General features: G+C 54.3%; 103 protein-coding genes, 1 tRNA gene and 1 pseudogene (1 of these 105 running past the window's edge). 48 read left to right on the forward strand and 57 right to left on the reverse strand.

Features of this window, described 5'->3' with window-relative positions:
• The first annotated feature begins 197 nt into the window (after positions 1–197).
• Positions 198–452 (forward strand): YkgJ family cysteine cluster protein, encoded by a 255-nt coding sequence (locus HCX89_RS15725; protein WP_025010846.1) that lies wholly within the window; start codon positions 198–200, stop codon positions 450–452.
• Between the two features lie 9 nt (positions 453–461).
• Positions 462–914, forward strand: a complete 453-nt coding sequence (locus tag HCX89_RS15730; RefSeq protein WP_044733455.1) for an Rrf2 family transcriptional regulator — start codon at positions 462–464, stop codon at positions 912–914.
• Here HCX89_RS15730 and HCX89_RS15735 read toward each other — a convergent pair whose 3' ends face one another.
• The 4 genes from HCX89_RS15735 to gpmM are packed head-to-tail and all read right to left on the reverse strand — an operon-like array spanning position 915 to position 5,605.
• Positions 915–1,664, reverse strand: a complete 750-nt coding sequence (locus tag HCX89_RS15735) for a divergent polysaccharide deacetylase family protein (RefSeq protein WP_167716654.1) — start codon at positions 1,662–1,664, stop codon at positions 915–917.
• A gap of 14 nt (positions 1,665–1,678) precedes the next feature.
• Positions 1,679–2,884 carry a S41 family peptidase gene (locus HCX89_RS15740; RefSeq protein ID WP_045283938.1) on the reverse strand — a complete coding sequence of 402 codons (1,206 nt, stop codon included), beginning with the start codon at positions 2,882–2,884 and terminating at the stop codon, positions 1,679–1,681.
• 32 nt (positions 2,885–2,916) lie between these two features.
• Positions 2,917–4,053 carry a murein hydrolase activator EnvC gene (locus tag HCX89_RS15745; RefSeq protein WP_101058650.1) on the reverse strand — a complete coding sequence of 379 codons (1,137 nt, stop codon included), beginning with the start codon at positions 4,051–4,053 and terminating at the stop codon, positions 2,917–2,919.
• A gap of 10 nt (positions 4,054–4,063) precedes the next feature.
• On the reverse strand, positions 4,064–5,605 hold the full coding sequence (gpmM, locus tag HCX89_RS15750) for a 2,3-bisphosphoglycerate-independent phosphoglycerate mutase (protein ID WP_101058651.1): 1,542 nt from the start codon (positions 5,603–5,605) through the stop codon (positions 4,064–4,066).
• Positions 5,606–5,833: 228 nt separating this feature from the next.
• On the opposite strand from gpmM, the gene HCX89_RS15755 reads away from it, so the two are divergent.
• From HCX89_RS15755 to HCX89_RS15770, 4 genes are all read left to right on the forward strand, one after another.
• Entirely contained in the window at positions 5,834–6,268 is a 435-nt protein-coding gene (locus HCX89_RS15755; RefSeq protein WP_025888165.1) for a rhodanese-like domain-containing protein, read from the forward strand.
• A gap of 206 nt (positions 6,269–6,474) precedes the next feature.
• The gene (gene secB / locus HCX89_RS15760) at positions 6,475–6,960 is read left to right on the forward strand and encodes a protein-export chaperone SecB (RefSeq protein WP_025010842.1); all 486 of its coding nucleotides are present in this window, start codon (positions 6,475–6,477) and stop codon (positions 6,958–6,960) included.
• Between the two features lie 7 nt (positions 6,961–6,967).
• On the forward strand, positions 6,968–7,984 hold the full coding sequence (gpsA, locus tag HCX89_RS15765; RefSeq protein WP_071237641.1) for an NAD(P)H-dependent glycerol-3-phosphate dehydrogenase: 1,017 nt from the start codon (positions 6,968–6,970) through the stop codon (positions 7,982–7,984).
• 78 nt (positions 7,985–8,062) lie between these two features.
• Positions 8,063–9,253: an NAD(P)/FAD-dependent oxidoreductase gene (locus HCX89_RS15770; RefSeq protein ID WP_167716655.1), complete on the forward strand. Its 1,191-nt coding sequence runs from the start codon at positions 8,063–8,065 to the stop codon at positions 9,251–9,253.
• Positions 9,254–9,314: 61 nt separating this feature from the next.
• On the opposite strand, the gene HCX89_RS15775 is transcribed toward HCX89_RS15770, so the two are convergent.
• From HCX89_RS15775 to HCX89_RS15800, 6 genes are all read right to left on the reverse strand, one after another.
• On the reverse strand, positions 9,315–12,458 hold the full coding sequence (locus HCX89_RS15775; protein ID WP_115389551.1) for an efflux RND transporter permease subunit: 3,144 nt from the start codon (positions 12,456–12,458) through the stop codon (positions 9,315–9,317).
• A gap of 8 nt (positions 12,459–12,466) precedes the next feature.
• Positions 12,467–14,119 carry an efflux RND transporter periplasmic adaptor subunit gene (locus HCX89_RS15780; protein WP_167716657.1) on the reverse strand — a complete coding sequence of 551 codons (1,653 nt, stop codon included), beginning with the start codon at positions 14,117–14,119 and terminating at the stop codon, positions 12,467–12,469.
• A gap of 26 nt (positions 14,120–14,145) precedes the next feature.
• Positions 14,146–14,466, reverse strand: a complete 321-nt coding sequence (locus HCX89_RS15785) for a heavy metal-binding domain-containing protein (RefSeq protein ID WP_167716660.1) — start codon at positions 14,464–14,466, stop codon at positions 14,146–14,148.
• A gap of 115 nt (positions 14,467–14,581) precedes the next feature.
• On the reverse strand, positions 14,582–14,920 hold the full coding sequence (locus HCX89_RS15790; RefSeq protein WP_234522240.1) for a hypothetical protein: 339 nt from the start codon (positions 14,918–14,920) through the stop codon (positions 14,582–14,584).
• A gap of 248 nt (positions 14,921–15,168) precedes the next feature.
• The gene (locus tag HCX89_RS15795) at positions 15,169–15,624 is read right to left on the reverse strand and encodes a DUF2057 family protein (protein ID WP_107352986.1); all 456 of its coding nucleotides are present in this window, start codon (positions 15,622–15,624) and stop codon (positions 15,169–15,171) included.
• A gap of 68 nt (positions 15,625–15,692) precedes the next feature.
• The gene (locus tag HCX89_RS15800; protein WP_144133256.1) at positions 15,693–16,061 is read right to left on the reverse strand and encodes a hypothetical protein; all 369 of its coding nucleotides are present in this window, start codon (positions 16,059–16,061) and stop codon (positions 15,693–15,695) included.
• 384 nt (positions 16,062–16,445) lie between these two features.
• Between HCX89_RS15800 and HCX89_RS15805 the strand changes: the two genes are divergently transcribed.
• Positions 16,446–17,009, forward strand: a complete 564-nt coding sequence (locus HCX89_RS15805; protein WP_025010834.1) for a NapC/NirT family cytochrome c — start codon at positions 16,446–16,448, stop codon at positions 17,007–17,009.
• Positions 17,010–17,283: 274 nt separating this feature from the next.
• On the opposite strand, the gene HCX89_RS15810 is transcribed toward HCX89_RS15805, so the two are convergent.
• Positions 17,284–19,434: a TonB-dependent receptor gene (locus tag HCX89_RS15810; protein ID WP_167716727.1), complete on the reverse strand. Its 2,151-nt coding sequence runs from the start codon at positions 19,432–19,434 to the stop codon at positions 17,284–17,286.
• A 319-nt stretch (positions 19,435–19,753) separates the two neighbouring features.
• On the opposite strand from HCX89_RS15810, the gene HCX89_RS15815 reads away from it, so the two are divergent.
• Complete coding sequence (locus HCX89_RS15815) at positions 19,754–22,096, forward strand: Tex family protein (protein WP_107006029.1); 2,343 nt, start codon at positions 19,754–19,756, stop codon at positions 22,094–22,096.
• A 333-nt stretch (positions 22,097–22,429) separates the two neighbouring features.
• A complete protein-coding gene (locus HCX89_RS15820; protein ID WP_096142395.1) occupies positions 22,430–24,430 on the forward strand; it encodes an LTA synthase family protein in 2,001 nt (666 codons plus the stop codon).
• Here the strand turns inward: HCX89_RS15820 and HCX89_RS15825 are convergent.
• Both HCX89_RS15825 and bioH read right to left on the reverse strand, forming a co-directional pair.
• Positions 24,382–24,885, reverse strand: a complete 504-nt coding sequence (locus HCX89_RS15825) for a hypothetical protein (RefSeq protein WP_096142396.1) — start codon at positions 24,883–24,885, stop codon at positions 24,382–24,384. The two genes, HCX89_RS15820 and HCX89_RS15825, sit on opposite strands and share 49 nt — an antisense overlap.
• A gap of 38 nt (positions 24,886–24,923) precedes the next feature.
• Entirely contained in the window at positions 24,924–25,703 is a 780-nt protein-coding gene (gene bioH / locus HCX89_RS15830) for a pimeloyl-ACP methyl ester esterase BioH (protein WP_167716662.1), read from the reverse strand.
• A gap of 226 nt (positions 25,704–25,929) precedes the next feature.
• Here bioH and HCX89_RS15835 point away from each other — a divergent pair, with 226 nt between their 5' ends.
• Together HCX89_RS15835 and nfuA are read left to right on the forward strand one after the other, a co-directional pair.
• The gene (locus HCX89_RS15835; protein ID WP_232785987.1) at positions 25,930–26,466 is read left to right on the forward strand and encodes a ComF family protein; all 537 of its coding nucleotides are present in this window, start codon (positions 25,930–25,932) and stop codon (positions 26,464–26,466) included.
• A gap of 195 nt (positions 26,467–26,661) precedes the next feature.
• Entirely contained in the window at positions 26,662–27,240 is a 579-nt protein-coding gene (gene nfuA, locus HCX89_RS15840) for a Fe-S biogenesis protein NfuA (RefSeq protein WP_028780834.1), read from the forward strand.
• Positions 27,241–27,296: 56 nt separating this feature from the next.
• Here nfuA and HCX89_RS15845 read toward each other — a convergent pair whose 3' ends face one another.
• Positions 27,297–28,637, reverse strand: coding sequence for an MATE family efflux transporter (locus tag HCX89_RS15845; protein WP_167716664.1), 1,341 nt, complete (start codon positions 28,635–28,637; stop codon positions 27,297–27,299).
• A gap of 19 nt (positions 28,638–28,656) precedes the next feature.
• On the opposite strand from HCX89_RS15845, the gene HCX89_RS15850 reads away from it, so the two are divergent.
• The gene (locus HCX89_RS15850) at positions 28,657–29,712 is read left to right on the forward strand and encodes a polysaccharide deacetylase family protein (RefSeq protein ID WP_144220688.1); all 1,056 of its coding nucleotides are present in this window, start codon (positions 28,657–28,659) and stop codon (positions 29,710–29,712) included.
• Here the strand turns inward: HCX89_RS15850 and HCX89_RS15855 are convergent.
• The 12 genes from HCX89_RS15855 to HCX89_RS15910 form a co-directional block, all read right to left on the reverse strand.
• Positions 29,702–30,721, reverse strand: a complete 1,020-nt coding sequence (locus tag HCX89_RS15855) for a chemotaxis response regulator protein-glutamate methylesterase (protein WP_144220677.1) — start codon at positions 30,719–30,721, stop codon at positions 29,702–29,704. The genes HCX89_RS15850 and HCX89_RS15855 overlap by 11 nt on opposite strands.
• 2 nt (positions 30,722–30,723) lie before the next feature.
• Positions 30,724–31,596 carry a protein-glutamate O-methyltransferase CheR gene (locus tag HCX89_RS15860; RefSeq protein WP_313906582.1) on the reverse strand — a complete coding sequence of 291 codons (873 nt, stop codon included), beginning with the start codon at positions 31,594–31,596 and terminating at the stop codon, positions 30,724–30,726.
• A gap of 10 nt (positions 31,597–31,606) precedes the next feature.
• Entirely contained in the window at positions 31,607–34,192 is a 2,586-nt protein-coding gene (locus tag HCX89_RS15865; RefSeq protein ID WP_144128655.1) for a methyl-accepting chemotaxis protein, read from the reverse strand.
• 18 nt (positions 34,193–34,210) lie between these two features.
• Positions 34,211–34,762 carry a chemotaxis protein CheW gene (locus tag HCX89_RS15870; protein ID WP_025888185.1) on the reverse strand — a complete coding sequence of 184 codons (552 nt, stop codon included), beginning with the start codon at positions 34,760–34,762 and terminating at the stop codon, positions 34,211–34,213.
• Positions 34,763–34,774: 12 nt separating this feature from the next.
• Positions 34,775–36,865, reverse strand: a complete 2,091-nt coding sequence (locus tag HCX89_RS15875) for a chemotaxis protein CheA (protein ID WP_167716666.1) — start codon at positions 36,863–36,865, stop codon at positions 34,775–34,777.
• Between the two features lie 21 nt (positions 36,866–36,886).
• Positions 36,887–37,249 (reverse strand): response regulator, encoded by a 363-nt coding sequence (locus HCX89_RS15880; RefSeq protein WP_025010825.1) that lies wholly within the window; start codon positions 37,247–37,249, stop codon positions 36,887–36,889.
• On the reverse strand, positions 37,227–37,544 hold the full coding sequence (locus tag HCX89_RS15885; protein WP_025010824.1) for an STAS domain-containing protein: 318 nt from the start codon (positions 37,542–37,544) through the stop codon (positions 37,227–37,229). Before HCX89_RS15885 ends, HCX89_RS15880 begins: the two co-directional genes overlap by 23 nt.
• Positions 37,545–37,649: 105 nt before the next feature.
• Positions 37,650–38,297, reverse strand: coding sequence for an SCO family protein (locus tag HCX89_RS15890; protein ID WP_045283946.1), 648 nt, complete (start codon positions 38,295–38,297; stop codon positions 37,650–37,652).
• 3 nt (positions 38,298–38,300) lie between these two features.
• Complete coding sequence (gene cyoE, locus HCX89_RS15895) at positions 38,301–39,206, reverse strand: heme o synthase (protein ID WP_028780842.1); 906 nt, start codon at positions 39,204–39,206, stop codon at positions 38,301–38,303.
• A gap of 13 nt (positions 39,207–39,219) precedes the next feature.
• Positions 39,220–40,203 carry a heme A synthase gene (locus HCX89_RS15900; protein WP_107006022.1) on the reverse strand — a complete coding sequence of 328 codons (984 nt, stop codon included), beginning with the start codon at positions 40,201–40,203 and terminating at the stop codon, positions 39,220–39,222.
• Complete coding sequence (locus tag HCX89_RS15905) at positions 40,203–40,745, reverse strand: hypothetical protein (protein ID WP_054745309.1); 543 nt, start codon at positions 40,743–40,745, stop codon at positions 40,203–40,205. The genes HCX89_RS15900 and HCX89_RS15905 overlap by 1 nt, the downstream gene beginning before the upstream one ends.
• 51 nt (positions 40,746–40,796) lie before the next feature.
• On the reverse strand, positions 40,797–41,543 hold the full coding sequence (locus tag HCX89_RS15910; protein ID WP_096142454.1) for an SURF1 family protein: 747 nt from the start codon (positions 41,541–41,543) through the stop codon (positions 40,797–40,799).
• On the opposite strand from HCX89_RS15910, the gene HCX89_RS15915 reads away from it, so the two are divergent.
• A complete protein-coding gene (locus HCX89_RS15915; RefSeq protein WP_025010819.1) occupies positions 41,515–41,733 on the forward strand; it encodes a DUF2909 family protein in 219 nt (72 codons plus the stop codon). The genes HCX89_RS15910 and HCX89_RS15915 overlap by 29 nt on opposite strands.
• On the opposite strand, the gene HCX89_RS15920 is transcribed toward HCX89_RS15915, so the two are convergent.
• The 6 genes and pseudogenes from HCX89_RS15920 to lexA form a co-directional block, all read right to left on the reverse strand.
• Positions 41,730–42,605: a cytochrome c oxidase subunit 3 gene (locus HCX89_RS15920; protein ID WP_025888193.1), complete on the reverse strand. Its 876-nt coding sequence runs from the start codon at positions 42,603–42,605 to the stop codon at positions 41,730–41,732. The genes HCX89_RS15915 and HCX89_RS15920 overlap by 4 nt on opposite strands.
• Positions 42,602–43,165 carry a cytochrome c oxidase assembly protein gene (locus HCX89_RS15925; RefSeq protein WP_025010817.1) on the reverse strand — a complete coding sequence of 188 codons (564 nt, stop codon included), beginning with the start codon at positions 43,163–43,165 and terminating at the stop codon, positions 42,602–42,604. The genes HCX89_RS15920 and HCX89_RS15925 overlap by 4 nt, the downstream gene beginning before the upstream one ends.
• A 1-nt stretch (position 43,166) precedes the next feature.
• Positions 43,167–44,777, reverse strand: a complete 1,611-nt coding sequence (gene ctaD / locus HCX89_RS15930) for a cytochrome c oxidase subunit I (protein WP_025010816.1) — start codon at positions 44,775–44,777, stop codon at positions 43,167–43,169.
• 24 nt (positions 44,778–44,801) lie between these two features.
• Positions 44,802–45,896 (reverse strand): annotated as a pseudogene (coxB, locus tag HCX89_RS15935) (cytochrome c oxidase subunit II); the annotation flags it as partial.
• A gap of 489 nt (positions 45,897–46,385) precedes the next feature.
• Positions 46,386–46,877, reverse strand: coding sequence for a cell division inhibitor SulA (locus HCX89_RS15940; protein WP_037475197.1), 492 nt, complete (start codon positions 46,875–46,877; stop codon positions 46,386–46,388).
• Positions 46,874–47,494, reverse strand: a complete 621-nt coding sequence (gene lexA / locus HCX89_RS15945) for a transcriptional repressor LexA (protein ID WP_025010814.1) — start codon at positions 47,492–47,494, stop codon at positions 46,874–46,876. Before lexA ends, HCX89_RS15940 begins: the two co-directional genes overlap by 4 nt.
• A gap of 266 nt (positions 47,495–47,760) precedes the next feature.
• Here lexA and plsB point away from each other — a divergent pair, with 266 nt between their 5' ends.
• The 6 genes from plsB (at position 47,761) to HCX89_RS15975 (ending at position 56,126) form a co-directional block, all read left to right on the forward strand.
• Complete coding sequence (plsB, locus tag HCX89_RS15950; RefSeq protein WP_062793573.1) at positions 47,761–50,187, forward strand: glycerol-3-phosphate 1-O-acyltransferase PlsB; 2,427 nt, start codon at positions 47,761–47,763, stop codon at positions 50,185–50,187.
• Positions 50,187–51,434, forward strand: coding sequence for a tryptophan permease (mtr, locus tag HCX89_RS15955; RefSeq protein WP_044733430.1), 1,248 nt, complete (start codon positions 50,187–50,189; stop codon positions 51,432–51,434). Before plsB ends, mtr begins: the two co-directional genes overlap by 1 nt.
• 98 nt (positions 51,435–51,532) lie before the next feature.
• Positions 51,533–51,606 (forward strand) — tRNA-Gly (locus HCX89_RS15960).
• A 166-nt stretch (positions 51,607–51,772) separates the two neighbouring features.
• Positions 51,773–53,845 (forward strand): TonB-dependent siderophore receptor, encoded by a 2,073-nt coding sequence (locus tag HCX89_RS15965; protein WP_025888198.1) that lies wholly within the window; start codon positions 51,773–51,775, stop codon positions 53,843–53,845.
• A gap of 15 nt (positions 53,846–53,860) precedes the next feature.
• Positions 53,861–54,937, forward strand: a complete 1,077-nt coding sequence (locus tag HCX89_RS15970; protein WP_101058671.1) for a PepSY domain-containing protein — start codon at positions 53,861–53,863, stop codon at positions 54,935–54,937.
• A gap of 391 nt (positions 54,938–55,328) precedes the next feature.
• Entirely contained in the window at positions 55,329–56,126 is a 798-nt protein-coding gene (locus HCX89_RS15975; RefSeq protein ID WP_054745303.1) for a VOC family protein, read from the forward strand.
• A 4-nt stretch (positions 56,127–56,130) separates the two neighbouring features.
• On the opposite strand, the gene HCX89_RS15980 is transcribed toward HCX89_RS15975, so the two are convergent.
• A complete protein-coding gene (locus HCX89_RS15980) occupies positions 56,131–57,105 on the reverse strand; it encodes a ribonuclease T (protein WP_167716668.1) in 975 nt (324 codons plus the stop codon).
• A gap of 286 nt (positions 57,106–57,391) precedes the next feature.
• Here HCX89_RS15980 and HCX89_RS15985 point away from each other — a divergent pair, with 286 nt between their 5' ends.
• Positions 57,392–57,631, forward strand: coding sequence for a hypothetical protein (locus tag HCX89_RS15985; RefSeq protein WP_093981636.1), 240 nt, complete (start codon positions 57,392–57,394; stop codon positions 57,629–57,631).
• Positions 57,632–57,670: 39 nt separating this feature from the next.
• On the opposite strand, the gene HCX89_RS15990 is transcribed toward HCX89_RS15985, so the two are convergent.
• The 4 genes from HCX89_RS15990 to HCX89_RS16005 all read right to left on the reverse strand — a co-directional run bounded on the left by HCX89_RS15990 (position 57,671) and on the right by HCX89_RS16005 (position 59,752).
• Positions 57,671–57,901: a TM2 domain-containing protein gene (locus tag HCX89_RS15990; RefSeq protein ID WP_025010807.1), complete on the reverse strand. Its 231-nt coding sequence runs from the start codon at positions 57,899–57,901 to the stop codon at positions 57,671–57,673.
• A 9-nt stretch (positions 57,902–57,910) separates the two neighbouring features.
• On the reverse strand, positions 57,911–58,216 hold the full coding sequence (locus tag HCX89_RS15995; RefSeq protein WP_025010806.1) for an NINE protein: 306 nt from the start codon (positions 58,214–58,216) through the stop codon (positions 57,911–57,913).
• Positions 58,217–58,345: 129 nt separating this feature from the next.
• Positions 58,346–58,840: a transcription elongation factor GreB gene (gene greB, locus HCX89_RS16000; protein WP_167716670.1), complete on the reverse strand. Its 495-nt coding sequence runs from the start codon at positions 58,838–58,840 to the stop codon at positions 58,346–58,348.
• Between the two features lie 126 nt (positions 58,841–58,966).
• Positions 58,967–59,752, reverse strand: a complete 786-nt coding sequence (locus tag HCX89_RS16005; RefSeq protein ID WP_096142411.1) for a TOBE domain-containing protein — start codon at positions 59,750–59,752, stop codon at positions 58,967–58,969.
• Positions 59,753–59,911: 159 nt separating this feature from the next.
• Between HCX89_RS16005 and modA the strand changes: the two genes are divergently transcribed.
• From modA to HCX89_RS16035, 6 genes are all read left to right on the forward strand, one after another.
• Positions 59,912–60,679, forward strand: coding sequence for a molybdate ABC transporter substrate-binding protein (modA, locus tag HCX89_RS16010; RefSeq protein ID WP_167716672.1), 768 nt, complete (start codon positions 59,912–59,914; stop codon positions 60,677–60,679).
• A gap of 16 nt (positions 60,680–60,695) precedes the next feature.
• On the forward strand, positions 60,696–61,388 hold the full coding sequence (gene modB, locus HCX89_RS16015; protein WP_028780857.1) for a molybdate ABC transporter permease subunit: 693 nt from the start codon (positions 60,696–60,698) through the stop codon (positions 61,386–61,388).
• Positions 61,382–62,470 (forward strand): molybdenum ABC transporter ATP-binding protein ModC, encoded by a 1,089-nt coding sequence (gene modC, locus HCX89_RS16020; protein ID WP_144128663.1) that lies wholly within the window; start codon positions 61,382–61,384, stop codon positions 62,468–62,470. Before modB ends, modC begins: the two co-directional genes overlap by 7 nt.
• 135 nt (positions 62,471–62,605) lie before the next feature.
• Positions 62,606–63,331 carry a two-component system response regulator OmpR gene (ompR, locus tag HCX89_RS16025; RefSeq protein WP_025010803.1) on the forward strand — a complete coding sequence of 242 codons (726 nt, stop codon included), beginning with the start codon at positions 62,606–62,608 and terminating at the stop codon, positions 63,329–63,331.
• A complete protein-coding gene (gene envZ, locus HCX89_RS16030) occupies positions 63,328–64,644 on the forward strand; it encodes a two-component system sensor histidine kinase EnvZ (RefSeq protein WP_044733425.1) in 1,317 nt (438 codons plus the stop codon). Before ompR ends, envZ begins: the two co-directional genes overlap by 4 nt.
• A gap of 90 nt (positions 64,645–64,734) precedes the next feature.
• Positions 64,735–66,660, forward strand: a complete 1,926-nt coding sequence (locus HCX89_RS16035; protein WP_109248095.1) for a methyl-accepting chemotaxis protein — start codon at positions 64,735–64,737, stop codon at positions 66,658–66,660.
• 7 nt (positions 66,661–66,667) lie between these two features.
• On the opposite strand, the gene HCX89_RS16040 is transcribed toward HCX89_RS16035, so the two are convergent.
• The 4 genes from HCX89_RS16040 to HCX89_RS16055 all read right to left on the reverse strand — a co-directional run bounded on the left by HCX89_RS16040 (position 66,668) and on the right by HCX89_RS16055 (position 70,595).
• Positions 66,668–67,141, reverse strand: coding sequence for a peroxiredoxin (locus HCX89_RS16040; RefSeq protein ID WP_144128665.1), 474 nt, complete (start codon positions 67,139–67,141; stop codon positions 66,668–66,670).
• Between the two features lie 81 nt (positions 67,142–67,222).
• Entirely contained in the window at positions 67,223–67,750 is a 528-nt protein-coding gene (locus tag HCX89_RS16045; RefSeq protein WP_240905009.1) for a DUF2937 family protein, read from the reverse strand.
• A gap of 211 nt (positions 67,751–67,961) precedes the next feature.
• The gene (locus HCX89_RS16050; RefSeq protein ID WP_167716674.1) at positions 67,962–69,707 is read right to left on the reverse strand and encodes an ankyrin repeat domain-containing protein; all 1,746 of its coding nucleotides are present in this window, start codon (positions 69,705–69,707) and stop codon (positions 67,962–67,964) included.
• Between the two features lie 177 nt (positions 69,708–69,884).
• Entirely contained in the window at positions 69,885–70,595 is a 711-nt protein-coding gene (locus tag HCX89_RS16055) for a class I SAM-dependent methyltransferase (protein WP_174840151.1), read from the reverse strand.
• A gap of 179 nt (positions 70,596–70,774) precedes the next feature.
• Here HCX89_RS16055 and HCX89_RS16060 point away from each other — a divergent pair, with 179 nt between their 5' ends.
• Positions 70,775–71,632, forward strand: coding sequence for a 23S rRNA (adenine(2030)-N(6))-methyltransferase RlmJ (locus HCX89_RS16060; protein ID WP_144167975.1), 858 nt, complete (start codon positions 70,775–70,777; stop codon positions 71,630–71,632).
• A 149-nt stretch (positions 71,633–71,781) separates the two neighbouring features.
• Here HCX89_RS16060 and HCX89_RS16065 read toward each other — a convergent pair whose 3' ends face one another.
• The 4 genes from HCX89_RS16065 to HCX89_RS16080 form a co-directional block, all read right to left on the reverse strand.
• Complete coding sequence (locus tag HCX89_RS16065) at positions 71,782–72,213, reverse strand: hypothetical protein (RefSeq protein ID WP_144167974.1); 432 nt, start codon at positions 72,211–72,213, stop codon at positions 71,782–71,784.
• Positions 72,214–72,238: 25 nt separating this feature from the next.
• Positions 72,239–72,886, reverse strand: coding sequence for a lytic transglycosylase domain-containing protein (locus tag HCX89_RS16070; RefSeq protein WP_243881728.1), 648 nt, complete (start codon positions 72,884–72,886; stop codon positions 72,239–72,241).
• Positions 72,887–73,062: 176 nt separating this feature from the next.
• On the reverse strand, positions 73,063–74,097 hold the full coding sequence (locus HCX89_RS23020; protein WP_045283957.1) for a DUF3137 domain-containing protein: 1,035 nt from the start codon (positions 74,095–74,097) through the stop codon (positions 73,063–73,065).
• Positions 74,098–74,118: 21 nt separating this feature from the next.
• Positions 74,119–74,688, reverse strand: coding sequence for a LemA family protein (locus HCX89_RS16080; RefSeq protein ID WP_025010793.1), 570 nt, complete (start codon positions 74,686–74,688; stop codon positions 74,119–74,121).
• Between the two features lie 629 nt (positions 74,689–75,317).
• Between HCX89_RS16080 and HCX89_RS16085 the strand changes: the two genes are divergently transcribed.
• Positions 75,318–76,916: an AbgT family transporter gene (locus HCX89_RS16085; RefSeq protein WP_028780867.1), complete on the forward strand. Its 1,599-nt coding sequence runs from the start codon at positions 75,318–75,320 to the stop codon at positions 76,914–76,916.
• A gap of 101 nt (positions 76,917–77,017) precedes the next feature.
• Here HCX89_RS16085 and HCX89_RS16090 read toward each other — a convergent pair whose 3' ends face one another.
• Positions 77,018–77,989 (reverse strand): GlxA family transcriptional regulator, encoded by a 972-nt coding sequence (locus HCX89_RS16090; protein WP_025010792.1) that lies wholly within the window; start codon positions 77,987–77,989, stop codon positions 77,018–77,020.
• 222 nt (positions 77,990–78,211) lie between these two features.
• Here HCX89_RS16090 and HCX89_RS16095 point away from each other — a divergent pair, with 222 nt between their 5' ends.
• The 3 genes from HCX89_RS16095 to HCX89_RS16105 all read left to right on the forward strand — a co-directional run bounded on the left by HCX89_RS16095 (position 78,212) and on the right by HCX89_RS16105 (position 80,573).
• Entirely contained in the window at positions 78,212–79,075 is an 864-nt protein-coding gene (locus HCX89_RS16095) for a DJ-1/PfpI family protein (protein WP_167716676.1), read from the forward strand.
• Between the two features lie 140 nt (positions 79,076–79,215).
• Positions 79,216–79,620, forward strand: coding sequence for a hypothetical protein (locus HCX89_RS16100; protein ID WP_152134843.1), 405 nt, complete (start codon positions 79,216–79,218; stop codon positions 79,618–79,620).
• A 41-nt stretch (positions 79,621–79,661) separates the two neighbouring features.
• Positions 79,662–80,573, forward strand: a complete 912-nt coding sequence (locus tag HCX89_RS16105) for a cation diffusion facilitator family transporter (protein ID WP_025010789.1) — start codon at positions 79,662–79,664, stop codon at positions 80,571–80,573.
• Between the two features lie 21 nt (positions 80,574–80,594).
• Here HCX89_RS16105 and hmpA read toward each other — a convergent pair whose 3' ends face one another.
• A complete protein-coding gene (hmpA, locus tag HCX89_RS16110; protein ID WP_167716678.1) occupies positions 80,595–81,785 on the reverse strand; it encodes an NO-inducible flavohemoprotein in 1,191 nt (396 codons plus the stop codon).
• Between the two features lie 402 nt (positions 81,786–82,187).
• On the opposite strand from hmpA, the gene HCX89_RS16115 reads away from it, so the two are divergent.
• A complete protein-coding gene (locus HCX89_RS16115) occupies positions 82,188–84,374 on the forward strand; it encodes an OsmC domain/YcaO domain-containing protein (RefSeq protein WP_167716680.1) in 2,187 nt (728 codons plus the stop codon).
• A gap of 2,510 nt (positions 84,375–86,884) precedes the next feature.
• On the opposite strand, the gene HCX89_RS16120 is transcribed toward HCX89_RS16115, so the two are convergent.
• The gene (locus tag HCX89_RS16120; RefSeq protein ID WP_217351536.1) at positions 86,885–88,111 is read right to left on the reverse strand and encodes a DUF3644 domain-containing protein; all 1,227 of its coding nucleotides are present in this window, start codon (positions 88,109–88,111) and stop codon (positions 86,885–86,887) included.
• A gap of 321 nt (positions 88,112–88,432) precedes the next feature.
• On the reverse strand, positions 88,433–89,659 hold the full coding sequence (gene hutI / locus HCX89_RS16125) for an imidazolonepropionase (protein WP_167716682.1): 1,227 nt from the start codon (positions 89,657–89,659) through the stop codon (positions 88,433–88,435).
• Between the two features lie 146 nt (positions 89,660–89,805).
• Between hutI and hutC the strand changes: the two genes are divergently transcribed.
• Genes hutC through hutH form a run of 3 tightly spaced genes read left to right on the forward strand, consistent with a single transcriptional unit; the run spans position 89,806 to position 93,787 of the window.
• Positions 89,806–90,528, forward strand: coding sequence for a histidine utilization repressor (gene hutC, locus HCX89_RS16130; protein WP_028780547.1), 723 nt, complete (start codon positions 89,806–89,808; stop codon positions 90,526–90,528).
• A gap of 47 nt (positions 90,529–90,575) precedes the next feature.
• Positions 90,576–92,246, forward strand: a complete 1,671-nt coding sequence (hutU, locus tag HCX89_RS16135; protein ID WP_167716685.1) for a urocanate hydratase — start codon at positions 90,576–90,578, stop codon at positions 92,244–92,246.
• Positions 92,246–93,787, forward strand: a complete 1,542-nt coding sequence (hutH, locus tag HCX89_RS16140) for a histidine ammonia-lyase (protein WP_071239172.1) — start codon at positions 92,246–92,248, stop codon at positions 93,785–93,787. The genes hutU and hutH overlap by 1 nt, the downstream gene beginning before the upstream one ends.
• A 124-nt stretch (positions 93,788–93,911) precedes the next feature.
• Here the strand turns inward: hutH and HCX89_RS16145 are convergent, their stop codons facing one another.
• On the reverse strand, positions 93,912–94,595 hold the full coding sequence (locus tag HCX89_RS16145) for a DUF3157 family protein (RefSeq protein WP_167716687.1): 684 nt from the start codon (positions 94,593–94,595) through the stop codon (positions 93,912–93,914).
• Between the two features lie 511 nt (positions 94,596–95,106).
• Here HCX89_RS16145 and HCX89_RS16150 point away from each other — a divergent pair.
• Both HCX89_RS16150 and HCX89_RS16155 read left to right on the forward strand, forming a co-directional pair.
• Positions 95,107–95,541: a hypothetical protein gene (locus HCX89_RS16150; protein WP_028780551.1), complete on the forward strand. Its 435-nt coding sequence runs from the start codon at positions 95,107–95,109 to the stop codon at positions 95,539–95,541.
• Positions 95,542–95,670: 129 nt separating this feature from the next.
• Positions 95,671–96,951, forward strand: coding sequence for a mechanosensitive ion channel family protein (locus HCX89_RS16155; RefSeq protein ID WP_025889546.1), 1,281 nt, complete (start codon positions 95,671–95,673; stop codon positions 96,949–96,951).
• Between the two features lie 30 nt (positions 96,952–96,981).
• Here the strand turns inward: HCX89_RS16155 and HCX89_RS16160 are convergent, their stop codons facing one another.
• Together HCX89_RS16160 and HCX89_RS16165 are read right to left on the reverse strand one after the other, a co-directional pair.
• Complete coding sequence (locus HCX89_RS16160; RefSeq protein ID WP_117200109.1) at positions 96,982–97,602, reverse strand: LysE family translocator; 621 nt, start codon at positions 97,600–97,602, stop codon at positions 96,982–96,984.
• A 64-nt stretch (positions 97,603–97,666) separates the two neighbouring features.
• A complete protein-coding gene (locus HCX89_RS16165; RefSeq protein ID WP_167716689.1) occupies positions 97,667–98,224 on the reverse strand; it encodes a lysophospholipid acyltransferase family protein in 558 nt (185 codons plus the stop codon).
• A 438-nt stretch (positions 98,225–98,662) separates the two neighbouring features.
• Between HCX89_RS16165 and HCX89_RS16170 the strand changes: the two genes are divergently transcribed.
• Entirely contained in the window at positions 98,663–99,088 is a 426-nt protein-coding gene (locus HCX89_RS16170; RefSeq protein ID WP_167716691.1) for an SgcJ/EcaC family oxidoreductase, read from the forward strand.
• Between the two features lie 62 nt (positions 99,089–99,150).
• Positions 99,151–99,720: a DUF3365 domain-containing protein gene (locus tag HCX89_RS16175; RefSeq protein WP_028780553.1), complete on the forward strand. Its 570-nt coding sequence runs from the start codon at positions 99,151–99,153 to the stop codon at positions 99,718–99,720.
• On the opposite strand, the gene HCX89_RS16180 is transcribed toward HCX89_RS16175, so the two are convergent.
• The gene (locus HCX89_RS16180) at positions 99,683–100,462 is read right to left on the reverse strand and encodes an NRDE family protein (protein ID WP_167716694.1); all 780 of its coding nucleotides are present in this window, start codon (positions 100,460–100,462) and stop codon (positions 99,683–99,685) included. The two genes, HCX89_RS16175 and HCX89_RS16180, sit on opposite strands and share 38 nt — an antisense overlap.
• A gap of 78 nt (positions 100,463–100,540) precedes the next feature.
• A complete protein-coding gene (locus HCX89_RS16185) occupies positions 100,541–102,190 on the reverse strand; it encodes a metal transporter (protein ID WP_167716696.1) in 1,650 nt (549 codons plus the stop codon).
• A 186-nt stretch (positions 102,191–102,376) separates the two neighbouring features.
• Here HCX89_RS16185 and HCX89_RS16190 point away from each other — a divergent pair, with 186 nt between their 5' ends.
• From HCX89_RS16190 to HCX89_RS16205, 4 genes are all read left to right on the forward strand, one after another.
• Positions 102,377–102,964 (forward strand): YhgN family NAAT transporter, encoded by a 588-nt coding sequence (locus HCX89_RS16190; protein ID WP_028780556.1) that lies wholly within the window; start codon positions 102,377–102,379, stop codon positions 102,962–102,964.
• A 32-nt stretch (positions 102,965–102,996) separates the two neighbouring features.
• A complete protein-coding gene (locus HCX89_RS16195) occupies positions 102,997–105,126 on the forward strand; it encodes a trehalase family glycosidase (protein ID WP_167716699.1) in 2,130 nt (709 codons plus the stop codon).
• Positions 105,127–105,225: 99 nt separating this feature from the next.
• Complete coding sequence (locus HCX89_RS16200) at positions 105,226–105,513, forward strand: hypothetical protein (RefSeq protein ID WP_096142432.1); 288 nt, start codon at positions 105,226–105,228, stop codon at positions 105,511–105,513.
• On the forward strand, positions 105,510–108,329 hold the full coding sequence (locus HCX89_RS16205; protein WP_144438544.1) for an immune inhibitor A domain-containing protein: 2,820 nt from the start codon (positions 105,510–105,512) through the stop codon (positions 108,327–108,329). Before HCX89_RS16200 ends, HCX89_RS16205 begins: the two co-directional genes overlap by 4 nt.
• A 62-nt stretch (positions 108,330–108,391) precedes the next feature.
• Here HCX89_RS16205 and HCX89_RS16210 read toward each other — a convergent pair whose 3' ends face one another.
• Positions 108,392–108,970, reverse strand: a complete 579-nt coding sequence (locus HCX89_RS16210; protein WP_167716701.1) for a chorismate lyase — start codon at positions 108,968–108,970, stop codon at positions 108,392–108,394.
• Positions 108,971–109,105: 135 nt separating this feature from the next.
• Between HCX89_RS16210 and HCX89_RS16215 the strand changes: the two genes are divergently transcribed.
• Complete coding sequence (locus tag HCX89_RS16215) at positions 109,106–109,483, forward strand: flagellar basal body-associated protein FliL (RefSeq protein WP_229671985.1); 378 nt, start codon at positions 109,106–109,108, stop codon at positions 109,481–109,483.
• Positions 109,476–110,555 (forward strand): 23S rRNA (adenine(1618)-N(6))-methyltransferase RlmF, encoded by a 1,080-nt coding sequence (rlmF, locus tag HCX89_RS16220; protein ID WP_144438543.1) that lies wholly within the window; start codon positions 109,476–109,478, stop codon positions 110,553–110,555. Before HCX89_RS16215 ends, rlmF begins: the two co-directional genes overlap by 8 nt.
• Positions 110,556–110,597: 42 nt before the next feature.
• Here the strand turns inward: rlmF and HCX89_RS16225 are convergent, their stop codons facing one another.
• Both HCX89_RS16225 and HCX89_RS16230 read right to left on the reverse strand, forming a co-directional pair.
• On the reverse strand, positions 110,598–111,503 hold the full coding sequence (locus HCX89_RS16225) for a helix-turn-helix transcriptional regulator (RefSeq protein WP_025010607.1): 906 nt from the start codon (positions 111,501–111,503) through the stop codon (positions 110,598–110,600).
• A 24-nt stretch (positions 111,504–111,527) separates the two neighbouring features.
• Complete coding sequence (locus HCX89_RS16230) at positions 111,528–112,358, reverse strand: formate dehydrogenase accessory sulfurtransferase FdhD (protein WP_144226582.1); 831 nt, start codon at positions 112,356–112,358, stop codon at positions 111,528–111,530.
• Positions 112,359–112,636: 278 nt separating this feature from the next.
• On the opposite strand from HCX89_RS16230, the gene HCX89_RS16235 reads away from it, so the two are divergent.
• The 3 genes from HCX89_RS16235 to HCX89_RS16245 all read left to right on the forward strand — a co-directional run.
• A complete protein-coding gene (locus HCX89_RS16235; RefSeq protein ID WP_025010609.1) occupies positions 112,637–113,095 on the forward strand; it encodes a DUF3305 domain-containing protein in 459 nt (152 codons plus the stop codon).
• Positions 113,095–113,721 carry a DUF3306 domain-containing protein gene (locus HCX89_RS16240; protein WP_144226584.1) on the forward strand — a complete coding sequence of 209 codons (627 nt, stop codon included), beginning with the start codon at positions 113,095–113,097 and terminating at the stop codon, positions 113,719–113,721. Before HCX89_RS16235 ends, HCX89_RS16240 begins: the two co-directional genes overlap by 1 nt.
• Positions 113,722–113,859: 138 nt before the next feature.
• Positions 113,860–115,343, forward strand: the 5' portion of a protein-coding gene (locus HCX89_RS16245; protein WP_223828886.1) for a 4Fe-4S binding protein. The gene runs 193 nt beyond the window's last position; 1,484 of the gene's 1,677 nt are visible here — the first part of the coding sequence; the start codon lies at positions 113,860–113,862; its stop codon lies beyond the right edge, outside the window.

Below are 115,343 nucleotides of genomic sequence, written 5' to 3' on the forward strand. Positions count from 1 at the left end.
GATTCTTTTCTTCAAATTTACTGGGAATCATCCCTGCGACCTGTAGAACCCAGATCCTTGAGGTTGACTATAGAGAATGCATAAGCGCTATTGTTATATTCGCTTTGGCTGTAGGATTCGCTTGAGTCTGTGACTTGAGTACTTACCCGAAAATTTTTTGTCGTTATAATAGTCATATTCTATTACAGGTGATGATTGTGGATTGTCGTATCGGTTGCGGGGCTTGTTGTATTGCACCCTCCATCAGTAGTGCCATACCCGGGATGCCGGGAGGTAAACCCGCAGGGGTTCGCTGTGTGCAACTGGATGACAACAATCTATGTCGCCTCTTTGGTTCCTCTGAACGTCCCGATGTGTGCAGCGAATTTTCGGCATCGGTCGATGTATGTGGTAACAGCAACGAAGAGGCGCTCTGGCTGATAGGCTCTTTAGAGGTGGAAACCTCTTCCTGAAGGTGAAAGATGCAGTTAACGCGTTATACAGATTTTGGAATAAGAACTCTTATGTACCTGGCGATTCAACCGGAGCGTGAGACTTTGTTTCGAATCGCAGAGATCACAGAGGTTTTTGATCTTTCACCTAATCATGTCTCCAAAATAGTACATCACCTGGGTAAGCTGGGTTATCTGCAAACTATACGCGGAAAGAGTGGTGGTTTTCGTTTGGGGATGGCTCCGGAGAAGATCAATGTCGGCGAACTGGTGAGGGCACTGGAAAACTCACTGGCGCCTATTGATTGCAGCAAGCCTTATTGTCGATTGACTCCTGCTTGTCAGCTGAAAGGGGTTCTGGCTCAAGCTGTGAATGCCTATCTGGCTGTGCTCGACCGTTATACGCTGGCAGACATTGTCAGTAACCAACAGGAGTTGCGAGCCTTGCTGCCGGATCTGGAGATCTCTGTACTGCAACTCTAGTCAGAGTTTTTCACCGCTTGTATTCTGCTTCTGAGCCCATGAGATTGGCAGTAAGTTGGAAGCCGGCACCAGAGTGACCCCTATCTTTGCCAGCTCTGGCAGTCTCTTCTTGAGGAACAGCATACTCTCTGGGTAAGGGTGAGCTATCATCAAGGCTTCACCCTCGCTTTGGGCCTTGGCTATTGCCAAGTCCAATTGTCTTTCGAAAGCCTGCTCGGTTAGCTGATTATCCAAGAACACCTGACGTCTCAGCAGCGGAACGCCGAGGGCATCGGCCTTATCTCCTGCCTTGGTGTAGCGTGTGGTAACACTGTCGATAAAGAAGTGCTCTTCCTGATGCAATACTTCCATTAACCAGCCCATAGGTTGCTCAAGTTGAGTCAACAGGCTCCCCATATGGTTGTTGCTTCCCCTGGCAAAGGGCACGCTCTGCAAAGCTCTCTTGAGGGTTGCTTTAAACTCGGTTTCTGACATCTGGTTGTTGAGCCCACCAGGCCCCATGGCCTTGCCGTTAAGCGCCTGCATGGGGAGGTGCACCATGATTTCGTGGCCTTTGCTGTGAGCCTGGCGAGCCAGTTGTTGCCCGAGAGGGGTATGTGGCAATACAGACAAGGTCACAACTGAAGGCAAGGACAGGGCGGCCTCATCTGTATGGCGGTAACCTATATCATCGATAACGATTGCCAGTCTGGCTCCCCACGCGGGAGAGCAACTTACGACCAGCAGTAGTAAGTAGAAACAATAGCGCACGTTTTATATTAATTTTATTTATTTGATTGTATCCATGCCACCGCCGAGTTGATGGCTCTATCGCTGGCGGTATCTGCATGGGGAGATATGAGGTCGATTATAGGCACAGTTTTGTTATCGGAAACAGTATTGGGTGCGATTTTTATATCGGGTTCCACCCCTTTGGCGTTGATATCCAGGCCCTTGGGCGTGGTATAGCGGGCTATGGTCAGCTTGATGGCATTACCATCGACAAGTGTTGGGATCAGGCTTTGTACTGTACCTTTACCGAAGCTGGTTTCACCTATCACCTTGGCACGGTTGTTCTCCTGCAGCGCCGCAGCTAGCACTTCGGATGCTGAAGCTGAACCGCGATTGATCAGCACTAATATGGGCACGCCGGTCAGCATGGTTTGCGGAGATGCATAGTAATCTGAGTTGGCATCGAAGAAGCGCCCTTCGGTGGCGACTATACGGCCCTTATCCAGAAACAGATCGGCAATTCGAATCGCTTGATCCAGCAAGCCTCCGGGATTGTTGCGCAAATCCAGAATCAAACCATTTAGTGGCTGCTGTTGCCACTCGCTCAACAGATGGACTATGTCGCGGGTCGAATCTTCCTGAAAACTTGCCAGGCGAATATAGCCAATGTCGTTGGTCAGCATTTTCCCAAGCACAGAGTGGACGCTGATAGTGGCCGGTTTAAGGCTGACTTCAAAGCTGACATCCGAGTGAGCATGATGGAGCTGCAGCGATAACTCACGGTTGCTGCTGCTGAAGTGCTTTATTTGGCTAAGCACTTCTTCCAGAGACTGCTTGGCAATACTCTCTCCATTGACGGCAGTAACAATATCGCCGGCCATGATCCCGGCTTGTTCGGCCGGAGAGCCGGGGAAGGGCGCGATAATTCTGAGTTTTTCCCCTTCGGTGGACACTTCAAAGCCGTAGCCGAAGTATTCCCCTCGGTTGCTGTCCCTGAGGCTGTTCATCTGCTCGGGTTTCAGAAAACTGGAATAAGGGTCGAGACGTTGAAATATGCCTTCAATGGCGGCGTCGACAAGTTCCCTGCGGCTGATGTCCCTGACGTAGTAGGTTTCCACTGTATCCATCACATCCAGCAGCAATGAAAGCTCGTGAGTGTGGTTGGGTTTGGGAAAGTTTTCGTGGCTAGCCAGGCTGAGAGAGATTCCCATGACTATACCAAGACCGATATACAGCAGGTTGCGAATAGAGTTGCCCATGTTGCCCCCTTTGAAGTGCAGGGGGCTGATGATTAACGCCGACAGTAATTTGCCGGATCGACAGCTTGCCCCTTATGCCTTATTTCAAAGTATAGGCCAGGCTCGGTTTGTCCTCCGGAACGTCCTACCAGTGCTACAGCTTCGCCGGCCTTGACCGTATCTCCTGCATCTTTCAGCAATGCCTGGGCGTGGCCATAAAGGCTCATAAAGCCTTTGCCATGGTCGACAACCAACACCATACCAAAACCGCGCAGCCAGTCGGCATAGATCACCTTGCCGGCGGCTACGGCGCTGATAGACTGGCCCTCCGGGGCCGATAACATGACACCTTTCCAGCGCACATTGCCGGAGCGCTGACTGCCAAAGCTGTTTTTGATCCTGCCCTTGGTGGGCCAATTGAGTGAGCCGCGGGACTTGGCCAATCCATCCATGCTTGGGCTATCACGCATGGCAGCCAGAGCTTGCTCTACAACCCGTTTCAGCGAGGCTTCTTCTATCTGCAGTTGCTCCAGTTCTGAGGCCTTACTGCTGATGGTGCGTTGCAGTTCTTTCAATGTCTGTTGTCGCTGATCCTGTTCTTGATTGAGGCGCTTGGATTGAGCCTTTTGATCCAGTACCAGCTTGTTGAGTCGATTGCGTTCCTGCTGCTCGCTCTGCTGTACCGCCGACAATTCCTGGCGGGTTTGTTTCAGTTGTTCTATGGCCTGCATTCTGGCCTTGTTGAGAAAGTCATAGTAGGCCAGCATCCGTTCTATGGTGGCCGGGTCTTGCTGGTTGAGCAGCATCTTACTGTAATCATGATTCCCGGCGAGATAAGCACTGGTTAGCTGTTTGGCCAGGGTTTGCTGTTGGCTTTCTTTGAGCTTGTCCAGCTGTGCGGCTCTTAGCTTCAGCTCGGACAGACGCTTTTCGGCATCGCTGAGAGCATTTTCAGTTTGGTTGACCTTACGGGCGGCATCTGCGATAGCCTGCTCGTCTTTTTTCAGCAGTTGCAGCAGTTTTTCCCGCTGTTTGCCTGTGTCTCTCAGAGCGTTTTGCTGGGCGGTGATCTGGGATTGCAGTGCCTTTAACTCGGACTGACGCCGCTCCAGATCGGATGCCTGCAGCTGAGAGGAAAACACGAGAAAGCCAGCAAGTATGCTGGCTTTGGCTAAAATACGCTTCTGCACCGGGTCAGTGTTACTCTTTTGTATGGATTAACGGACGCCCTGTCATTTCGTCAGGAATGCTCTGTCCCATCAGTGTCAGCATGGTTGGTGCGATATCACTCAGGCGGCCACCTTCATCGATTGTGGCCTTGCGACCGACATAGATAAAGGGCACCAGCTCACTGGTGTGGGCGGTATGAGCCTGGCCTGTGGTTTCGTCCACCATCTGCTCGGCGTTGCCGTGGTCGGCAGTGATAATGCACTCACCATCTACCTTGGCCAGTGCGTCTACTACTCGGCCTATGCAGGCATCTACAGCTTCGCAAGCCTTGACCGCAGCATCAAACTTGCCGGTATGACCTACCATGTCACCGTTGGGGTAGTTACAGATAATGACATCATATTTAGTTGATTCAATAGCTTCAACCAACTTATCTGTCAGCTCTGTCGAACTCATCTCAGGTTGCAAGTCATAGGTAGCGACTTTGGGTGAATTGATCAGAATACGGTCTTCACCCTCGAATGGTTGTTCTTTACCGCCATTGAAGAAGAAGGTTACGTGGGCGTATTTCTCGGTTTCTGAAATACGCAGCTGGGTCAGGCCGCGATTCTGCAGTACTTCGCCCAGAGTGTTGACTAGGTCTTCCGATGGGAAGGCTACCGGGGCTTTGATATCGGCGGCATACTCGGTGAGCATGACAAAGTTAACCTTGGGCGTCACTGCGCGTTCAAAACCATCGAAATCCGGATTGACGAAGGCGCGGGTGATCTGTCTGGCGCGGTCGGCACGGAAGTTCATGAAAATCAGCGCATCGCCATCGTGCAGTGTTGTGGCCTTACCTTGATCCAGAATCGCAGTTGCGGCAACAAACTCATCGTTTTCATCGCGGTCATAGGCAGCTTCCAGCGCGGCTACGGCAGAGTCGGCACTGTATTTCCCCTGACCTTGAGTGATCAGATCGTAGGCTTGGGAGACTCGGTCCCAACGGTTGTCCCTGTCCATGGCATAGTAGCGGCCAACGATGGAGGCTATGCGACCTCGGCCCAATTCGGCAAACAGTTTGTCGAAGCGTTCCAAGCTGGCTTTGGCGCTGCGTGGTGGGGTGTCACGCCCATCGAGGAAGGCGTGCAGGTAAACCTGCTTGGCACCCCGCTTGACGGCCATGCGGCACATGGCTTCAAGATGATCTTCATGGCTGTGAACACCGCCGGGTGACAACAGTCCCATGATGTGTACTGCGCCGTCTGCCTTGATGGCAGCGTCGACCGCCTCGATAAGTGCTTGGGTTTGCTCAAATTCGCCATCTTCAATGGCCTTGCTGATGCGGGTCAGTTCCTGATAAACGATACGGCCGGAACCAATATTGATATGGCCCACTTCAGAGTTGCCCATCTGCCCGTCAGGCAAACCTACATCTTTACCTGAGCCGGAAATCAAACTGTGGGCGTATTCGGCGTTGAGTCTGTCGAGAACCGGAGTGTTGGCGTGATGGACGGCATTCATATGCGTGCCCTCACGATAACCCCAGCCGTCCAGAATAAGCAGTGCCAAAGGACGTTTGCTTGTCTTCATGTTGATACCTGTAAAGTTGAAAGAATCGGTCAAATCTGAAATTGGTTAAATATTACTACGTCTGTCCTGAGGGCAAAAGCCATTTGCCCCGATTGTGATAATAGGGCGGACCGCGCCTTAACGCCGACTCAAGGGGCAAAACTGCTGTGAAACAGCTGCAATCTGCCTGGCCTCTGGGTATACTCTGCGCTTGTCCTAAATGGCCCAATAGATAACAGGCAGTTAAAAATGCAGGAATATGTAGAGTTTCTTAAAGCCCACCCCATGCTGAGCCTGGCCTGGGTAGGTTTGTTTATAGCCGTGGTGGTAACCCTGTTCAAATCCGGCTTCTCCAAGGTTAAAACCGTTGATCATCAGCAGGCGATTTTCCTGATGAATAAAGAAGATGCCAAGGTGATAGATGTGCGTGCCAATGCCGACTTCCGTAAGGCGCATATTATCAATGCCCAGAATGTACCTATGGCCGACATCAAAAATAATCAAATCGCTAACCTTGAAAAGTACAAAACCACACCCATTATACTGGTATGCAACGCTGGCATGACCTCATCTCAAGCGGCTCAGATTTTGGTTAAGCAAGGCTTTGAAAAAGTCTTTAACCTCAAAGGTGGTATGGGTGATTGGCAGGCAGCAAATATGCCTGTGTCCAAAAGCAAAAGATAATGAGTGTCGGCGGTTGTCATTGCATCCTGCGCCCTTCTATTAGTAGAGTGGGCCATGCTGAAGTGGCAACCGGCATCCTGAGTTCTGTTCCGGCGCTGAACAGATGAATAGCAGGGATGATGACTGGGAGTCGCAACCGACCCGAGTAACATACGCCCCAAACACCGGCTCATTGCAAGCCGAGACTAAATGGATAGGTAGGAATTATGGCTGAAGTAGCAAACAACGAACAACAAGCCCCACAGTTCAACATTCAACGTGTGTATATCAAGGACGTTTCTTTCGAAACACCTAACAGCCCAGCGGTATTCCAGAAAGAGTGGAATCCTGAAGTTAAGCTGGATCTGGATACCCGCAGCGCCAAGTTGGCCGATGATGTATTTGAAGTGGTACTGTCACTGACTGTGACTGCCAAAAACGGTGAAGAAACTGCGTTCCTGTGTGAAGTACAACAAGCCGGTATCTTCTCTATCTCAGGTCTGAGTGATCCTCAACTGGCTCATTCTCTGGGTGCTTACTGCCCTAACATCCTGTTCCCTTATGCCCGTGAAACTGTGGCAAGCCTAGTATCCCGTGGTACTTTCCCACAGCTGAACCTGGCTCCTGTGAACTTCGACGCCCTGTTCGCTCAGTATGTGCAGCAGCGTCAAGCCGCCGCAGAGCAAGCTCCGGCCGAAGAAGCGAACGCGTAATCAGCCGATGAAAGACACTGCCGAAATAACGGTATTGGGGGCGGGCTCTTATGGCACCGCCCTTGCCATTTCTTTGGCCAGCAATGGACACAGCACCCTGTTGTGGGGGCATGAGCCCGAGCATGTGGCCAAACTCGCTGCCGAGCGCAGCAACCAAGCCTTTCTTCCCGGGATAGCCTTTCCCGACTCCCTGGTGATGGAAGCCGATCTGGCCAAAGCATTGGCGGCGTCGCGGAATATTCTGGTGGTGGTACCAAGTCACGTTTTTGCTGATGTGCTGGCTCAGGCCAAGCCTCTGCTGCGTGATGATGCCCGCATCATTTGGGCCACCAAGGGGCTGGAGCCGGAAAGTGGTCGCCTGTTGCAGGATGTTGCCCGCGATGTGCTGGGGGAGAAGTATCCGCTGGCGGTATTGTCCGGACCGACTTTTGCCAAAGAGCTGGCGGCAGGTTTACCAACCGCCATCTCAGTGGCTGGTACCGATGCCGAGTTTACCCAGGATCTGGTGGAGCTGTTGCACAGCCCCAAACGTCTGAGAGTCTATGCCAATGACGATTTTATCGGCCTGCAACTCGGTGGCGCGGTCAAGAATGTCATCGCCATAGGTGCCGGAATGTCCGACGGTATAGGCTTTGGTGCCAATGCCCGTACTGCCCTGATCACCCGAGGTCTGGTGGAGTTGAGCCGTCTGGGAGAAGCCCTGGGCGCCCATGCATCTACCTTTATGGGAATGGCGGGTCTTGGGGACCTGGTGCTGACCTGTACCGATAACCAATCGCGCAACCGTCGCTTTGGTTTGGCATTGGGTAAGGGTTGTGATGTCGATACTGCCCAGGCTGAAATCGGTCAGGTGGTTGAAGGGTACCGCAACACCAAAGAGGTCTACACCCTGGCCAAGCGCTTGGGAGTCGAGATGCCGATCACCGAGCAGATCTATCAGGTGTTGTATCAGGGCAAATCGCCTATTGATGCGGCCAAAGAACTGCTGGCCAGAGAGAAGAAGTCGGAAACCTCGGCAGACTGAGCCATCTCCAATCCCGGAAAAGGATGCTAGAATAGCGTCCTTTTTTATTGCCCCTTGTTGGGCCCGAGAGTGAGCGTTATGTCCGTTAAACAGCATCAGGTGATCATTATCGGCGCTGGCGCCGCAGGGTTAATGTGTGCCCTCACTGCCGGATATCGGGGCCGGGATGTCCTCTTGCTGGATAACGCCAAACAACTGGGGCGCAAAATTCTGATCAGTGGCGGCGGTCGCTGCAACTTCACCAATCAGAACATTGAACCGGGCGCCTATCTCTGCAGTAACCCACACTTCGTCAAGTCGGCGCTGGCTCGTTTCAGCCAGTGGGACTTTATCGCCATGGTAGAGCGGCACGGCATCGATTATCACGAGAAGACCCTGGGACAGCTATTTTGTGATGACTCGGCTAAAGACATTGTTGATATGCTGACCACAGAGTGCGATTGGGCCGGAGTCAAAATTCAGCTGCGTACCGAAATTCTGTCTGTGGCAGCCACAGATGACGGTTACAGCCTGCAAACCAGTGAAGGGGAATACCGTTGTGAATCACTGGTGATAGCCACTGGTGGCTTGTCCATGCCGAAGCTCGGGGCAACGCCGTTTGGATTCCGCATTGCTGAGCAGTTTGCCATCAAGGTGTTGCCGACCACTGCCGGGCTGGTTCCCTTTACCATACAGCCTGAAGACAAGGCCAGGTTTGAAGGCCTGTCTGGTATCAGCTTGCCGGTTATCGCCAAAGCCGAGTGCGGCAAGCAGTTTAGAGAGGCCATGTTATTTACTCACAGAGGTTTGTCCGGGCCGGCTGTGCTGCAGATCTCTTCCTACTGGCAGCCAGGCCAGAGTGTGCTTTTTGATTTACTGCCGGACCTGGATTTTGTCGACTGGTGCAAAACAATTACTGCTGAATCACCAAAATTGTCGCTTAAAAATGGATTATCTCGGTTGTTACCTAAGCGCTTGGTTGAGAGGCTGCTGGAGCTGGGTGAATTACCCAACAAGAACCTTAACCAACTGTCCAAGGCTGATATAGCTGCGCTGGACAGTTATTTCCACTGCTGGCAGATCCAACCCGGCGGCACCGAGGGTTATCGTACCGCCGAGGTGACTCTGGGCGGAGTGGATACCGATGAGTTATCCTCCAAGACCATGGAGGCCAAGCGTCATCCCGGGCTCTATTTTATCGGTGAAGTGGTGGATGTCAGTGGCTGGCTCGGCGGCTATAACTTCCAGTGGGCCTGGAGTTCCGGCTACGCCGCCGGTGAAGTGGTGTAACTGATATCAATCCAATAAAAAACGGCTGCATTGGCAGCCGTTTTTGCGAGCATCTGTTTGCTTATTCAGCCTTAGTCTTGCTCAAGTGACGACGGTAGATCAGCAGATAGAGCGCCGGAAGAACAAAGAGCGACAGCACTGGGGCGGTAACCATACCACCGACCATGGGCGCGGCAATCTTCTGCATCACATCGTTGCCCGAACCTGCGCCCCACATAATAGGGAGCAGACCGAAGAAGATGGTCGCCACTGTCATCGCCTTGGGGCGGATCCGCATCACCGCACCTTCAATCAGGGCGTCCTTGAGGTCTTCCACTCTGTGGTATTCGCCTCTGTCCTGCTTGTGCTTGATGGCATTGTTGAGATACACCAGCATGACCACACCAAACTCGGCCGCGACCCCGGCGAGGGCTATCATGCCCACCGCGACAGCGACCGACATGTTGTAGTCCAGCAGATACAGCAACCAGGTACTGCCCACCAAGGCAAACGGCAGCGACAGCATAATGATGCTGGCCTGCATGGATGAGCCGAAGGTCATCATCAGCAGTATGAAGATCACCGCCAGTGCCATGGGGATCACTTGCTGCAGTTTGGCATCGACCCGCTGCATATACTCATACTGGCCGGCAAAGCTGTAGCTGTACCTGGCCGGCAGCTTGAGCTCCTGCTCCAATACCGGCTTGACGGCTTCGATATACTCACCGATGGACGTGCCGCCGATATCGACAAATACCCAGGAGATCAAACGACCATTCTCACTCTTGAGCATAGGCGCGCCATCCGTGATTTCGATGTCGGCCAGATTGCGCAGCGGCAGATAGTGGCCACTCTTGGTGATCACCGGCAGCTCTCTGAGCTTTTCTATATTGTCACGCAAGTCTCTTGGATAGCGCAGGTTGATGGGATAGCGCTCGGCACCTTGAACCGACTCACCGATATTCATGCCGCCTATGGCGTAACGTACTACGTCCTGAATATCGCTCAGGGTCATGCCATATCTGGAGGTCACCTCGAGTTTCGGCGTGATGTCTATGTAGCGGCCGCCACCCACCCGCTCTGCATAGGCCGACTTGGTATGAGGCTGCGCCGATAGAATCGCTTCTATCTGGGCCCCTATCTCCTGCAGTTGATTAACATCGGCGCCGGTGATCTTAATCCCCACAGGCGTCTTGATACCGGTAGACAGCATGTCGATACGGGTCTTGATCGGCTGTACCCAGGCGTTGGTGAGACCGGGCACTTTTACCGTACTTTGCAGCTGGGCAATAATGCCGTCGAGATCCATGCCTTCGCGCCACTGCTCTTTGGGTTTGAGCATTATGGTGGTTTCCAGCATGGTCAATGGCGCAGGATCCGTGGCTGTTTCGGCGCGGCCAACCTTGCCAAACACCCGCGCCACTTCCGGAACGGTTTTGATTAGCCGGTCGGTTTGCTGCAGCACTTCGGCGGCCTTGCTGGCACTGATGCCAGGCAAGGCTGTTGGCATGTACAGGAGATCCCCTTCCTCGAGCTCGGGCATAAACTCGCTGCCCATATGACTCACCGGATACCAGGCACTGGCCAGCGCCACCAGAGCCGCCAGCAGGGTCAACTTGGGGAAGCGCAGCACGGCATTGAGCATAGGCTTGTAGATGGCTATCAACACCCGGCTCAGTGGGTTGCTGCTTTCCGAGGGGATCTTGCCACGGATAAAGAAGCCCATCAGGATAGGCACCAAGGTGATCGACAACACAGCTGCTGCGGCCATGGCAAAGGTTTTGGTATAGGCCAGAGGGCTGAACAGCCTGCCTTCCTGGGCTTCGAGGGCAAATACAGGCACAAAGCTCAGAGTAATGATCAGCAAGGAGAAGAAGAGTGCCGGGCCCACCTCAATGGAGGCTTCGGCGACAATTTTCCAATGCTCTTTGGCGTCGGGTTGGCGTTGGTGGTCCTGTTTGAAATGCTCGAGGTGCTTGTGCATATTCTCGATCATCACAATGGCGCCATCTACCACGGCCCCGATGGCGATAGCGATACCGCCAAGACTCATGATATTGGCGTTAACCCCCATCTTGTTCATCACAATAAAGGCAATCAGTATCGACAGTGGCAGGGTAATGACGGCCACCAGGGTCGAGCGGGCGTGCAGCAGAAACAGCAAGCAAACAATGCTCACAACTACCATCTCTTCCAGCACCTTGTGCAGCAAGTTGTCGACCGAATTTTCAATCAGTTGCGATCTGTCGTAGGTGGGGACTATTTCCACGCCTTCGGGGAGACCCGCCTTGAGTTCTTCCAGCTTGGTTTTCACCGCCTCAATAGTCGCCAGGGCGTTTTCCCCATAGCGCATGACTATGATGCCACCGACGACTTCGCCCTCACCATCGAGCTCTGCTATGCCACGGCGGGATGCCGGGCCCTTGCGTACAGTGGCAACGTCTTTCAGCAGCAGTGGTGTGCCTGAGGGACTGGTGATCCCCAGTGGGATTTCACGAAAGTCCGCCAGTGTTTGACGATAGCCCTTGGCGCGTACCATATACTCGGCTTCGGCCATCTCCACCACAGAGCCGCCGGCCTCGTTGTTGGCCTTGGTAATAGCCTGCTTGACCGAGGCGATATCCAGCTTGTAAATCGCCAGCTTGTCCGGCTCCAGCACTATCTGATAGGTCTGTTCCATGCCTCCGACTGTGGCGACTTCCGATACCCCGGCAACACTCTGCAATTCCAGCTTCAAATACCAGTCCTGCAAACTCTTGAGTTGCGAAAGGTCCAGATTACCGCTGCGGTCTACCAGGGCGTATTCATAGATCCAGCCGACCCCGGAGGCATCGGGCCCCAGTGAGGGTTGCACCCCTTCGGGTAGACGGCTGCTTATCTGGCTCAGGTATTCCAATACCCGGGAGCGGGCCCAATAGATGTCTGTACCATCTTCAAAGATCACATAGACATAGGAGTCACCGAACATGGAATAGCCGCGCACCGTCTTGGCCCCGGGCACGGCCAGCATGGCGGTGGACAGGGGATAGGTCACCTGTTCCTCTACCAGCTTGGGCGCCTGTCCCGGATAGGCGGTTTTGATGATGACCTGCACATCGGACAGATCCGGCAGGGCGTCGAGCGGCGTGGTACGCAGCGCCTGAATCCCCCAAACCGTCACCATCAGGGTGACAATCAGCACCATCACCCTCTGTTTGATGGAGGCTTCAATGATTTTTTTCAGCATGTTGCCTCCTAGTGCTGGTGGCCTGAGCTCAGGCGCATCAGGCTACCCTTGAGACTGGCTTCTGAATCCAGCAGGAATTGCCCGGAAATCACTACGTTTTCGCCTTCATGCAGGCCTTCGAGGATCTCTGCTTTACCCTGACTCAACATGCCGACAGTGACCTTTCTGGCGCTGAAACTGGCATCATCCTGTTTGACTATGACCCGGTTCTCCTTGCCTGTTTGGATCAAAGCTTCCTGAGGGATCACCAAAGTATCGCGTTTCGGGCCACCATAGAGGGAAACCTTGGCCAAGGTCTTGGGCCTTAGCTCCATCGCTTGATCATTGTTGAGTACTACTCTGACCCTCAGGCTACGGGTGATGGGATCCAGCTCGGGATAGATATAGTCAATCTTGCCTTCTATGCCCTTGAGTCCCATGGCAGGGATATTGACCTCGGCGGCCTGACCCACTTCCAGCCAGCTCTGCTCGTTTTCAAACACATCGGCGATGACCCAGACTTTGGAGAGGTCAACCAGTGACATGACCTCGGTCTGAGGTTGTATATACATGCCGTCACGCACCGCGAGCTGTTTGACTATGCCGCTTTCGCGGGCGTAGAAAGGAACCCGGTATTGGGTCTTGCCAGTCTTGGCCAGCTGTTTGATCTGCTCTTGGTTCATGCCCAGCAGTTCAAGACGTAGCCCGGCCTTACGCAACAGCTCTTGGTAGTTGGCACTGTTGCCTGAGCGTTTCAGGGTATCTTGGGCCAACAGATAGTCGTCCTGGGCATTGACCAGATCCGGTGAATAGATCTCGTACAGCAGCTGGCCTTTCTCGACCCTGTCACCGACAGACTCTACTTTAAGCTTTTCAATCCAGCCATTGACCCTGGCATGGATATGGCTGATCTGGCTCTCGTCATAGTCTATCTGGCCGACTGTTTTGACGAACTTCCACAGCGTGTCCCTTTCCACCTTGGCCACCTTGAGGGCCAAGGCTTGTTGCATCTGGCCTGAGACATCTATTTCAACGGTTTCCGAGTGACCGCCCATCTCGACTTTTTCCAGATTCATGCCGCAGATGGGGCAGGTGCCTGGCACATCGCTGATGATATGAGAATGCATGGGGCAGACATATTTGATGTTCTTGCCCTGATCCAGAGGTGCAGGTTTAATCTCCAACGCGGGCTTTGTCTGCTGCATGGCGTGCTGGTTATGAGCATCAGCCTTGTTTTCCGTGGCTTTGGTTTTTGTAACCTGGGTTTCTATAGTCTGGGCGTGACCGGCATGGGAACCGGGCTCCTCTTCTTCCTCTTCAACCAGGAACATGTTGCATTTGGGGCAGCGTCCCGGCTCGTGACTGGTCACTTCCGGATGCATGGGGCAAACATAGGTTTTTTGCATGGCCTGAGTTGGTTCTGCCAAGGCTTCAGTAGCCTCATCTTTGACCAAAAACATGTTGCACTTGGGGCAACGTCCCGGCTCATGGCTGGTGACTTCCGGATGCATGGGGCAGTAATACTCCTGAGTTGCCGTCCCATGTTGATGATCTTTGTGTTGTTCCTGTCCTTGGGGCTGATTGCCCAAGGCCATTGCCTGCATACTCCATTGCGGGCCGACAGCCAACACCAGACTAAGCGCGCAGGCCAGTCGTTGACGTTTACGGTTTGAATCGCTCATATGCCTCATCTCCAGCTACAGCTTGATTAGTGGTGGTGGTGTTTCTGGCCTGCTACAGGCTCAAGATTCATACCACATTTGGGGCAGGAGTCACCTTTCTTGCCTGTCACTTCAGGATGCATGGGACAGTGGTAGCCGGCTTGTTGCTGTTTTTCCAGGAACATACCGCACTTGGGGCAGGAATCCCCCGTGTTACCCGTCACTTCTGGGTGCATGGGGCAAGCATATTCGGCCGTTACGGCGGCTTGTTGCTGGCCGTGATGATGTTCACGTTCGTTTGCGAAGCTGGCACGGGCCAGGGTGACAGACAGTAAGGCAATAATCAGGACACTGATAAAGGTTTTCATTGATTCACTCCGTTTGGGATACGGCTTTGACCAGGCGCCGGCTGGCATTCCTAGGGCTTATCCCATAAAAAATTGTATTTATTGGCAGATTTTGGGCACAAGTGTGCCGTGGGCATCAAACTATGGGTGGTTTGATAGTCTGGCCGACAGAAACAGAGTGGAAATGAGGCATAGGCGTGGCCACGGCGGCTTCGGGCAGAGACATCACCGGCCAGGAACCGACGGCGATGAGGGTACCCGCTACGGATATCACCAGACAATGGTTACAGTCACTCTTGCAGAATCCTTTGCCTTCACAGCAATGACTCACAGTGTCGGGAAGCACTGTATCAACTTGCGGGTCATCGCAGCAGTGACTGCTCTGTGTCTGTTGAGGGTGACAATCCATGGTGGCAGCCATTGGGTGTGCCGTGGAGTGCATTTCCCCGGAATGCGCTTCAGCTGTGGGTACCATCCAGTGTCCATTGGTTAGCATACCCTGCCCGAGCAATGCGAGCATGGTAAACAGAACCAGGATGTGGCGGCGAACCGATAGCATCTTGAGCTTGAACTCCAGAGAGAATGAACCCCATTAGTCTACCATGCTTTAAAATGCTTGCCTTGATGTGATTCACATCTGAAGAAGTGCGAAAATATCTTCAGCTATTCTCGGGCAATCATTGGCTTACAGGCTGACCTTCTGCCTCACTCCACTCTGAAAACTCAGCGGCGCAGCTGTGCCAACCAGTCGGCCATCAGGCCCCCATGGGTCATTACCTCGGCAGGAACAGCCTGGCCGGCTTCATCCACTACTTGCAACTGTGGGCTGCGAATAAAGGCGTTGGCTTCGGCCTCAGTATCCAGAGTCGGTAACTGCAGTTGTAGGCTTTGTTGCTTAGCCACTGTCAGTGTCAGGTAAAGAGGGCCGGATTTGACCCAAGCGCCCGAGTCATCGGCATTGACGGCAAAAATATCCCGGTACTGGATCTCAACGACATGTTCACCGGCAGCCAGTTTGTGGCTGTCAAAGTTGGATACTGCCTGGCCATCGATAGCCTTGATCGCCAGATTATCCGGCAAGTTTAATTCAGCAGCAAAACTGCCAGGAGCCATAAACAGGCCGGTAATCACTAACAGGGCGGCGCTAAAACGAGATGCAGAAATTTTGTATGCAGACATAGTGGGAACTCCCAAAAATATTCAGATGTAAAAACATTAACTAAAGCTGTGCGGCCTGATGGCCAGAGTTACATCTGTACTGAGTTGGGAGGGGGTGTTTGCTGTGAGAGTATGGCGGTTTGCAGGCTCCAGCTTGGCAGGGTAATCTGCTGGCTTCCAGTCATCACCAAAGGGTGGCTGGTAGTAAGCAGGCTTACACCTGGTGTGCAGTGGCTGGCACAGTTGCCCATGGTGCCGCAATCCATACCCAGATCGCAGTCGGGGCAATGTTGCTGGCCTTGGCAGCAGTCCATATCCATGGTCATGGTAGCGGATGCAGATGAGTTCATGGTCGCCATCGGCTGATGCTCAGACACGGCTATAGACGCAGCAGCAGGCATCATGGCCTGTCCCAGCGTCATTATCAGTGTCAGTATCAGCAGCAAGCTTCTCATCATTATCCTTTGGGTCTGGCAAAGCACGCGATAGGTGCTTGCCTCAATAGACAGACATATTGGTTAAATAGTTTCCTCTTGTCCAAAATAAATTGTGCATTACCTCTTAGGTGTCGCTTGGATCACATTTATTGTTTCGAGAATTGGCTGTATGTTAATTATTCGATTGACTATGCTTGATTAAGCCTGTGCCATGCATTAGGTTTAGGAAAAGTGCATATATGGCGCCGACTTAAAATCCTGTCGTCAATAGGCCTTGAGAGTTAGAGCTAAGTCTCATTTTGCACTTTTCAGGTCAGATTAATGAAAGAAAACTGGTTTATAATCAAATTTCAGAACAACGAATAGCTCAATATAGATATAAGAATTTTATTTTGGAGAAGAGTGATGAACTGGCGTGCAATCTTTAAACCCAGCGCAAAGTATTCCATCCTGTCGCTGCTGGTTGTCGGCATAGTGATAGGTGTTGTGGGTTACTTCGCTACCCAGCAGACGCTGCATGCAACCAGTACAGATGCGTTCTGTATGACCTGCCACAGCAACCACTCACTGAAAGATGAAGTGCTGGCTTCTGCCCACGGCGGCGGTCGTGCCGGTGTAACTGTTCAGTGTCAAGACTGTCACCTGCCTCACGGCCCGGTTGACTATCTGGTGAAAAAGATCATCGTTTCCAAGGATCTTTACGGTTTCCTGACTATCGATGGCTTCAATACTCAGGAATGGTTGGATGCCAACCGTAAAGAGCAGGCTGACAAAGCACTGCACTACTTCCGTGATAATGACTCAGCCAACTGTCAGCATTGTCATACTCGCATCTATGAAAACCAGCCTGAAACTATGAAGAAAATGGCTGTTAGAATGCACAGCATGAACTTCAAGAAAGATCCTGAAAGCAGAAAGACCTGTGTGGACTGCCACAAGGGTGTAGCGCATCCTTATCCCAAGGGCTAATTTTCTTTGAGCTGGAAAAACCGCTGCTTGCAGCGGTTTTTTTATGCCCTGATTTCAATAAAGGTTGCAGCTTGTATAAGTGTCAGCTGCCAATTACTGTGTCAGCCACTCTCTACACAAGAGAGTGCTATTAGCACCTTCCTTAGGCTCTGTTGCCCAATCGAGCTGATGCCGCTGCTGACTGGGCTCGCGGATAAAGTCGCTTGAAATTATGCCTCGTGTAATAAAAAGGGCCGCCGATTGGCGACCCTCAATTTGTCATTAACAGGCTGGATTAGAAAGGCAAGCTGAAGCCTATGCTGACAGTACGGCCCATGCCCTTGAAGTAACGATTGTCGTTAGCCATAGTCTGTGAGTAGTAACTGTAGTAGTCCTTATTCAGCAGATTCTGTAGCCCCAATGTCAAAGTGCCTTGGTAAAGCGGCATAGAGAAGGAGGCATCAACTGTGACATAGCCGTCAAACTCGGCGTACTCTTCACCATTGGCCTTCTTGAAGCTACGGTCCATATAGTAGTTGGCCTGAATGCGCCCACTCATCTCGGCATTGAACCTGTGTTCCCAGAACAGGTTGAGACGATTGGGTGCTATGTTGGCGCCGTCGAGATCTGTGTCTGTGCTGCCATCTTTATTGGAGTCATACTCCCCTTGCTGCAGCGCCAGGTTCAGCCCCAGATCGTCGTCATTACCCAGGTAAGCCGTGACATTGGCTTCCAGCCCCTGGATCACGCTCTTTTCCCGTTTCACATTGTAGAAGCCGTCTTCATTCAGGGCCAAGCGGGCACCCAGTTTGGCCTCGGAGTGATACAGTGCCAGCTTGGCTGCCAACAACTCGCCTTGATAGTCCAAGCCCAGTTCATAGTTGTCTGTGACCACTGGCTCCAGCGTCAAGGAACCTTCCACGCTGGGGTTCTGGTCCGGGAAGCTGTTGCCGTCACGCAGAATTCGCCCTATGTCGGCCATACCAAAACCTTGGCTGTAACTGGTATAGAGGCGCAGCGCTGAGGTGAAGTTATAGCTGGCACCTATATTGAACAGGGTTTCATTGAAATCCGGTTCGCCACCGGCAACCTGTTTGTGGCCAGAGGCCCACAGGGTTTGGAAGTCATCGACCTTGAGTTTGGCATATTCATAACGAACGCCGCCGGAAAGGGTCAGCGCATCCACAGGTGAGAAGCTCAACTGGGCATAGGGGGCGATATTGTCGTAACGGGTCTCGGGTACCCAGGAGCGTCCGGTCTGCACCAGATCCTGCTCTGTAGTATCGCTGAAAAGGTCTACACCATAGGCCAGATCCACGCCGCTGTCGGCCAGATTATTGGCGATCATCGACGCCTTGAGGCCCCACTTGTTGGACTTGTTGCGTGACTGGTCATAGAAGTACTGCTCGCCATTGGCGCCGGTATCACAGGTTGTCAGATTCGCTGCACCTTCGAAAGCCGGATCATAGAAGCTGCCGAAACAGCCACCGCCATAGACACCCTTGAAGTTCTGGTTGAACAGTTGCAGCTCCAACTGCTGCCCGGCGATATTGCGATGCTTGTAGGTGAGGCTACTGGTGGTGACCTTGTTGTTGGCTGCCTGCCAGGGTTGTTTCTGTTTCACCGCCGATGTTGGAGTCTCTGTGGCGACATTGCCTTTGACCGGCATCCAATCACCATTGTTGTCCATATCGTAGTGGTTGACCATCAGCTCCAGCCGCGACTCGCTGAACTCATAGCCCAACTTGAGGAAGAAGTCCTTGCTCTGGCTGTCCATCGACTCGCCTTGGGTGGTGTCGACACCTATGACATCGTCGTTGGCATCATAGTAAACACCATTGCTGTGGTATCCCACTGAACCCAGCATATCCAGGTTGCCGCTTTGGCCGGAGAAGGCATAGTTGGCACCAAAACTCAGGCTATCGGACTCGAAGCTGGTGGGGGAGGACAGATCAAAACTTACCCGGCTTTCGTTGTCGCCGCTGGGTTTCTTGGTGATGTAGTTGATTATGCCCCCCTGAGCGCCAAGGCCGTGCATGGCATTGGCGCCATGGATGATTTCAATTCGTTCTATCATCATGGGATCTATGGTTTGACCCGAGCGACCACCACTGCGCAGAGGGTTTGACTGAGGCACGCCATCTATCATGATGAGGGGAGCTCGGCCACGCAGGGTTTCACCGGTATTGGTCATTTTCTGGCGGCTGGGGGAGAAACTGGGAGCCAGGTTTCCCAAAATGGTCGACAAGTCACGGGTGGTGGCCAACTGTTGTTTGAGTTGTTCCTGGTCTATAACAGTCACAGTATTGGGGATGGCACTGAGTGGTTTCTCCATCCGACTGGAAGTGATGACCATGGTTTCCATTTGGGGATCTTTGGCGTAAGCCACCTGGGCTGCCAGTCCGGAAAGTACTGACAGAGCGACGAGGGAGCGAGTGAATTTCATCATTATTCCTATGTTTGCCACCTTGGAAGACGGCTTATTGGTTTGCGGTTTCCGGCGCTCCCTGCCAACTTTGTAAATACAAATAATTGTCATTTATATAACGATTGTGAAGTATAAGTAGGCAGGTTTTCCCTGTCCATAGCTGTGATGAATTTTTGTAAAGAGTGTCAAGGTGCTAAACCTGAGCGAGTCAAACGCTTAATCGGGAATGCGATTAGCCGACTAATGGCTGGAATCTCACTCTCCGGCTATGAAACTTTCAGGCAGCCTGTGGTATGGTTGGCGCAACTGAATTTTGTCAATCCAACAGATCCTTACTATGCATAATATTGCTCAGATTATTGCCCAGGAGCTGAACGTTCGTGAGCAGCAGGTTGCTGCAACTATCAGCTTGCTGGATGAAGGCGCTACAGTGCCTTTTGTGGCCCGTTACCGTAAAGAGGTGACGGGGGGGCTGGATGATACCCAGCTGCGTAACCTGCACACTCGTCTCGGTTATCTGCGGGAGCTCAACGATCGGCGTCAGGTGATCCTCTCCTCGATTGAGGCTCAGGGAAAACTGACCGCCGAGCTGAAGCACGCCATCAACGAAGCCGACAGCAAGACCCGGCTCGAAGATCTGTATCTGCCCTATAAACCCAAGCGCCGTACCAAGGGCCAAATTGCCATTGAAGCCGGTATCGAGCCCTTGGCCGATGCCCTCTATGCTGCTGTCGGCAGCGCCTCCATGGATCCTGAACAGGCTGCCGAGGCCTATCTTAATCCGGAAGCCGGCTTTGCCGACGCCAAGGCGGTGTTGGATGGTGCCCGTTATATCCTGATGGAACGGATCGCCGAAGATGCCGAATTGCTGGCCAAGGTGCGTAGCCACCTGCAACAGTCGGCTGTCATTGAAAGCCGCTTGATTGCAGGCAAGGAGAAGGAAGGCGCCAAGTTCCGCGACTATTTTGAGCACACTGAAAAACTCAGCTCAGTGCCTTCTCACCGGGCGTTGGCTATGCTGCGCGGCCGTAATGAAGGCGTGTTGAGTCTATCTATGAATGCCGACCCAGAGGCAGAAGCCAAAGCCGGTAGCTATTGTGAGGTGCTCATCGCCGAGCACTTGCGTCTCAAGCTGAGTGACAGCGCTTTGGATAACTGGCTGAAGACGGTTATCACAGCCACTTGGCGGATCAAAATCGCCCTGCAGATGGAAACCGAGTTTATCGCCAGAATGCGTGAAGCGGCGGAAACCGAGGCGATTAAAGTTTTTGCCCGTAACTTGGGCGACTTGCTGATGGCACCTCCTGCCGGAGCCAAGGCCACTATGGGACTGGATCCCGGGCTGCGTACCGGGGTTAAGGTGGCTGTGGTCAACGACACAGGCAAGCTGGTGGGCCATACCACTATCTTCCCTCATGCGCCGCAAAACCAGTGGGACAAGTCGATACGCACCCTGGCCAATCTGGTCAATATGCACAAGGTGGAGCTGATCGCCATAGGTAACGGCACGGCTTCCCGTGAAACCGACAAGCTGGCAGCTGAAGTGATTGCCATGGTCAAAGACAGCAATCCCGGCATCACCAAGGTGATGGTCAGTGAAGCCGGAGCCTCTGTTTATTCGGCATCTGAGCTGGCGGCCAATGAGTTTCCTGATCTCGATGTTTCACTGCGCGGCGCCGTATCCATCGCCAGACGTTTGCAGGATCCGCTGGCGGAACTGGTTAAGATTGAACCTAAGTCTATCGGTGTGGGCCAATATCAACACGATGTCAGCCAGAGCCAGCTGTCGGCTTCTTTGGAAGCCGTCGTTGAAGACTGTGTAAACGGCGTCGGTGTCGATGTGAATATGGCTTCCATGCCACTGCTGAGTCAGGTGGCCGGTCTTAACCGCACCTTGGCCAAAAATCTGGTGGAATACCGCGATGAGCATGGCCGCTTCAACGACCGTAAAGAGCTGCTCAAAGTACCACGCCTGGGACCCAAGGCCTTCGAACAGGCCGCCGGCTTCCTGCGGATCCGTGAAGGCAGCAACCCACTGGATGCATCAGCCGTTCACCCCGAGGCCTATTCACTGGTGGAAAATATTGCCAAGCTTAAGGGCCAACCGGTTGCCGAGCTGATAGGTAACAGTGAACTGTTGAGCAGTATCAATCCGGCCGAGTTCACCACGGATGAATTCGGCCTGCCGACAGTGACAGATATCCTCAAGGAGTTGGATAAGCCTGGTCGGGATCCAAGGGGTGAGTTCAAGACAGCCAAATTCAAAGATGGGGTTGAGGCGCTCAAGGACCTTAAGCCTGAGATGATCCTCGAAGGTGTGGTGACCAATGTCACCAACTTTGGCGCCTTTGTCGATATCGGCGTGCATCAGGATGGCCTGGTGCATATCTCTTCTCTGACCGACAAGTTTGTCAGCGATCCTCATACCGTGGTTAAGGCCGGTGATGTGGTCAAGGTGAAGGTCATGGAGGTGGATGTTGAGCGTAAGCGTATTGGGTTGTCGATGCGCCTGGACGAAAAGATTGAGCCCGGTAAGCCACAACAAAGAACCGGCAAGCCGCAGGCCAAGGGCAGTAAGCCTGGTCAGGGCAAACAACGTCCGGCCGCCAAGCCACAGCCAGTGAATGCTGCCATGGGCAATGCTTTTGCCGATGCCTTTGCCAAGCTGAAGAAAAACTGATCGGTAAGCCACTGAATACCTGTCAGTGTCTGGCTTAAGGAATCCCTCGATAATTATCGGGGGATTTTTTTACACTCCATTTTCTGCAACCAACACTCGAGCCAATGCTGCTCTTTTCTACGAACCTTGAGCTCTGCCGCTTTTCCCGGTCTTTTGCGAACTGTTTCACCCTCTGGCGTTATCGGCAATTACAAACAAATGTTAATGAAACTTTATCGTAGCCTTTCTGTCATAATGACGCGGCAAATCGGCTCGGGCAAAGAGTTGGCGTGCGGTTAAACCTCAATTTTTATATCAACCACCGAGATACAAGAGTGGCAAGGATTTTAGGGCATGAAGTTTTCCCATCTTAAGTTTACGGGGCCGTTTCGCGGTGTACTGACTTTCAGTTTATTGGCTCTGTTATGCCTGATGTTGAGCCGAATTGGGCTGGGGCTTTGGCAATATGAACGGGTAACTGCCGTTGGTGGTTGGAGCCATATGTTGTTGCAGGGGCTGCGGGTCGATGTGGCCATGCTTTGTTGGCTCTGGGGCGTTGTGGCACTGGGTACTGCCTTGTTTGGCGGCGATCATTGGCTTGGGCGTTGCTGGTCTTGGATACAACGTCTATGGCTGACTCTCGGGCTTTGGTATTTGCTGTTTTTGGAGCTGTCCACACCCTCCTTTATTGAAGAGTACGGTGTCAGGCCTAACCGTCTTTACGTCGAATATCTTATTTACCCCAAAGAAGTGCTCTCCATGCTCTGGAGCGGCCGCAAACTGGAGCTGATCCTCTCTGTGGTCTTGTCCGGAGTCATCCTCTGGGGCGGCTGGAAACTCTCAGGTTACCTCGGTCGCAATTGTCGTTTCCCCAAGTGGTATTGGCGCCCTGTGCTCGGTGTGCTGATCATTGTCTTGTCACTGGCGGGGGCCAGATCCAGTCTCGGCCACAGGCCCTTGAACCCAGCCATGGTGGCCTTCGCCGATGATCCGCTCGTCAACTCGTTGGTGGTCAATTCCGGTTACTCTCTGGCCTTTGCCATCAGCCAAATGAATAACGAGGCCGACGCATCGCGGATCTATGGCGATATGGACAGAAAGGAGATCTATCAGATAATCCGCCAGGAGAGTGGCCGTGCGCCCGCTGACTTCATATCAGACAAATATCCTAGCCTGAGCCAAAACCAGGCCAGTTATCGCGGTAAACCTAAGAATATAGTCATCATATTGCAGGAGAGTCTGGGAGCTCGTTTCGTTGGCAGCCTGGGAGGCTTACCACTGACACCCAATCTGGATGCCCTGGCCGATGAGGGCTGGTATTTCGAGAGCCTGTATGCCACGGGTACACGTTCGGTCCGCGGCATAGAGGCGGTGACCACAGGCTTTACCCCCACGCCGGCGCGCTCTGTGGTGAAACTCGGCAAGAGCCAGAGCGGCTTCTTCAGCCTGGCGGAATTACTGCAGGCTAAAGGGTATTCCACCTCTTTTATCTACGGTGGTGAAAGCCACTTTGACAATATGCGCAGCTTCTTCCTCGGTAATGGTTTCAGCACTATCGTCGACCAGAAAGATTATCGTAAACCTGCCTTTGTCGGCTCCTGGGGCGCTTCGGATGAAGATTTAATGCGCAAGGCCGATTCAGAGTTCAAGCGGCTCCATGCCGAGGGCAAGCCTTTCTTTAGCCTGGTGTTCAGCTCCAGCAATCATGATCCCTTTGAATTCCCTGATGGCCGTATCGAGCTGTATGAACAACCGAAACAGACCCGCAACAATGCTGCCAAATATGCCGATTACGCCATAGGTGAATTTTTCCGCCTGGCCAAAGAGGCTGACTATTGGCGTGATACCCTGTTCCTGGTGGTGGCCGATCATGACAGTCGGGTTTCCGGGGCCTCCTTGGTGCCTGTGCCCAGATTCAGGATCCCGGGCTTGTTGCTGGGTGATGGGATAACGGCCAAACGGGACTTGCGGGTAGTGAGCCAGATAGATCTGCCGCCAACTCTGTTGTCTTTAGCCGGCATAGATGCCACTTACCCCATGTTGGGGCGGGACCTGTCAAAGGTGGCCGATAGCTGGCCGGGCAGGGCCTTGATGCAGTACGACAAGAACTTTGCCTATATGCAGGGCAATAAGGTCACCATATTGCAACCGGAGAAGGCGCCTGCGACCTTTGATTACGACCCTGTTAAGGAACAACTGCATACAGCACCGCTCGCAGAACCTATGGCTCGCAAGGCTCTTGGGTTAGCGCTTTGGGGTAGCATGGCGTATCAGGAAGGTTTATATAAGCTGCCGCCAAAGACGGATCAAACCAATGCTGAAATGCCGGCATCGGGCAGGGGCTCAGTACGCTGATGGTAGAAGGTGTCGATTCTCTGTCCCAGCTCACGATAAAACTGCGGTGCTTCATTCGGCATGGGATGGCGCTCGGTACTTGATTCGATGGCGGGCTTGGGAAAAGCCGCGGCTTCTAGCTGACGGTTACGGATATCGCGGCGATCCAGGGCCGGCTTGCTGACCAGATTCAGCAGCAGTGGCTTACTGCCTTGGCGCCGCTGTTGTTCCTGTTGCTGCTGTTGTTGACCGGATTGCTGTTGGCGCTCCTGGACTCTATCGGCCAGTCTGGCCTGTTGCTGCGCCGAGTCTGCAGTGCGTTCGTGCTGCGGGTTGAAGGCCCTTTCTTCATGGCCTTTACTGGGTTGCTGCGGCGGAATGACAGGCGGTCTTTGCTGACTCTCTACCCGAGCGGCATCGGTCGCGGGATTACTGGTCGCGATCGGTACCTGTGGATAGTGTGAGACAAGCTGCATAGGGTCATTCCTTACATTGCTGTCCAAATAATAGTCAATCAGGGCAAGGAATTAAAGTCTTTCTCTGTTAGCCAGCTATTTAGCCCCTGAATAAACTCCTGAGGATGGGAAATAAAGGGGGCGTGTGATGCCTTGGCCAGCAGTAAATCTGTGGTTGATGCGTTACCCGGCAATAGGTTAGCGACTCTTCTGGGCACCAGCCCATCCAGCCTGCCCCAAACCCTGAGCCAGGGAAGGGCGAGCCGTTCCAGTCCGGGGCGCAGATCCACTTTGGCCAACATCTCCAAACCCTGCGCAAGAGCCTGTTCATTGGGTAGCGGCCGCGCCAGAACCAGCTCGCGAATGGTGCGAATATCGTCGCGGGCGCTATCACTGCCCATGGCCTGGATCGCCAGAAACCTTTCTATGGTTCGCTGCAGATCCTGTTGCAGTTGCTCGGCAAACTGAGTCAGCACATTAGGTGCTATTCCAGGCCATTGGTTATCGTTCCTGGCCATAAAGCAGGGAGAGGAGGCGACAGTGATAAGCCCGGCAACTCGTTCTGGAAAGCGCTGAGCTACTCGGGTGGCAACCAGGCCACCAAGCGACCAACCCAACCATACTGCCTGCTCTGGCAGAGCTGCCACCAGAGCGTCCACCCAGTCGTCAAGTTCCCCGTCAATGGCCTGGCTAAAACCAAATCCCGGCAGGTCGACACTGTGGACTCTATACTGAGACAAGCCAGGCAGCAGGGGATGAAAAACGGCACTGTTGACGCCCCAACCGTGGAGCAAGATCAGATCCCGTCCCTGTCCCTGGCTTTCGATATGCAGACTCACTGAAACACCTCATGGAAGACTTGTTATGTGGAGCCCTCTATTGGCAGGATGCCGGGCCCTATTGGCCGCCAGTTTACCCAACCGTTGCCTACTGTGTCACCAGCAGATCCCGTCAGCCAGTCAAGGTTTGTGTGCCTGCTGTCTTGCGGCCACCTGCTACCGACAACCTATTTGCCTCGGCTGTGGCCGGGAGTTGACCGTCATTGCACGCTTTTGTGGTTCCTGCATGAAACACAGTCCTATCCCTGTTGTGGCCCCGGCCAGCTATCACTCGGCATTGGGGCCGCTTGTCGGCCGAGTCAAATACCAGCAGGATTTCGCCCCTCTACCCGCACTGGTTAGGGCCTTGTCTTGCAGGGTAAAGGCATTGACGGCAGCCGGACTTATCTGTTGGCCACAGGCCTTGGTGCCTGTTCCTTTGCATCCGGCGAGGCTGCAACAGCGGGGCTTCAATCAGGCCTGGGTGATTGCATCTATGCTGAGCCAAGAGTTGGCGCTGCCGCTGGAGGATTCTTTGTTGCTGCGGATAGCGGACACTGCGCCACAGGCCGGCCTCAGTGGTAAGGCCCGCAGGCGTAATCTGGCCAAGGCGTTTGCCGTGAGCGGGGCACCAAAGTGGCAACGATTGGTGTTGGTGGATGACGTGGTGACGACAGGCACCACTATCCGGGAAGCCGCCAAGGCTTTGGCTCCCTGGTCGCCGGATGTTCAGGTTTGGTGTTTGGCCAGAGCCGAAGCGCCCGGATTGAACCATAGCTCCTGAGCGGTTAAAGGCGGTAAGTATGGTGCCAACTAAAGATCAAGATCCGGCCTGGAATTGTGGAAGATAAAATCGAGATCCCGACAACAAAAAACTCAGCTCTATCGCTTTCGGGACTACAAAGCGCATGATAGTCGGAGTATGATAGCTCTAATTCTTACTAATTTACTCAGGTTTACCCTGACGGAGCAGGTTGTCATGATTACCATTTCCGAAGCAGCTCAGGCGCACTTTGTTAAACTCCTGGATGGTCAGCCGGAAGGCACTCATATTCGAGTCTTTGTTATCAGCCCTGGGACTCCTCAGGCTGAATGTGGCGTTTCATATTGCCCACCGGATGCGGTTGAAGCCGACGATATCGAGCTGGAATTCAATGGTTTCAAGGCCATGGTTGATGAAAAGAGCGCTCCTTTCCTGGAAGAAGCCAGCATTGATTTGGTGGCCGATCAGTTAGGTTCACAACTGACCCTGAAAGCGCCCAATGCCAAGATGCGTAAAGTGTCTGACGATGCTCCGCTGACCGAACGCTTGGAGTATATGATCCAGGCCGAGATCAACCCCCAGCTGGCCAGCCACGGCGGTCATATCATGCTGGTGGAGATCACAGATGACGGCGTGGCGGTACTGCAGTTCGGCGGTGGTTGTAACGGTTGCTCCATGGTCGATGTGACCCTGAAAGACGGCATCGAGACTCAGTTGCTGGAGCGTTTCCCCGGCGAATTGACCGGTGTTCGTGATGTAACAGATCACCAGCATGGCGACCATTCTTACCAGTAATACTGGTACAGGTTCCAAAGGAAAGGACAGTTCAACACTGTCCTTTTTTATTGCCATCAGGCAGGAATAAATTGCCGCCGACGCCAGAGGAAGTGCAGCCCCAGGCTCAGGCTACGCGCCAGCATAAAGGCGCTCATGGCGGCCCATAGAGCATGGTTACCCAAGGGTTGCAACATGAACCAGACCGGGAAAAATACTGCCAAACTGGCGAAAATCATGCTGTTACGCATCACTTTACCCTTGGTGGCACCAATATAGACACCGTCAAATAGATAGGAAGCAAATGCCAGCAGCGGCAGGACGATAAGCCATGGCAGGTAGATCAAGGCGACCTGACGCACCTCGGGAATATTGGTCAGCATGCCGATGAGCTGCTCACCGAAAATCCAGAAACAGCCGCTGAACCCCAGCGCTATGATGGCCGACCAACTAAAGGCCAGGAAAACCGCCTGTTTGAGTGCGTCCAGGTGTTTTTGACCCGTGGTGCGGCCCACTTCGGCCTCGGCATAGTAGGCGATGCCATCCAGGGCGTAGGAGATCAGCAGCAACATATTCAATAACACGGCATTGGCCGCGACAGTTTCATCGCCGAGCCCGGCACCCTTGAAGGTCATAAAGGCGAAGGTGGCCTGCAAACACAAGCTGCGGATAAAGATATCCAGGTTCAGACTCAAGAGGCGACCAAAGTCACGGGGATGTAACTGCCCGAGCAGCTCAGCAATAGGCGGCACATTGAACTGTTTTAACTGGCGCAACACCATGGTGCAGGCTACGGCGCAAGCGGTCATGTCGGCGATGACGGATGCCAGGGCCGCGCCTTCTACGCCCCAACCCAAACCTATAACAAACAGCAGATCCAGAGCTATATTGGCACAGTTGGCGATGATCAACTGCCACATGGCGGCCTTGGGTTGCTGACGGCCCAGCAACCAGCCAAGTAGAGCCAGGTTCAGCAATGCAAACGGGGCTGACCAGATACGAATGGAAAAGTAGCTCGCGGCGTAGCGGCTGACCTGCTCACTGGCATCGGATAAACTGGCAGCCAGGCTGAGTATCGGCCCTTGCAACAGCAGAGCCATCAAGCCGAGGAAAAGTGCCAGCGAGCCGGCCTGCATCAACAGCTGCAATTGCCGAGGCTTGTCATCGGCGCCATAGGCTTGGGCAACCATGCCCGTGGTGGCCATACGCAGAAACCCCAGCAACCAGAACAGCAGTGTTATAATGGTCGAACCAACGGCGACGCCACCGAGATAATAGGCGTCACTCAAGTGCCCTATGACAGCCGTATCCACCAGACCCAGTAGCGGCACAGTTATGTTGGACAGTATCATTGGAAGCGCCAGCGCAAACAGCTGGCGGTTTTTTTGCCTGTCGAACAGGCCAATGCTGGTGGTCATAATTTCTCAGAGGTTAATGATGTTGAAAAAGCTGTGCTTTTTGCTCTGCAGTTGTCTTGGGCTAATAAGTTCACCCGTCCTGGCGGCAGTCATTCTACAGTATCACCATGTTTCTGACAGCTCGCCGGCCAGTACCAGTGTGACCCCTGCCCAGTTTCGGGAGCAGATGCAGTATCTGGCGGATCATGATTTCAATGTGGTGCCGCTGACCCAAGTAATAGAGACGATCCGTCAGTCCAAAACGTTGGCACCGAGAACGGTTGCCATCACCTTCGATGACGGTTACCTCAGCATTGCCGAGGCCGCTCACCCAATACTGAAAGAGTTTGGCTTTCCCTACACACTGTTTGTGGCGATAGAACCGATAGAAAAGGGTTACCGTGAGATGATGAGCTGGGAGCAGCTCAGAACACTGGCGGCAGAAGGCGCTGAGATTGCCAACCACAGTTGGGGGCATGAGCATCTGATCCGCCGCAATGCCACCGAAACCGAGGAGCAGTGGCTGGCGCGAATCGAAGCCAACCTGCTTGAGACCGAGGCCCGAATTGCCAAAGAAACCGGCGACAATCTGAAGATACTCGCTTATCCCTACGGCGAATATAACAGCCAGTTGGAGGCCTTGTTGCAGCGTCTTGGATTTGTTGGCTTGGGGCAGCAGTCCGGTGCGGCAGGCCCTCACTCTGCTTTGACCTCTTTGCCGCGTTTTCCCGTGGCTGGCGCCTATGCCGATATGAATGCTCTAAAGGTGAAACTGTATAGCCTGAATATGCCGGTGCAGGCCATCTCCCCCAGTAACCCTGAGTTACCCATGGGTCAGTGGCGGCCCGAACTTGAGGTGACTCTGGACATGAGCGATATCAATCAGTCGCAGCTCATGTGTTATGTACAGGGGCAGGGCGCCAAGAAACCTCAATGGTTGTCGGCGAATCGTTTCCGTATTCAGGCTGAACTGGACTTGCCTCCGGGGCGATCCAGATACAACTGTACCGCCCCCAGCAAGCGTCACGGCAGCTATTATTGGTTTTCCCAGGCATGGGTTAGGCCAAAGGATGACGGCAGCTGGGTCAAGGAGTAGTCAGTAATTGCAACAACCTGGCCGGGATATTCGCCAGTGGCAACTGCTCGTTGCAGGCATTGAGTGCCACTGCCGAGCCAGGCATACCCCAAACCACGGAACTGGCCTCATCCTGGGCTATGGTATGTGCTCCCGTCTGATGCATTTTCAGCAGGCCGGCCGCACCGTCTTTACCCATGCCCGTGAGTATCACCCCTATCGCCGACTTAGCGGCAATCTCGGCAATGCTGTTGAACAGCACATCCACCGAGGGCTTATGGCGGTTGACGGTTTCCGTGTCCAGCAGCCTGGTGTAGATATGGGCCCCACGGCGCTCGAGTACCAAGTGGGCATGGCCCGGTGCCAGATAGGCAACGCCCTGAGTCAATCTTTCCCCGCCCTGAGCCTCTATCACTTCCATTCTGGCGTGTTGGTTGAGGCGGCGGGCAAATGAAGCGCTGAAGGCCGCGGGAATATGCTGGGCTATGACTATGGGGGGAGTATTGGCCGGCAGCGGTGCCACTACCCGTTGAATGGCCTCAGTACCGCCGGTGGAAGCGCCTATGGCTATAATACGGTTTTTGAGTTTGGCATCACCGCTCAGTGGTGCAGTGCTGCCTTGTTGAGGGGTGACATGGCTGGCGGCAGCCAGATGCACCTTATCGATCAGCTCTTGCTGATAGTCCAGAAGCCTATTGGTCAAGTCCTGTTTAGGCTTGGCGATAAAGTCGACCGCCCCGAGGGATAAGGCCTCCAGGGTTACGTCGGCGCCGCGCTCGGTCAAGGACGACACCATGACTACAGGCATGGGCCTTAGGCGCATCAAGTTGCGCAGAAAGGCCAGGCCATCCATCTTGGGCATTTCCACATCCAGGGTCAGTACATCAGGCTGCAGCGCCTTAATCATCTCTCTGGCTTCGTAGGGGTCCTCGGCGCAGCCGACGACATCTATGTCTTGGGCCTGGCTGAGCATATGACTCAGCAACTGGCGTACCAGTGCCGAGTCGTCAACAATCAGAACTTTTACCATGATCAGTATGGCTCCTTGCTTCCTGAGACATGGGACAGCCGCGGCAGAGTCGAATCCTGATGCCGCAGGCGATAAGTGGTTTGAGCGACGGTTTCAAACTCACGGGAGATATTGGTCAGGCTTTCCGAATGGCCAATAAATAACACACCATCATCGGCCAGGAGTTTTCTGAAACCGGCCACTATCTTCTGCTTGGTGCTCTGGTCGAAATAGATCAGCACATTACGGCAGAAGATGGCATCGAATGGGCCCTGCATCGGCCAGGGCTCCAGTAAGTTGAGCTGCTTGAAGAAGAGTAATTTTTTGATCTGGTTGCTAATACTAAACTCTTCCGCTGCGCCTTGCAGATAGTGGTGCCATCGTTCAGGGATGGCCTCCATTCCGGCCAGGGGATAAACTCCGGCTTCGGCTCTGGCCAACACATTGGTATCGAGATCGGTTGCCAATATTTTCAGGTCCCAACCCGAGGCGGCTGGAAAGTGCTCTGCCAAGGTCATGGCTATGCTGTAGGGCTCTTCACCGCTGGAGCAGGCTGCCGACCAAACTCTCAGCCTGCGTTGCTTGCGCTGCTGCCAATAGGGCACCAGTTCAGTTTCCAGAAAGTTGAAGTGGTGCCGCTCACGGAAAAAGGAGGTCAGATTGGTGGTCAACGCGTTGATAAATGGCGCCAGTTCCAGAGGGTCGCTTTGCAGCTTGAGGCAGTATTCCCCGAAGTTGGGCAGCCGCAACAATCGCAGCCGGCGGCTGAGCCTGGAATACACCATATGGCGCTTGCGCTCGGGTAACACTATCCCTGTGTGTTGGTAGGCCAGCTCGCGGATGATGCCGAAATCCGCGGCTGTCATCGGGAATGCCTTCTCTTCATCGAAGCTCAATCAGTATCTCCTAGAACTCGCTCCACTCTTCTGAACTGACACGGATCTTGGGGGACTTATCCCCGGCGATCAGGGTCAGGGGCTTGCCGGCGCCCTTTTCCAGATTGGCGGTATTGAAGAAGCCCAATTGACGCTTCATGCTTCTTGCCTGTTCGGCCATGGCATCTCCTGCTGCCGAGACCTGTTCCACCAGGGCGGCATTTTGCTGAGTCATTTCATCCATCTGTGATACAGCCTTATTGACCTCCTGGATCCCAACCGACTGCTGCTCTGCGGCTATGCTGATCTGGTTGATCATGCCGGCTACCTTGGACACGGCTTGCACTATCTCCTGCAGGGTTTCACCGGATTGATTGACCAACTGAGTGCCATCCGTGACCTTGTTGACGCTGTCGCGGATCAGCTCCTTGATCTCTTTGGCGGCACCGGCGCTGCGCTGTGCCAGGTTACGTACCTCTCCGGCCACTACGGCAAAACCACGGCCCTGTTCTCCAGCTCTGGCAGCCTCGACCGCAGCATTCAGCGCCAGCAGGTTGGTCTGAAAGGCGATTTCATCTATCACGCTGATGATGTCGGCAATGCGTTTGCTCGAGGTGTTGATCTCCTCCATGGCGCTGACTGCCTGTTTGACTACCTTGCCACCTTCGCCTGCCTTCTCGCTGGCCTCCTGAGCTAAGTTGTTGGCCAGAGTGGCATTTTCGGCGCTTTGCTTCACAGTGGCTGTCATCTCTTCCATGCTGGAGGCGGTTTGCTCCAGGGAGGCGGCCTGCTCTTCGGTACGCTGGCTAAGATCGGCGTTGCCCTGAGCTATCTCTTCGGCTCCTGAGGTGACGGTATTGGCCGAGTCATTGATGCCCCCAATCACTTCGGTCAACTTACTGATGGTGGCATTGGCATCTTGCTGCAGCTTGGCAAACTGACCCTGATATTCGCCGTCAAGTTTTCGATCCAGTTGCCCCTTGGCCAGGCCATCGAAGATATCGGCGATTTTGGAGATGACATTGTCGGCTATGCCTACCAAGCGGTTGAGGCCGTTGGAGAGGTTAAGGAAGAAGCCTTCCTTGTTGTGAATATCCAGGCGGCGGCTCAGGTCGCCGTCGTTGGCCGCCGTGATAATGGCGTCAATCTCCTGCTCTATGGCCACTTCATTGGTACGGTCGGCCCACTCAACCACAGTGCCAATTCGTCCCTGTTCCGGGTCCAGTATCGGGTTGGCAATGATTCTGAAGGTACGGCCGCCAACTTGCAGCTGGCTGTCGTAGGTCTCGGTCAATCCGGCGAGAATATTGCGCTGGTGGCTGGGGACCTTGTGGAAACCATCGATATTTTGTCCCAGCAGTTTGCTGGCATTGAACTTGGGCAGGTCGCGGAGAATATCTTTCTCGGCTGCCTGAAACATCTGCTGCACAGCTTGGTTGAGGTAGATGATATTGCCGTCGTTATCCGCCACCATGGTATTTGAACTGACATTATCCAATGCCTGACGAATGCGGGCATTTTCGGCCGCCAGTTGTTTTTCCTGCTGCTCTCTGGCCAGGCTGGCGGTGATATCCTGCCACTCCACTACTGTGCCGGTACGCTTGCCCTGCTCAAATACCGGGGTGGCAATCAGGTTGAATGTCAGCCCGGCCACCTTGATGCGTGTGTTATAGCTGTCGGTGAGCTGGTCCAGCAATTGTCGCTGATGCTCAGGATGGCGATGGAAGATATCGATATTGCTGCCAATCAGCTTGCTCATGTTGAAGGCCTGCAACTCCTGTTGCAGCTTTTGCTCATTGCCGGCCAGCATTTCATTCAGTGAGTCGTTCAGGTAGATGATGTTGTAGTCGGTATCGGCGACCATCACATTGGCCTGGCAGACATTGAGAGCCTGCTTGATGCGGGTGTTCTCTGTAGCGCTTTGCTGCTCCAATTGTTGTTTGCTAAGGGCTTCGGTGAGATCCTGCCATTCGACCACAGTGGCAATACGTTGCTTGTTTTCGTCGAATACCGGCGAAGCTATCAGGCTGAAGGTGCGACGACCTACCTTGATCTGAGTCGAGTAGACCTGCTCCAAGCCGGCGATCAATTTCCTTTGATGCTCAGGGTTGCGGTGGAAAACATCCATATTGGCGCCCTGCAGCTTGTCGGCCTGGAATTTGGGCAATACCTCTTGAATGTCGGCCTCGGCGTCCTGCATGGTTTGTTGCAGCGAGTGGTTGAAGTAGAGAATATCACCGGCCGGATTGGCCACCATCACATTGGCTTGGCAGATATCCAGAGCCTTGAGAATGGCTTGCTGCTGTTGCTGGCTCTGACGCCAACGACTGAGCTCGTCCAGCAGTGGCTTCCAGCCCGGCAGATCAAGCTCGGCAAACTGCTGCGTGCCGTCTTTCAGCAACCGCTGCAGTTGGTTGATGGCGCTATCCAGGGTGCCTTTGTGCTTGAGTGAGTGCAATAGCCCAAGCAGTATGCAAACCAGTGTGACGCCCTGCAGAATAATAATGATATTGGGATCCTGGCCTAGCAGCATGAGCGCCATCACGGCGATGCCCGTGATTAAGCCAAGCAGATTCCAGGGATTGCTGTTGATTATGTTGGCATTGGCGGCATCCATTCTTCTTTCCTCGATGTCTTAAAGGTTGGCAGCCTGAGGCTGTTCCAAGTCCAGTTGCTGCAGCAAACTGGAAAGTTGTGATGCATCCGGCAGCACTTCATTGCCGAGTAACATATTGATATTCAATAGTATTACCATCTTATCGGCCACACAGGTGAGCCCATGGATGAAACGCATGTCCGTGTCCTGACCAAAATCGGGCGCACTGCGGATCTCGCTCTGGGTGATACTGAAAACATCGGAAACGGCATCCACCACTATGCCCATCACCTTGTGCTGTTTATCCAGGCGCACTTTCAGCACTATCACTACTGTGGTTGGGCCATATGCCAGGGTCTTGATACCGAACCTTTGACGCAGATCTATGATGGGGACTATGGTGCCGCGCAGATTGATCACCCCTTTGACATGGGGCGGCGCATTGGGAATAACCGTAGTTGCTTCCCAGCCACGGATCTCCTGCACCGAGAGAATATCGACACCATATTCCTCATCGGCCATCATAAAGGTGAGGTATTGCTGTGATTGATCTTCCGCAGCTGCCGATGTTGCAGGGTTGGATTCTGTCATTGCGCTTCCCTTCTAGGCTGCATGTTCCTGAGTTTGATTGAGGCCAGACATGGTCACGAGTCCGGGAATATCCACTATCAGCGCCACCCGTCCGTCACCGAGAATGGTGGCGCCGGACACTCCGGGCACTTTGGCGTAGTTGTCTTCCAGACTCTTGATCACCACTTGTTGCTGCGCCAGCAACTCATCGACCAGCAGGCCGACTTTTTGGTTGTTGTTGTCCACCACCATCACCAGCCCCTCTTTGACCTCTTTGGCCTGAGCCTGGTGATTGAACTCCTGATAAACGCGGATGACCGGCAGGTACTCGTCTCGCAGGCGGATCACTTCGTGCTCTTCAGACAGCTTGTTGACCTTACTGCTTTCCACTTGCAACGACTCATAGATGGAGACCAGCGGCACCACATAAGTATGCTCGCCGACCCTCACCAACTGGCCGTCGAGAATGGCCAGGGTCAAAGGCAAGCGAATGGTAAAACGGCTACCCTTGCCGGGCGTCGAGGCCAGCTCTACACTGCCGCTGAGTGCTTGAATGTTGCGTCTGACCACATCCATACCCACGCCCCGGCCAGAGAGGTCGGAGACGCTGTCGGCGGTAGAAAAGCCGGGTTTAAAGATGAGTTGCTGAATCGCCTCTGTGCTGAGTTCCTCTTCAGCGCCGACCAAGCCTTTATCTCTGGCCTTGGCGAGAATTCTGCCGGTATCCAATCCGGCGCCGTCATCGGTTATTTCTATGACGATATTGCCGCCTTGATGGAAGGCGTTGAGGGTGATCCTGCCGGTTTCCGGTTTACCCTTGGCACTGCGCACGGCAGGGGATTCAATGCCGTGATCCAAAGAGTTACGTACCAGATGCACCATGGGGTCGACAATTTTCTCCATCACTGTCTTGTCCAGCTCTGTCTCCTCGCCTTTGAGGATCAGCTCGACCTTCTTGCCCAGCTGCTGACCTATATCGCGTACCAATCGGGGAAAACGGTTGAAGGCGAAGCTGATAGGCAGCATGCGGATCTGCATCACGCTTTCCTGCAGATCCCGAGTGTGATTGGCCAATTGCTCCAGCCCCTGCTGCAGTGACAGCAGAGCGTTATCGTCAATGCGTTCCTGTTGGCCTATCTGCCCCAGCATAGCCTGGGTGATCACCAGCTCACCCACCATATTGATCAGCATGTCTATCTTGTCGGTGCTGACCCGGATAGAACTGGTTTCCGCCGTTTTGGCAACAGCCTTGCCGGACTCCACTTTGGCTGTGGTGGCTGCGACCTGTGTCTCTTGGGAGGATGGGGCAGAAGTCGAGATAGGGGCTTGTTCCTGCGGAGACACACCTTCGACAAGCTGTGCCTTGGCGGGTAACTGCTGATAATGGATTTCACAGTCGTCCTCGACCCACTCAAACACCTCTTTTATCCGCTCAAGTGGCGCCTCTGTGTCGAGTTGCAGCTGCCAATACAGACGGCAGGATTCGGGGTCCAGGTCTTCAAACTCAGGCAGTTCCTGCGCTGGCAGGCTGACCTTTAGCTCACCCAGCTCGGCGAGTTCGTTGAACATCAAAATGGGGTCGTTGCCGCATCTGAGAATGTCGGCGCCGGCATGGAAATCTATCTGCCAGCTGAGCCCAATATCTTTGGTTTCAGACTCTTTGGTTTCTGATACTTTGGCTGCTGACTTTTCATTGCTTTGGCTGGCGTTATCCGGCGCATCTTCGACCCCGGCAACTGCGGACAGCTCCTGATTGAAGCGGTTTTCCAGCTCTTGTTGCTGGGGCGATTCAAAGCTTTGACCTGCCATCAAGGCCTGCAGCATGTTGCGCAGCAGATCCACCGACAAGAGCAACATATCCTGATGATTGGCGGTCATTTCCCGGCGGCCATCACGGATTTCATCCAACAGGGTTTCCAGCAAGTGGGTGAATCCGGCGACCTGGTTGAAACCAAAAGTGGCGCTGCCTCCCTTAATCGAATGGGCGGCACGAAAAATGGTATTTATGGTTTCCGGATCCGGTTGCTGCACGTTCAGTTTCAGCAGCTCAGATTCCATGACCTCCAGGCCTTCGAGGCTTTCTTCAAAGAACACCTGGGTGAATTGGCTCAGATCTATGTCCATATATCCGCTCCTTGCCGGAGGCTAACCCAATACTTTGCGAACCGTGGCCAACAGCTGATCCGGGTTGAAGGGTTTGACTATCCAACCGGTGGCTCCGGCGGCTCGTCCCTGTTGCTTCTTGTCTGTGGTCGACTCTGTGGTCAGCATCAACATGGGCACAAACTTGTAGTTGGGCAGCTCGCGCAAGTTACGTATCAGCTCGATACCATCCATAATTGGCATGTTGACGTCCGATATCACCAGGTCAAACTCTCTGCCTTGGGCTACTTTCAACGCTTCCTCGCCATTGTTGGCTTCGGTCACGTCGAAACCTGCTGTCTTGAGAGTAAAGCTCACCATTTGCCGCATGGAGGCTGAATCATCAACTGCGAGGATTGTCTTCATTGAGCGTTTCCTTTTCAAAATCCGAATCGAGTGTCGGGATCCTGATACCCAGGCGCGTCAGTTGAGCGATAAAGGCGGGTTGAGCCTGTTGCCATGACAGTTTCAACCCTCGCTTGTCGCAACTCAGAGCAAACAGGTACAGCAACTGGGCGCCGGCAGTATCCACCTTGTGCAACTCACCGGCATCCAGGATCAATTCATCGACCCGATGCAAGAGCTCCAATAGTTTTTGGTAGAGTGGCTGAATATTGCGAATGCTTATTTCTGAACCCAGTGCCAGTGTGTCGATGGACATAGTGCTTCCCTGTTTTCCCAACACACAAAAGATAGTCGGCAAATTTCACTTCTGCCTCTTTTCAAAAGAAAAAATGGTATATGAATGACTAGGCTCTTTAGGGGGTTAGTGAGGCCCTTGATACTGAGTAACCAGAGTGCGAAAGTCGGCCAGCAGTTCATCGTTGCGGATTTGCGGCAGTTGTCCGGGTGTCTGTGAACTGGGCTTGATGGTGGCGTAGCGGCGGCCGTCGGGCGAGATCAGGATCAAAGAGGCGCTGTGATCCACTTGGTAGTCAGGGCCATCGCCGACCAGTGAATACACCAGGCCCAGATCGCGGCTGAAGGGCAGTAATGCCGGGTGCTCGGCCCGCAAACCTATGAACTCGGGATTAAAGAAGGCCAGGTAGTCTTTGAGTTTGCTTTGGCTGTCACGCTCAGGGTCGACACTGAGCAGTATCACCTGTATTGGTGCCACTTGTGCCAGTTTCGGGTAGACGGCACTGAGTTTGCCAAGGGTGGTGGGACATACGTCCGGGCAGGAGGTGTAACCGGCGAAAATCAGACTCCATTTCTGTTTTAGCTTGTCATTATCGAATTGATGACCGTTTTGGTCCTGCAACTCAAAAGGTTGCAGTGGCCTTGGGGTTTCATATTGAAAGCTGGTTTGCAGTGCCTGCTGCGGCTGAGACGAAGGTCGGTGAAACAGCTGCACACTGGCCAAACCGCCAAGACCTATGAGCAAAATACCTGCCACCAAGATGCGTTTCTTCATGATTCAACTCCAGAGGTAATGATCCACAAGCAGGGCAATAAACAGCAGCATCAGCTGATAGATAGAGAAACGGAACACGGCCATCGCCAGCCCGGGGCGGTCGGCAAACTTGAGTTGCCAGGCCTTGTAGATAAACAGGCAACTGAGAATGGTGGAAGCCAGCAGATAGACGGGGCCACTCAAGCCAACCAAAACCGGCAATAAGCAGGCGATGGCCAGCAGTAGGGTGTAGAGCAGAATACAGGTCTTGGTAAATTCCACCCCGTGAGTCACAGGCAGCATGGGGATATCCACCTTGGCATACTCTTTTTGACGGTGAATGGCCAAGGCCCAGAAATGAGGTGGAGTCCAGGTGAAAATAATGATCACCAACAGCCAGGCGTGGCCGTGAAAGTCATTGGTTACCGCCGTCCAACCCAGCAGTGGCGGCATGGCACCGGCAAGGCCACCTATCACGATATTTTGAGGGGTTGCCCGCTTTAAATAGGCGGTATAGATAAGGGCGTAGCCAATCAGGCTGGCACAGGTTAACCAGGCGGTGAGTGGATTCACCAGCCAATAGAGTAAGGTAAAGCCCGCCAATCCAAGCAAGACGGCAAAGCTCAAGGCTCGACTCACGCTCACTCGTCCCTTGGGTAAGGGGCGGTTATAAGTGCGGGCCATCAGGCCATCAATGCGTCGATCGATAAGGTGATTCAAGGCGGCCGCCGAGCCCGCCATCATGGCAATTCCCATTAGCCCGGCAAGCAAGGGCTGTAGGGGGACGGCACCGGGCAACGCCAGGCACATGCCCACCAGGACGGTGAGCAGCATCAGCGCCACCACCTTGGGCTTGGTCATTTCCAGGTAGTCGCGCCAGGAGATCTCTGTGCGGGTCGCGTCCTGGGCTATGGAGAGTAGTTTGGCCATAAACAGTCCCTCTTCAGGCTTTACGCCAAAGCGCATAGTTGATGAATACCAAAGTCAGCAGCAGCAGGGCTGCGCCACCGTTATGGGCAACCGCCACCGGCAGCGGCAGATGCAGCAAGACGTTGGCCAGGCCCAATGACAGCTGTAATCCCAGCACTAAGGTGAGTACCAGAGCCGAGCGCTTCAACATGCTCGAGTCGGCTCTGCGCCAGAGCATGAATGCCAGGGTGAGTACTAGTATCGCGGTCAGCAGGGCACCTATTCGGTGGGCAATATGTATGGTCATCCGGGTGTGATAATCCAATACGCCGAACTCAAAGCTGGGATGCTGCCCCTGAAAAGGAGAGAAGGCATCTGCCAGACGTAGGTTGCTGCTCCAGTCACCTTCGCAGATAGGCAACTCTGTGCAGGCCAGGGCGGCGTAGTTGGAGGAGGTCCAGCCGCCAAGCATAATTTGCAGTACCACAACGGCCAGCGCCACCATGGCCAAAGGCGCCAAGGTGCGGGCTTTGGGATCGCCATCCGGGATTTGCAGCGGCCGGAGCCTGAGATACAGCAGCAGCAACAGCGAAAACAGGGTGAATCCCCCGAGCAGGTGAGACATGACCACGACGGGCATCAGTTTCATGGTCACAGTCCACATTCCCAGCAGCGCTTGAAATACGATCAGGGCAGCGATCAGTCCCGGCAGCGTCTTCGGGGTTGCGCTGCCACGCCAACTCTGGATCAAAATAAGTAATACCAGAATCCCCAGCGAGCCGGCCACATATCTGTGGATCATCTCCAGCCAGGCTTTCTTGGGTTCTATTTCTTGTCCCGGAAAGTGGCGTTCGACATGAGCCAATTCATGGGCCTGAGAAGGCACCTTGATATGGCCATAGCAACCGGGCCAGTCGGGGCAGCCAAGGCCGGCATCCGACAGCCGGGTGTAGGCGCCCAACAGGATGACCGTCAGAGTGCAGATGAGGGTCATCTTCAGTAGCAAGTTCAGTTTCATCAGCCCACCCTCGAGAGTTTCAACAGCTTGCGCAGGTCGCTGACCAAGGCCTTGCCCTGTAGGAGTTGGCTCTGGTGATCCACTACCCCCGGATAGGCCAACACCCAAGCGCCCAGAGGGTCGACTATCACCAACATCTGCTGCTGCAATGGATTCTCGGCGGTCAGAGGTTTATCCAGAGTGACTCGATGAAAGTCGTTGTTTAGCGGAGCTTCCGTGTCGCTTTCCCGGTTAACGAAAATCAGGGTGTCGACCCTGTCCATCTCGGCGCCCAGCGCCGTATGGCTCTGCTGCAATATGTAGAGTCGTTCCTGGCATAGTTCATCGCAGTTGGACGGTATCAGGTATAGGACTTGCCAACGGCCGGGAAGCGGGTTGTCGAGTCCAAGTTGCTGATAACCCAGATTAGTCGGCAGCAACTGGCCCTTATTGGTGGCCCCACCTTGATATAGCTCGAAGCTCAGTACCAGTTTTGCCAGTATCACAGGCAGGGCAAAGGCCAGCAGTAGTATCAAGAGTGGTCTTTGGGTTCGGGAGTTCATCCTGGCTCCTCTTGCTGTAATTGGGCGTTCTGAATTCAGCTCGCCCTATGGTTAGTGTCGATTCAGTTTCCAGCGCCACCAGACAAGCAGTAACAACAGGGCGGCAGCCATGGAAAACCACTGCAGGGCATAACCCAAGTGTTTTTCAGCCGGCATGGGCAATGGCTGCCAGGGTCTTGGCAAGTCCACACCTTCCAGCTGAACCGGCTGCAACACGGCCGGAATCAGTTTGTGCCCAAGCAAGTGTTCGAGCTGTGACCAGTTGAGATTCTGTATTCGCTTGGGCCAACCGGCTTCGGCCAAGAGCTCCTGGCTCAGTGGGTTACTGCCCTTTTGCCACAATCGGCCTTCGAGGGTGAGGCGTGGCGGTAATGGCAATATCTCTGGCAGTTCACTGCGTTTTTCTGGAGCTGGGATAAACCCCAGCTCCAGCAATAACCAGGGTTGCTCCGGCTCAACTTGCAGAGGTTGCAGCAACAGGTAGCCCACTCGTCCTTGGTACACCTGGTTGTCCAGCAGCAATTGCTTACCGCTCAATACATTGGCACTCAGCTGCAGTTTCTGCCCTGTGAGCCGGCTGCCAGGGTCTTGCCTCAGCAGAGCTGAAAAACTGCTTGGCCCCGCATCTGCTTTGGCAGCAATCTCCTGAGCCAATAGTTGCTTTTCTTCAGCGCGCTGCAGTTGCCAGAATCCCAGCTTGACCATGAGTAGAAACAGCCCCAAAGTAAATAACAGTGCAAGGTAACGCCCCCAAGGGATGGGAGAGTGAATGTCAGTCAGTTTTTTCTTTAAAGTCATATTGGTACTGCTACTGCTGTTCATCATTTTCAACCTTGGTCGCGCCCTGTGGATCATGGTGCGCGGCGATTCATCTGTTCCCATGAGCCGTTTTCTTGGCCGCCGGGTGTTGTTTTCGGCGCTGGTGGTTCTTTTGTTGCTGCTGGCATTGGCGCTGGGGATTATTTCCCCTAATCCCCGGCCTTACTAAAGCACGTACACAAAAACAAACAGGCATAGCCACACCACGTCGACAAAGTGCCAATACCAGCTGCCGGCCTGAAAGGCAAAGTGACGCTCAGCGCTGAAGTGCCCCTTTAAAACCCTGAAAAACAGCACCAACAGGAATAGCGTGCCCAGAGTCACATGCATACCGTGGAAACCTGTCAGCAGGAAGAAGGTGTTGCCATAGACACCGGACTGCAGCGTCAGCCCCAGCTCAGTGTAGGCATGGACATATTCCTCTCCCTGCAAGATTAGAAAGGCCAGTCCCAGCAAGATGGTGAGTCCAAGCCAGAGGGTTAAGGCGGTGCGTTTGCCTTTCTCTAACCCCAGGTGGGCAAAGTGCAGGGTAATAGAGGAGGTGAGTAGAATAATGGTGTTGAAAAGAGGTAAACCATTCCAACCCATGGCTTGGGTTTCAGTGCCGTCCGGGGTTTTCAGTAAGGGCCAGCCTGCGCTGAATCCAGGCCAGAGCACTTCGTTGGTCATGGCATTGTTGGATGCGCCACCCAACCAAGGCACGGCCACCATACGGGCATAGAAGAGGGCGCCGAAAAAGGCCGCAAAGAACATCACCTCAGAGAAGATGAACCAACTCATTCCCTGACGAAATGACCTGTCCATCTGTGGCGAATAGAGACCACTCATGGATTCATGGATCACGTTTCTGAACCAGCCAATCAGCATGAACAGAATGACGGCAATTCCTGCCAGCAGTACGTAACTGCCGTGGCCACCGTCAGACTTGAGCTGGGATACATAAGTACCGGCACCATAGGCGATAAGGAAAAGCCCCAATGCGCCGACAATCGGCCAGGCGCTTTGAGCCGGAACATAATAGTGTTCATGTTTACTGGTCATTTCGCTGCTCCTTGCTCCAGGGCATCGGATATCTGTCTATCCGTGATGTCATAGAGGGTGTAAGAGAGGGTCAGAGTGCTGATGGAGTCCGGCAGGTCCGGATCCACGTAAAACACCAGCGGCAGCTCGGCACTGGCATCGGCAGCCAGCGGCTGCTGATTGAAACAGAAGCACTCGGTTTTATTGAAGTAGGCGGCGCCTTGTCCCGGTGAAACGGAAGGGATTGCCTGACCTATCTTGTATTGGTGTGACAGGTTGCGGGCCAGAAAGCGGGTATGGGTCAACTGGCCGGGATGCACCTTGATACGGGTCACTTCCGGCTTGAACTCCCACGGCATTCCCTTGGCCACCTGAGAGATAAACTCCACAGTGACCAAGCGGCTGTTATCCACTTGGGCACTATAAGTGGCGGCGCTGGTGTTGGTCTTGCCATTGATCCCCAACTGCTGACAAAGCACGTCATAGAGCGGCACCAGGGCAAAGCCGAAGCCGAACATGGCTACGGCGCCAAGCAGCAGCAGGCGTACCAGTTTACGGTTGTCGGGGCGGGAGTCTGTCATATCACTTAATCTCCGGCGGAGTGCTGAAGGTGTGATAAGGCGCCGGACTTGGGAGTGTCCACTCAAGCCCCTGGGCTCCTTCCCAAGGTTTGGCCGGAGCCTGGGCGCCACCACGAATACACTTGATCACCAGTACCAGAAATATCAGCTGTGACAGGCCAAAGGCAAAACCGCCAATGGAGACAATCTGATTGACATCGGCAAACTGCACCGAGTAGTCGGGGATGCGTCTGGGCATACCGGCCAGCCCGAGGAAATGCATCGGGAAGAACAACACATTGACCGAAATGACCGAGCACCAGAAATGCCACTTGGCCAAGGTCTCGCTGTACATATGCCCGGTCCACTTGGGTAGCCAGTAATAGGCGGCGGCCATGATGGAGAAGATGGCGCCGGTGACCAGCACATAATGAAAATGGGCAACCACAAAGTAAGTGTCATGGTATTGGAAGTCGGCTGGGGTGATTGCCAACATCAGGCCGGAGAAGCCGCCTATGGTGAAGAGAATAATAAAGGCACAAGCGAACATCATAGGGGCTTCAAAGCTGATGGATCCCCGCCACATGGTGGCAACCCAGTTGAATACCTTGACCCCGGTTGGCACGGCAATCAGCATGGTGCAGTACATAAAGAAGAGTTCGGCAAAGACAGGCATACCTGTGGTGAACATGTGATGTGCCCACACCAGGAAGGAGAGGATCGCGATGCTGGCGGTGGCGTAGACCATTGAGGCGTAGCCAAACAAAGGCTTGCGACTGAATGCCGGAATGATGGCCGAGATGATGCCGAATGACGGCAATATCATTATGTACACCTCGGGGTGGCCGAAGAACCAGAAAATATGCTGGAACATCACAGGATCTCCGCCGCCGGCGGCATCGAAGAAGCTGGTGCCGAAGAATTTGTCTGTGAGTACCATGGTCACAGCCCCGGCTAATACCGGCATAACGGCTATCAGAAGGAAGGCGGTGATAAGCCAGGTCCAGACGAACAGGGGCAGCTTCATCCAGTTCATGCCAGGTGCGCGCAGATTCACTATGGTGACTATCACGTTGATAGCCCCCATAATTGAGCTTATCCCCATGATATGTATTGAAAAAACAAACAAGGCTGTACTGTCGGCGCTATAAGTTGTCGACAATGGGGCATAGAAGGTCCAGCCAAAATTGGGGCCGCCACCTTCCATAAACAATGAGCTAAGCAGGATCAGGAAGGCGAAGGGCAAAATCCAGAAGCTCCAGTTGTTCATCCTCGGCAGCGCCATATCCGGCGCACCTATCATCATGGGGATCAACCAGTTGGCCAGACCGGTAAAGGCCGGCATCACGGCGCCAAAAACCATGATAAGGCCATGAACTGTGGTCATTTGGTTAAAGAAGTTGGGTTCGACCAGTTGCAATCCGGGCTGGAATAGCTCAGCACGGATCACCATGGCCATGGCGCCCCCTATCAGGAACATGATGAAGCTGAACCAGAGATAGAGTGTGCCTATGTCTTTATGGTTGGTGGTCAGCAACCAGCGCATGATCCCCTTGGGGGCGTGATGATGCTGGTGTTCCTGTTCAGCGATTTCCTGAACGCCGGCTTCGGCATCTTGACTGAATGAGTTCATCTTCTCCCCCTACTGCCCGTGGTTATTGACGTCGGCGGCTTGCACAGTGTCGCCTGTATTATTGCCCCAGGCATTACGCTCATAGGTCACCACAGCAGCCAGTTCCTTGGCGGTTATCTGTTTGCCGAAGGCCTGCATGGCGGTGCCTGTCTTGCCATGGATCACTATGTCCAGATGGGCAGCGATTGGGCCTATGGCAATAGCACTGCCCTTGAGCGCCGGGAACACCCCTTGAAGTCCGGCGCCGTTGGGCTGATGACAGGCGGCGCAACGCGCCATATAGATCTGTTCGCCAAGCGCCATGGCCTCATCATGGCTCATGGTCTCACTGAGGGCCGCCTGAGCTTCTTCGGCGGCCGTAGCCGCGGCTTGTTTCTGTTCCGCCATCCAGGCGTCAAACTCATCTTCTGCCAGTACCTTCACCACAATCGGCATAAAGCCGTGGTCTTTACCGCAAAGCTCGGCACATTGGCCGCGGTAGATCCCCGGTTTGTCCACCCGGGTCCAGGCTTCGTTAATAAAACCGGGATTGGCGTCTTTTTTGACGGCAAAGGCGGGCACCCACCAGGAGTGGATCACATCATCTGAGGTCATCAGGAATCGGACTTTGCGATTGATGGGCAATACCAAAGGCTTGTCGACTTCAAGTAAGTAGTGCTCGCCCTTGGCTTCCTGGCCTTCTATCTGGGATCTCGGCGTTGCCAATATGCTGAAGAAGTCGATGTCTTCGCCGAAATAGCTGTAGTGCCATTTCCATTGCGAGCCGGTGATCTTGACCGTCAGGTCGGCATCACTGGGATCTTCCATGGCAATCAGCGTTTTGGTTGCGGGGATTGCCATCAGGATCAGGATTAAAAAGGGGATAAGCGTCCAGGCAATTTCTACCTTGGTACTTTCATGGAATTGGGACGCGACTGCCCCTTTGGACTTCCTATGGTTGATCATGGCGTAGATCATCACGCCGAATACGACCAAACCTATGGCGCAACAGATATAAAGAATGATCATGTGCAGGTGATACACCTTGCCACTGATCTCAGTTACCCCTTGAGTCATATTCAAGGGCATATCTGCCTGAGCGCCTGGAGACAACAAGCTGACGCACAACAAGGTCAGCAAAACACACAGCCATTGCTTCACAAGACATCTCCTCTGTCAATTGCATTCGCAACTACAAAGAAGAGTCACACAGTAAGTCTTTGCTCTATGCAAACTCTTCAGTTCCCAAAAAAGCAACGATGACTTCAAAGTGCGGCGGCGGTTTCACTTAGCTCTAGGTATACAGGTGGTGACCACTGTTGCACTTACCGCTGAATATACTCAGCATTTCCGGCGACGGCACCACTCGCTATGAATCGAAATGGGGCGGTCAACCTACGACGAATTGCATGGAGATAACACAATCGTTGTTCTTACATTACTTGTAGATTAAATATTGATCAAGATCACGATGTTTTCTAACTATATGAAAAAAAAGCGTCTGTTAATCCAGAGGTGAATTCTGTGTGAGTAGCAGAGCTGCGCGGTTTGCCGCCGATTGACAGGGGAAGGCATTGCACCAAAAAGGCACAGAAAAAAGGCCATCCCAGGGATGGCCTTTAAACACAATCAATGGATGGAGTGGGTAAGTTCGTTGAGGTGGTTATCCACCTCTTTCGCCTGCTGTCCCGTTTCCAACACTATGCCCATGGCTCTGGCGTTACGGGCGACCAGCTGCAATCGGCGGTTATCACGGGCATCCAGGCTGTCTATCCAACTGATCACTGCACTGGAGGTGCCGTTGGTCAGGGCTCTTTCCGTTGCCCACAAGGCTTCTACTTCATCCTTGGTGCGCACCAAGAGTACTCTATCCATTCTGACACCGGCCCTTGCTAAGGTTTCTTTGTAACCTATGCTGGCCGGGGCGTTAATCAAGACTATCCAGCGTCCCTGTTGACTCAATTGCGCCAATTGAGGGCAGAGGCGCAATAATTCCTGACGTCCCTGGCTATGGCTGGCCAAGCTGGAGATACCGGTATGTTGCCAAGGCTGATTGCCGGCAATACCGGTGTCTGTCCACAGGCCTGGGTGTCTTGGGGCGTTGCCAGTCATTATGCTCATAGCCAGTCTCCATTGCGTATTATCCCTACCGCCAGTCCTTCAATGGTCAATGGCTGGAAAGTCAGGTCGACTTTTATTGGGGAGTAAGCCTCGTTCTCGGCATGTAGATAAACCACATTACCTTTCTTTTCAAAGCGTTTCACAGTTACATCGTCTTCAACCCTGGCCACCACGACTTGACCGTTACGGGCTTCCTGTACCTTGTGAACCGCCAGGAGATCACCTTCGAGAATACCTATGTTCTTCATGCTGTCGCCGCGTACCCGTAGCAGAAAGTCGGCATTGGGGTGGAACATGCCAGGGTCGACCTGGTAATACTGCTCAACGTGTTCCTGAGCCAGTATGGGTTCACCGGCGGCAACCTGACCAATCAGGGGCAAGCCTGTTTCTGACTCCGCTTGTTCATCATGAGGCAGGCGAATACCACGAGAGGTGCCTGGCATGATCTCAATACAGCCTTTCTTGGCCAATGCCTTGAGGTGTTCCTCGGCGGCATTGGCGCTCTTGAAGCCCAGCCGGGTGGCAATTTCGGCCCGGGTTGGCGGCATGCCGGTGTCGGCTATATTGCGTTTAATCAGTTCCAGAATCTGTGCCTGGCGCGGTGTCAGTGGTCTCATGGTGATTCCTGTTTTTTCATACAGTACCTGTTAGTATATACAGTATTTTTATCAGTGCAAGTATTAACCAAAACTGAAACTTTTAGGGAGTGGCTAAGTAAGCCATTCGGTGCTTTGGTTTTAACGGCTTGGCCCATGCAGCATGGGGAGTTCAAGGCATTGGCCAGAGGAACTGCCGGGGCCGGTTCGCACCTTCCCTAGCTAAGGTTCAGGAAATTCTGGTATTCTATTGGGCTATTGATTGTGGCTCAGACACTGAAAAAAACATGTCCAAACAAGATTCATTCTGGTTTAAATCTCTTCGCTGGCTCCAAAGCAAGCTGGTGCATACCACTGTGGTGCCTCAGGATCCTTTCGCCGATTTGAACCTGGATCCGGCTAAGCCGATGGCCTATGTAATGAAGACGGAATCTGTCAGTGATATTGCGGCATTGGCGGAAGTCACCCGTAAGTTTGGTTTGCCTTGTCCTTATGAGGCACTCAAGGTTGATGATATTACCGTTCCCCGAGTCGTCTGCCTGGAAGGAGCCAAGCCCCTATTCGGCAAGCGCAAGAGCAACAAGCCATTTCTCAGCTGTTTCACTTCTCTGCTGAACCTGCATCAGGCCAATCCACAACTGGATATTCAATTGGTGCCAGTGAGCCTCTATTGGGGCCGCACTCCTGGTAAGGAAGATGACAGCATGCGTGCCGCCGTATTTGAGCGGGAAAATCCCACTTGGCTGCGCAAGTTTCTGATGATCCTGTTTCTGGGGCGCGACAACTTTGTGCAGTTTTCCAATGCCGTGTCGTTGCGGCTGATGGCCGATGAACATGGGACCGACAAGGCTATTGCCCATAAGTTGTCACGGGTGGCCAGGGTACATTTCCGCCGGCAACGCAAGGTGATGACAGGACCCGTGCTGCCCAACCGTCAGGCTCTGTTCAATGAGTTGCTGCGCTCGGAAACGCTGAAAAAGGCGATTAAAGAAGAGGCCGCTGCCAAGAAGATCCCCGAGGCCAGAGCCCGGGAGATGGCGGAAGAATATCTCGATGAGATTGCCGCCCACTATTCAGACAGCCTGGTGCGTATTGCCGAGCGGATCCTCACCTGGTTGTGGAACAAGCTCTACAAGGGGATCAACATCAAGGGCGCCGAGCAGATACGCCAGCTGCACCACGATGGCCATGAGATAGTTTATGTGCCTTGCCACCGCAGTCATATGGATTACCTGCTGCTCTCCTATATTCTCTATTTTCAGGGTATGGTTCCGCCCCACATAGCCGCCGGTATCAACTTGAACTTCTGGCCCGCCGGGCCCATGTTCCGCCGTGGTGGTGCTTTCTTCATCCGCCGCAGCTTCAACGGTAACAAGCTCTATACCGCTGTGTTCCGCGAGTATCTGGATCAGCTGTTTGCCAAAGGCTATTCGGTTGAATACTTCACCGAAGGTGGCCGCTCCCGTACCGGGCGGCTGTTGTCACCCAAGACAGGAATGCTGGCGATGACAGTCAACTCTGTGCTGCGAGGCATTGAACGGCCGGTGACTCTGGTGCCCGTGTACCTGGGCTACGACCATGTCATGGAAGTGGCCACTTACCACAAAGAACTCAGCGGCAAGAAGAAGCAGAAAGAATCTGTTTGGCAGGTGGTTGGCGCCTTGCGTAAGCTGGGCAATTTCGGTCAGGGTTATGTGAACTTTGGTGAGCCTGTGACGCTGCAGAATTTCCTCAGTGAAGCGGCGCCCAACTGGCGCGAAGAAGTGGCGGCCGATCCCGAGCAGAAACCCAGCTGGCTGACCCCGGCGGTTAATACTCTGGCCAATAGGGTGATGACTCATATCAACGATGCCGCAGCAGCCAGCGCCGTGACTCTTACCAGCCTGGTACTCTTGTCATCAGAGCAGAATGCGCTGGAGCGAAGCCAGTTGGAACGTCAGTTGGACTTGTATCTGGATCTGCTCAAGGAAGTGCCATATACCCAGTATACTTCTGTCGCTGAGGGCGACGGTAAGCAGTTGCTGCAACAAGGTCTGGAGCTGAATAAGTTCACGGTTCAGGAAGATGAACTGGGCGATATCATCTCAATCGACGAGTCGATCGCGGTAACCATGACTTACTATCGCAACAACATCATTCACCTGTTTATGGTGCCTTCTTTGCTGGCCAGCTGCCTGGTGCGCCTGGAGCAGTGCAGCCGAGCTCAGATGCAGGCGGTGCTTGAGGATTTCTACCCTCTGCTGCAGGCCGAGCTGTTTATGGGTAAGGCCGATGTCAGTGCTTATGCCGATCAGCTGCTGGATCGTTTCATTGCCAAAGGTTTGGTCGCCGAAGAAGCCGATGGTTTCCGGGTGCTGGAAGCCGGGATAAATCCGCTGGCGCTGCTGGCTGAAACCATGAGCGAAACCCTGCAGCGCTACGCCATCATCCTTAACTTGCTGGCCGCTCACCCAGGTATTGAGCGTGGCGATTTGGAGCGCGAAAGCCATAAATTGGCCAGTCGTCTGGGCGCGCTGCATGGGATTACAGCCCCCGAGTTTTACGACAAGAAACTCTACGGCATCTTGAGTATCAAGCTCAAAGAGCTGGGGTATCTCACCAAGGAAGATACCCGCCATGATATAGAGCGAACCCGGGATTATGCCAACCAGCTGCTGCGTCCACAGGTCAAGCAAACCATAGTCGACAGCGTCGCCGCCGAACAGGAGGCCTGATGGCCAATCATATGAATGCGGCGCCTGCCAAGGCGTCTTTGCTGGGCGGCGCCATGATCATCGCCGGGACCACAGTCGGTGCCGGGATGTTTTCCCTGCCGGTAGAAGGCGCCGGCATGTGGTTTGGCTACTCTGTGCTTATGCTGCTGGGGGTGTGGTTCTGCATGTTCATGTCCGGGCTGCTGCTGCTGGAAACCAACCTGCATTTTGAGCCTGGCGCCAGCTTTGACACCCTCACCAAGGAGACCCTGGGGCAGTTTTGGCGGGTGCTTAACGGCGCTTCGATAACCTTCGTGCTCTATATTCTCACTTACGCCTATATCAGTGGCGGCGGCTCCATAGTCAATCATAGCCTGGAAGGTATGGATATCAGCCTGCCGCAGAGTTTTGCCGCCTTGGTGTTTGCCCTGGTGCTGGCGCTGGTGGTGCTTATCAGCACCAAGGCCGTGGATCGGATCACCACCATAATGTTGGGAGGGATGATCATCAGCTTCTTTCTGGCGATAGGCAATCTGTTGATCGGCGTTGATACCAGTAAGCTACTGCTACCTAATGGCGAGAGCAGCTATGGCTCATATCTGTGGGCGGCCATTCCTTTCGGCCTGGCCAGTTTTGGTTACCACGGCAATGTGCCGTCTTTGGTGAAATATTACGGCAAACAGCCGGGCACCATAATCAAGGCGATTTTTGTTGGTACCTTTATCGCCTTGGCTATCTACCTGTGTTGGCTGGTGGCAACCATGGGTAATATTTCCCGCGGTGAATTCGGCGCCATTATTGCCCAGGGCGGCAATATGGGGGTATTGGTCGGCGCCTTGTCCAAGGTGATGGATAACTCGCTGCTCAACACCATGCTCACCCTGTTTGCCAATCTGGCCGTGGCGTCTTCATTCCTTGGGGTAACCTTGGGTTTGTTTGACTATCTGGCAGATCTGTTTGGTTTTGACGACAGTCGCAGCGGCAGGGTCAAGACCGCCCTGGTGACTTTTCTGCCTCCGACTCTGCTAGGTATGCTGTTTCCAGATGGCTTCCTGGTAGCCATTGGCTTCGCTGCCTTGGCGGCCACGGTTTGGGCTGTAATAGTGCCGGCCTTGATGGCTTGGCGCTCGAGGCAACGGTTTGCCGATAACCCGGGTTTTCGCGTACCGGGTGGTACGCCTTTGATAGCCATAGTAGTGCTGTTTGGGGTGCTGACGGCCGCCTGTCATCTGTTGGCCATGGCCGGCATGTTACCCAAGTATTCCTGAAGTGAGGAGCGGCTCTCTTTTTCAAGGGAATGGGAGAGCCCCACCTTGACAAGACTATAAAAGTCAGTAATTTATACCGTCCACGCCGAGTATTTCGTGCGGGTGTAGTTCAATGGTAGAACGGCAGCTTCCCAAGCTGCATACGTGGGTTCGATTCCCATCACCCGCTCCAAAATCGCCCATCCTTCTTGTGATTACCTTTGTTACTTTTTGTATCTTTGTGAGCCTTTTGGCGACTTTACACTTAACTGACGTTTGTCTCATTAAAGTTAACGCAAATCGTTATCATTGGTGTTAGTATCGTGCGCTGATTCATTCAACCAAGGAAATCTCAATCCATGTCCAGATCCAGCTTACCGATACTCTCGGGGCTGACTGTGGCACTGATGTCGGCAAGTGCAGTGAGTGCAGAGGAAGCCGCCGATACCAGTATCGAAAGGATTATCGTGACCACAAAGGCCACCTCCCCATCCACTACCAAGGGTGATTTCAATCTGCTCAAGGCACCGCAGAATATTCAGATATTGTCGAAGAATTTCCTCGACGAGCAGGGCGCCGTGTTACTGCAGGATTCGCTTAAGAACGTTGCCGGGGTGCAACCTGGTGGTTATTACAAGGGATATGACTATTTCCGGATCCGCGGCTTCGATGCTTCGAAAGAGATCTATCTGGATGGTCTCAGGCTGAATGATAACGGCTTGGGGGCCAACGTCGAGCAATCCAACCTGGAAACTCTGGAAGTGATGAAGGGCCCGTCGTCCACCCTCTATGGTTCTGGAGCCATAGCCGGTATGGTGAACCTGGTCACCAAGAGGCCAACCGGTAGCGACTTTGGCAATCTGGATTTACGCCTTGGCAGCAACGACTATCGTGAAGTGAATGCCGATCTCAACCAAGTGCTGAATGAAGAAGGCAATATCTATGGTCGTTTGGGGCTGACCTACCGGGAAGGTGCCAATGAGACGGATTATGTCGATGGCCAGGATAGAGTCTTTATTGCACCATCCGTCACTTTCGAGCTGAGTGACAAAGCCATGTTGACCCTGTTGACCAGCTACACCAAGGACAGCAATCAACCCGGAATGCCACTACCTGCCCAGGGGACAGTGTTGCCATCCGAGCTTGGGCAACTGCCTTCAGAACTCTTCTACGGTAATATCAAGGATCCCGGCACCATAGAGGATGAAACCTACCGAATAGGCTATGAGTTTCGCTATCAACTGACGGATAACATCAGTTTTCGTCAGAACCTCAGGTATCAGGATGCCTCCAGCGACTGGAATAACCTCTATTATCCCAGCAGCTATGATGCAACCAGCGGTGACATGACACTGTACAAGTTCAGCTATCAAACCCAGTGGCAGACATGGGCAATAGACAGTGGCTTTAATGGCAGTTTCTATCTCGGGGATACAGAGCATACCTTTACCACAGGGTTGGATATTTTCCTGTCGGATCTCAAGACCCGCAGCGCCCTCGGCAGCCAGTACCCGGTGATCAATCTCTATAATCCGGATTACAGCGTATTCCCGGATCAGGAACTCAATAACTTTGGCCCTGAATCAGAAGTGGAAAACCGTATCTTCGGCTTCTATTTCCAGGATCAAATCGACTGGGGTGACCACTGGAGCATGACGCTGGGGGCCAGGGTCGACAGATACAAGCAAGCATCTGTGGATGAATATGAGAATAAGCTCAGTCCACGAGCTGGGCTGAGTTACGCCTTCAACGACGATTGGGTTGCCTTCGCCAGCTACTCGGAAGCCTTCACGCCTCAGTCCTATGTCGATACCAATGGCAAAGTGCTGGATCCGGAAGAGGGCAGTCAGTGGGAAGTTGGCCTCAAGGCCAAGGCGCTCGATGGCGATCTCAATGCTACCTTGTCACTCTATGATCTGACCAAGAAAAATATCGCCATCGCCAATGTGGACGTAGGTGGTAACTTTACCTATCTAGCTTCCGGAGAACTCAACAGTAAAGGGGCTGAACTGGACATGCAGTGGTTGGTCAGCGACTCGCTGCAGTTTATCGGTCATGCGGCTTATACCCATGCGGTGGACGCCGAATACGACAACTGGGTTGCCAATGTGCCCCGTTATGCCTTGGGCGGCTGGCTCAAATACAACATAGATGAGGGTGTGCTTTCCGGCATGAGTATGGCGGCCGGGGTGAATCACTACGGTAAGCAGCAGGGCAACGCCCAGTCGGTATTGAACAGTGGTGATGATTTCTTCCTGCCGGCTTACACTCTGGTGGATCTCAATCTGGGCTACAGCTGGGATGATTATGATCTCAAGTTCATCGTCACCAATCTGCTGGACGAAGATTACTATTCCGGCTCTGACAGCTTATTGCGGGTTATGCCTGGCGAGGGGCGTCAGTTCAAGCTCAGTCTGAGTGTTCACTGGTAAGGAAGTCCTGCTGTTATGCGTAGATTCCTGTGGAAATGGCATGGGCTGCTGGGGCTGATTGTCGCTGTGCCGCTGTTTATCATAGCGCTCAGTGGCAGCCTATTGGTGTTCAAGGCCGAATTGGATGCCTGGCTTAGCCCTGAACAGGTGCTGGCCAGCGCCGATTCCCGGCTGGGCTTCGGACAACTGCTGAAGCATGCGGATCAGGCTCTGCCTGAGCATGAAATACTCGGTTGGGAGTTTGCCGCCAATGGGGAAGCCGATAGTCTCTATGTTGCCAAGATGGGCAGCTATGAGTGGCAAAAGCTGTGGTTGGATCCCGCCACGGGGCAACTGCTCAGCCCGCCCATGTCCATGACACATATGCTGACCGACTGGCTGCTTGAACTGCACTATACCTTGCTGCTGGATCATGCGGGATTACTCTTGTCGGCACTGGTGTCGGTGCTGCTGATCCTGCTTGGGCTCAGCGGCATAGTTCTGCATCGCCATTTTTGGCGCACTCTGTTTACCCTGAGGTTTGGCCGCGGCTTACGCCTGCTGCTCAGTGATGGCCACAAAATGTTGGGAATTCTCGGTGTGCCGGTTTTCCTTATTCTGGGGTTTACCGGAGCCTGGTGGAACATAGATCACTTCATTGATGAAGAGTTCGGAGGCCACGACGACAGCCAGTTTGTGCTGACCAAGCGCTACTACAATGCAGAGTTGGATTTTGATGCCATGCTGGCCGCCACCCAAGAAGCGTTGCCCGGGTTTGTCGCTACCTATGTACGCTTACCCGACCCCAGTTATCCGGGAGTGCACTTCTTTGGTCATCAAAATAACAAGGGGCCACTGCGCAGCCGTTTTGGTTCCATCATCAGTTTCGACGATCAGACCGGCAAGCTCAGCAGCAGTTTTGATGTCCGTACTGCCGGGACGCTATACCAGTTTGTCGATAGTTTCAGACCATTGCACTACGGCACTTTTGGTGGCCTGACAACCCGAATTCTTTGGTGTCTGTTGGGTTTCTTGCCCTGCTTGATGGCGCTGTCCGGTTTTTGGATGTGGCGCAGCCGGGTGCGGGGCCGTAAGCGAACAGCCCGCCGATAAGGCGTGACACCAAAAAGTCTCCCTTCGTTGGGAATAAATCCAAGCCCCCTTGGGATTTGTCTGATAGGCCCCCTAGGGGGCTTTCTTTAGTATCGAGTCTGCAAAGTGGGCTTGGTCCATTCCCCTTTTGCATCCTTTTTACGCACGAGATATCGAGTCTCATTGTTCCGCCGTAGTCTGTTAGTTGGCACACTGCGTCGCTCAGGGAGGAGTGACAGGGAGAAGCTTATGCCAACTAACAGACTACGGCTTTTTTTACATCTTTACGGCTTAACCCTTTCCTCTCGCCGAACACTTTCTATACAGCTTGGTATAATTTCTGTTAGCGTTTACCTTAAACGGAACCGACCTTGGTCAGCCTCCACAGCTTCACATTGAAAGGGAATCGGTAATGAAGATTACAGCATACAGACATGGTGAACCCTGCTGGGTCGAGTTGGGGACGCAGGACTGGAATAGTGCCAAGCACTTTTATTGTCGACTCTTTGGTTGGCAGGCCGAAGATATCCCCATGCCGGAAGGCGCCTATACCATGTTGCAGCAGGCCCATGAGGATATAGGTGCCATGTATCAATTGCCCGCCGAATTGCAGCAGCAGGGTGTTCCCAGCCACTGGGCGGTTTATTTCGCGGTGGAGGATATTAATGCGTGTATCGAAGCTGTCAGCTCCGCCGGAGGCCAGCTTCTGATGGGCCCTCATGAAGTTGGCAGCGCAGGTAAAATGGCCCTGTTTACTGACCCGGAAGGGGCCCATTTTTCGGTTTGGCAAGGTGTCGAACATCCTGGTGCCGGACGTAAATGGGAAGCCAATACTCTGTGCTGGGTAGAGCTCGCCTGTCGGCAATCCGAACTGGCCAAAACTTTTTATCCCAAGGTGTTCAACTGGCAGATGCGCCGCAGTGAGAACGCTGCCGACTTTGAATACACAGAATGGTTACTCAATGGCGAGAGTTGTGATGAAGGCATTGGCGGCATGCTGGAAATGACAGAGCAGTGGGGCGATGTGCCGCCCCACTGGATGATCTATTTCAGTGTTGATGATTGTGATGTGATGGCCAGTCGGGCGGCCGAACTGGGCGGCAAGGTTTGTGTGCCGCCAACAGATATTCCCAATGTGGGGCGCTTTGCGGTGATCAACGACCCACAGGGAGCTGTATTCAGCATTATTCGCCTGACAATGGCACTCTAATCTCTCAGTTGGCGGCATCGATGAGCATATAGTTGCCACAGTTGCCTGGGGCAATTCTGGGCGCCTGCTCCAGCAGCGCCTTCAGGTTGCTGTTATCTATCTTGGCTGGAAGGCTGAGTTGAATTTCGGTCAGCATGCCCTGGTGGCATTTAAGACTCAGCTTGTGGCCGCTCTCTGGGCCGAAGCTCTGCTGAAACGCTTGTCTCAAAGCAGCGGTCGCTATTTTTGTGCCGATATTTTGCTGCAGCAGATTAAGCAAGGGCGTTGCCTGATTCACCTCTGCCGTTAGCCTGAGTGCCAATGAGAAATAAGCTTCGGCACTTTCATCCCGGCAGCTGCCGTGTTTCCACCATTCGTGCCGCTCCAGGCAGCTGCCATAGGCGTGACTGGGCATCACGCGCCCCAGGCGTTGGGATAAGGCTTCACTCAACTCAATGGCGGGATAATCGCAGAAGTTATCGGGCTTGTGTTTGACCTTGCCGCAATAGCCATAGCTGATACCGCAGGAACGCTTATTGGGCCATAAGCCGTGCAAGCTGAAATGATTGGCATCGAAGCGATCGGCGCTCTGGCTGCGACATTCGGCCTTACTTGAACCTCTTGACTCGCAAAAGGCGTTTTGCCACGACAGAGCCAGCAGATGGCTATCGTATTTGTCGGCCAGGTTGCAGGCGTTTTTGGTTTGAGGTTCAGTAGGCAATGCGCCTGCTTGCAGTTGGCCACAATCGGCGGCAATCCAGCGCAGTGGTGATTGCACCGCCGAGGTCTTGACCCTGAACCAAGAGGGAGAGTCTTGGCCGAGGCGCTCAACTATCACCAGTCTCTGCCCTGGGCTGCTGTAAAGCTGCCCGGGGTTAGTGCCCTTGTTCTTCGATTGAAACAGCGGACAAGCCTTGTCTATCAGCAACTCACCGGAAAATGGTGCAGCCATTATGCCTACAGGCAACAGCCACAGCAGTAGTATCAGTAAGCGGGTCATAAGATTCCTCTTGGGTGAAACTGTCATCATGCGGATTTTAGTTTTGCCATGTGACACTTTGTATCCATGCCGGTTTGACGCGCAACTTATGTTAAGAAATGGATCTTTGGTTTTGGGGCCAAGATTCAGATAAAACGCGCCATAGCCGAAATAGTCGATGCTTTGGCAACGAATAAGCCGCGCCAATTTGTATCTTTGTCATTGTTGGTCAAATGAAACGTAATTGTTGCTTGTCGATTAATTGTGTAGTTTGGCAATGACAGCAGAATTTTACAGGAAAAAGTTAATGAAAGGATGTATTCCCGCGGCGGTTATGGTGCTTTGTCTGGGTGCTTGCAGCAGTACTAATGAAACGCAGCAGGCTCAAGCAGATGTGGAGCGCAGTGACGGTTATCGCTGTGAAAAAGTCACAGTGACGGGTTCAAGAATGCCGATCAGAAGATGTACCACCCAGGCACAAAGGGAGCAAGAACGCCAGGAAGCGGAAGAGATGCTAAGTAAGGGAAGAGTGCTTTCGCAGGAGTGAGTATGGATGCCAGTGGCTTGCACCACTGGCATTCAGGGATCAGGCTGACTTGATCAGTCGGCCTTCGGAGTCACGGAAACTACCGATGGCGATACGAACGAAGTCGATCAGAGTCCAGATACCCAGGCCACCCAGAGTCACCAACATCAGCAGACCGGTGCCGATTTTGCCGGTGTAAAAACGGTGTACGCCGAAGCCACCCAGGAAGAAGCACAGCAGCAGAGTAGGAACGAAACCCTTGTCGCTCAGTTGCTCATTTTCGATTGTCATTGTTTGTCCTTAAGTTAACTTTTGTCCCGGGTAAGTGATCAGCTTACCCTGCCCATCTTTGTAGCTTCCCACCAGTAACATAAAAGTGACTATCACAGTGTGGATAATATCGACTGCAAGTACCGCCATTCCAGTGAATACCAACGTAGGTTCGTCGGTTGAAATAAGCGTAATACCTACTATTGCCAGACCGAGATCGAACAGGCCATGGAGTATACGGCCACAGTAAAAGTGATGTATGCCCAAGATGCCGAAAATGCCTGAAAGACACACGGCTACGCCATAACTCTTATCGGATTTGCTGAGAGTCTGCACTTCCTTGTTCCTTTGTTGAAAGCTGAATAATCTGGCCCGGCAGGCATCTCCCTGCACATCTTCGAGCCAAACAGGTGGAGTCTACCCTTTTCAAGGGATTTTTATCAATAACAAAATGTTAAATTGAGATTATTCTGGCGTTTCTGTTTCAAACACTTGGTATTGGATCACATTGATGTACCACTCTTTGACCCCTGATGGCGTTTGCACCTGAACTTCATCGTCAACCTGTTTACCTATGAGGGCCCTGGCCATAGGGGAATCTATAGTGATATAGCCTTTCTTGGTGTCTATCTCGTCCTTGCCGACAATCCGGTAGCGCACCACAGTGCCCTGGTCATTTTCCAGTTCGACCCAAGCACCGAAGAACACCTTTCCTTCCTGCTGCGGTGAGTAGTCAACAATCTTCAACTCTTCCAAGCGTTTAACCAGATAGCGGATTCGGCGATCTATCTGCCGCAACAAGCGTTTGTTGTAGGTGTAATCTGCGTTTTCGGAGCGATCGCCCTGGGCCGCGGCCTCTTGCACTTTTAGGGTTATCTCGGGGCGGTATTCCTTCCACAGATATTTGAGTTCTTTATCCAGGGCTTCCCAGCCCTTACGGGTAATCAAATGGGCTTTCATCGATTTATTCGGTCAACTGCTGATGGCGCCAGGCGCCGATGCCAATAATGCAGAAGATTTACAGAACTCAGGCGTGCTTGCAAGTGCGCCTTCTTGCCAATGGGATAAACAGGATGCCTTTGTTTGTCATTTAACACAGGCGATGAGTGTCTGCCCCGGCTCGAAGCAGGCTTGTAGATGATCGCCCAGAGCCAATGGCAAGCCCTCAATGCTGTCGTTACATACCGAAGCGTAGAGGCGGTCGTTGCCGCCGATATCCAGGGTAATTTCGCTGCGCTGGGTATCGCGTTTGATTTGCAACAACTGGCCTTTGAGGCGGTTGCCACTGCTGAGGGGCTGCTGCAGCGAGTGGATGCTGACGGCGGGAGCCTTGAACAGCAGCAATACCTTCTTGCCGATATGCAACCCCAGTTTGTCAGTGCTGGCATGGGTGATGGCGGCATCTATCTCCTGTCCACCGGCCAACTTGACCCTGACATTGTCATTGAGAGAATCATCCTTGAGCGCAATAACTTCACCGGCCAGTTGATTGCGGGCGCTGGTCTTGAGCGAGAAGTGTGCCATCAGATCCAGCAGGTTATCCATGGGAACGGCCGCATCCAACAGCGCCTTGAGCACCATGTCCTGCATCTGATCCATCAGTTCGTAGAGCTTCAGCAGACGCTCACCAAACTCGGTCAACTTGGCGCCGCCACCGCCTTTACCACCCTTTTCACTGCTGATCACTGGCTGAGGGGCTTGCAGATTCATGTCGTTGACCGCATCCCAGGCCGCCTTGTAACTGATGCCCGCCTGTTTGGCTCCCTGGCTGATGGAGCCGGTAATGCGTATCTGCTTCAACAGCGCAATTCGTTTGGGATTGGCAAACAGTTTATCGGCATTGTTGAGAGTCAACAGGGCTTTGAGATCCATGGCATATTCCTTATCAGTGTCGGGGTTATTCTCCCTTATTGCGCTGATAAAGACCACAGGGATCACTCACTGACGATCACAGGCTTGCTTATCGTTATATAACTATGTATATAACGTTGGCAGTGTCAAATAGTGCATATATCTCATCAAGGAGTCGTTATGAAGTCCCTGTTCCGTCCTGCCCTGAGCCTGGCTCTGGGGCTGTTGTTGGCCTTTAACGTCAGTGCCAAGGAAAAAGTTACCGTTTTTGCCGCCGCCTCACTCACCAATGCCATGAATGAACTGGGCGCCGAATATGACCGCAAGCATGACACTGAAACCGTGTTCTCTTTTGCTTCCTCTTCGACGCTGGCACGCCAGATTGCCCAAGGTGCGCCCGCCGAGCTGTTTCTGTCGGCCAACCAGAAATGGATGGACTATCTCGATGAAAACAAGGCCATCGACGCCGGCAGCCGGGTTACTCTGCTGCGTAACACGCTGGTGCTGATTGCGCCGAAAAGCAGTGCGCTGAACCAGGTTGAAATCTCGGCTTCCTGGGATCTCAAACAGGCATTGGGTAACAGCCGGATGGCGGTTGGCGATCCTGATCATGTGCCGGCCGGTCGCTATGCCAAGCAAGCGCTGGAAAATTTAGCTTTGTGGCAACAGGCCGAACCTCTGCTTGCCAGAGCCAATAGTGTTCGCGGCGCCTTGGCGTTGGTCGAACGTGGCGAGTCATCTCTGGGGATTGTCTATTCCACAGATGCCAAAGTGGCCAAAGGGGTAAAACAGCTGGCGGTATTCCCCCAAGAGACTCACAAACCAATCAGCTATCCCATGGCGCTGGTGGGTAAAGAGCGCAGCAAAGGCGCCGAAGGTTTCTATCAATTCCTGCAGTCCGACGCTGCCAAGGCGGTATTTGCCAAATACGGCTTCGGCGTAAACTGAGATCCTGACTTTGAGCTTGTTGACCGACTATGAAGTGGCCGCCTTGCTGCTCAGTCTCAAGGTGTCCACTGTGGCCGTGCTCTGCAGCCTGCCGCTCGGCATTTTGTGTGCCTGGGTGCTGGCGCGGCTGGAGTTCCCCGGCAAGTCTGTGCTCGATAGCCTGATCCATCTGCCACTGGTGCTGCCACCTGTGGTCATAGGGTATTTGTTGCTGGTCTCCATGGGCCGCAGCGGTTTTCTCGGTGGCTGGCTCTATGACACTTTTGGCTTCAGCTTTAGTTTCAGCTGGCGCGGCGCCGCACTGGCAGCTGCGGTGGTGTCATTCCCGTTAATGGTTCGTGCCATTCGTCAGGCGCTCGAAGGGGTGGATGTGCGTCTGGAGCAGGCGGCGCGCACCTTGGGCGCCGGCCGGCTCAAGGTCTTCTTCACCATTAGCTTGCCGCTGACCGCACCCGGCATAGTCTCGGGCATGGTGCTGGCCTTTGCCCGCAGCCTCGGGGAGTTCGGTTCCACCATTACCTTTGTTTCCAATATACCAGGTGAAACCCGCACCATTCCCTTGGCCATGTACTCCTTTATCGAGACCCCGGGCGCCGAGGCCGAGGCCGCCAGGCTGTGTGTGATTGCGATATTGATTTCACTGGCCTCGCTGATCGCTTCCCAATGGCTCAGCAAGCGGGCGCAACAGAGGACGCTGGGACAATGCTGAAAATCGCTATCAGGCAACAGCTGGGGCAAACCCTGCTGGATGTTGACACAGAATTACCCCTCTCCGGGGTCAGCGCCGTCTTTGGCCGCTCGGGCGCCGGCAAGACCTCGCTGGTCAATATTCTCGGCGGTTTGGCAACGCCGGATGCCGGTGAGATCCGCTTGGGAGAGCGCTGGCTGTTTCATAAAGAGAAGAAGATCAATCTGCCGCCTGAGCGGCGTAACGCCGGCTTTGTGTTTCAGGATGCCAGGTTGTTTCCCCACTATCGGGTGCGCGGCAATCTCAACTATGGCCGCAAGGATAAAGACAGTCGCGAGTTTGATACCGTGGTACAACTCTTGGGGCTGGAGAAACTGCTCGACCGTTTTCCCTTCACTCTTTCCGGCGGGGAAAAGCAGCGGGTCGCCATAGGCCGGGCCTTGCTGACCCGCCCAGAGATCCTTTTGATGGATGAACCGCTGGCATCGCTCGACTTGCCGCGCAAGCGCGAGCTGTTGCCCTACTTACAGAGGCTCACCGCCGAACTTAAGCTGCCGATTATCTATGTCAGCCACAGTCTGGATGAGATCCTGCAACTGGCGGATCAGATGCTGGTGCTGGACAAGGGCCGCTGTGTCCTCAGTGGCCCGCTGGAACAGGTGTGGGACAGTGACGAGCTGAGACCCTGGCTCAGTGCCCAGGAACAAAGCTCCTTGCTGCATGCCACTGTGGCCGAGAGTCATCCCGAATATGCCATGACACGTTTGCAACTCGCCGATGGCAACAGCTTGTGGGTCAATGAACTGTTACCCAAACAGGATAAGCCGATACGGGTGCGGGTTCACAGCAACCAGGTCTCTGTGTGCCTGCAGGTGCCGAGCGGCAGTAGTATTCGCAACATCCTGCCGGTAACCCTGGAAGAGGTGAGCCGGGTCGACAGCCGCGACTATGTGCAGCTAAGACTGAGGCTGGCGGGTATGCCGCTGTGGGCCAATATTACCCGCTGGGCCCTTGAGGAGCTGGCGTTGAAGCCCGGCATGTCGCTCTTCGCCCAGATCAAAGGGGTCAGCCTCACGGCCGCCGATTTGGCCCGTTCTCACTGAGGTGCAACAGAAGATCAACTACTGTTACAAAGTCTCGGGTGATTTTTGGTATCAAAATGGCTAAATTTAAGATATTTGGCCACTTTTTCAGATACTATTGTGCAAGTTTCAGGCTTGGCACTCGAGGAATAGCCCATGGGACAAGAAACCTCCAAGATTCTGGTTGTCGATGATGATATGAGGCTGCGGGCCTTGCTGGAGCGCTATCTGATGGAACAAGGCTATCAGGTACGCAGCGCCGCCAATGCCGAGCAGATGGATCGCTTGCTGGAGCGGGAGAACTTTCACCTGCTGGTGCTTGACCTTATGTTGCCGGGAGAAGATGGCCTGTCCATCTGTCGCCGCCTGCGACAACAGGGCAACCCACTGCCGATAGTGATGCTGACCGCCAAGGGCGATGAAGTCGACCGCATCATAGGCCTGGAGCTTGGCGCCGATGACTATCTGCCAAAACCCTTCAACCCCAGAGAATTACTGGCACGTATCAAGGCGGTAATGCGCCGTCAGGTGCAGGAGATCCCCGGCGCGCCTTCGCAGCAGGAAGAGATGGTCAGTTTCGGCGAGTTCAGCCTCAACCTGGCTACCCGCGAGATGTACCACAATGAAGAGTCCATCGCCCTCACCAGTGGTGAATTTGCCGTGCTCAAGGTGTTGGTGACCCACCCCAGGGAGCCCTTGTCCCGCGACAAGCTGATGAATCTGGCCCGTGGCCGCGACTATTCGGCGTTGGAGCGCTCTATCGACGTTCAGGTTTCCCGGCTTAGGCGGCTGATTGAAAAGGATCCCGCCAACCCGCGCTATATCCAAACGGTTTGGGGACTGGGGTACGTGTTTGTGCCAGATGGTGCCGCCCGTAAATGAAGCTGCGCTGGTGGCAACGCCTGTTGCCCAGGAGTGCCTTCAGCCAAACGGTAATGCTGATAGGCTGCCTGTTGCTGATCAATCAGCTGGTCTCCTATTTGACTGTGACAGTTTATTTCATTAAGCCCAGTTATCAGCAGATCAACCAGCTTATCGCCCGCCAGATCAATCTGTTGTTTGTCGATGGGGTCGAGGTGGGCCGTGAACACCTCACCATAGTGGACGCCCTCAATGCCAAGGTGCGCGACGATGGCATGCATGTCTACAACCAGAAACAGGCCAGGGAAGCCGGTATCGAGCGGGCGACCTACTATGGTTTCCTCTCAGCCCAGATGTCGGAATATCTCGGTGGCCCGGCCGAAGTGCGTATTGCACAGAGCAATCTGCTGCAGATCTGGATCCGCCCGCCTCAGGCTCCCTCCATCTGGATCAAGGTTCCCCTCAATGGCTGGAACGAAAATGCCCTGTCGCCCCTTAACCTCTATCTGTTGGTGATAGGCGCCTTGAGTGTCGCCGGTGGCTGGTGGTTTGCCCGGCAACAGAACCGGCCGCTGAGGCGGCTGCAAAAGGCGGCTATCTCAGTTTCCAGAGGCAATTTCCCTGACCCGCTGCCGTTGACCGGCTCCAGTGAGCTCGTCGAAGTGACCAATGCCTTTAACCGTATGTCCCAGAGTATGAAACAGCTGGAGCAGGACAGGGCGCTGCTGATGGCGGGCATCTCCCATGACCTGCGAACGCCCCTGACCCGAATTCGTCTGGCTTCCGAGATGATGGTGGACGACGATGCCTACCTGCAGGAGGGCATAGTCAAAGACATTGAAGACATGGATGCCATCATCAATCAGTTTATCGCCTATATCCGCCAGGATCAGGAGAGCATTCGCGAGCCGGAACAGATCAACCGTTTAATCCGCGAAGTGGCCCAGGCCGAGAGCAACAGAGTCGGTGAAATAGAGCTGGTACTGGCCGAGTGCCCCGAAGTGCCGATGCAGAGCCTGGCCATCAAGCGGGTGATCGGCAATCTGGTGGAAAACGCCTTCCGCTATGGCCGCGGCTGGATCCGTATCGCTTCCCAAGTGGAAAAACACCGCATAGGTTTTAGTGTGGAAGACAATGGCCCGGGTATTGCCGAGAGCCAGATCCCCAAGCTGTTCCAGCCCTTTACCCAAGGTGACAGTGCCCGCGGCAGCGTCGGCTCAGGGTTGGGACTGGCGATCATCAAACGCATCATAGACAGGCATCAGGGCAAGGTCATTCTCAGCAATCGCCCTCAGGGTGGGCTGCACGCTCAGGTGTGGTTGCCAAGAGATTAACACGCCATACGCTTTATGGCCGATTGTCATTCAACTGTCATGCTCCAGTCATAAACTGCTCTCAGTTCAATCAATTGGGCGCAGTTTGCCATGAAGATTTCCACCCTTTCTCTCGGCGCTTCGGCGTTGTTGCTCTTGTTGGCGGCCTTGCTCGCCTCACTGGTGCTCTGGAGCAGTGAACAGAGACAAGAGGCAGAACTGCAGAGCCAGACGCTGCAAGGCTTGCAGCAAGAATTTTTGGTGGATATCCGTGCCAATCTGGATAAGTATCTCGCCAGTGGCGATGCCGGGCGATTGGAGCAGGCCAGAGCCCAGCTCAATGATATTCATGACCGTTTGCCGGTAGATTCACAGCTGGCACAGGAGCTGGCGCAATTGGTGACGGCTCTGGATGGCAAATACCGCGCCGCCGGCAAGTTGGCCGGAAATCCCAGGCAGCTGTTGGCCCATGCCGAAACCGAAATGTTGGACAACAACAAGCGCCTGGCGGATTACGGCGATCAAGGGCTGGCAACGGCGCCGCAAGTGGCGCATGAATACCTGCAGCTCAGTCGGGAGCTTCCGCCGCTGGTTTACCAGTTGTCACAGCTGACCCAGGATTACCTGCTCGGACGGGAGCAAAGACTCAAGCCTTACCTCGACAGCACCATAACCCAGTTGGCCGACTGGCATGACAGACTCAGCGCCTTGCCACTACTTGGTCTCTATCGCACAGTAGAGGCCGATGAATTTGCCCTGGGTGACGATGAACCCGAGCGCGAGGAGATAGGCGAGAGCTACCGCGCCGAACTTCTGAGTCTCAGCAGTCGCTACGCCAAGGAAGTGACCAATACCGAGCAGCAACTGTTGGATAACCGTCAGATGCAGGATGCGCTGCGCGCCGATATGCACAAGTTGCAGCAGAACTTGCTGACCATGGCCGCTGAGCAGCAACGGCGTACCGACAAGCTCAAACACGAGCTGCAGCTTTGGCTCTATCTGGCTTTGGGGGTGCTGGCCTTATTTGCCGTGGCTTATTTGATTTTGCAGCAGCTCAGGGTGGTGAAGCCGTTGCAGCTGCTCAACACCGCCTTCAGTCAGCTGAGTGAGTCCAATACCCGCGAGCGCCTCAATATCAGTCGTCGCTGTGAAACCGGCCAGATAGCCGCCCATTTTAATGCTCTGCTGAATCGTTTCGAGTCAGAGGATGAACAGCAGCGGCAGCAATTGGCGCGTATCTCCCAAAGCCTATCGGCCCTGGTGCAAAAAATCAGTGAAATGGCCGGTAGTACCCGTGAGACCCAACAAGTGGTGGATCAGGCTCGGCAGCAAACGCTGGAGCTCAGTGAATTGGCCGGACTGGTGAGTGACAGCTCAGCTTCGCTGGCCACCCGTGCCGGCAATACCGCCGAACAGATGCACCAGAGTGAACTCGAAGCGCAGCAGATGCTGGAGGCCACAGATTCAACCCGCACCGCCGTTGCCGAGTGTCATCAAGCGCTTGCCAGTCTGGATGATTCAGTGGCGGCTGTGGCGGGAATCATCGACGTGATAGGCAATATCGCCGGGCAGACTAATCTGTTGGCGCTCAATGCCGCCATAGAAGCCGCCCGTGCCGGTGAGCAGGGGCGAGGCTTTGCCGTGGTGGCCGATGAGGTGCGCAGCCTTTCCAGTCGCACCCAGAGCTCGCTCGATGAGATAGGTGCCATTCTCAATCGGCTTACCAATGCCAACAAGAGTCTGGGGCAGAGTATGGATGGCATAGCCGAGGCGACCGACAGGCAGAGACAGAGAGCCGAGAGCCTGAAACAGCTGGCGCAGGAGGTGAGACAGCAGGCTTTTGCCATGGCGAGTGGGACTCAGCAGGGTACTGAGTATGCCCAGTCACAGCTGGCGCATCTGCAATCCTTCTCCAGCGCCATGGAACAGCTGCGCAGCCAGGCGATCACCGCCTCAGAGCAGGGGCAGGCAATCGCCTCTCAGGTGGCTGCAGGTGTCGCCGAGATAGAACAGAATCTCGGCATTAAAGCCGCCTGAGTCGCTATTAGAGGCTCGCCAGTATGGTTTCGGCCTTGCTGACTTCGAAAGTCTTGGGCGCTTCCACATTCAACAAAGAAACCACGCCATCGTCTATCACCATGGCATAGCGCTGCGAGCGTAAGCCTCCGAAGGCGCCAGTGTCCATTTCCAGCCCCAGCGCCTTGGTGAAGGCACCATCGCCATCGGCCAACATCATGATCTCACCGGCGTTTTGGGTTTCACCCCAGGCTTTCATCACAAAGGCATCGTTGACCGACACACAGGCAATGATATCGACGCCCTTGGCCTTGAGTTCATCGGCCAGCACCACATAACCCGGCAGGTGAGCCTCGGAGCAGGTGGGGGTAAAGGCACCGGGAACAGCAAATAGCACGGCCTTCTTGCCGGCAAACAGTTCCTTAACCTTGTGGTTGATCATGCCCTCTTTACCTAGTTGGCTCAGAGTGGCATCCGGCAGAGTTTGACCTTGTGCAATCATGGTATTTGTCCTTTCAGTTGGAATTACAAACCATCATAGCCGTTAATGGAGTGGACAAACACAGACATTCTACAGGGGCAATCAGGCGGCAGCCGGCCGGCGCCGAAACAGCGTTCGCAACGCCAGCCAGCATAAGCTGAGCAGCAGTTCGGCCGAGGCTGCGAGCAGCAAGCCACTGAGTAGGCCAATGGCAATGGCATCGCCCTTGAGCAGAATATTGTGGCTGTAGTTGTCCCACACTTCGCGGCGGATATCCGCCTGTGGCGCAAACGCCAGTTGCAGGTAGGGGCTGTAGAGACTCTCGCGGAAGTCGGCCAAGGCCTGCTGCAACTCGGAGCGGCGTTCTACCATGGCGTTGAGCTTGTCGCCGCCGGAGGTAAATACCGGATCTTTGTTGGTCACATAGTGGGCGATAAGTTTATCCAGATCGCCACCGAAGAAACGGTCGGCATCGCGCTGAAACCCGGCCAATTGGGTTTGGATCTCGCTCAGGTGGGCCTGCAGGCTCTTGCCATATTGATCGACAAAGCCGGGGAGCTGGATCCCCGCCAGCACCCCCACAAAGAACAGCAGTAGTCTGAGATAGTCGCGTATGGTTCTAAGCATCATGCCTCCCTGAGTTCCGGCCAAACCAGATTGCCGCAGCCGCCCTGTATCTTAACTGACCGGTTCTGGCTTTGTTGCCGCTCTATCTGTGTCGCCCATAGCACACAGGGCTGCAACCAAAATGGATGCTGACTCAAGCGGGCGGTTTTGACAAGTGCCTACCGCTGAACATAGGCCTGGCATAGCAGAGCCTCCTCAAGCGCAATGATGTGGGTTATTTTTCCACCGGAGGCTTGATCCCATATTGGGACAGGGAATCAATAAATTCCTGCTTTTGGTAGCTGATAGCACGCTTAAGTGCCTTATGGCCTTGCGGAAGTATGTCAGCACCGAGCTTGCTCAAAACATAGTTAAAGTCCTGGATATCACTGGTTCTCACCATCTGCTCCAGCATGGTTTCCCCCGAGTGGCTGACCAGCGTCAAGTCAGCCTTTGACTCAACCAAGGCCTTTACCACCTCAAGATTGCTTTTTTCACCTGCTCCTTGAATCGGATTGGCGGCGTACATCAACGCAGGGCGGCCGTCACTATCTCTGGCATTCACATCGACATTGATGCCGATAAGGTATTTGACCGTGTCCAGGTGTCGGTACATTGATGCCGCCATTAAAGCGGTTTCCTGGCGACTCCCAGAATGCCCGTTAATGTCGGCGCCTCTTTCAACCAGGAGTTTGACCATCTCTACGCTCTCTTTCCCCGCAGCCGAGTACAATAACTCAACCAAGGTTTCAGCCGTGAGAAGGCCTGGCGGCGCGTTGTCGAGTAATTGTCTGGTTATTTCCAGTTGGCTACTCATAACGGCTCTCTCAATATCTTGTTTGGTGATATTGGCGCCGTGGCGTACCAGAGTAGTGACATAATCCAGCCGGCCAAACCAAGCTGCGTAATACAAGGGGCTGTTGCCAGAGCCGTTGGTTTGATTAATGTCGGCACCACTCTCCACCAGATAATTAAAGACTTTGGCATCATCTGTGCCCACGAGTTGATGCAGCAGGGTCTCTTTATAGCTTCCCTTGACGTTTAAATTGGCGCCCTTGGCCACCAAATAGCGCATAACCTCTAGGTTGTCATCTCGCACGGAGTAAGCGAGAGCGGTCACTCCGTCTGTGTCCTGGGTCTCGAGTTTCGCCCCCTTATCCAACAGATACTTAACTATATCCAGGTCGCCCCGATTCGCAGATATCATCAGCGGTGTACTGCTGCGCTCGGCATTTATTACCAGTAGGGCATTGATGTCGGCGCCCTTGGATACCAGGTACTTAACCGAAGCCAGGCTGCCGGCCGATACGGCCGTCTTGAGCATCTGCTCCTTGTTGCCAAGGGTGACTCTTTGCTGTTTTACCAGGTAATCCAAAATCTCTGTGGCACCGTTTTTGAGCGCAATGATGGAAATCTCTTCGGCATATTCCTTGGAGAGCACCTGGCCGGTTTTATTCAATAATGACTTGAAGATATCCAGATGATTATTGTGGGCCGCTATCTCCGGTAACCCCCAGCCGCCGTTATTCTTTTGTTTGAGGTTGGCGCCGTTCTCCAGCAGCAAAGAGATCGCCTGCTGATGGCCAAACTCGACGGCCACCATCAGAGCCGTCCAGCCATATTGGTTTGAGGCGTTAATATCGATATTTTTCTCAAGCAGAAAAGAGATAAGGGCCAGATCCCCCAACTTGGCGGCAACCAGCAGAGAGTTGAAACCATTTTGACTGCTGGCGTGAATATCGGCGCCTTGCTCAATCAGCAGCTTTGCCATCTCAGGAGTGGGTGACATCAACAGCGCATTCCAGCCGGCAGGGTTCTCAAGGTTGATGTCAGCGCCCTGAGCAATCAGCTGCTTTACCGAGTCCAGTTGGCCATCCAATACAGCTCGCATCAGTGGCGACAGACCCTCCTCATCCAAACTGTTCAGCTTGTGCGCCGCAGTTGTGGCTGCAGCTGTCTCGGGCTTAGCGCTTGCGGCCATAGCTGGTTTGCCAAAGAGAAAGATTCCCATCAAAACACATACAAACATCATCCTTAACTGCATTGTGATATTTCCTGAACTCTGTTTATGGGGCTGATCCGATAAGTCTTGCCCAAAAGTGTGGAGCAAAATATGCGGCGAGCCACAAAATGGCGCGGCTCTATGTTCCTTGTCGACTCAGTTCATCGCCGCTTTGACATAGACATCGAAGCGGTTTTTCTTGGTGGCGATAACAGTGCTGGGTTTAACCCCGGCCAGGTCTTCGGCGTAGTCCGGCCGTTTGACCACTACCCGCTTGCTCGCCAGTGCCAACGCCGGGGCCAGCAAGCCGTCGGCATCGGTATCGGCGCCGACCAGGGTCTGAAATACCCGCATCTCTTTTTTTACCAATGCCGACTTGTCTCTGTGGGGATACATGGGGTCCAGATAGACCACATCCGGTTGCGGACTTATCTGGCTCAACGCCTCCAGACTGGAGTCGTGCAGCAGCGTCATTCTTTGCTGCATCCAGGGGCCGATTTCGCTGTCCTGATAACCGCGGCTGAGACCGTCTTCCAGTAGCGCCGCCACCAAGGGGTTACGTTCAATCAGAGTCATTTGGCAGCCAAGGCTTGCCAGCACAAAGGCGTCACGGCCAAGACCGGCCGTGGCATCTACCACTGAGGGGCAGGCGCCTTGCTTGAGACCGACCGCCTTGGCTATGGCCTGGCCACGGCCGCCGCCGAACTTACGTCTGTGGGCCACGGCGCCGCCGATAAAATCGACACAGATACCGCCAAGCTTGGGTTCGTCACGCTTGAACAGGGTCAGCATCTCCTGCTCAAACCCCAAGGCAAACACAGAGTCTTCTGAATGCTTCAGGCCCCAGCGCTCGGCAATGGCGCACAGACGCGGCTCCCGGGTATCAAAATAAATGCTATGGCTTGGCTGCTTCACTGAGTTTGAGTCCTTGGCTGAATTGGCGCCATTATGCCAAATGCCAACCTGACTGAATACGTTCGGCTGCAACTCGCAGGCAGAGCAGCTATAATGCCGCGGTCATTTACCCGTCAGTCATTGGGGAACTCATGCTCAGCTACCGTCACGGTTTTCATGCCGGCAACTATGCCGATGTGCTCAAACATTCCATCTTGTTGCAGGCGCTGAGCTTGTTGCAGAAGAAAGATAAACCTTTGGTTTATATCGATACCCATGCCGGTGCCGGTGGCTATGCACTGGAAGATGATTTCGCCCAAAAGACAGGGGAATATCTGGAAGGTATAGGCAAGCTCTGGCAGGAAACGAGTGTGCCGCAGGCGATGACAGCCTATCTGGAGGCGGTACGCCATTTCAATGAAGGCAACGAGGAGCAGGCCACAGATGAGCTGGCCTGGTATCCCGGATCTCCGGCGATAGTGGATATGCACCTTAGAGAGCAGGACAGAATGCTGCTGCACGAGCTGCATAATACCGATGTCGAACTGCTGCAGGAGTATTTTGAAGGTGCCCGTCAGGTGAAGCTGGTTCACGGCGACGGTCTGCAGGGCCTGTTGGCCGCGGTGCCGCCACTGGAGCGTCGGGCACTGGTGCTGGTGGATCCCAGCTATGAGCTCAAGAGTGACTATCAGGATGTGGCCGATACCCTGATAAAAGCTCATCGCAAGTTTGCCACCGGGGTGTATCTGCTCTGGTATCCGGTCGTCAATCGGGCCCAGACTGAAGCCATGCTGACGAAGCTGAAAGACAGCGGCATTCGGCGCCAGTTACGGATAGAGCAGAGTATCAAGCCTGACTCGGATGAATTCGGTATGACGGCGGCGGGTCTGTGGGTCATCAACCCGCCCTGGCAGTTGGATACCCAGGCCGAAGAGCTGCTGGCCTGGCTTCACCCCAGGCTCAATCAGGGTGACGGCAGCGTCACTGTCTCCTGGGAAGTGGGCGAGTAAGCTTGGTTCCATCATAAAAACTGTTGGCCGGGTCACTGGGTATTAATTGGGTACTAAGTCGGATACCGAGTTGTGTACTAACGGCCCGGCCTGTTAACAGTGGCCTTTACGGCGTCTAAGCGACTGTGGTGACAAGCGGCTGTGGTGAATTATTCCGACAGTGCTTTCAGCTCGGCCAGCGTCGCCTCATCTACGAGCCCTAGCGCCAGCGCCTGCTGCGGATTGGTCTCTATCAAATAGGCACTGATACTCATCATATTGCGCAGTGCCATGCCGTTGGGGCCATCGTAAGCCGGCTGCTCGTTCCACTGATCCTGAGCCCAGGCGGCCCAAGTGGCCTTGAGGCTGTAGCCCGCCTCACAGAAGATGGTGCGGGTCAGTTGGCTGCCCTTATCCAGCATCTCCTCGTCGTTCATGCTGTTGTCTAGCTCGCCCTTGTGGCTTTGCATGACTTGCTTTACTGCCGCTATCGCTTCGGCGGTTGCGGGAACCGGGCCAAGTTGGCTGTCATCACAGGCTATTACGGTGGAAAAGGGCATCAGCAGACAAGCACAAAAGCCGAGGGACTTGAGGTTAAACATCTTCACTTCCTTGTTGTTGCGCCTCTCAGGCGCGGCTCAAATTGCGGTAGCGCTCCAGCAAAATTTTCACCCGTTTCACATAGGCGCGGGTTTCCGGGTAGGGTGGCACGCCGCGATATTGGGTCACTGTGGTAGGGCCGGCATTGTAGGCCGCCAGCGCCCGGGTCATGTCGCCATCGAAACGGGCCAGCATCTGCGCCAGATAGCGGCTACCGGCATCAATGTTCTGTGATACCACAAACGCGTTGCTGACACCAAGCTCTTTGGCGGTATCCGGCATCAACTGCATCAGCCCCATGGCGCCGGTACGGGACAGAGCCTTGGCGTTGAAGGCCGACTCGGCGTGGATCACCGCCCGGATTAGCGCAGGATCCAGATTGTAAGTTTGGGCGGCGAGGGCGATTTCGGCGGCATAGTCACTGTCAAACAGAGGGATTGCCTGCCAGTTTACCTTGGAGTCTGGTCGGCAGGCGAAACAATCATAGAGAATGATCTGATATTCCTGGCTGCCGGGTGGCTTGTCGCTGAACGCCATCACGCCGTTGGCCTGGCGGTACTGATAGACTTTACGCTTCGGCAGACTGCTGTCACTGATGCCGTGTTCGGAGTAACGCGCCACTATACGGGGTTTGGTCGAAGGCTCTTTAGTTACAGCTGAAATTTTTTCACCCATGACTGAAGGCTCTTTACTTATAGCTGAGGGCTTTTTTCCTACGGCTGAGGGCTCTTCACCCATGGCGGCCTTTTCCGAAGGCATAGGTATCTCGGTGCCGGCAAGCGCAGCAAAGGGCAGCGCCGAGCTCAGCAGCCAGAGTAGCAAAGAGATGAGTCCTTGGCCGGAAGTGTGCTTCACGCCTGATAACCCGCCCGTGTTTCCAGTTTCAATATGTCAATGATAGCAAAGAGTTGCTGCATTTCACTGTGGATCTGGCTGAACTCCTTTTCGAAGGTGGCTCCCTCAAAGATGGAGGCGGTCTCGAATCTATCCTTGTTACTGGGAAACAGGATCAACAGCTGCCTGCCGTGGAAGGCGCAGCGCAGATCCCGGCCGAACTTCTTGCTCAAGTCCAGCAAACGCTCCATAAACAAGGGGTTCATCAACACCCGGCCATTGATCTGATTGTCGGCAAAGACATCGAACTCTTTTTCAAACACGGGATCTTCCAGCTTCATCTGCTTCAGCCCCGAATAGCTGGAAGAGAGTTTCCCCAGCAGGCCGCGGTCGCGGATCAATACCGCATGGCAGCCGAAGTTTTGTGGCACGGTAAAGGTCATGGCCAGTCCCTTGAATACCTCGCTGGTACGCTTCTTATTCTTGCTATCCCGATATTCTGACTTCAGCACTAATTCACTGATCCCCAGTTCGACCTGTTTATAGCTACCGGTAATAAAATCACTGGAATGTGCTATGTCGTGCTTGGGCAAAATGCCGGCATCACGAAATGGTCGCAGTGGCAAACCATCGTTGGGACTAAAGGTAAAGTCGTCGCCGAAATAGCGGAAGATCAGCGGGAACAGATCTTTTTTAACCTGTGTTTGAAACGCCTTGATGGGTTTCTTACACCAGAAAAACATCAGCAAAACCGGGGTAAGGGCGAGGGCAAACGAAGCTTCCGGGCCAAGGGAACTGTAGTACATAAGGTCGTACCAATAGTGCCAAACCAGCAGCAGAGTCACCACAAGTGTCAGTACAAACAGGGCTACCCGAGTTCGGCACTGCTTGAGGCTCTTGATCCTCAGTCTTTCATACTTACTGGCCTTGGGCTGTATATGCTGGCGATAGTATTGCTGCAGCTTGGGCAGATCTTCGCTGGGGGCCTGTAAGCCTTTTCCCGGGCGTACCGGGGAAATCTTGGCCCCCATCAGGAAGGTGATAATATTCACGGGTCAATCTTTTACTCTGTCTCAGTTCAAATAGTCGCCGGCATTGACCGGACTTTTGGCGCTTTCATCCGCCTCATAGAAGGGCAGAGCCTGTACCTTGGCCATGGAAGCTATGATTGAACCCGGGAAAATTTCCACCGCATTGTTGAGTTCAGTGACTGCCGAGTTGTAGAAACGCCGAGCCGCAGAAATATGGGCCTCCACTTCGTTATAGGTCTGCATCGCCTGCAACATGGTGTTGTCTGACTTGAGTTCAGGGTAGTTTTCTACCGACACCATCAACTGGCCAACACGGCTGTTGAGCTGGTTGGCCAAATCCAGATGTTGTTTTACCGCATCTGTGTCGGCCGGATTGTAGCTTTGGGTCAGTTGCGTGCGTAATTCGGTGATCTCGGTCAGCAGCTGTTTTTCATGGTCCATGAAGCGCTTGGCTATGGTGAGAATATTGGGCAGCAGATTGGCCCTTTTCTTGAGCTGGACATCTATGCCTGAGAGGGCTTCACGGGCCGTGTTGCGTTTTTTTATCAGGCTGACATACCAGAGATAAATCAGTATCACGGCGATCGCCAGTATCAACAAAAATCCATCCATATTTGCTAAAGTTCCATGCAGTTTTTTCTGAACTGCGCCAGCTAACCATAAAATGGCCGCAAATGCATCTTTGTTGTGATTTTGAACCTATGCTGGCCCCTTTACGGCGAGTCTTGCCAAGTCAATGAAAACCATAACTTATATGGCTTTAAAGATAGATTTAAGCAAAATCCTGTAAATCAAAGGTTTGGACTGTACGTTTTTAGTACATGGAAACATTATCTAAATGATTCATTTGAAATATTTATCTATTTTTGAGTGGTAAAAAAACAGCAGTTTTTGACTCAAGTCTGTCGGAAGCCGCTATAGGCCATGGGAAAACTGTTTACCGTGCGTCAAAGCGAAGAAATTGAATCATACTATTTACAAATAGCTTTTATTATGTTCAGGCAAGGTTCAGACAGCGTATTGTAAATTGTAATGACACAACGTTGGGGCAAAGCGAATTAGTTCAGCGAATTTGCCTTTATGGACCCGCCCTGGGTCCTTTTTTTTGCCTCTAATTTCCCGCCATTCTTCCAGGTTAAGTTTCAGTTAAAAGTGTCACGGCAAAATGGCCGGCCGCTTGTCGTAGATGTTACGGCCATGAAAATAGAACCGGCAGCCGAGCCGGCAGACAGGGAAATCAGATGCAGTCCAATCATTCTCAGCAACCGCTCGAAACCGCCAAGAGTGGCTGGTTTATCCGCTTCCTCAATGTGGTGGAGCGCCTTGGCAACCTTTTGCCACATCCCATCACACTATTTGCGTTGTTTTGCGCAGCCGTCATCCTGATCTCCGGCATTGCCGGTTATTTTGAAGTCACAGTGGTGGACCCTCGTCCCGAAGGCGCCAGTGGCCGCAGCGCCGATGGCCTGATCCATGTGGTCAGCCTGATGAATGCCGAAGGGCTGCGGATGATAGTCTCCAACCTGGTGACCAACTTTACCGGTTTTACGCCGCTGGGCACTGTATTGGTGGCCTTGCTCGGGGTAGGGATTGCCGAACGCTCAGGACTCTTGTCCGCCGGCATGCGGGCGCTGGTGATGGGGGCCTCCAAGCGCCTGGTTACCCTGACTATTGTCTTTGCCGGAATCGTCTCCAATACCGCCGCCGAGCTGGGTTATGTCGTGCTGATCCCCATGGCGGCGATGATCTTCCATTCTCTTGGCAGGCATCCCTTGGCGGGGTTGGCGGCGGCCTTTGCCGGGGTATCCGGTGGTTACAGTGCCAACCTCCTGCTGGGAACCGTGGATCCCCTGTTATCCGGGATCACCGAAGCGGCGGCACAGATGATAGACCCTGACTACACTGTGGGCCCCGAGGTCAACTGGTACTTCATGTTTGTCTCCACCTTTGTGATCTCTTTCCTCGGCGCCTTGGTGACAGAGAAAATCGTTGAACCCAAGCTCGGTCGCTATGATGTCTCTGAAGCCAGTGTCGATTTGGAAGATCAGCGGATGGAAACCGTCACCGAACTGGAGAAAAAGGGGCTGAAAATGGCTGGTTTGGCGGCGCTGCTGCTCGGCGCAGTCTTGGCCTTGACCGTGGTTCCCGAGTGGGGCCCACTGCGTCACCCCGAGACGGGGGAAGTGGCCGGTTCGCCGTTTCTCAAGGGAATCGTGGTGTTTATCTTTGTCTGCTTTGCCATTCCTGGGCTGGTATACGGCAAGGTGGTGGGCACCATGAAAAAAGATACCGATGTGATCAACGCCATGTCCCACAGCATGAGCACCATGGGCATGTATATCGTATTGGTGTTTTTCGCCTCGCAGTTTGTGGCCTTCTTCAAGTGGACCAATCTGGGCGCCGTGTTGGCGGTGACCGGCGCCGATGCCCTCAGTGCCCTGGGGCTGACCGGGCCGATAGTCTTCCTGCTGTTTATCATGATGTGTGGCTTCATCAACTTGATGCTCGGCAGTGCCTCGGCCCAGTGGGCGGTGACGGCGCCGATATTTGTGCCCATGTTGATGTTGGTGGGTTATGCGCCGGAAACCATTCAGGCGGCCTATCGAATAGGTGACTCAGTGACTAACCTGATCACGCCCATGATGAGTTATTTTGGTCTTATCCTGGCGGTCGCCGCGCGCTACAAGAAGGACCTGGGGATAGGTACTCTGGTGGCTACCATGTTGCCATACACGCTGGTATTTTTCGTCGGTTGGACCCTGTTCTTCTTCCTCTGGGTATTCGGCCTGGGGCTGCCGGTTGGCCCAGGTGCGGCTACCTACTATTCACCGGCGGGCTGATGGTCTGTAACAGTGAATGACTGAGGATTTTAGTGGGAAGGGGCTTAGGTGATATACGCTAGCCCCTTTTTTAATCTTTTGGCTTTATTCGGCGCCGCGGCTTAAGGACGGCTAAAGCCAGAGTAAGTCTTGCGCCAGTTGCTGGGGCTCACCCCCAGGGCGCGTTTGAAGGCGTCTCGCAGACCGGCGGCACTGGCAAAACCGCAGCTGGAGGCAATCAGTTCCACCGACATATGGCTCGACTCGAGCAAGGATTGCGCCCGGCGGATCCGCGCCTGCCCCAGCCATGCCATAGGCGCCAGTCCGGTTTGCTCCCGGAACTTACGGTTCAGGCTACGCTGGCTTAAACAGGCTCTTTCTGCCAGTTGTGCCAAGGTCAAAGGCAGGTGCAGATTGTCCATCAACCAGAGTTGCAAATTGGCCAGCTGTTGCTGCTGCGGCAGCCATTGGCGATGAATTCTTTGCGACTGACAACCCTGACGCTCGAGCGGCATCACAAAGAAGTCGGCCGTGGTCTCGGCGGCCTGGGCACCAAAGTCACTGGCTATCATATGCAGACACAGATCCTGGCCCGCGGCCAATCCCGCCGAGGTCAATAGCTGGCCGTTGTCGACAAACAGCATGTCCTCTTCCACCTCTATATTGGGATAACGCTTGGCCAGTTCGGGCGTCAGTTGCCAGTGGGTAGTTGCCCTGAGGTTATCCAACAGGCCTGCGGCGGCCAATACGCAGGCGCCGGTGCAGATAGATGCCAGTCGTACTCCGGCCCTCGCGGCTTGTTGCAGCGCCTGAAGGACTTCGGGCTCGTTGAATGCCAGGGGATTGCGGATGCCGGGGATTATCACAGTATCCACTTGACTCAGCAGCTCAAGCGGGGCGATATCCGAGATGCTCAATGCGCCACTGCAGATGGATTGCTCCGGGCCGCAAAAGCTTACCTGGTAAGGTTTGTGGCCGCCGCTCAGGGAAACCAGAGGAAACATCTGGTAAGGAATGGCGAGATCGAAGGCGACAAAATCCCTCAGTACCAGAATCACAATCCTGTGCTGAGGTTGAGAAAGAGCTGAAGACATGTTTCCTGCCCGGCGCCATTCCGGCGGCCCAATAGCGTATGTGTGCAAGGCAATCTAGTTCAAGCTCAAAACCCTGTACAGCGGCTTGTGGCCAAAGTGACTGCCTGGATCACAGCCTGCCCAAGTTGGCCAGACTCTTGCGGCAATTGGCCGGTAACCGGCTGTTGCAGCCTGCAATAGGTTACTAATCTCAACGGGACTTTCTGACTCAAAGGAGCGTTTATGAACCGTCGAGACTTCACCTTATCCTGCCTGGGAACGCTGGCCGCAGCCTCTCTGGGCGGCGTGGCACCTCAAGTGCTGGCCGCGGGCGCCTCAGGCCAACGGCCGGCAGCAAACTCTTTACCCGCCGGCACCAAAGCCAGCACGAGCGGCAAGCCACATATCGCCTTTGTACTGTATGAGGGCATGACGGCCCTGGATCTCATCGGGCCGGCTGAAGTGCTAGCCGGTGAACAGTTTGATGTGGACTTTGTTTGGTACGACAAGGAGGTGGTCTATGCCGAGAGCCGCGCCAACAAGCGTTTGGGGTTAATGCCAACCGCAACCTTTGCCGAGATTGAGCAGACAAACATTCTCTGCGTTCCGGGAACCAGTAATCCATACACACAGCTGGAGCGCACCGAAATGATTGACTGGGTGGCTCGGGTCGGCGCCAAGGCAGACTGGGTCACCAGCGTCTGTACCGGCTCATTTATTCTCGGGGCCGCCGGTTTGCTCAAGGGATATAAGGCCACCTCTCATTGGGGCGTGTTGCAGGACTTGCGCTACTTTGGCGCCGAGCCTGTAGTCGATAGAGTGGTTCACGACCGCAATCGAGTCACAGGCGCCGGGGTCACTTCAGGGATCGATTTTGGCTTGCTGCTGCTGTCGCTGCTGACAGATGAGCAGACAGCCCGCGGCAAACAGCTGGTGCTTGAATATGATCCCCACCCCCCTTTTAGCAGTGGTTCGCCCAAGCTTGCTTCTCCTGCCTTGTTGGAAGCGGTACGCGGTGGTTATATGGATTACCTGCAAGCGGTTGCCCCCAACTCCCGCAGCCAACTGCAGGCCCTGGCAAGCAACTTGGGGATCAAGCATCCCTGAGACAGGCCTTTACGGTTTAGCTTCAAGGCATTGTAAATGAGGACGAAAATGGTTCCGTTTTTGTTCTAACTATAAGCTATTGTTGAACTTTTTCTATTGTCATACACTATCGGGCCCTTTGGTTTGTTGGTTGGGCCCGCATGCGTTTTTCATCTGCACGTTTGTTGCTGCTAATGGCTTGGTTGGCCACGAGTTTTACCCTGGCCGCCGAGATAGGCGACACGGCCGTGGTCGGTAAACTCTATTTCAGCGGCGCCGAACTGCCCGGGCAATTGACTCCAGAGGGGGCCGGTTGGTGGCCGGAGCCTATTTGGTTGCTGTGGCTCATGGGCCTTGGCAGCTTCTTTTGCCGTTTTCGTTGTTTTGCGCTCTGGCTGCTTGCTTTGCTGGCGTTGCAACTCAAGTTTGCCATTCGGGTCGACGACAGCCTGCTGTGGAGCAGTTGGCTAGTGTTGCTATTGCCGACACAAGTGTTGTTTGGCCTGATTTTGCTGTTGATTGACCGGGGCGAGGGCGCACGAGCCCAGGTAATCACCCTTGACTGACGATAGTCCAATTCCCAAGCCGTATTAAGGGGGAACAATAGATGTCCAGAAAAGCCAGAGCCGCCATGGTCTCGGTCTGCTCCAATATTTCGCTGATCATCATGAAGGTGGCGGCGGGTATTGTCAGTGGTTCGGTCAGTATCATTTCAGAAGCGATTCACTCCGCCATGGATTTGGTGGCGGCCTTGATCGCCCTGTTTGCCGTGCGCCGCGCCGATGTGCCGCCTGACTGGGATCATCCCTACGGCCACGACAAGATAGAGAATGTTTCCGGGGTTATTGAGGCGCTGTTGATTTTGGCGGCGGCCGGCTGGATTATTTTCGAGGCTGTCGGCAAGTTGCTCAGCCCCTCAGAGGTAGAAGGCCTGGGCTGGGGGGTATTAGTGATGCTATTGTCGGCGCTGGTTAACACAGGCGTCAGTGCCTATCTCTACCGGGTGGCCAGGGAAGAACAATCGGTGGCGCTTGAGGCCGATGCCCTGCACCTTAAGGCCGATGTGCTCACCTCCCTCGGGGTAGCCGTGGGGCTGCTGCTCATCTGGGTGGGTGGCTATTTTGGCCATAATCTGGCGCTGCTGGATCCCATAGTGGCCATAGGGGTGGCGCTGTTTATTCTCAAAGAAGCGATAAGCATGCTGGATCAGGCCTTCAAGCCGCTGCTGGATCACAGCATCAGCGAAGAGGAGCTTAACCAGGCCGCCGAGATAATCGCGCACCACTGTCCAAACGAAGGGGGCTTTCACGACTTGCGCGGCCGTCAGGCGGGCCGGCGGCGTCATATCGACTTCCATCTGACCTTGCCCAAGGAGATGAGCGTTGGCCATTCCCATGCCATTTGTGACCGTATCGAGCAGGCCTTGATGGCTGCCATCCCCCATGCGGCGGTGTTTATCCATGTGGAGCCGCTGGAAGAGCAGCCCGAAGAAGAAGGCTTACTGCAACAGGGCGCCTGAAGCGGCGCCCGCGTGGCTGCATCAGAGCCCTTGATGGGGGCCGAACACTTCGTAGTGGATCTGCGCTTCCTCAATACCCAGGGCCAGCAACTGCGCCTTGATGCTCTGCATAAAGCCTATGGGGCCACAGCAGTAGAATTGGCCCTCGGACGGCAGCATGGCCGCTATCGGTTCCAGCACCATGGTGCCATTCAGGTCATAATCCTGTCCCTGAATATCAGTCTCAAGCGGCTGGCGATACCAGGTCAGCGCCTTGAGATTTGTCTGCTCGGCCTGTTTGCGGCGTATCTCTTCGGCAAAAGCGTGCTGGGCGCCATTTTCACAGGCATGCAGCCATAGTGTCTCGGCGCAGTCTTGCTGCAGGCGGCTGTTTAACATGCTCAGCATAGGCGTCAGACCAACTCCGGCAGATAGCAGCACAACCCGGGTGTCAGGCTCAGTATTCAGGAAAAAATCCCCCGCCGGCGGGATCAGCTCAAGCTCGCTGCCGATATTGAATTCATTATGCAGCAGGTTGGAAACCAATCCTTCGTTTTCACGTTTAACGCTGATGCGATAGTTGCGGCCGTTGGGGGCATCCGACAATGAGTATTGGCGGATCTCGGTATGGGCCAGCGCCGGATGGCTGAGTTTGAGGTTCAGGTATTGCCCCGGCTTAAAATCGGCCACAGGGCCGCCATCCTTGGACGTGAGTTCGAAGGAGGTAATGGCGGCAGACTCGCGGCGTTTGTTGCTGACAACAAAGGTGCGGGTGCCGCTCCAACCTCCTTGTTTGCCTGCGGCATCGGCATAAATCTGTGCTTCGCGGCCAATAAAGATATTGGCCAACACCCCATAAGCCTTCTCCCAGGCGCCCAGTACCTCTGGCGTGACGGCATCGCCACCGAGTTCTTCCAGAGTGGCTAGTAGATGCTTGCCGACTATGGCGTATTGCTCGGGTTTGATCAGAAAGCCTGTGTGTTTCTGGGCAATTCTTTCCACGGCTTCACCGAGAACAGCCAGATTGTCGATATGTTGGGCATAGGCGGCGACGGCATTGAACAAGGCTACAGGCTGATCGCCCTTATGCTGATGAGCCAGGTTGAACACATCTTTCAATTCAGGATTGTGGTGGAACATGCGCTGATAGAAGTGTTTGGTCAACTCTGGGCCGGCGGCAACCAGCAGGGGAATAGTACTCTTGACCACTTGGATAGTGTGTTGATCCAACATAAAGACAACCTCAAAGATTCATTTAAGTTATATGTTCCGCGATAAAATAAACATGCATTTGATTTAGATCAATAAAAATCCTGACTGGATCTGTCAGGCATTCAGCATGGTTCGCAAAAACACTCGTGTGCGTGATGTATATCTATGTTTTATCGTATCTGGATCCTGATTCTGGCTTGTTCGTATCTCTGGTTTGCTTCTTTGGTTCGTTTCTCTGCTGCCGGTGCCAAGTTACCTTCAGTGGCCAACAGTCTTGGCCAACAATGACTTTTGCCGCTAAAAAGCGGATAATTCCCCCAATTTTGCTCAATTTGACCCAGATCACAGCCGGTCGCCGGTTTTACCGCTGCGGCGAGTGTCATCGGGCGAGCGGGAAACCCCGCCGGAACTCGGAACTATCCAATGGAAATCAAAGTAAATTTTCTCGACAACCTCAGACTCGAAGCCAAGTTTGATGACTTCAGTGTTATTGCCGACCAGCCAATCCGCTACAAGGGTGATGGCTCGGCACCGAGCCCGTTCGACTACTTTCTGGCTTCATCAGCGCTGTGCGCCGCCTATTTTGTGAAGGTGTACTGTGTCGCCCGCGATATTCCTACCGAAGGCATTCGCCTGTCGCAAAACAACATAGTCGACCCGGAAAACCGTTATAACCAGATCTTCAAGATTCAGGTGGAACTGCCGGACACCATCTCTGACAAAGACCGTGAAGGCATAGTGCGTTCCATCGACCGCTGCACTGTGAAGAAAGTGGTTCAGACCGGCCCCGAGTTCCAGTTGGAAACCGTGGATAACCTGGATCAGGACGCCCAGGCGATGCTGATGCTTAAGCCGGATGACAGCCACAGCACCTTTATTCTGGGTAAGGATCTGCCGTTGGAGCAGACCATAGCCAACATGACCAACACCTTGGCCGAACTGGGGATGAAGATAGAGATCTCCTCCTGGCGTAACCTGGTGCCCAACGTTTGGTCGCTGCATATCCGTGACGCCGCTTCGCCCAAGTGTTTTACCAACGGCAAGGGCGCAACCAAAGAGAGCGCGCTCTGCTCGGCTCTGGGCGAGTTTATCGAGCGTCTCAGCTGCAACTTTTTCTACAACGACCAGTATTTCGGCCCCGAGATCGCCAACGCCGAATTTGTTCATTATCCCAATGAGAAGTGGTTCCAGCCCGGCCCCAACGATGAGCTGCCAGCCGGGATCCTCGATGACTATTGCCTGGAAATCTACAACCCGGATGGTGAGCTCTGCGGCTCCAACCTTATCGACACCAACTCGGGCAATGTCGAACGCGGCATCTGCGCCATTCCCTATGTGCGTCAGTCCGATGGCGAGACAGTGTATTTCCCCTCAAACCTGATTGAAAACCTGTATCTCAGCAACGGCATGAGCGCAGGTAACAATCTGGATGAGGCCAAGGTGCAGTGTCTGTCCGAGATCTTCGAGCGGGCGGTGAAGCGCCGCATCATAGAAGAGGAGCTGGTTCTGCCTGAGGTGCCGAAAGCCGTGCTGGCCAAGTATCCTTCGATAGTGGCCGGCATAGAGGCGCTGGAGGCGCAGGGCTTTCCGCTGGTGATCAAGGATGCCTCCCTCGGTGGCCAGTTCCCCGTCATGTGTGTGACCCTGATGAACCCCCGCACCGGCGGCGTATTTGCCTCCTTCGGCGCCCACCCCAGTTTTGAGGTGGCGCTGGAGCGCAGCCTCACCGAACTGCTGCAGGGCCGCAGTTTCGAGGGCCTAAACGATGTGCAAAAGCCTACTTTCAACAGCATGGCGGTGCAGGAGCCGGAGAACTTTGTTGAACACTTTATCGACTCCAGCGGGGTGATCTCCTGGCGCTTCTTCAGCAGCAAGCCGGACTATGAGTTTGTCGAATGGGACTTCTCCGGCAGCAACGCCGAAGAGAGCCAGAGCCTGTTCGGGATTCTTGAAGAGATGGGCAAAGAGGTCTATATCGCCGAGTTTACCGAGATAGGCAATGCCTGCCGGATCCTGGTGCCAGACTTCTCCGAGGTGTATCCGGTATCGGATCTGATTTGGGACAACACCAATAAAGCGCTGGACTACCGAGAAGATATTCTTAACCTGCATCGCCTCAGCGACAGCCAACTGCAAAGCCTGTCCGAGCGCCTCGAAGACAGCCAATTGGATATCTACACGGATATCATCACCCTGATAGGCATAGAGTTTGATGAAAACACCGTCTGGGGCCAACTGACGATACTCGAACTCAGATTACTGATCTGCCTGGCCATAGGTGAGCTGGAAGAAGCGCTGGAGCTGACCGAAACCTTCCTGCAGTACAACAACAATACCGTCGCTCGTGGCCTCTTCTATCAATGCCTGCAGGCGGTGTTGGAGATCAGCCTGGACGATGAACTCGAGCTGGACGACTACCGGTACAACTTAGGGCGTATGTTCGGCCAGGAAACCCTGGATGCCGCCATTGGTTCGGTCAATGGCACAGTGCGCTTCTACGGCCTGACCCCAACCAATATGCAGCTCGAAGGCCTGGAAAAACACCAGCGGCTGATCGAAAGCTACAAGAAGCTGCATGCTGCAAGGGCTAAGCTGGCCGCCAAGAAGTAGTTTAAGTTCAAGGGGCGTGTTTGCCCCTTGATAATCCTTATTTGCACTGAATCGAAAGCCAATCCTCATGGATTGGCTTTTTTCTTTGGCTTATGCCAACCCAGATAAATGCTTCATTAGCTGTTAGCACAGTAATAGTTGCGGTTGCCGCATAGCGGGAAGTTGGTTGTGTTAGCCGCTGTGCCAGCGGCCTCAAATCGTGGGGCTTCGCCCCACACCCGAGGAAAGGGGGCTGTATCGACTCGCCCCCTTTCCAAACCCCCAGCGACCCGCGACGCAGCGGAAATCCCCGCTGGCTTATGAAGCCAATTGGCTACACTCAGGACTCGCATCCTTGCTCGACCTTCGAGCCTCAACATCCCTGTCTCGGCTACGCCAATTTGCAACAACACCAGCAGCGGCTCCGAAGGGGTAGCGGTGCAATTCTGTAATGATAGCGTTGCTTGAAGTTGCAGATAGACCCACAGGCATACGCCTAATTCCAGGCACAGGCGGAACTGTGACCTTCCGAGTCAGGGATGGCGAGGCAGAGCTTACACGGACGTACTTGTAGCGTGTCACAGGATCGCCTGTGCGAAAAGCGCACCGCAGGTGATGGGTTACATCGTGGCCGGAAATTCGGCCAATACGAGCTTAGACACTTTTAGCTGGAAGCTATGATAGCCGCTGTGCCAGCGGCCTCAAGTCGTGGTGTTCCACACCACACCGGGCAAGGGGCTTTGCTTGTCCAAAGCCCCTTGCATCCCCAAGGACACCCCGACGTAGCCGAAATCCCCGCTGGCTTATGAAGCCAATTGGCTACACTCAGGACTCGCATCCTTGCTCGACCTTCGAGCCTCGACATCCCTGTCTCGGCTACGCAAATTTGCAACAACGCCAGCGGCGGCTCCGAAGGGGTAGCGGTGCAATTCTGTAATGATAGCGTTGCTTGAAGTTGCAGATAGACCCACAGGCATACGCCTAATTCCAGGCACAGGCGGAACTGTGACCTTCCGAGCCAGGGATGGCGAGGCAGAGCTTACAAGGATGTACTCGCAGCGTGTCGCAGGATCGCCTGTGCGAGAGCGCACCGCAGGTGATCGGCTGCATCATGGCCGGAAGCTCGGCTAATACTAACTTAGATACTTTTAGCTGGAAGCTATGTTAACCGCTGTGCCAGCGGCCTAAAGTCGTGGAGCTTCGCCCCACACCCGACCAAGAAGGGATCAACAGCAATCCCCTCTTGGATCTCCCTTGCCGCCCCACACGGTGTCGAAAGCCCCTCGGCCTAATGGCGCAAATAACTACCGCTTCAGACGCTCATCCCTGATTCGACTGTCGCTGCTTCGGCATCCATGCCTCAGCCACGTTATTTGCGCCAACGGCTTTCGGCGACACCGAGGGGGAGTCGGTGCAATTCCTCATCCCAAAGTGTCGTATTCAGCTGCAGATATACGCCTAATTCCAGGCACAGGCGGAACTGTGACCTTCCGAGCCAGGGATGGCGAGGCAGAGCTTACAAGGATGTACTCGCAGCGTGTCGCAGGATCGCCTGTGCGAGAGCGCACCGCAGGTGATGGGCTGCAATTTTGCGAGCAGCTAAGACCAAGTTTATTGGTGATTTTTGGCTTAAAGCCATGATAGCCGCTGTGCCAGCGGCCTAAAGTCGTGGAGCTTCGCCCCACACCCGAGAAAAGGGGGCTGTATCGACTCGCCCCCTTTCCAAACCCCCAGCGACCCCCGACGTAGCCGAAATCCCCGCTGGCTTATGAAGCAAATTGGCTACACTCAGGACTCGCATCCGTGCTCGACCTTCGAGCCTCGACATCCCTGCCTCGGCTACGCCAATTTGCAACAACACCAGCGGCGGCTCCGAAGGGGGATTGGTGCAACTCTGTTAGCACTGAGTGGTTTGAAACATTTGATAAATCTGCAGATATACGCCTCATTTCCAGGCACAGGCGGAACTGTGACCTTCCGAGCCAGGGATGGCGAGGCAGAGCTTACACGGACGTACTTGTAGCGTGTCACAGGATCGCCTGTGCGAGAGCGCACCGCAGGTGATGGGCTACACCGTGGCCGGAAGCTAGGGCAGTACTAACTTAGGAACTTTTAGCTAGAAGCGAAGCTATGATAGCCGCTGTGCCAGCGGCCTAAAGTCGTGGAGCTTCGCCCCACACCCGACCAAGAAGGGATCAACAGCAATCCCCTCTTGGATCTCCCTTGCCGCCCCACACGGTGTCGAAAGCCCCTCGGCCTAATGGCGCAAATAACTACCGCTTCAGACGCTCATCCCTGATTCGACTGTCGCTGCTTCGGCATCCATGCCTCAGCCACGTTATTTGCGCCAACGGCTTTCGGCGACACCGAGGGGGGAATTGGTGCAATTCTATTAGCACTGAGTAGTTGGGGAAAGACAGGACAGCCAAATCTTTTCTGTCGTTACTTGTCAGAGACTGGCCCCTGCAACGAGCTTCCTTGCAGCTCAGAAAGTATTTAGGATGTCCTGTATGTTTTTTGTATCTAACATATCAGCGCTTGTTCCTAAGTTGGTTGCGCCTAAATTCCTTAGCCGATTCCAGCCACTGGGGTTGCTTTAAGTTGTCTACAAACCATCTGATGAATTTTTCAGAATAGCGAGGCCTTCCATCAATCACCCAACGCATATCGGACTTTGTCTGATTATTAATTTTGTGTTTATTCAACACGGCCTGAAAAGCGCCACTCTTAATTGAAATGGTTGCCTGCCGTTTGTTTATTTCGTCAATGGCCTTGCTCATATGATAGGGGTGAGTAGCATCTGGATCTTTAGTCTTCGTGATGATAATAGCCCCTTCACCGGTATCACCAACACTAAGCGACAGATCACTGTCATCTTCTCGTTTAACGAGAGCAAGCCTGTAATCAACAGGGATTGAGAACTCTGTAGAATCAATTTTCTTCGTTGTTTCGTCAAAACGTTGAATGAATTTGGCTACTGATTGAGCAGCATGTTTACCATACAACTTTTGAATTAATGCTACTTCTGGAGCGGGGCCATCTACTACCAAACTCAGCATACCCACACTTTGTCCAGCAAGAGGCGCATTCCCCATTTCGTTTCTATAACGTGTTTGATAGTTCAGAACAGTTGCTTGAAAAAGTCGGGATAATTGTGGTTGTAACTCTGGTATCAGCAAATGGATGGCGTGGTCACGTAAATCAATAATCGTCTCTAAATTGATTCTGACGGGATCTTTTTCTTGCAGCCTCCGTTTAACCGCATCTGAAATGGATATACTTTTATCCCCATCGTAAAAGATTCTTTCATACCCTTCAGCCTTGAGGATTTCTGCTTTAAGTAGTAGTTCCCAAGCATTGACCATCATGATTGCAAAGGCTTCAACACGATTTTTCATACTTGGGCGGTTATATACCTCCAGCGCCAAAGTGAATGCATCGAGGCTCCGACTAACCAGTTTGTCGTGAAAGTACTCTTCAGGTGTTTTCTGCTTAACCTTTGCTGACTGACTCATTACCGCAAGGAATGCGTCATTTGATAAGGCGCTTATCCCTTCAATACGGTATTTGGTACGAGAACCAGCATGAAAAATGTACTTATCAAGCAACTTCTCATTAATGTACTTGTTGATGGAGTTTTTACTATACGTGGTGCGTTGGGCTACCATCTCAGCGGTAAAGGTAGTGCCGTTGTCTTCAAACTCCCTTAAAACATCAGCCAACGCGATCTGGTTATTATTCCTTGCCAATTTATTCACATCCTTCTGTAGATTTTGATAGAAGCAAGTTATTGGTAAGCCCCTAGAACAATAGACACTTTTCAGCATTACTAAAATTTGGTCAATCTTTGCATGCCAGATTTAGCCCAAAATCACACTGATGAATCACAATGGGGCAGAACCAATCTCGAGCAATCTGTCAGCTATTGTCACGTCAAGGAAACGAAACTGACAGATTGGATTCAGATTAGTCCAGTTAAAACTGATGAGGTTGAGCTGTGCAGCTATTCCCTGGCGCTGGGATGTCGGTGCGCAAGCCGATAGCAGGTCGGTGACCTGCCATCCAATCACTTGCCAAACTTATTGATGAATAAGTTTGCCCCCCTTGATGACATCCACCAACGGATTCACGCCGTAGCTGTAGGCGAGTTCGGCTGGAGTTGAGATCCGCCACAGGCAGAAGTCGGCATCCATTCCCTGGCGCAGCATGCCTATGCGCTGTTCGCGACCCAGAGCGCGGGCGGCGTTGCGGGTGACACCGGCCAAGGCTTCTTCCGGCGTCAGGCGGAACAGGGTGCAGCCCAGGTTGAGCATCAACAGGGTTGAGCAGATGGGGGAAGTCCCTGGGTTGAAGTCGCTGGCCAGCACCATGGGCACCTGATATTGGCGCAACAAGGCTATCGGTGGCATCTGGGTTTCCCGCAAGAAGTAAAAGGCGCCGGGCAACAAGGTGGCGCAGGTGCCGCTCTCGGCCAGGGCCTTGACCCCGGCTTCATCCAGATACTCGATATGATCCACAGACTTGGCCCCCAGACGGGCGGCCAGTATTGAGCCGCCCATGTTGGAGAGCTGCTCGGCGTGCAACTTGATATCCAGCCCTTTGGCCTTGGCGGCGCTGAGAATGGCTTTTGTCTGTTGCAGGTCGAAGGCGATATTTTCACAAAACACATCGACGGCATCGGCGAGATCTTCCGCCAATACCTGAGGCAGCATCTCCTCGATTACCAGTTGCACATATTCCTGCTCCCGGCCTTGATATTCTGGAGGGAAGGCGTGGGCGCCCAGGAAGGTGGTGACCACATCCACATGGTGGTGTTTACCCAGCTCGCGGGCGACCCTGAGCAACTTGAGTTCGGTGGCGGTTTCCAGCCCGTAGCCCGACTTTATCTCCACCGTAGTAACCCCTTCCTTGGCCAGGGCGTTGAGACGGCGACGAGCCTCGTCGAACAGTTCGGCCTCGCTGGCCTCTCGGCAGGCCTTGACCGTGCTGATAATGCCGCCACCGGCACGGGCGATTTCTTCATAGCTGGCGCCCTTGAGACGCAGCTCGAACTCGTTGGCGCGGTTACCGGCAAACACCAGATGGGTATGGGCATCTATCAACCCGGGCGTCAGCCAGCCGCCTTTGCCCTTGTAAACCGGAGTTGCCAGCACGTCGAAGGCAGGCAGTTCGCTGCGCTTGCCAATCCAGGCTATTTTACCATCTTTTACTGCCAGGGCTGCGTCGGTGATGGCACCATAAGCCTCTGATACAGAAGGGTCCATAGTGGCAATATTGATATCTATCCAAACCTGATCCCAGGACATGCTTGCTCCTTGTTGTTTGCCTTAAAGCCGGCCGCGGTGGCGGCAACCGCCGTGATTTTGTGAGCTAACTTGTATTTACTTGTATATACAAGCTAGGATTATAGCCGAGTTTTTCAGCAGATTGAAACCAACACAGAGTCGATTCGATGAGCACAGCCAAGTTCGCCCGCATTAAACAGTACATCTCAGACCGCATTGAGTCAGGCGAATGGGTGGAGCACTCCAGGGTGCCTTCCGAAAACCAACTGGCGGAGCTGTTTGAGTGCAGCCGGATGACGGCCAGACGGGCATTGACCGAGCTGGTGGACAACGGCGTGCTGGAGCGCAGTCAGGGGCTGGGTACCTTTGTGGCCGAGTTCAAGTCGCAGTCATCCATGTTGTCTATCCGTAATATCGCCGATGAGATCAAGGCCCGCGGCCATGGTTACAGCGTGCAGGTGTTGGAGCTGACCGCCATAGAGGCCCTGGCGCCTATCGCCATCGCCCTGGGACTGGAGACCGGCAGCCGGGTGTTTTACTCGGTGCTGGTGCATTGTGAAGAGGGGTTGCCGCTACAGCTCGAAGAGCGCTTCGTGAATCCCCAGTTAATCCCCGACTATCTGCAGCAGGATTTCAATTTGCAGACCCCTCATGAATATCTGTCGCAGGTGGCGCCTTTGACCGAAGCACGCCACACCATAGAGGCGATAGTCGCCAATGAACAGATACGCGCCCGCTTGGCGATTCCCGCCAGCGAGCCCTGTTTACAGATACTGCGCCGCACCTGGTCACGCCAGGGGGTGGTGAGTTTTGCCCGGCTGATCCATCCAGGCAGCCGCTTCCGTCTCGGAGGGCATTTGACCTTCAGAGGCGAACATAAACCTAAATAAAAACAACAAAATAAACCACAAGACAAGCAACAGAGGAATGGAAGTTTATGGATAAGAGACATGATCCGGCGCGCAAAATCATTGCGCCGACCGGCACCACTCTGAACTGCAAGAGCTGGCAGACCGAAGCGCCGCTCAGAATGCTGATGAACAACCTGCATCCGGATGTGGCCGAGCGCCCCGAGGATCTGGTGGTTTACGGCGGCATAGGTCGCGCCGCCCGCGATTGGCAGTGCTTCGACAAAATCGTCGAGGTGCTCAAGCGTCTGGAAGAGGATGAAACCTTGCTGGTGCAATCCGGCAAGCCGGTGGGAGTATTCAAGACCCATAGCGATGCCCCCAGGGTGCTGATCGCCAACTCCAACCTGGTACCCCACTGGGCCAACTGGGAACACTTCAACGAGTTGGACAAGCAAGGGTTGGCTATGTACGGCCAGATGACCGCCGGCTCCTGGATCTACATAGGTACCCAAGGCATAGTCCAGGGCACCTACGAAACCTTTGTGGCCGTGGCCAAGCAGCATTTCGACGGTGACGCCAAGGGCCGCTGGATCCTGACCGGTGGCCTGGGCGGTATGGGCGGTGCCCAGCCTCTGGCCGGTACCATGGCCGGTTTCTCTGTGCTGGCCTGTGAAGTAGACGAGACCCGTATCGATTTTCGTCTGCGTACCCGTTATCTGGACAAGAAGGCCCATAGCCTGGACGAAGCACTGGCGATGCTGGAAGCCGCCAAGGCCGAGGGCAAGCCGGTTTCCGTGGGTTTGCTGGGCAATGCCGCCGATATCTTCAGTGAGCTGGTTGAGCGCGGCATTACTCCGGATGTGGTGACAGACCAAACTTCGGCGCACGATCCGCTGAATGGCTATCTGCCTCAGGGCTGGACGCTGGAGCAGGCCAAGGAGATGCGCCTCAAAGACGAGGCCGTTGTGGTCAAGGCCGCCAAGGCTTCCATGGCGGTGCAGGTTCAGGCCATGCTTGCGCTGCAAAGCCGCGGCGCCGCGACCCTGGACTATGGCAATAACATCCGCCAGATGGCGTTTGACGAAGGCGTGGCCAACGCCTTCGATTTCCCCGGTTTTGTTCCCGCCTATATCAGGCCGCTGTTCTGTGAAGGCATTGGCCCGTTCCGCTGGGCGGCGCTCAGTGGTGACCCTGAGGATATCTACAAGACAGATCAGAAGGTGAAAGAGCTGATCCCGGACGACCCACACCTGCACAACTGGCTGGATATGGCCCGTGAACGTATCGCCTTCCAGGGGCTGCCGGCCCGTATTTGCTGGGTTGGCCTCAAAGACCGCGCCCGTCTGGCGCTGGCCTTCAACGAAATGGTGAAAAACGGCGAGCTGTCGGCGCCTGTGGTCATAGGCAGGGATCATCTGGATTCCGGCTCTGTGGCCAGTCCCAACCGGGAAACCGAATCCATGCTCGACGGCTCGGATGCAGTCTCCGACTGGCCGCTGCTCAATGCGCTGCTCAATACCGCCGGTGGCGCCACCTGGGTGTCGCTGCACCATGGTGGGGGTGTCGGCATGGGCTTCAGTCAGCACTCCGGGGTAGTGATCCTCTGTGACGGCAGCGACGCCGCCGCCAAGCGGGTCTCCCGGGTATTGTGGAACGATCCGGCCACGGGCGTGATGCGTCACGCCGATGCCGGCTATGAGATTGCCAAGCGCTGCGCCAAAGAGCAGGGCCTGGATCTGCCTATGTTGGAGGACTGATGATGACCACTCAAATCACTCTGACACCGGGAAGCCTGACACTGTCTGAACTGCGCAGCATCAGTCGCGCGCCAACCCAGCTGCAATTGCACCCGGAATCGCTGGCGGCCATCAACAGCAGCGCCGCCGTGGTGCAAAAAGTCTTGGATGAGGGCCGCACGGTTTACGGCATCAACACCGGCTTTGGCCTGTTGGCCAACACCAAGATTGCCCCGGCGGATCTGGAATTGCTGCAGCGCTCTATCGTGTTGTCCCACGCCGCCGGTACCGGCCAATTGATGCGGGATGAAACCGTGCGGCTGATGATGGTGTTGAAGATCAACTCACTGTCCCGCGGTTTTTCCGGGATCCGTCTCGAGGTGATCAACTTCCTGATCGCCCTGGTCAATGCCGGTGTCTACCCTTGTGTTCCCGAGAAGGGCTCAGTGGGAGCCTCGGGCGACTTGGCGCCGCTGTCGCACATGTGTCTGCCCATCATAGGCGAGGGCGAAGTGCGTTATCAGGGGCGTATCATGCCCGCCATCGAGGGCTTGAGCATCGCCGGGCTGAAACAGATTGAATTGGCCGCCAAAGAGGGCCTGGCCCTGCTCAACGGCACCCAGGCCTCGACGGCGCTGGCACTGGAAGGCTTGTTCCATGCCGAGGACCTGTTTGCCGCCGGCTCTGTGGTCGGCGCCATGAGTGTCGAGGCGGCCATGGGCAGTCGCAGCCCGTTCGACCCGAGAATTCATGCGGTGCGTGGTCAAAAGGGCCAGATAGACTCGGCGGCAGTATTCCGTCATCTGCTGGGGAGCGGCTCTGAGATTGCCGAGTCACACGCCAATTGTGAAAAGGTGCAGGATCCCTACTCCCTGCGCTGTCAGCCACAGGTGATGGGCGCTTGCCTGACGCAGATCCGTCAAGCGGCCGAAGTGCTGGAAATTGAAGCTAACGGCGTGACAGATAACCCGCTGGTGTTTGAAGATACCGGCGAGATCATCTCAGGCGGTAACTTCCATGCCGAACCTGTGGCCATGGCGGCGGATAATCTGGCGCTGGCGATTGCCGAGCTGGGGGCCATCAGTGAGCGCCGTATTGCGCTGCTGATCGATTCCAATCTTTCCAAGCTGCCGCCATTCTTGGTGGAAAACGGTGGAGTTAACTCGGGCTTTATGATTGCCCAAGTGACAGCTGCGGCACTGGCCAGTGAAAACAAGACCTTTGCTCATCCGGCCTCTGTCGACAGCTTGCCGACCTCGGCCAACCAGGAAGATCATGTTTCCATGGCGACCTTTGCCGCCCGCAGGCTCAAGGATATGGCGGAAAACACCCGCGGAGTACTGGCAGTGGAACTGCTGGCTGCGGCCCAAGGGCTGGATTTCCGGGCACCGCTGCAGCCAAGCCCGGCTGTAGCCAAGGCCAAGGCTGAACTGCGCGAGCGGGTTACCTTCTATGACAAGGACAGGTACTTCGGTCCGGATATCACCAAGGCTACTGAGCTGCTGGCTAGTGGGCGCTATAACGCCTATCTGCCAAAGGAACTGCTGCCAAGCAGCCTCTGAGCCGGGAAGCGCCGAAAGGGCCAGCAGGCCCTTTGGCATCTGACGGTAAAAGAGTCCGTATAAGAAACACAAAGAGCGCCATTTGGCGCTCTTTGTTTATTGAAAAAAGACAATATACCCGGCGCTACCAGGTATCCAATTCTGTGATCTTCAGATTCAGCAGCTGCTTCTGCCACTGGTTTTTATCTACTCCTTCAACCCAGATCACCGAGGATTGCCGCTGCTGGCCCTTGCGCAGATAGGTTTCCGGCATACGTTTGATGGCACGCCAGACCTGCAGCTCCTCTTCTTTCATCTTGCGCCCCTGATCGTTATAGAAGCTGGCACTGATCAGGACCTCGACCATATCTTCACTGCTGTTGCTGTCAAGCTCGAAGGTCAGGCCCAGTTTGTCGCCTTTCCACTGCACTTGCTGTAGTGAAACGCTGATCCCTTCTCTGGCTGTCTTGCCGAGCAGTCCGGGAGTGGTCATGGCGCTCTGGGTCAGTTGCTCGACGACTGCGGTTTTGCTTGGATCTGGTTTGGCGGCCATTTCCACTGCTGCCGCTGTGGCGGCTGTGGTATGGGCAGCCGTATTCGGCATCTCGGCAACCACTTCTTCAGTGGTCGCTTCGGGTTCGGCGGCGCTGATCACCGCCTCCGTGAGCACATACTCCCAGGTGAAGTCATCTTTGAGTATGACTCTGGCACCGTTTTCAAGAGTGACTTCGGCCACCTGAGCCGGCTCGGCGATGGCAAAGCTTGAGCTCAGTATCAGTGCCAGGGCGCTGACGGCAAAGCTGGGTTTGAAAAGATTTTGTTTCGACATGAAAAAATTCGCTTGGCTGAATCCTGGGTCAACAATAACCGGGCTAACCTGGCCTGGCAATGACGAAAAACACAAACTTGGTTGCTTGGCATACAGTAAGCTGGGGCTGTATGTTCGAGTGCCTGTGCTTGGGGAAGGTGCGAACAAGTCTCATGTGTGCTCTGCGTTGACTTACCGGCTTGGATACCAGGCTTGGTTCGCAGCAAATGACCCAGTCCTTTGCAATAAGGTGAGGTTGTTGCCCGCTAATGTGTCAGCCTTGACTGCAAAGGGTGTCAGAATTCTCTTGTCGGCGACTTTGGCTCTGGGTATGCCTGAAGGGTAAGGGCATTATGATCTCTTATGCTTTGGCTGCGGTAGAGAGTCCTATGACACATCCACCCGGCTTTGTGGTGAATTAAACCATTCAATGAAACAATCGCCAGGTTTGTAACTCTTTGGTCAGCGTTTACTTACAGCATACCCCCCTATATGATCCCACTCTTAGTCTATTTGATAGTTTGGAGAGGGTATGCCGTCGAATACCAAGGCCTGGTTGTCGAAGGCACTGCAATTTGGCGGGGGATGCTTTTACCTGTTGCTGGCCTCATGGAGTCTGTTCCATGTGGCAGGTTGGGTGGGCACACTACCTGACCATAGCGAGCACTGTCAGGAATCGATATTACTGAGTAGTTGGTCGCCGGATAAAGATTGGCAGGCCGACATCAGTTTTTCCAACTGCAGCCTGCACGGGCACGGACATTGGCAGAGCCATCTGGACTTGATTGATCTTGAGTCGGGTGAGCATTTTCCGAGTTTGCTGGTGGTATCCGGTCGTCACGATGAGTTGAAGCTCGACTGGCACAATCACAGAGAGTTATTGATTTCCGGGCTTCCCATAGATCACCTGGAGCACTTCCAGCAGCCATTGGGTGCCGAAGTGGTGCTCGCCCTAAAAGGTGATTGAGCGCACGTTTTCCTGTGCGGACGGGATCGACTGTTCAGCCAAAGTTAACACCTGTATGTTACTCTGCAACCTGACTCAGGTTTGAGTCGGGATGAGTGATTTTTCTCTGAGAGGTTAATTTTGGATAACTTGGACAAAGACTTGAGATTCGAACTGTCACACTGGTTATCGCAGCTGGGTATCGATAGCCAGCCAGCCGACGGTTTGTCCACTTCGCTCATGGTGCTTGCCTGCCTGTTGTTGGCGGGACTGGCTTATTTCATTGTTCGTCGCGGCGTAGTGCGGGCGATGAACCTGGTGATTCAACGTTCCAAGGTCACCTGGGACGACATCTTTATGCGCCACAGAGTGTTGGAAAAGCTGGCCATGCTGGTGCCGGCACTGGTGCTCAACCTGCTGATCCCCATAGCACTGACAGACCATAAACTGCTGGCCAGTCTGGTCGACAGGCTGCTGAGTGTCTGGCTGGTCGTCTTGCTGATCCGCGCCGCCTATTCGGCATTGGATGCGGTCAACGAGGTGGCGGACGTTAAGCTGATTAGCCGTCGTCTACCGGTGAAGAGCTTTGTGCAGTTGATAAAGCTGTTCCTGTTCTTCGTTGCCATCATTATTTCCATCTCTGTGCTCGCCAACCAGTCTCCTGTCTACTTCCTCAGCGGCTTGGGTGTCGCCACAGGTTTGGTGATGTTGGTGTTCAAGGACACCATTCTGGGGTTTGTTGCCGGTATTCAGTTGGCGGCTAACCGCATGGTCAGCACCGGCGACTGGATCCAGATGGATAAATACGGCGCCGATGGCGCGGTGGAAGAGGTGTCGCTGACCACGGTCAAGGTTCGCAACTGGGACAAGACCATCACAATGATCCCGGCCTATGCGCTGGTATCAGACGCCTTCCGTAACTGGCGTGGTATGTCTGAGTCCGGCGGCCGCCGAATCAAGCGCTCGGTCAACATAGATATCAACAGCATACGTTTTCTGACCGAAGAGGACAGGAAGAAGCTGGAGAAGATTAACCTGTTGAAAGAGTACCTGCCGAAGAAGATCCATGAGATCACTGAATGTAATGCCAAGGTGTCGGATATCGAAATGCCGGTCAATGGCCGCAGGCTGACCAATGTGGGAACCTTCAGAGCCTACCTGCTGGAGTATCTCAAGCACCACGACAAGGTGCATAAGGAGATGACCCTGATGGTGCGGCAGTTGGCACCCACCACCGAAGGTCTGCCGATCGAGTTATATATCTTCACCAATGATACCCGCTGGGCATATTATGAAGATATTCAGTCAGATATCTTCGATCATATCTTTGCCATCTTGCCACAATTCGATCTGCGTGCTTTCCAGGGCCCAACCGGCAATGATATTCGCAGCTTAAAAGATAATGGAGCCGGTGCAAATAAACCCACGTAGGCTTATTTACACCTTCCCTAAAGCCCTTCCTTAATCTTTAACGGCCAATACAGTGGCGAGGGTGACAAACACCCCGCCACTGACGCGATCCAACCAATGCAGCCGTTGGCTGCGCTTAAGCCATGAGGCCAGCACACTGGCCATAGAGGCGTAAATCATCACAAAGCTGAAGTCTACCAAGGCCCAGGTGGAAGCCAATACTGCCAACTGAGGTCCCTGGGGGGCGCTTACATCGATAAACTGTGGAAACAGGGCGGCGAAAAACAGCAGATCCTTGGGATTGCTGATCCCCACCAGAAATGCCTGTCGAAACAGACTGAAAGGATGGCCATGTCCCTTGGGGCCGACACTTTGCTCGGCCGCATGGGGCTTGGTGAGCAGCAGTTTAATCCCCAGATACATAAGGTAAGCGGCACCGCACCATTTGAGCAGGGTAAAGCCGTATTCGCTGGCATGCAGCAGGGCGCTCAGTCCGGCGATGGAAGCCAACATCAATAGCAAGGCCGCACTGACACTCCCCAAGGCCGTGGCCAGACTGCGGCGTTTACCAAAGTGGATCCCGTGAGAGATAGATAACATGGCGATCGGGCCGGGGGAGATGGCTATCAGTAAGATCGCAAACAGGTATAGCAGGAAGGTCTGGTGATCCATAATTTTGTATACAAAGTTTCCGGGTAAGCGTCACTATAGTCCCGTGACGCCTGCCGGACAAGACTCACTTGTCCGCTGAATAGTCCGGAATCGCCTTGGGGAAGCGGCCGCGAATACCGCGGTAGAAGGCGATAAGCTGATCCATGTCTTGCTGAATGTCCGCACTCGGTATCAAAGGCTGATTAATCACTACCGCCTTCTGGCTGAAGTCCAGCCCCACGGCCACAATCGGTACCCCTGCCTTGGAGGCGATATGGTAGAAACCTGTCTTCCAACGCTTCACCGGGCTGCGGGTGCCTTCCGGAGCCAGGGCCAGCTTGAAGTTGGGATCCTGACGATACAACTCGCTGACCGCATCGACCAGATTGTTGTTTTTGCGTCTGTCTACCGGGCTGCCGCCTATGGCTCTGAAAAACCAGCCCCAGGGAGGAATGAAGAGTTGATGCTTGCCGAGAAAGTGGATCTTGGCCGCCAGAGCGCCACGGGCGAGCACACCGAGAATAAAATCCCAGTTACTGGTGTGGGGGGCCACTATCACCAGATATTGCGGGGAGTCGGGCAGTTGTCCGCGAATTTGCCAGCCGAACAGAGAAAGCAGCCATTGGCAGATTTTTTTAAACATAGAGAGATGCCAAACCTTGGGTTGATTAAAGGTATAGTCCAAAAGTGGTTAGGGAGACGTCAGTCCTGTGCTTGGCGAAGACTTTCATTGACTTAACATAAACCTTCACTTAAGCAGTGGCCGAGGGAAAACATGATTTCAGCATTATCCTGTTTGTGCAAGCCTGGGTTCTTCTTTCTGAACACAGCCTGGCCGTCCACATCATACCAAGACGATGATTTACCTATACTACAAACTACAAGGAAAGATGCGAACGAATCTCATATGTGCTCTGCGTCGGCTTACAGGACTGGATGCAAGGCATGGTTCGTAGCAAATGGCCCTGATCCTTTGCAAGAAGCACTTCCCAAACAGATAGGTTAGTATCATACATAGAAGCCCAGTGATTGTGGCGACACAGTTTCCGGGTCTTGTTCAGGGAGGTGCAAAGGAGGGAGTATGAAAAAATTAATCTTTGGGCTCCTGTCTTTACTGCTGCTTGCGATCGCCCCGGCCAAAGCGGTACCGACAGATGAAATTACCGAGTTGCTTAATCGTCAGCAACAAGCCTGGAATCAAGGCGACATCAATGCCTATATGTTGGGCTACTGGCACGATCCCAAGCTGAGATTTGTCTCCAAAGGCGAGTTCAGATATGGCTGGGACAAAATGCTGGCCGCCTATCAGCGCAGCTATCCGGATCGCGCGACTATGGGCCAGCTCAAGCTGGAGCTCAAGGATGTGCAGATGTTGAGTAACTATTCCGCCTTGGTGGCCGGTCGTTGGGTACTGCTAAGGCAAAAGGATAGTCCATCCGGGGTCTTTACCCTGTTGCTGGAGAAGAAAGACGACCACTGGGTAATCACTCACGATCACTCATCATGACTTGCATAGGGAATTAGATTTATCTAATATCTATCCATTAAAAAAATCTAATGGAGTGCCCTATGTTGAAACCTACACTTATCGCCTTGCTGGCCTTCGCCTTGGTGAATCAAGCCATAGCCGAGCCGGCAACGGCAGAATTTAAAACCGAGGCAGCCGCACTGGCCAAGCGCTTTGCCCAAACACTCAAGCCGCAACTGCAGCAAGCTCTGGCCGAAGGTGGCCCGGTGGCAGCCATCGAGGTTTGTTCCCATAAGGCGCCGGAAATTGCCCGCCAGCTCTCGGCCGAGAGTGGTTGGCAGGTGAAACGTGTCAGTCTGAAACCCCGTAATCCGGCGGCCGAGCCGGAGGCCTGGCAGCGACAGGTTTTGCTGTCATTTGATACGCGGGCCGCAGCCGGTGAAGACCCGCAGACTCTGAGCCAGGTTGCCCAGACAGAGTCACAGCTGCGTTTTATGAAGGCCCAGGGCGTAGCACCGCTTTGCCTCACCTGCCACGGCAGCCAATTGGCGCCCGAGGTCAAAACTGCATTGGATGAGCACTACCCGAATGATAGCGCCAGAGGTTATCAGCCGGGGCAGATCCGCGGCGCTATCAGCATAGTGGCTCCGCGTTTGTCAGCGCAAAACTGAACTGCTCCAACCCCAATTGCCGCCCTTTGCCATCATACCTGGCTTCGTAAAAGTTCAGCTGACCCTCGCGGGAGAGGAATATCAGGCTGGTGGCCCGGGTGCCGTATTCCGGGTGGCGAATATAGATGGACGACAGGCGCCGCTCCCATTCCAGGCTGACACCTGTGATTGGCAGGCTGGTGTCCGGCGCCGGGGTCTCATCACGCATTATTGCCAGCAGCTTATCTATATCCGGCTTGGCCGATTGGCTTATCAATCGCTCCAACGCCTGTTCGCCGCGGGCCATCTTGGGCCAGATATCATCCAAGGCACCATTGCTGATGGCGTGAAAGCCCCTGTTCAAGCGGCGCAATGACTTATCCGGACTGTGATAACACCAAAAGTGCTTGCCCTGGCCGAAAACCAGATTAAAGGGATTATAGTTGTCGCTGTGCTCTCTGAGCCATTGCGGCTCTATTGGGGTTTGGCTATCGAGCGCCTTGAGTACCAGTTCCCCGCGGCTACGCATACCATCCGGCTGAGTGATCGGCTGACGGATATTGGTGAGGCCGGCCACCATTCCCAGGCGATTACAGCCAAGCCAGGTACCCCCTGCCTGCAGATCCTTACCCGCCAGCAGTTGCTGCTGTGGTGGCCAAAAGTGTGCCGGGGCCGTGGGCCTGTGATGAAACTCATCGCGGTTGGCGCAGAGGATCAGCGGATAATCCGGGTGCTGATCCAGCGCCAGAAACAGAATGCACATGGGCTGTCCTTATGCCTGGTCTAAATGCGGGCTTATCCCACAAGTTAGCCAACAAAGGCGCCAATTGACAGGGTTAAATCAGTGAGAGCCTTTATCTTGATGCTCATGGCCATTATGGTGAGCATGGCTGTGTGAGTCATGGCTGCTCGAACCGTGGCTATGTGAACCATGGCTATGTGAACCATGGTTGTGGCCTGAGTCATTGCGTTGTCCCGAGCCATGATCATGGCTGTGGCCTTTGGCCAGCCACATCCCCCGTAAAAACTTGCGTGGCCCCTGACGCAGCAAGCTGCTGGAGTAGAGCAGACACAGCAGCGTCAGCGCCGGGTAGCTTATCTCTTTCGGCAGATCGCCCAGCTCACGCCACTGTGGTTGCCACCAGGCAATGCCGCTAAGCAAAATGAGTAACAGCAGCAACATACCGAGCCGTTGGCTCCAGCTCATCAACTTGAGTTGTGACAGGTTAAGCACAGGTGCGGCTATCAGGGTCAATGCTACCGCCAAGGGGCTCCAGCCGCTGTAGGCCAGCGACATAGCCAATACGGCGGCGCCCAGATTACAGAAACGCAGCGGCAGAAACAGCAAGGCCAGCACCAGCACTTGCGCCACCGGATGCGACAGCGGCACTGACGGATGGCCTATCAGATTGGCGAGGATCAGACTGAGCAAGATCCAGGGCGCGCTTCTATCCACCAGATGGGTGAAACCGAAATGCCAGGGCGACTGCGGCACCTTGGCGTGGGGATCGGTCAATTCGACGTGGGCACGGCTCAAAAACAGTCCCAACGCGACAAGAGCGAGTGCTTGCAGCAGGGCAAACTGCCAGCCCAGCAGTACCAAGGTCAGCAACAAGGCTTCGGGGCCGGCGAGACGTTGCAGCCAGCGCCCCGGTAGCGAGGCTTGAGTGGGAGACAGCCCCGCGGCAAAGCGTATGCTGGCCAGGGCGTAGGCCGCCAGCAATACCGGGGCCAGTAACAACAGCCAGTGCAGCAGTTGATCTGTGCTGTGGTCATGATGGGCGTGTTGGTGGCCGCCGGAATCCATCATCAGCAGCAATGCCAGCAGGCCTATCCCCAGCAGGCTGCCTATGCCGGCATGGTATTCATATTTGCTGCTAGGGGTCTGCTGCCCATGGCCATGGGGCTGATGCAGCACCACATGCAAAATAGAACCTGTGACAAAGGCTTGCAGGTAAACGGTATTATCCAGGCTCAGATGGCTGAGCAGCTGCTCACCGGCGAAGTAGCCCACAGAAGTCAGCGCCATCATGGCCAACAAAACCAGGCTGGCCCAACGGGTGCCGACCTGGGGTTTGAGTAACCACCAAATCGCCAGGCCCACAGGCAGCCTGTGCATGATTACCCCAAGCGCCAACAGGCTGGAGTTGCCTTCCTGTTGTGCCAGCACCATGGCGCCACCATCTGTGATGGTGTGCAGCAACAAGCCGCCTATCCCCAGTGTGAGGGTTAGGTTATGGGTGATCTCTGAATAGCGATGAAACAACTTCTCGCTGGCACTCGGTCCCCAAAGGCCGAGGATTACGAAGATGATCGCCAGTATGCCGCCGTGTTCCAGCAGTTCCGGCAGGATATGGATCAGTACCAGGCCGCCGAGGGAAACAAAAATAAAGCCGTCCAGCCCCTTCTGCAAACCGCTTCCTGAAGAGAAGTAGCGATAAAACAGTGGGCCCAGGAGCAGGGCGATACAACTGGCGACGAGATAGAGCATGAATTTCACGGCTGAAGTTTAGAGAACGCCATAGTATACCAGCAGCTGCGCAAATGAGCAGTGCCGTTACCTGGAATTTACCTTGAAGGATTTTCCACCCGAGACCAAGGATAAAAGTCCACTGCCGGTGACCAAAAAGTTATACAATAGTCGACTCTATGTTGTTTTGTTGGTGAATGGATATTTATGGATACTCTGTCGGCTGCCGTAATGCTGTTTCTCATTATGGATCCCTTGGGCAACTTGCCTATCTTTGCCTCTATATTGCGTCATATAGAGCCCAAGAAACGCCGCCGAGTGCTGATCAGAGAGCTGATTTTTGCCTTGTTGATCATGCTGTTGTTTCTTTACGCCGGTGAAGCCATCCTGAGTTTCCTCAACCTCAAGTCAGAATCGGTCAGTATTGCCGGTGGCATTATCCTGTTTCTGATAGCCATCAGGATGATCTTCCCCCAACCCGGTGGGGTGGTGGGCCTGGCCGCCGGTGAAGAGCCTTTCATTGTGCCGATGGCGATTCCCTTGATGGCGGGCCCTTCGATTCTGGCGGCGCTGATACTGCTGGCCCATACGGATAGCAGCCGTATGACGGACTGGACCATAGCCCTGGTAGCGGCTTGGGGCGCCAGTGTGGTTATCCTGATGTTCTATAAGCTATTTACCCGGGTGTTGGGTGACAAGGGGCTCACGGCGGTCGAGCGCTTGATGGGCATGGTGCTGGTGATGATTTCGGTGCAGATGTTCCTCGATGGTGTCTCCCGATATTTGAATCCCTGAGTTGTTAACCGTTTTGTTGAGTCGAGGTAGAAGTGCTTAGTTGTGCCCTGATCTGTGCTTTGAGTCTGGCCGCCGGAGATTATGACAATCTCTTGCCCTATCAAGGCACGCCGCAACAAGCACAGGAGCGGGATGTCGCCGGGAATCTGAAGATCCCCGCTGTCTACATGGATATGGGCGCCTGGCATGGATACCACCTGCCGGATGATCCTGCATTTTATGGCAGCTTCACCGGCCCCTTGATCATCGCCCAGGAATACAGCCTGCATCTGGCGCCCAGCTTGCAGCACCTCAGCGTATTGGAGTTGAGCACAGGGCAGGCTAAGAGTTTTGCCGAAGCGGAGAGACGCCTGTTCAGTCGCCCGGATGGCCTGTATCAGGAATATCGTTGGAAAGATCTCAGCCTCAGCACCAGGCTCTATTTTGCCGATGAGCGCAGCTCACTGATTGAGACTGTGCTGGAAAATACCGGCTCCCAAGCCGGTCAGTGGCAGTTGCAGTGGCAGGGAGAGCCCTTCGACAAGGCGGTAGGCAAGCCCTGGATTGCCGGCAGACAATTTGCGACCAATCAACTGGAGTGGCAGTTTCGGCCACTGAGAAAAACCTGGTCGCTGCTGCTCGATGATGCCAAATTCCGCATAAGCTTCCGTGAACCCACCTTCCTGGAAGAGCGGGGGGCTCGGGGGTACCGAGCCAGTTCTGAAGTGCTGAACCTGGCCCCCTCTGAGCGGCGCAGTTTTCTCAGTGCCCAACAATATTTTCACACCGCAGCTGAGGCAAAGCCGCTGCAGTGGCCTAAGTTGTTGCAGAGCGCCGAGCGCAACCATAGTCGCTGGGGTTGGCGTCTGGCCAAGTTAGCCGATGGCGACTTGGGACAAAAGCGCATGGCGGCCAGGGCCATCAGCACCCTGGCACATAACTGGCGCAGCCCGGCCGGGGCCCTGCGTCACCACGGGGTAACGCCTTCGGTCACCTATCAATGGTTCAATGGTCTCTGGGCCTGGGATAGCTGGAAACAGGCGGTGGCCTTGGCGCGAGTCGAGCCCTGGCTTGCCAAGTCCAATGTGCGGGCGATGTTTGACTATCAATTTGATGAGCAGGATCCCGTCAGGCCCCAGGATGCCGGCAGCATGCCGGATGCGGTGTTTTACAACCAAGATGCAGCCCGCGGCGGTGACGGCGGCAACTGGAATGAGCGGAATGGAAAACCGCCGTTAGCGGCCTGGGCTGTATGGGAGATCTACCTTCAGGACGGTGACAAGGCATTTGTCGCCGAGCTTTACCCAAGACTGATGGCCCTGCATGCCTGGTGGTATCGCAACCGGGATCATGACGGCAATGGCCTAGCGGAATATGGTGCCAATCTGCATCCGTTGCACGGTGAGCCCGGGGCGCTTAATCGTGATGCCATCATTCAGGCGGCAGCCTGGGAGTCCGGGATGGACAATGCGCCTAGATTCGATGCCGATAACAGCCTGCAGGTACTGGAAAACCGCGACGCCAAGGGGCGTTTGCTCGGCTACTCACTCAATCAGGAGAGTGTCGATCTCAATGCATTTCTCTATGCCGATAAGCAGTATCTGGCGCAAATGGCCAGTCTGCTGGGGCGGGAAGCCGAAGCAATGCAACTGCGGCAACAGGCCCAGCGACTGGGACAAGCGATTCGGCAGACGTTTTACGACCCTGCCAGCGGTTTCTTCTATGATGTACGCTTCGATGCCGAGGGCAAGCGGCGATTGCTCAGCGACAATAAGGGCACTGAAGGTTGGATCCCGCTGTGGGCCAGTGTCGCTTCGCCTGAGCAGGCCAAAGCGTTGGTAAAGCGGCAACTTAGGCCAGAAAGCTTCGGCACCCGGGTGCCGTTTCCGACAGTGAGCCGCGACAGCCCAGAGTTTGCCCCCGACAGATACTGGCGTGGGCCGGTATGGCTGGATCAGGCCTTCTTTGCCATCAAGGGGTTGCAGCATTACGGTTACCGGCAACAGGCAAGTGCAATGTCGCGGCGTTTGCTGGTGGCCACTGCCGCCGATAGCCGGGATCTGCCGATACGGGAAAATTACCATCCGCTCAGTGGTGAAGGACTGCATTGCACCAACTTCAGCTGGTTAGCTTCGGTCTTGTTGTTGCTTTATAGTGAAGGTTTGTTGTCTGAGGCTGAATAATCCCTGAATGAGGCGAATTGGTCGCGACTTTCTGCTGTGCAATCTCATGTGCTGCTGTTAATCTTCTGTACTATCTCTGTTAAAGATAAGGTGCGACCGGTGCGACTGCCATCAACTCTTGCTATCTGTTTGTTTCTGGGTGCCTGTCAGGCCGGGGACGGCACGGGAACCGACGTCGTTCAGGAAGGAAACCGAGAGGTTAAACCTTTGTTGCCCTGTGGCAGTGGGGCACCTGTAGTAAATCGGGCTAAAATTAAAGCCAGTCTGATAGAGCGCAACATCATCACTCCGCAAATGAGTGAGCAAGAGGCCGAAGCCAAGGTCTCTGAGTATATTCAGCAGCGCAATCAGAAGTTTGAAAAGTGTATTAAGGAGCCCAAGTCATGAGTTTGAAGTCGTTACTGGCCCTGGCCTTGGGGGCATCTTGCCTATTTGGGGCAACGAATGTTTTAGCCGCTACGGCTCCGGCGGATCCCGGAGTGATCAATAAAGAGCAGATCCTCTATTGGCTGGTGAAACGCGGTGAACTCGATGCCGAGGCCTCTGAAGAGGAACGGCAGCAGGCGCTGGCGGCTTATACGGCCAAATCTACCGGTGCAGGCAGCAAGGCCGCACAAGTGCTCAAGGCCAGAGAACAGCAACTGCTGCAACAGGCACGAAGTAATAGCCTGCGTCAAAGCAAGTTAATGCGGGCACAGTCGCGGGTGGCCGATACCGATGTAACCAAGCGGGTCAAGGTGTTGGCCGTGCTGGTGGATTTTCCCGACTTGCCCTATAACAACAATCGCCTGAGTCCAGGCGATACCGAGATGTATTACGCCAACTATTCGGTAGCCCATTACCGAGGTCTATTGTTTTCCGATGCAGGTTTCCCTGGGCCCCAGGGGCAAACACTGCCCTCAGCCTATCAGTACTATCAAGCGGTTTCCGGCCAGAGCTTTTTCTTCAACGGTGATGTGAAAGGTTGGTTCAGAGCCAGCCAGAATGCCGCCTACTATGGTGCCAACGACCCGAATAACAACAATGACGACAAGGCTGCCACCGAATTGGTGGAAGAGGCGGTCGCGGCTGCAGTTGCTACCATGAGCGCCGATGAGCTGGCGCAGTATGATATTGAAGATCCTTATGATATCGACGGTGACGGCAACCTGGATGAACCCGATGGGATTTTGGATCATGTGATGATCTTCCATTCCAGCATAGGTGAAGAGGCCGGTGGCGGCGTGCTCGGTGATGATGCCATCTGGTCACACAGATTCTTTGTTCCCTCGGCGCCAGGTCAATATGGCCAGGCTATCCCGGGCAGCAATATGCGTCTGTTCGGTTACACCATTCAGCCGCTGGATGCCGGAACCGGTGTCTGTACCCATGAGTTTGGTCACGACCTCGGTTTACCGGATGAGTATGACACCAGTACCGAAGCCAGCGACGGTTCACCTGTGGGCCTCTGGTCTCTGATGTCCGGCGGCAGCTGGGCAGGTTCTCCGAGAGGCTCGCAGCCAAGTGGTTTCAGCCCCTATGCCCGCTCATTCCTGCAGGACAGATACAAGGGCCGCTGGGTCAACGAACAATCCCTGGATTATCAGGCGCTGGATAGCAACGGTACTCAAGTGACGCTGGAGCATGCCAATAGCAGTGGCGTAAACCAGTTGGCCATCAAGCTGCCGTCTGATTCCATCGCCTTCACCCCTGCCTATCAGGGGCAATACCAGTACTATTCGAATCAGGGCGATCAGCTCAACAATGCATTGTCGTTCGAGCTGCAACTACCCATGAGTACCAGTTTGACCCTGAAGATGAAGGCCCATTGGCAGATAGAGCAGGACTACGACTATGTGCAGCTGCTGGTGGATGGGGTGCCATTGGCGGGAAGCCATACCAAGAGCAGCAACAGCATCAACAATGCCGCCAATATTATCAGTGGTGACTCGGCGGCCTTGCCCGGTGGTGAGGGGGAACAGGGCTGGCAGGAGATAAGCTTTGATCTCAGCGCCTATGCCGGTATGAGCAAGCAGATAAGCCTGGTGTATCGTACCGATGAGGCGGTCGGTGGCTATGGCTTTGTTGTCGACGATATACGTCTTGAGAGTGACGGCAATCTGGTCTACAGCGATGATGCCGAGACGGCTCTGGAGACTGTGGTGCTTTCCGGTTTTGTTCGCACCGACGATACTCGCCCAGGCGCGCCGCGGCGTTATCTGCTGCAACTGCGCAACTATCAGGGCGTTGATGCCGGACTGCAGCAGGATAGCTATGAGCCGGGGCTCTTGGTTTGGTATGAAAACTTGGCCTATAGCGATAACAAGGTGGCTGAGCATCCTGGATACGGCCTCATTGGGGTGGTAGATGCGGATCAAAACCTGATAGGTAACCGGGACTCTGAGGTGCAGGTCCGTGATGCCAGTTTCAGTCTCTATCCACAGTCGGCTTTCTTCGGTGATACCCATCTTGGTAACAATAGTCTGTTTGATGACAGCGATGACTATAGCGCACCACTCAAGCCTCAGGCTGGCCTGGTGCTGCCCAAGCTGGGTCTTATGGTGCAGCTTTTGACCCAGGAGCAAGACAGCAGTCAGGCGCAGCTGTTGGTGAGTAAACGCGGCGACAGCAACGGCACAGAACTCAGCGCCAGCATTTCGGCCCAGCAGGAAGGTGGCGATGTCAGTTTCAGCGCCAATCTCAGTGGCGGTACTGCACCTTACACTTATCAGTGGGACTTTGGTGTCGGCGGCGTTGGCAGTACTCAAGCGACGCCTCAATACAGCTACAGTGAGTCCGGCACCTACACAGTCACACTGACGGTGACAGACGCCAATAACCGGCAGACCGTGACCAGCTTGCAACTGACTGTCAGCATTCCTCTGTCGGCGCTGTTCGATATCAGTGGTACAGGTTTAACCGTGCAGTTCAATAACCTCAGCCGCGGTGGCAGCGGAGAACTCAGTTATCAGTGGGACTTTGGTGATGGCCAGAGCAGCACAGTTGCTTCTCCCTCGCATACCTACAGTGCGGCGGGCAGCTACAGTGTGCGCTTGGTTGTGACTGACTCACAGAATAATCAGAGCAGTAATAGTCGCACCTTGGTGGTCTCCAACCCGGTTGTGCCCAATACTACACAAAGCAGTTCCGGCGGTGGTGGTGGCAGTCTCGGTGGCCTGAGCCTATTGGGGCTGGCGCTAATCGCCTGGCGGCGCAGGCGTTGACAGATTAAGGGACGCTTTGGCGTCCCTTATGTTTTGGGGAGTTCAGTAAAGGCTTTGTTTGATTAGGGGGCTAGTGGGCCTTGGTTAATGGCGGCAACCGCCGCCGGCAGGAAAATTTCACCGACAATCAGCTGTTGCTCCTGGAAGTGAAAATAACGTCTTCTGCCCCATATTGCCTCAGTGGTGGGTTGTGACAGTGAATCGGCGAGGGAGGCAATCCTGGATTGGCTGTCGAAACTGGCGACTTCTATGGCGCCGGATTCAAAGCCGATATCGCCGAACAACAACTCTCCCAGTGGGCGGGTGCCCAACTTGCCCAGTCTCTGCTGTTGCTCCAGCAGCTTTGCCGGGATCAGGGTGCGGCCAAAGACCCAGGGTGTACCGTCCAGGCAGAGCAATACTTCCCTGATCCAGATGGCTTTATGTTCCTTACCCTGCCACTCCCGAGTGGATGAGGGCAGCATGGCTTCGCCGAGCAGTTTGACCTCAAAGTGGTTGCAGCAACTCTTGAGTCTCTTGGTGAGACTGCCGGTCGCCAGCAGCCAATCGTGCAATGGCGCTGCGGGAAGTTGCTGTGATTGCTCTGGCGAAAACCACTGAATTGATTCACCATAAGGAAAGCTTAAACTGGTCACACTCATCGGATACCCGGTACAATATTACAACCCGGGAGTCTATCACGCTTGCCCACAGGCAGATAGATCGCAAGGGGCGTCGGCACAAGTCACGGGAGCTTGATACTCAATATGAAACGCGTTTTGACACTGTTGTTTTTTATGCTGGCAGGCATGTTGCAGCCTGTGATGGCGGCCGATGAAAAGCCCGCCGAAGATACTTATGCTTACTATGGCTTTGAGCCTGAAATAGTGACCAACTATATCTCCAACCGCAAGAAGTTGGGGTTTGTGCGCATCAGTGTTGAGCTTATGGTGAAAGACCCCCAGGACCTGGTGGCCTTGCAACACCATGATCCCCTGCTGCGGGCCGCGATAGTGGAGATTCTCGGTAACCAACCCGAGGACAGGGTCAAGTCGCTTACCGGCAGAGAAGAGATCCGCCGTGAGTGTTACGACACAGTCAATCGTTTGCTGGAGCAGGAAACCGGTCGGGCGCTGGTGGTGAATCTGCTGTTTACCAAATACCTGTATGACTGAGGTAAAAAAGCATCGGCTCAACGCCTCGAAAGGCAAGGCCAGGGCCGAGATAAAGGTTAGGACAAGAGTAAAGAAAAAGACCCAAGAGACGACGGCCGGCAAAACCTCGGTTAAAACGGGCGGAAAAGCCAAGGACAAGGGCCTCCATCCGCGTAACCTGCACCGCCAGGGCTATGATTTTACCGCCCTGGTCGCCAGTTTTCCTGCGCTTGCGCCTCACCTTATCACCACAGACTATGGCCAGGTTTCTATTCCCTTTGCCGAGCCGCAAGCTGTCTTGGCCCTCAATGCCGCCTTGTTGCAGCACCATTATCATATCCAGGGTTGGCAGTTGCCCGAGGGCTATCTGTGCCCGCCCATCCCGGGGCGGGTGGACTATCTGCATCATATCGCCGACCTGCTGGCCGAAGGCGGTAAAATCCCCCAAGGCCGGCGTATTCGCGGCTTGGATATAGGCACGGGAGCCAACGGCGTCTACCCCTTGCTTGGCTCAAGTGTCTATGGCTGGCAGTTTGTCGGGGCCGATATCAACCCTGTCGCACTGGATAATGTCGCCGGAGTTTTACAGCACAATTCCAAGCTGGCTGGTGCCATTGAACTGCGGCTACAGCCCGAACCGGAACAGATATTTCATGGTCTTTTGCAGACCGGGGAGTGTTTTGATTTCAGCCTCTGTAACCCGCCGTTTCATGCCTCGGCCGCCGATGCCCTTAGCGGCAGTGAACGCAAACAGCGCAATTTGGCGGCAAGTCGCGGTGAGCAACATCAGCGTCAGGAGCACAAGCTGAACTTCGGCGGCTGTCAGGCCGAGCTTTGGTGCGATGGCGGTGAGCTGGGGTTCCTGCTGCGGATGATTCACGAAAGCCGCGACTATGGCGGACAAGTGCTGTGGTTTTCTTCGCTGGTGTCCAAGGGCGACAACCTCAAACCTTGTCAGCAGGCGTTAAAGCAACTTGGCGCCAAAGAGGTCAAGATACTGGAGATGCAGCAGGGCAATAAGCAGACCCGGGTGTTGGCCTGGAGTTTCTTTGATGCCGCCGCCAGACGCCAATGGTGGAAGTTCAAGGCTTGAGGCCCGCCGCTGGCAGGCCTCAAAGTGGATTGAAAATCCGAGTTACTCCGGACTCCAAAGCAACTGACCACAGTCGGTGAGGTCATAGCCGCCGAGCAGGGCTGCCATCTGCCGGGTGTGGCTGCCGCCGAGCATCTTGAACAGTTGCTGCAACTGGCGGCGGAAGTAGATCCCCTGTGGCATGACGAAGTCGAAAGACTCAGTCACCAATGGCACAAAGCTCAGGCCGCTTTCCATGGCAACAGCCTGACAGCCGAAACCTATATCGGCATCGCCTCGGGCAATATAACCGGCCAACTCCCGCTCACTGAAGGCGGTGAGTACTGAGTTGAGCTGCTCAAGCTTGGCGCCCTGTTTCAACAGCCAATGTTCCAGATGTTGCTGGCTGCCGGCGCCGCCTTGGCGGGTAACCCAACGCCAGGAGAGTTGCAGTACCTTGCTTTCTTCCTGACATCTGTGGTGCATATCCGGCCGCACAATTAGCCCCTGCTGGCGGTTATAGCCGTGAACCATGATCCATTGCTGGTGGTTGGGATACCCCTTCAGCAACGCCGTATGGCGGATATTGCGCTCTTCCAAACTGCCCCAATGCAGGGTACAGACATCGGCGTAGCCCTTGGACAAGAGCTCCAGCCCCAGGCGGGAACCTGTGGCACTGTAGCTGATCAGTTCTCGACTGCCTACCTGGGCCATCAACCTGGCCACCTGCATCGACAGCAAGGGGTCATCACTGCCGGTGATCAACAGTCGGTCGGTTAACATGCCACTGTGGCAGGAGTCCATGATCCAACGGTCGATTAATATTTTTGGAAACAGCCATTTACCTGTGATTTTGGTCGCCGGCAGCATACGCTCGTTGGCCATGGCATAGACCTTCTTTTCGTTGAGGTCCAGATACTCGGCCACCTGCTTGGCGCTCATATAGACAAGTTCGCTGGGCTCCGTCATCACATCTCCTTGGTATCTTGGGTATCAGCGTGGATTGCTGGCATCAAACTCGATATTGTCGGCACCATTGTACACCAGGAAATGGCGCCCTTTAGCGCGGGCGACCATGGTGATCCCCAGCTTTTGTGCCAGTTCCAGGCCCATTTGGGTGACACCGCTGCGGGACAAGAGCACAGGGATCCCCATCTTGGCGACCTTGATAACCATCTCGGATGTGAGCCGCCCCGTGGTGTAGAAAATCTTGTTGTCGCCTCTGTCCTGCTCCAGCCACATCTCACCGGCCAGGGTATCCACCGCATTGTGGCGGCCAACATCTTCGACAAAGGACTTTATCTTATCCGCTTCACACAGACCACAGCCGTGAACTGCGCCGGCATTCTTGTAGGTCTGGTTGTATTCACTGATGTTTTTCAACAGGGAGTAGAGCATGCTCTGCTTCAGTTTCGGTTGCGACAGGACTATGTCGTCCAATCCTTCCATAAAGCCGCCGAAGACAGTGCCCTGGCCACAGCCTGTGGTAACTGTCTTGTCGGCCAGCTTGGCGTCCAGATTCTCAGTCTGCTCACGGGTGATCACGGCAGCGGAAGCCACGTCCCAGTCGACAATCACAGATTCCAGTTGCGATACATCATTGATAAAGCCTTGATTCTTAAGGTAACCCAGTGCCAGGGCCTCGGCTCTTGCACCCAAGGTCATCAGGGTGACTATCGGTCGCCAGTTGAGGTAGACAGTCAGCGGTCTTTCACAGGCGACATACTTCTCCTGCAGTTGGCCATTTTCATCGACCGCAGTCACGGCAATGGTCAAAGGCACCTGGGTATTGGTCTTGATCAATTGGGGTTTGGCACTGGTCATTATCGAACCTTCACAGAGAGCATGGGCCACAGCATAGCAATATTTATACCGTCACAGGATTCAGGCTGCAAAATGCGTGATCCGCAGCAAGCGCCGGCGGCACTCAGGTCATGAATGTCCCAAACCAGATTGCATATTGGACAAAATGTCCTATTTTTAGCCTTAAATAGATGATCAAGTTCAAACTTATTTCTCAAATGGCAACTGGCACTAAAATTGCATAGTCTTGGGGATCTTACTTATGCCCGAAAATAATCCTATCGGGAGGGAGAGTCAGTATGCAACATTCCGAAAGCGTATGGCCCATGTACGTTTCACTGAAAAAAGTGGAGAAACAGGTCGGTCGTTGGACATCCATCAGCTGGGAGCTGGATCAAATCGTGCCCGCCACCCATGAGGCGCCGCCGGGAGCCAAGCTGGTCCTGCTGGAGTTGTTTCGTGATGAGCGTGCCAGTTACCGCCTTAATCTGGATATGGACAATCCCATGCTTTACATAGTTTGCGACGAAGATGTCGAGGGCAACTGGATCCCAGCCGCCATCTCCGCCGACCAAAATGTCGCAGCCGGTTGTCTCGAAGGGGATACCCCAGTACTGAACATGCCGATGCCGGAGGCCATTGCCTGCTGGATTGAAGCCTTCATTACCCGCCACGGTGAAGTGGAAATCACCGCCCACAGACGTAAACATGTTAACCGCCGCAAGGAATTGGCCGAAGACAACATTCGGAGGCACTGATGGCCGAAAAGAGTGGATTCCTCAGCCGCTGGGCACTGCGTAAGCAGCAAGTACAGGACGGTGAAACCCCTATCGATGAACCGCTGCAAGACGTTCCTCCCCAAGCGGAAGTTGTTGCAGAGGCAGAGCCGGAAACTCAGGCCGCGCTCGAAACTCTGCCAGAGACTGAGTCGCTGGAAGAAAAATTGCTGACAGCCGAAGACTTGCCCGACCCCAGCGGTATCGAGGTTGGCGGCAGTTTCGCCAGCTTTATGGCCAAGAATGTCGACCCGGCAGTCAAGACCGCTGCACTGCGTACCCTGTGGAAACAACCTCACTTCAATGAAATCGACGGCTTACTCGAGTACGCACTCGATTACAGCAATCAACCCAAGCTAACCGCTGAAGCTTCGGCTGAATTGGCCAAGAAAGTTTTCCGTCACGTACTGGAAAAAGAGGAGCCGGAAGAGGCAGAAGAAGCACTGGCCGAAACCGATGCTTCCCAAGGGGATGCCGAGGTCGGCATGCCACAGTTGGCCGAGCAATCTGCGCCACAGTCGCCAACGGACAATTTGGACGGGGATGTGACTGCAGAGGCCCAAAATGCCACAGATGCAGTGGCCGAAACTCATAAGCCGGTTGTTTGACGTCAGTTTAACAGCCTTTAATGCCCATAATTTTGGTATGTGAATTGCTGTGTTCAGGCTATAGCAAGCTGTAAATCAATAATAAAAGCAGCAAGATAAAGAATACGGCCACCGCCATAAACTGTTCAGGAACGCAAAGTGAACAATAGTGTGAGCAATAATCCCGCCCAGCAAGCGCTGCGGCAGGTGCGTCGTGAGGTCAGCCAGCAGACTCAGATTCTGCAAAACCTGATCCCGCCGACCGTAAGTTACACCACAGAGGGGAATGTCCTGGTAATAGGCCCCGAGGATCTGGCTCGGCTGGCGGCAGACAAACTGTCTGCCATGGCCGGTAGAGTGATCTTGGCCAACGAGCCTATCACCAGCCAGGAAGAGGCCCATCTCGAAGCCGTAATGGCTGCCGCCGAAGATGTCGAGAGCTACTACAACAAGCTGATTGGTATCAAAGGTTTCCTCGGTCAATTCCAGGTGAGTGTCGAACATGACAATGGCGCCGCCGAGCTCAGTGTGGTTGCACTGCGCAAGCCGCATTTTGACCTGATCCTCGACCTGAGCCGCGAGCCGCAAATTCAGCTGGAAATGCTGCCACCCGGCTATTTCTATGTGGGTCAGGACCCGCAGAAACTGGCCGAAGCCTTGCAAGAGCTGCCCCAGATGATCGGCCAGTTTGACAAGCCTCGCTATGTCAAGGTCAACGCCGATCTCTGTGCCCATAACCGCAACGGCAATAATGGTTGTAACCGCTGCCTCAACTTCTGTCCGGCCGATGCTATCAAGAGCGTGGCCAAGCAGATTGAGATAGACCCCTATCTGTGCCACGGCGCCGGCAGCTGTACCAATGCCTGTCCAACCGGGGCCATTGCCTATGACCAGCCAACCCCTCAGGCGCTGCATTCATACCTGAACAAGTTGATTTCCCGCTTCCGCGAGCAGGCCCAAACCGCGCCTGTGGTGCTGTTCCACGACATGGGACAGGGCGGCGCCCTGATCAGCGACGAGTTGCCGGGTGAGGTTCTGCCGGTAGCACTAGAAGAAGTCACGGTTGCCAGCATGGATCATTGGATGGCTTCTTTGGCCTGGGGGGCGCGCCAGGTGTTGATCCTCAACACCAGTGCCACAGCACCGACTCTGACTCAGATGCTCAAGGGTGAACTGGGATTGGCCAATGCCATTTTGGATGAGATGGGGCAGCCACAAAGGATTCGGGTTATCGACGAAGCCGAGCTTGCCAATCTCTGGCCTATACTGGATGTAAGTCTGGACTGGCCTGTGATAGTGCCTGCGGCGCTCACTGAGGGTAACAAGCGCACCCAGCTGTATGCCGCTATCGATCACCTCAATGAGCAGGCAGCCAATGTTGATACCCAACTGGCCATGGGCAATGTTCCTTATGGCTTGGTGAATATCAATGCCGACAAGTGCACCTTGTGTATGTCTTGTGTCGCGACCTGTCCTACCCAGGCGCTGACCGACGGTGGCGACACTCCGGCACTGTATTTTGTCGAGCAGGATTGTGTGCAGTGTGGTCTGTGTGAGGCCGCCTGTCCGGAGAAGGTGATCAGCCTGACTCCTCAGGTCAATCTGGATAAGGCTGCACGGCAGCAGCGCCGGATCCTGAAAGA

It is taken from the genome of Shewanella sp. Iso12 (genome assembly GCF_012030025.1).
Taxonomy (GTDB): Bacteria; Pseudomonadota; Gammaproteobacteria; order Enterobacterales; family Shewanellaceae; genus Shewanella; species Shewanella algae.

Coding starts and splice junctions, on each gene's coding strand:
- HCX89_RS15730 (WP_044733455.1), top strand. CDS start 462: ATGCAGTTAACGCGTTATACAGATTTTGGAATAAGAACTCTTATGTAC.
- HCX89_RS15740 (WP_045283938.1), bottom strand. CDS start 2,884: ATGGGCAACTCTATTCGCAACCTGCTGTATATCGGTCTTGGTATAGTC.
- gpmM (WP_101058651.1), bottom strand. CDS start 5,605: ATGAAGACAAGCAAACGTCCTTTGGCACTGCTTATTCTGGACGGCTGG.
- HCX89_RS15755 (WP_025888165.1), top strand. CDS start 5,834: ATGCAGGAATATGTAGAGTTTCTTAAAGCCCACCCCATGCTGAGCCTG.
- secB (WP_025010842.1), top strand. CDS start 6,475: ATGGCTGAAGTAGCAAACAACGAACAACAAGCCCCACAGTTCAACATT.
- gpsA (WP_071237641.1), top strand. CDS start 6,968: ATGAAAGACACTGCCGAAATAACGGTATTGGGGGCGGGCTCTTATGGC.
- HCX89_RS15770 (WP_167716655.1), top strand. CDS start 8,063: ATGTCCGTTAAACAGCATCAGGTGATCATTATCGGCGCTGGCGCCGCA.
- HCX89_RS15775 (WP_115389551.1), bottom strand. CDS start 12,458: ATGCTGAAAAAAATCATTGAAGCCTCCATCAAACAGAGGGTGATGGTG.
- HCX89_RS15780 (WP_167716657.1), bottom strand. CDS start 14,119: ATGAGCGATTCAAACCGTAAACGTCAACGACTGGCCTGCGCGCTTAGT.
- HCX89_RS15785 (WP_167716660.1), bottom strand. CDS start 14,466: ATGAAAACCTTTATCAGTGTCCTGATTATTGCCTTACTGTCTGTCACC.
- HCX89_RS15790 (WP_234522240.1), bottom strand. CDS start 14,920: ATGGTACCCACAGCTGAAGCGCATTCCGGGGAAATGCACTCCACGGCA.
- HCX89_RS15795 (WP_107352986.1), bottom strand. CDS start 15,624: ATGTCTGCATACAAAATTTCTGCATCTCGTTTTAGCGCCGCCCTGTTA.
- HCX89_RS15800 (WP_144133256.1), bottom strand. CDS start 16,061: ATGATGAGAAGCTTGCTGCTGATACTGACACTGATAATGACGCTGGGA.
- HCX89_RS15805 (WP_025010834.1), top strand. CDS start 16,446: ATGAACTGGCGTGCAATCTTTAAACCCAGCGCAAAGTATTCCATCCTG.
- HCX89_RS15810 (WP_167716727.1), bottom strand. CDS start 19,434: ATGAAATTCACTCGCTCCCTCGTCGCTCTGTCAGTACTTTCCGGACTG.
- HCX89_RS15815 (WP_107006029.1), top strand. CDS start 19,754: ATGCATAATATTGCTCAGATTATTGCCCAGGAGCTGAACGTTCGTGAG.
- HCX89_RS15820 (WP_096142395.1), top strand. CDS start 22,430: ATGAAGTTTTCCCATCTTAAGTTTACGGGGCCGTTTCGCGGTGTACTG.
- HCX89_RS15825 (WP_096142396.1), bottom strand. CDS start 24,885: ATGCAGCTTGTCTCACACTATCCACAGGTACCGATCGCGACCAGTAAT.
- HCX89_RS15835 (WP_232785987.1), top strand. CDS start 25,930: ATGAAACACAGTCCTATCCCTGTTGTGGCCCCGGCCAGCTATCACTCG.
- nfuA (WP_028780834.1), top strand. CDS start 26,662: ATGATTACCATTTCCGAAGCAGCTCAGGCGCACTTTGTTAAACTCCTG.
- HCX89_RS15845 (WP_167716664.1), bottom strand. CDS start 28,637: ATGACCACCAGCATTGGCCTGTTCGACAGGCAAAAAAACCGCCAGCTG.
- HCX89_RS15850 (WP_144220688.1), top strand. CDS start 28,657: ATGTTGAAAAAGCTGTGCTTTTTGCTCTGCAGTTGTCTTGGGCTAATA.
- HCX89_RS15855 (WP_144220677.1), bottom strand. CDS start 30,721: ATGGTAAAAGTTCTGATTGTTGACGACTCGGCACTGGTACGCCAGTTG.
- HCX89_RS15865 (WP_144128655.1), bottom strand. CDS start 34,192: ATGGATGCCGCCAATGCCAACATAATCAACAGCAATCCCTGGAATCTG.
- HCX89_RS15870 (WP_025888185.1), bottom strand. CDS start 34,762: ATGACAGAATCCAACCCTGCAACATCGGCAGCTGCGGAAGATCAATCA.
- HCX89_RS15875 (WP_167716666.1), bottom strand. CDS start 36,865: ATGGACATAGATCTGAGCCAATTCACCCAGGTGTTCTTTGAAGAAAGC.
- HCX89_RS15880 (WP_025010825.1), bottom strand. CDS start 37,249: ATGAAGACAATCCTCGCAGTTGATGATTCAGCCTCCATGCGGCAAATG.
- HCX89_RS15885 (WP_025010824.1), bottom strand. CDS start 37,544: ATGTCCATCGACACACTGGCACTGGGTTCAGAAATAAGCATTCGCAAT.
- HCX89_RS15890 (WP_045283946.1), bottom strand. CDS start 38,297: ATGAAGAAACGCATCTTGGTGGCAGGTATTTTGCTCATAGGTCTTGGC.
- cyoE (WP_028780842.1), bottom strand. CDS start 39,206: ATGGCCAAACTACTCTCCATAGCCCAGGACGCGACCCGCACAGAGATC.
- HCX89_RS15900 (WP_107006022.1), bottom strand. CDS start 40,203: ATGAAACTGAACTTGCTACTGAAGATGACCCTCATCTGCACTCTGACG.
- HCX89_RS15905 (WP_054745309.1), bottom strand. CDS start 40,745: ATGAACTCCCGAACCCAAAGACCACTCTTGATACTACTGCTGGCCTTT.
- HCX89_RS15915 (WP_025010819.1), top strand. CDS start 41,515: ATGTCAGTCAGTTTTTTCTTTAAAGTCATATTGGTACTGCTACTGCTG.
- HCX89_RS15910 (WP_096142454.1), bottom strand. CDS start 41,543: ATGACTTTAAAGAAAAAACTGACTGACATTCACTCTCCCATCCCTTGG.
- HCX89_RS15920 (WP_025888193.1), bottom strand. CDS start 42,605: ATGACCAGTAAACATGAACACTATTATGTTCCGGCTCAAAGCGCCTGG.
- HCX89_RS15925 (WP_025010817.1), bottom strand. CDS start 43,165: ATGACAGACTCCCGCCCCGACAACCGTAAACTGGTACGCCTGCTGCTG.
- ctaD (WP_025010816.1), bottom strand. CDS start 44,777: ATGAACTCATTCAGTCAAGATGCCGAAGCCGGCGTTCAGGAAATCGCT.
- HCX89_RS15940 (WP_037475197.1), bottom strand. CDS start 46,877: ATGAGCATAATGACTGGCAACGCCCCAAGACACCCAGGCCTGTGGACA.
- lexA (WP_025010814.1), bottom strand. CDS start 47,494: ATGAGACCACTGACACCGCGCCAGGCACAGATTCTGGAACTGATTAAA.
- plsB (WP_062793573.1), top strand. CDS start 47,761: ATGTCCAAACAAGATTCATTCTGGTTTAAATCTCTTCGCTGGCTCCAA.
- mtr (WP_044733430.1), top strand. CDS start 50,187: ATGGCCAATCATATGAATGCGGCGCCTGCCAAGGCGTCTTTGCTGGGC.
- HCX89_RS15965 (WP_025888198.1), top strand. CDS start 51,773: ATGTCCAGATCCAGCTTACCGATACTCTCGGGGCTGACTGTGGCACTG.
- HCX89_RS15970 (WP_101058671.1), top strand. CDS start 53,861: ATGCGTAGATTCCTGTGGAAATGGCATGGGCTGCTGGGGCTGATTGTC.
- HCX89_RS15975 (WP_054745303.1), top strand. CDS start 55,329: ATGAAGATTACAGCATACAGACATGGTGAACCCTGCTGGGTCGAGTTG.
- HCX89_RS15980 (WP_167716668.1), bottom strand. CDS start 57,105: ATGACCCGCTTACTGATACTACTGCTGTGGCTGTTGCCTGTAGGCATA.
- HCX89_RS15985 (WP_093981636.1), top strand. CDS start 57,392: ATGAAAGGATGTATTCCCGCGGCGGTTATGGTGCTTTGTCTGGGTGCT.
- HCX89_RS15990 (WP_025010807.1), bottom strand. CDS start 57,901: ATGACAATCGAAAATGAGCAACTGAGCGACAAGGGTTTCGTTCCTACT.
- greB (WP_167716670.1), bottom strand. CDS start 58,840: ATGAAAGCCCATTTGATTACCCGTAAGGGCTGGGAAGCCCTGGATAAA.
- HCX89_RS16005 (WP_096142411.1), bottom strand. CDS start 59,752: ATGGATCTCAAAGCCCTGTTGACTCTCAACAATGCCGATAAACTGTTT.
- modA (WP_167716672.1), top strand. CDS start 59,912: ATGAAGTCCCTGTTCCGTCCTGCCCTGAGCCTGGCTCTGGGGCTGTTG.
- modC (WP_144128663.1), top strand. CDS start 61,382: ATGCTGAAAATCGCTATCAGGCAACAGCTGGGGCAAACCCTGCTGGAT.
- ompR (WP_025010803.1), top strand. CDS start 62,606: ATGGGACAAGAAACCTCCAAGATTCTGGTTGTCGATGATGATATGAGG.
- envZ (WP_044733425.1), top strand. CDS start 63,328: ATGAAGCTGCGCTGGTGGCAACGCCTGTTGCCCAGGAGTGCCTTCAGC.
- HCX89_RS16035 (WP_109248095.1), top strand. CDS start 64,735: ATGAAGATTTCCACCCTTTCTCTCGGCGCTTCGGCGTTGTTGCTCTTG.
- HCX89_RS16040 (WP_144128665.1), bottom strand. CDS start 67,141: ATGATTGCACAAGGTCAAACTCTGCCGGATGCCACTCTGAGCCAACTA.
- HCX89_RS16045 (WP_240905009.1), bottom strand. CDS start 67,750: ATGATGCTTAGAACCATACGCGACTATCTCAGACTACTGCTGTTCTTT.
- HCX89_RS16050 (WP_167716674.1), bottom strand. CDS start 69,707: ATGGCCGCAAGCGCTAAGCCCGAGACAGCTGCAGCCACAACTGCGGCG.
- HCX89_RS16060 (WP_144167975.1), top strand. CDS start 70,775: ATGCTCAGCTACCGTCACGGTTTTCATGCCGGCAACTATGCCGATGTG.
- HCX89_RS16065 (WP_144167974.1), bottom strand. CDS start 72,213: ATGTTTAACCTCAAGTCCCTCGGCTTTTGTGCTTGTCTGCTGATGCCC.
- HCX89_RS16070 (WP_243881728.1), bottom strand. CDS start 72,886: ATGGGTGAAAAAATTTCAGCTGTAACTAAAGAGCCTTCGACCAAACCC.
- HCX89_RS16080 (WP_025010793.1), bottom strand. CDS start 74,688: ATGGATGGATTTTTGTTGATACTGGCGATCGCCGTGATACTGATTTAT.
- HCX89_RS16085 (WP_028780867.1), top strand. CDS start 75,318: ATGCAGTCCAATCATTCTCAGCAACCGCTCGAAACCGCCAAGAGTGGC.
- HCX89_RS16090 (WP_025010792.1), bottom strand. CDS start 77,989: ATGTCTTCAGCTCTTTCTCAACCTCAGCACAGGATTGTGATTCTGGTA.
- HCX89_RS16095 (WP_167716676.1), top strand. CDS start 78,212: ATGAACCGTCGAGACTTCACCTTATCCTGCCTGGGAACGCTGGCCGCA.
- HCX89_RS16100 (WP_152134843.1), top strand. CDS start 79,216: ATGCGTTTTTCATCTGCACGTTTGTTGCTGCTAATGGCTTGGTTGGCC.
- HCX89_RS16105 (WP_025010789.1), top strand. CDS start 79,662: ATGTCCAGAAAAGCCAGAGCCGCCATGGTCTCGGTCTGCTCCAATATT.
- hmpA (WP_167716678.1), bottom strand. CDS start 81,785: ATGTTGGATCAACACACTATCCAAGTGGTCAAGAGTACTATTCCCCTG.
- HCX89_RS16115 (WP_167716680.1), top strand. CDS start 82,188: ATGGAAATCAAAGTAAATTTTCTCGACAACCTCAGACTCGAAGCCAAG.
- hutI (WP_167716682.1), bottom strand. CDS start 89,659: ATGTCCTGGGATCAGGTTTGGATAGATATCAATATTGCCACTATGGAC.
- hutC (WP_028780547.1), top strand. CDS start 89,806: ATGAGCACAGCCAAGTTCGCCCGCATTAAACAGTACATCTCAGACCGC.
- hutU (WP_167716685.1), top strand. CDS start 90,576: ATGGATAAGAGACATGATCCGGCGCGCAAAATCATTGCGCCGACCGGC.
- hutH (WP_071239172.1), top strand. CDS start 92,246: ATGATGACCACTCAAATCACTCTGACACCGGGAAGCCTGACACTGTCT.
- HCX89_RS16145 (WP_167716687.1), bottom strand. CDS start 94,595: ATGTCGAAACAAAATCTTTTCAAACCCAGCTTTGCCGTCAGCGCCCTG.
- HCX89_RS16150 (WP_028780551.1), top strand. CDS start 95,107: ATGCCGTCGAATACCAAGGCCTGGTTGTCGAAGGCACTGCAATTTGGC.
- HCX89_RS16160 (WP_117200109.1), bottom strand. CDS start 97,602: ATGGATCACCAGACCTTCCTGCTATACCTGTTTGCGATCTTACTGATA.
- HCX89_RS16165 (WP_167716689.1), bottom strand. CDS start 98,224: ATGTTTAAAAAAATCTGCCAATGGCTGCTTTCTCTGTTCGGCTGGCAA.
- HCX89_RS16170 (WP_167716691.1), top strand. CDS start 98,663: ATGAAAAAATTAATCTTTGGGCTCCTGTCTTTACTGCTGCTTGCGATC.
- HCX89_RS16175 (WP_028780553.1), top strand. CDS start 99,151: ATGTTGAAACCTACACTTATCGCCTTGCTGGCCTTCGCCTTGGTGAAT.
- HCX89_RS16180 (WP_167716694.1), bottom strand. CDS start 100,462: ATGTGCATTCTGTTTCTGGCGCTGGATCAGCACCCGGATTATCCGCTG.
- HCX89_RS16185 (WP_167716696.1), bottom strand. CDS start 102,190: ATGCTCTATCTCGTCGCCAGTTGTATCGCCCTGCTCCTGGGCCCACTG.
- HCX89_RS16190 (WP_028780556.1), top strand. CDS start 102,377: ATGGATACTCTGTCGGCTGCCGTAATGCTGTTTCTCATTATGGATCCC.
- HCX89_RS16205 (WP_144438544.1), top strand. CDS start 105,510: ATGAGTTTGAAGTCGTTACTGGCCCTGGCCTTGGGGGCATCTTGCCTA.
- HCX89_RS16210 (WP_167716701.1), bottom strand. CDS start 108,970: ATGAGTGTGACCAGTTTAAGCTTTCCTTATGGTGAATCAATTCAGTGG.
- HCX89_RS16215 (WP_229671985.1), top strand. CDS start 109,106: ATGCTGGCAGGCATGTTGCAGCCTGTGATGGCGGCCGATGAAAAGCCC.
- rlmF (WP_144438543.1), top strand. CDS start 109,476: ATGACTGAGGTAAAAAAGCATCGGCTCAACGCCTCGAAAGGCAAGGCC.
- HCX89_RS16225 (WP_025010607.1), bottom strand. CDS start 111,503: ATGACGGAGCCCAGCGAACTTGTCTATATGAGCGCCAAGCAGGTGGCC.
- HCX89_RS16230 (WP_144226582.1), bottom strand. CDS start 112,358: ATGACCAGTGCCAAACCCCAATTGATCAAGACCAATACCCAGGTGCCT.
- HCX89_RS16235 (WP_025010609.1), top strand. CDS start 112,637: ATGCAACATTCCGAAAGCGTATGGCCCATGTACGTTTCACTGAAAAAA.
- HCX89_RS16240 (WP_144226584.1), top strand. CDS start 113,095: ATGGCCGAAAAGAGTGGATTCCTCAGCCGCTGGGCACTGCGTAAGCAG.